The following is a 115343-nucleotide window of genomic DNA, read 5'->3' on the forward strand; positions in this document are numbered from 1 at the left end:
TGACCCCATGCCGAACTCAGAAGTGAAACGCCGTAGCGCCGATGGTAGTGTGGGGTCTCCCCATGCGAGAGTAGGGAACTGCCAGGCATCAAATTTAGCGTGCTGATATGGCTCAGTTGGTAGAGCGCACCCTTGGTAAGGGTGAGGTCCCCAGTTCGACTCTGGGTATCAGCACCACTTAATACGGGTATTGTAGTTCGGCACATAGTAAAAGAATTTGTCTGGCGGCTTTAGCGCGGTGGTCCCACCTGACCCCATGCCGAACTCAGAAGTGAAACGCCGTAGCGCCGATGGTAGTGTGGGGTCTCCCCATGCGAGAGTAGGGAACTGCCAGACATCAATTAAGAAGAACCCCGTACCGTAAGGTGCGGGGTTTTTTGCGTTAAGATTCACAGCGAAAACAAAATTGCCCGGAGAACCCATAGGCGACCGGGCACGGCAGACATTAATGGATCACCTGCGATAAAAATGCGCGGGTACGTTCAGATTTTGGATGGGCAAAGAACTCGTCTGGCGGGGCTTGTTCAACAATTTCACCACGATCCATAAAGATCACTCTGTCCGCGACCGTCCTCGCAAACCCCATTTCATGGGTGACGCACAGCATTGTCATTCCTGATTCCGCTAAGCCAATCATTGTATCCAGTACCTCTTTCACCATTTCCGGATCGAGAGCGGATGTGGGTTCGTCAAACAGCATAATTTTTGGCTTCATACATAACGAGCGAGCGATGGCGACGCGCTGTTGCTGACCCCCCGATATCTGCCCGGGGAATTTATTTGCATGTTCGGCAATGCGTACGCGTTCCAGATAATGCATTGCGAGGGCTTCAGCTTCCTTCCTGGGCATCTTTCTAACCCAGATCGGGGCCAGCGTACAGTTCTGCAAAACGGTCAGATGCGGGAATAAATTGAAATGCTGAAAAACCATACCCACTTCCTGACGAACACGTTCGATATTGCGAATATCTTCATCCAGCTCCGTTCCATCAACCACGATACGACCCTGCTGATGCTCTTCAAGATGGTTGATACAGCGAATCGTCGTCGACTTACCCGAACCAGAAGGTCCGCATAAAACGATACGCTCACCTTGCCTGACCTTCAGATTGATATCTTTTAATACATGAAACTGTCCGTACCATTTATTCACGTTTTCCAGCGTAATCATCGCGTCGGCGGGGCTCATAGTCATCTTATTCATAAAATCCTCAGTGCGGTGTACGCCCGGTGTTAAAGCGCTTTTCCAGATGCTGGCTATAGCGCGACATGCTAAAACAGAAGATCCAGTAGATCAGCGCAGCAGAGACATAGCCTTCGGTGGACATCCCCAGCCAGACCGGATCGACGGTGGCCTGCTGAACGCTGCTAAAGAGATCAAATAAGCCGATAATGATCACCAGACTGGTATCTTTAAACAGCGCAATAATGGTGTTCACAAGCCCGGGGATCACTAATTTGAGTGCCTGGGGAAGTATCACCAGTCCCTGTGTTTTCCAGTACCCTAAGGCGAGCGATTCGGCGGCTTCATACTGTCCTTTTGGTAAAGCCTGCAGTCCACCACGCACCACTTCAGCGACATAAGCCGACTGGAATAAAACCACGCCAACCAACGCGCGGATCAGTTTATCGATTGAAGTACCCTCGGCCATGAACAGCGGCAGCATCACGGAGGACATGAAGAGCACCGTGATTAAGGGGACGCCACGCCAGAACTCGATAAATATCACGGAGAGGATACGAACGACCGGCATCGTTGAACGACGCCCCAACGCCAGTAAAATCCCTAACGGTAACGCCCCCGCAATTCCCACCGAAGCGATGATCAACGTGAGCGTCAGCCCGCCCCATTGCCGTGTCTCGACGCGCTCAAGACCCAGTATTCCACCATATAACAACAGCCAGACAATCAGCGGATAGACAACCGCCCAACAGGCGATATAGCGCCCGCGATGAGGCAAGTGCTTCCAGAACATCGGGACGATTGAAAATAACCCGATGACCAATGCCAGATTAATACGCCAGCGTTGTTCATGCGGATACAAGCCATACATGAACTGGCCAAATCGTTCATGGATAAATACCCAACAGGCGCCCGCTTTGGTGCAATCGGCTCGTGTGGAACCGATCCAGTTAGCCTGAAAAAGAGCCCAGTTCAGCAATGGCGGAATAAGCTCCCACATCAACCAGAGGCAAATGATTGTCAGGAGACTATTTCCCCATGAGGAGAACAAATTTTTGCGTAGCCAGATGAGAAAACGCCCATGCCCGTAACTGGACGGGCGCGGGAGGTGAGACAGTGCAGCTTTTGTCATCATGGTTCCTTAACGCTCAACCAGTGCGATGCGACGGTTATAAATGTTCATCACCAGCGAGATAGTCAGGCTAATCATCAGATAGACCGACATGGTGATAGCGATAGTTTCGATGGCTTGCCCTGTCTGATTAAGGACCGTTCCGGCGAACAGAGAAACCATATCCGGATAACCAATTGCAGCGGCTAACGACGAGTTTTTAGCTATATTGAGATACTGGCTGGTCAGGGGTGGAATAATAACGCGCAATGCCTGTGGAATAATGACCTGCCGCAGCGTCACTGGATTGGGTAATCCCAGTGAACGTGCTGCCTCATGCTGGCCATGAGGAACGGCCTGGATACCTGCCCGAATAATTTCGGCAATAAAAGCCGAGGTATAAATAGACAAGGCCAGAGTTAACGCTGCCAGTTCCGGGATCAGAACCATCCCGCCACGAAAGTTAAAGCCACGTAACTGGGGAACATCCCAGTGTAGCGCCGCTCCCGCGATCCACTGGGCCAGTAATGGCAAACCGATGAACAGTGCGACTGAAAAAGGCCAGGTCTTACGCAGCTGTCCGGTTTTAATTTGATGGGTGCGGTTATACCGAAAAAGTCCTGACGTGATTAATCCGGCGATCGCTAATGCAATAAGGCTGGCTGAAAAACCTTCTCCGGTAACGGGCGAGGGTATATATAAACCCCGGTTGCTCAGAAAAAAGAGATCGAATGCATCGACGGCCTGGCGTGGACCCGGCAGGTTTCTCAGAACGGCGAAATACCAAAAAAAGATCTGCAGCAGAGGCGGAATATTACGGAACGTCTCAATGTATACGGTTGAAAGTTTGCGTAGCAGCCAGTTATCTGAGAGGCGAGCCAGCCCAAGAAAGAAACCCAGAAAGGAGGCGAAGAGTATACAAAGCGCTGAAACCAGTAGGGTATTTAACAAGCCGACCAGAAATACTCTGCCGTAAGTGTCCCCTTCCTGATAATCAATTAAGTGTTGCACAATCCCAAATCCGGCGCTGCGGTCAAGAAACGCAAAACCAGACGTAATGCCGCGATTGCTCAGATTCGTCACGGTATTATGAATTAAATAGATAGCAGTGATCACGACAACGGCGATGGCGATAATTTGAAACAGCCAGGCGCGAACCATGGGATGGGAAAAGGAAAGTTTTCCTTTTACGGCTAAGCGGCGATGGGACATAAAAACCTCGGTAACCATAACACTGGGTTGGGCACCACAAAGGCGGTGCCCGTTACAGCTAAAGACTTAACGAACCGGTGGCGCGTACTGAATACCACCGTTATTCCAGAGATTGTTTTGACCACGCTTAATTTTCAGCGGGCTTTCTGAACCCACGTTACGTTCGAAGATCTCTGCATAGTTACCCACATGCTTGATAATGTTATAAGCCCATTTGTTATCAAGCTTCAGGTCTTTTCCGTAATCGCCTTCTTTGCCTAAAAGATGCGCCATATCCGGGGTCGAAGGATTAGCGGCTTTTTCATCCACGTTTTTCGAGGTGATCCCCATCTCTTCGGCATTCAACATGGCGAAAAGTGTCCAGCGAACAATAGAAAACCACTCTTCATCACCGCGACGGACCACCGGGCCGAGAGGTTCTTTAGAGATGACCTCTGGCAACACAATCCATTCTGTCGGGTTACTGAGTTTTATGCGCAATGCGTACAGTTGAGACTGGTCAGAGGCCAGCGTGTCACAACGCCCGGACTCCAGCGCTTTTGCCGATTCATCAGAGCGATCGAATGTCACCGGGGTATATTTCATGTTATTTGCTTTGAAATAATCCGCGACATTCAACTCAGTATCAGTGCCTGCCTGAATACAAACGGTTGCACCGTCGAGTTCTTTTGCACTCTTGAGGCCCGCTTTATTGTGCGTCAGGAAACCAATACCGTCATAATAGGTCACACCGGTAAACGACATCCCCATGCCGGTATCACGTGACGAGGTCCAGGTTGTATTACGTGAAAGCACGTCGACCTCACCTGACTGCAAAGCCGTAAAACGTTCTTTTGCGGTCAACGGCGTATATTTAACTTTGCTGTCATCGCCAAATACCGCTGACGCCACACCCCGACAAACATCAACATCGATCCCGGAAAATTTTCCGTTGGCATCCGCGTAAGAGAAGCCCGGCAATCCATCACTGATACCGCACTGAACAAAGCCTTTCTTTTTAACGGCATCCAGCGTTGCGCCAGCATGAGCCTGACCCGCAATCGTCATCAACATGCCCGCAGCGGCCAGGCTGGCTATCATCGTCTTTTTCATATTCATCCTGTGTGGCAAAAATTATTGTTATAGAAAGTCGTTTTGAAACGCTTTTACCCATCTGTGGCGGTGGCCAACGTTTATAAAGCAAACGTAATGCCAGTTTTCGCATTCAGTCAAAAAGAGGAATACTGAGCGCGTATTGCTGAGTGTAGACAGGGAAAATAAAAATGAATGCCCTCGCATGGTGCGAAATTACAACCTGCGCCACAAATTAGAGCAAAAGTGGGTCGCCGTGAGGATTGAACGAATAGATAGTTTCCAGGGTGAATGTTGGCAGGGTAGTAAATTTGTTTAATGTGTGAAAACAATCACTCAAAAGAATGAAAGCTTTAAATTAAATAATAGAAGGGTGTGAGGAAAAGCAAAAAATAAGCGTGCGTTAATAAGAGGAGATTATTTAACGTGTTATGAAGGCCATGCACAATGGAGAGGCACAAGCGCAGAATGCCGCGCTTGTGCGAAAGAACGTATTACTTCGTTAACGCGACAATCCCCAGCGTTAAACCAGCGACAGCGGCGGCTCCGCCAGCAATGGCACCGGCAGTTTCCCAGTTATCCTGAGTCGTCCCCTTCATGCAGGTATTCGTGTGAACCAGTCTGCCCTGGTCGTCATATACCGGTACACAAGGAGAATCGTGTGCGCAACCTGCGAGCAACGCAGTAAGCACTGCAACGGAGATGAATCTTTTCATGGTGTTACCTCAAAATTAACGCTTTGTTCGTCACTAAACAAAGAGTGTGTTTAACGAACTGGTGAACATTTTACCATCAGTTCATCCTTCTAAGGCACGGGTAATAATCTCAAATTATGTTGATTGTAAAAATCATGGAGAAACGGGATGAGGACGCATGAATTTATGAAGATATTTTGAAGACGAAGCGAAATTTATTTCACTTAAGGTAAATGAGAATTTTTGTCGTTAATTTCATACCAATGATAATCCTGAAAATTAAGACGTAAAACCCTTTTTAACATGTTTAAGAAAAAGGCGTCTTTCGACGCCTTTACAATCCGTTAGTCTGTATGTCGGTTAAACCGCCGTCTGACCACGACAAAAAATACCGGGACAAAGAAGATCGCCAGCAGAGTGGCCGAAAGCATACCGCCCATAACGCCTGTACCCACGGCATTTTGCGCGCCGCTGCCCGCGCCATGGCTGATGACAAGTGGCAGGACGCCAAGGATAAACGCCAGAGACGTCATCAGGATAGGGCGTAAGCGCATCCGGGAGGCTTCCAGCGTCGCTTCAATAATTCCTTTTCCTTCTTTATCCATCAGATCCTTAGCGAACTCGACGATGAGAATCGCATTCTTCGCAGACAGCCCGATGGTGGTCAGTAGCCCGACCTGGAAATACACGTCATTATTCAGCCCGCGCAGAGAAGCAGCAAGCAACGCCCCAACGACTCCAAGCGGTACAACCAGCATCACCGAGAAGGGGATAGACCAGCTTTCATATAAGGCCGCCAGACACAGGAACACAACAATCAATGAAATCGCATAGAGGGCGGGAGCCTGGTTTCCAGAAAGTCGTTCCTGATAGGACATGCCCGTCCAGTCGTAGCCAATGCCAGAAGGTAATTTCTGTGCGAGACTTTCAAGCATTGCCATGGCTTCACCGGTACTTTTCCCTTGTGCCGCCTCGCCGAGTATTTCCATTGACGGCAACCCGTTATAGCGCTCAAGGCGCGGTGAACCTGAAATCCAGCGAGCGCTACTGAAGGCCGAGAAGGGCACCATTTCACCGTTTGCACTACGCACATAAAGATTATCGACGTCGCCAGGCAGCATGCGGTACTGAGCATCAGCCTGCACATAGACTTTCTTCACGCGCCCATGATCGATAAAGTCATTAACATAGGTTCCTCCAAGCGCTGTTGATATTGTCTGATTAATATCCGAAACGCTTATGCCCAGCGCCTGTGCTTTCTCCTGGTCAACGTCCAGCTTGAACTGCGGCGTATCTTCCAGGCCGTTAGGACGAACTCTGACCAGCAAATCGGGATGTTCTCTTACCATGCCCAACAGCTGATTCCTTGCCTGGGTCAATTGCACATGGCCCAGGTTAGCCTGATCGATCAGTTCGAAATCGAAGCCCGTTGCCGTACCCAGTTCAATGATGGCTGGCAAGTTGAAGGGGAAGACGAGGCCATCTTTAATCTTACTGAAGGCTTTCGTTGCACGTCCGACAATCGCACTGACGCTGTTTTCTTCACCCGGGCGCGCTTCCCATGGCTTAAGGCTGATAAAGACAATACCGGCGTTTTGTCCCTGTCCGCTAAAGCTAAAGCCGTTAACGGTAAACACCGACTCGACGTTTGCTTTTTCCTGAGTGAGATAATACTGCTGAACCTGATCCAGGATCTGCTGGGTTCGGGTTTGTGTGGCACCCGCCGGGAGTTGGACCATCGTCATAAATACCCCCTGGTCCTCTTCAGGCAGGAAGGAGGTGGGCAGTTTTAAGAACAGCACCGCCATTCCGCCGACGATAAGAACATAGACCACCAGATAACGACCGGTTTTGCGTAAGATACCGCTCACGCTGTTACTGTAATGATCCACGCTTTTATCAAAGAGATTGTTAAACCAGCCGAAGAAGCCTTTTTTCTCATGATGATCGGCAGAAGACGGTTTTAATAACGTTGCACACAACGCCGGCGTGAGGATCAAGGCAACCAGTACGGAAAGCGCCATGGCCGACACAATAGTCAGTGAGAACTGTCGGTAAATCGCGCCGGTAGACCCGCCAAAGAACGCCATCGGAATAAAGACCGCCGAGAGCACCATCGCAATGCCGACCAGTGCGCCCTGAATCTGCGCCATCGACTTTTGCGTGGCTTCTTTGGGTGGCAGCTTATCTTCCACCATCACGCGTTCAACGTTCTCAACGACCACAATGGCGTCATCGACCAGTAAGCCTATTGCCAGCACCATCCCAAACATGGTCAGGGTGTTGATGGAGAAGCCAAAGGCGGCCAGAATGGCGAAGGTGCCCAGCAAAACGACCGGGACGGCAATCGTCGGAATCAGCGTGGCGCGCAGGTTTTGTAAGAACAGATACATGACCAGGAAGACCAGCACGATGGCTTCAAACAACGTTTTCACCACTTCGTGAATGGAGATTTTCACGAATGGCGTCGTATCGTAGGGATAGACGACTCTGAGGCCAGCGGGGAAAAATGGCTGTAGCGCCGCAAGCTTTGTTTTAATGGCATTCGCCGTATCCAGCGCGTTAGCGCCCGTTGCAAGCTTGATACCCAGTCCGGTCGCGGCCTGTCCATTGATCCGGGTGACCATGTTGTAGTTTTCACCCCCCAGCTCAATTCGGGCGACATCTTTCAGATGCACCATTGAACCATCCTGGTTTACCTTCAACGTCACCTTGCCAAACTCTTCCGGTGTTTTGAGCCGCGTCTGCGCAATAATCGAGGCGTTGAGTTGTTGCCCTGGAATAGAAGGTGTTCCACCCAGTTGCCCTGCGGCAATCTGATTGTTTTGAATTTTGAGCTGATTGATCACATCCAGCGGCGTTAGCTGATACTTATTCAGCGCGTTGCTGTCGAGCCAGACGCGCATTGCGTACTGGGCACCAAACAGCTGCACATCCCCGACGCCAGAGGTACGGCTAATCGCATCCTTCACGTTAGACGCAACATAGTCAGAGATATCATCCTGAGACAGCTTTTTGTTATCAGAAACAAAACCCGCCACGAGCAGGAAGCTGCTGCTGGACTTCTCGACGCCGATGCCTTGCTGTTGAACTTCTTGCGGCAATAACGGCATGGCCAGCTGCAGTTTATTCTGCACCTGCACCTGTGCGATATCCGGATCGGTACCAGACTCGAAGGTGAGGGTGATGGTGACGCTGCCAGACGAATCGCTGGTGGAGGACATATACATCAGGTTATCAATACCGTTCATGTTCTGCTCGATAACCTGTGTCACGGTATCCTGCACCGTTTGTGCATCCGCGCCGGGATAGGTCGCCGTGACCGCCACGGCAGGTGGTGCAATGGTAGGGTACTGGGCGACAGGAAGTTTCAAAATAGCCAGCCCGCCCGCAATCATTAAAATAATGGCGAGAACCCAGGCAAAAATAGGCCGTTGAATAAAGAAATTAGCCATGTTGTCGTCCCTTAACCGGCATTATTTGCGGTAGCATCGGCTGTTGCCACCACGGCTACGCCAGGGCGAACTTTCTGCAAACCGCTCACGATAACGCGATCGCCATTTTTCAGTCCTTGCGTCACCAGCCAGCGATCGCCAATTGCCTGCGGGGCGACAACCGTCCGGGATTCAACTTTATTTTGTTCATCCACCACCAACACGGTCGCATCGCCACGTGGAGTACGCGTCACACCCTGTTGAGGGACCAGGATGGCATCAGGCTGAATACCTTCATCAATGCGCGCGCGGACGAACATGCCTGGTAGAAGCCTGTGTTGAGGGTTAGGGAAGACCGCACGCAGGGTGATGGAGCCGGTGCTTTCGTCGACCGTCACATCTGAAAACTGCAGCGTGCCTTTAAGCGGGTAGGGTTGACCATTCTCCATCAGCAGCTGAACGGTGCGGGTACCCTGGCCCTTTTGCAGGCTCGATTGCTGCAGTTGCATAAAGTCAGTGCTCGACTGTGTGACATCGACATAGATCGGATCAAGCTGCTGGACGGTCGCCAACGCGGTCGCCTGACCATTGGTGACCAGCGCCCCTTCCGTGACGGTAGATTTACCGATACGGCCGCTAATGGGTGAAGAGACTTTGGTGTAGGCAAGATTAATGCGGGCCGTTTCGACTCCGGCCTGTGCGGCCATTACGCTGGCATCCGCCTGCCGGGCATTGGCCACGGCCTGATCGTACTCTTGTCTGCTGACATATTGCGTGCCTACCAGGGGGAGATAACGTTTTACGGTTAAGTGTGCAATGTTGGCTGCTGCTTCGGCCTTAGCCAGTTCACCTTTCGCGCTATCAAATGCCGCCTGGTACGTTGCAGGATCAATCTGGTACAACGAATCACCGGCGTTCACATCACTGCCTTCAGTGAAGTTCCGTTGCAAAATAATGCCGCTCACCTGCGGGCGAACCTCAGCGACACGGTAGGCATCCGTGCGTCCAGGGAGTTCAGTCGTGACTGCCAGCGGCGCACTTTTTACGACATAAACCGTTACCTGTGGCGCCTGCGCATGTTGTTGCTGAGATTCCGAGCCATCGCATCCTGCGAGTAGCGCAGCGCAGACAATAAAACCGGATAAGGGTAAAAGCCTGAAATGAGTCGTCATTACTGTTCCTTTAAAAAACAATAAACTGAATTTGCCATGAATGAATGGTATATCTGAGGGGCAAAAAGTCAGAAGGTTGGCGCCTATAATAATGATGACGATTTCGGTTGTTTAATTTATAAGTGCGGCGTAGGGCACATAACCTTAAAAATCAGAATCTGACACAGCTGTTCAGCGTTAAAATAGCGATGCTGTCTGCCAGGTTATTGCTGGGGTTATCTATGTTATTTAATTTGTGAATATTATCCGAATAAAACATTCATGATATTTATTGAATGCACTGAATCCCCTTTTTTGTACAGCGTGGATGTGTTCTTTAATGAATAATGCAGGCTCTCTTTCATGCAAAAAAATGCAGAAACGTAGCAATCTCTTCCTGTGACGAGTAACCGTTATGGTCCGTAAAACGAAAGCCGACGCCTATAAAACCCGTCAATTACTGATTGAGACGGCGATAACGCAGTTCGCCCTGCGCGGCGTCGCAAGCACTACCTTAACCGACATCGCGCAAGCGGCAGGCCTGACGCGAGGCGCCGTTTACTGGCACTTCACCTGCAAGTCAGCGCTGTTTAATGCTATCTGGCGTGAACAATTACCCTTGGGTGAATTAATTAAGGATCGCCTGGTATTACAGCCCCATGATGACCCTTTACAGATGTTACGAGAGAAATTTATCACGGCGCTGCAATATATTGCACGCGATCCCCGCCAGCGGTCGCTGATGCAAATTTTGTATCATAAATGTGAATTTGATAATGATATGATTTCAGAGCATGACATTCGGCAACGCATCGGTTTTAATTATGAAAATGTACGTCTTATTTTGAAGAAATGTGTCTCGCAGGGGGTTATTTCTCCGGCAATTGATATTGACCTGGCGCTGGTGGTGTTCCACGCATTTTTTAGTGGCATTATTAAAAACTGGTTAATGAATAACGAAAGTTTTGATTTGTATTCGCAAGCACCGGCACTGGTTGATAACATTCTGGCGACATTGCAACTGCAGCGAATATCGCCAGACGTTTATTCACAGGCGTCCTGATCGAGCCGTGCGGTGAGCGATGATATCTCCGGATAACGACAAAATGCTTCTACAACCTCCGGCGTAACGGGTTTACCTAATAAATAGCCCTGCAGCGTATTGCAGCCCAGTTCAGTGAGAAAGTCCTGCTGCGCTTTTGTTTCAACGCCTTCCGCGACAACTTTTAGATTCAGCGTCTTAGCCAGGGCCACAATCGCAGAAACAATCGTTGCATCCCCGCTCTCACCGCTGAGTTCTTGCACGAAGGCGCGATCGATTTTCAGCTCACAGGCTGGCAGGCGTTTCAGATAGAGCAGGCTTGAATAGCCAGTGCCAAAATCATCGATTGAGGCTTTGACCCCCGCATTCGTCAACTCCGTCAGGACCCTGACGCTTTCATTGGGATTGCTCATGGCCGTTGTTTCGGTCACTTCCAGAATCAGGGAGTCTGGCGGCAGATTATGATGGGCCAGGCATTCCAGAACGGTCTGTACCAGCGTCGGTTGTTCAAACTGTAACGTCGACAGATTAACGGCAATCGACCACTCCTGATGCCCTTTGAGATGCCATTCGCGTAACTGCCGACACGCTTCATTGATAACCCAGTTGCCAATGGGGATGATCAGGCCGGTTTTTTCGGCCAGGGCCAGAAAAACGTCCGGAGTCAACAGCCCTTGTTTAGGGTGCTGCCAACGCAGGAGTGCTTCAAAGCCCATAATCGGGCCTGCCGGCGCATGGAATTTTGGCTGGTATAGCAGACGCAGTTCGTGGCGTTCAACGGCTAACCACAGATCGTTCAGCAACTGAAGATGGGTCTGCGCCAGGGTGTTCATCGTGGGCTGGAAAAAGTGATAGCCATTTCGTCCCACATGCTTGGTGTGGTACATCGCAGCATCGGCGTTGAACATCAGTTCTCTGTCAGAGTGGCCGTCATGCGGGTACATAGCAATCCCTACGCTCACGGTCACGACAAGCTCGTACGGCTCAACGTGAAAGGGCTGGTCAATCGCCCGCACCAGCGCGCTGGCAAGCGAAGCCGCATCGTCAGGGCCTCCTTCTGCCAGCAATACGAACTCGTCGCCGCCGATACGGGCAAGCGTATACTGGCCCTTTAGCAGCAACAACAATCTTTCAGTCACGGCGATCAGAAGCTTATCGCCAACGTCGTGCCCGTAGGCATCGTTCACCGTTTTAAAACCATCCAGGTCCATAAACATCAAGGCGAACTCCGTCCCTTCGCGATCGGCTTTGCTAATGGCCTGGCCGAGGCGGTCTTCGAGCAAAATTCGGTTGGGTAATCGGGTCAGGGTATCGTGAAGCGCCAGCTGGGCGAGTTCGCGGTTTGCCTCAGCAAGTGAGGAGGCGAGCAAGGCGGTACGGGCCTGTAAACGGGCGTCCAGCATCGACACCAGTAAACTAATGCCAAGGATAGACAAGGCGACGACGCTCACCAGAACGGCCAGCCAGCTGCCGTCTATCCCATGGTGATGCATCATCGTTGACGCCGGGAACTGGGCTGCCTTCATGCCAGCGTAATGCATGCCGGCGATAGCAATACCCATGGTGATGGCCGCGCCCAGGCGCATGAAGACCACCTGTGCGGACTCATAGCGCAAGCGGAAGGTTAACCAGAGTGCGGCCAGCGAGGCAGCCAGCGCGATGGCAACCGAAATCGCGACCCAGGTTTTATCCCAGACAATGCCGGGCATCACTTGCAGAGCGGCCATGCCGGTGTAATGCATCGCAACAATACCGCTGCCCATGATCAGCGCGCCGGGAAGAAGGCGACGCAGCCGTAACTGTTCGCCGCTGACGAGCCAGAGGGCAAACAGGGATGAGCCAATGGCGATAAACATGGAGACGGCGGTAAGCAGGATGTCGTAACGCATGCTCATGGAGAGATCCATGGCCAGCATGCCAATGAAATGCATCGCCCACACGCCAACCCCCATGGCAAATCCACCGCCAGCCAGCCAGACGCGTGCTGCGATCCCCTGACTGCCGGCGACGCGGCCCGCCATATTCAACGCGGTGTACGCTGCCAGGATAGCCACAATAAAGGAGATGGCGATGAGGATAGGATTGTATTGGCTAACCAGCATGGTCTGTTAACTCATTCTCAGCAGGACGTTAAGTACTAACAGTGGGAAAGGGCACAGACATTATCATCGACATGAAAGGACTAAAAGCGATTTAAAGCCCTTATTTTACTGGGTGATAGCAGCGTTTTTGGCGATTTTTTTGGCTATTCAAGATCGGCGCAATTCACCAGTTTGAGGGGATTAACAGAGTTCATGTTTCGGCATTGATCCGTTTCGGTACTCATGAGTTCAATCCACTGCATCAGAAGTGCATCAAAGAGAAAAACGGAGATAGCGAAGACGACCAACCACCCATATTTGCGAATCATTCTGTCTTTCCGTGCGAAGAGGCCTTAAGAAGTGGTGGAAATATACACGAAACGCGGCGGTTTAAAAGGGTGATAATCGCAGGTTTACACTCGGTTGACGAATGAGAAAACGGGCAATAAAAAAGGCGCTTCCCCATGCCGAGTAGCGCCTTTTTAAACAAACACTTACCTGATATAAATCAGTTCATGCCGTATTTTTTCAGCTTCTTACGCAGAGTACCACGGTTGATACCCATCATCAGTGCTGCGCGGGTTTGGTTACCGCGGGTGTATTGCATCACCATGTCCAACAGTGGCTGTTCAACTTCAGCCAATACCAGCTCATACAGATCACTAACATCTTGACCATTCAGTTGAGCAAAATAGTTCTTCAGTGCCTGTTTAACCGAGTCACGCAGGGGCTTTTGAGTCACCTGGTCCTGAGAGTTAACGGTAGAAACGGTCAGTACGTCAGAATTTACGCGTTGTTCGAACATAGTTCTGTCAGCTCTTTATTTCTGTTTACGCAAAATTTTCGAAGTATGCCTCCAACGCCTCCAGCTGTTCGCTGGCGTCCTCTATGGCGTTGAATGTGCGCCGAAACTGGTCGTCTGGAGCGTGTTCCTGGAGATACCAGGAAACGTGTTTACGCGCAATTCGGTACCCTTTTGCCTGACCGTAAAAGTCGTGCAGTTCCCGAATATGTGTGCAAAGCAAGCGCTTAACCTCTGCCAGAGGCAGGGGGGCAAGCAACTTTCCAGTGTCCAGATAATGCTGGATTTCCCGAAAGATCCAGGGTCTTCCCTGAGCCGCACGTCCTATCATCAGAGCATCAGCCCCTGTATAGTCGAGCACAGCCCTGGCTTTTAGCGGGTCAGTTATGTCGCCATTCGCGATAATCGGAATGGAAACTTTCTGCTTAACTGCCCGAATGCTGTCATATTCCGCATTGCCGTTGAACAAACAGGCGCGAGTGCGTCCATGTATGGTCAGGGCCTGGATACCACAGTCTTCGGCCAGTTGGGCAATCTCTACACAGTTACGGTGTTCCGGCGACCAACCTGTGCGAATCTTCAACGTAACAGGAACGTCCACTGAACTGACCACCGCCGTCAGGATTGCCTTCACCTGATCGGGGTATTGCAGAAGCGCCGAACCTGCAAGCTTACGATTCACTTTTTTGGCCGGGCACCCCATATTGATATCAATAATCTGGGCGCCGCTTTCAACGTTGATACGCGCGGCTTCTGCCATCTCTTCAGGCACGCTTCCGGCAATTTGCACGGTGCGGATACCTGGTTCATCAACGTGCACCATCCGTAAACGGGATTTATCGCTTTCCCAAACCTGCGGGTTAGACGACATCATCTCAGAAACGGTTAAACCGGCTCCCATCTCATAACACAACGTCCTGAATGGCCGGTCAGTAATCCCTGCCATAGGGGCTGCAATAAGTCGATTTCTAAGCTGGTAGTGTCCGATGCGCATGAGTTAAGAAATGACCATACTGTGACTGCAAGGCGGCGTATATTACGCATTTTTTGCACGAGATGAAAGGCCAAACTTTGAACAATCCACTGTCGTAGATCAAGGAATCGCCACCTGGTCAGGTGCTATGGAAATATTAATGAGTTAAATCATTAAGTTAAATTATAGGGGTTATTTTATATACTCTTACAAATTCCCGTAACTTCTCAATAATTCTCAATAAATGTCCCCCTTTCCCGGGATAATCTGCTGTTTTTAGCAGCAGATTAGGGTCCATCTTTGCGATCGATGTCGCATTTTAGAACATGATATCAACGCACAAAATCGCCATTATTCGACGATGACGCGTCCGTGCAGGGGTTGAACCGGACGGTTATTATCATGGTGCATTGTGTGGGTAAACTTCTCCAGCTGAGCAGGAGAGAGCGTCAGAGGATGCTGGAGAACAATCCAGGTGACCCCTTCGGAGCAGGGTGGAGTAGTGAGAGAGCCGCTAAAGCGCCAGTAGGTTTTATCTTTTGGCAGCAGTGCGTTGAGATTGAGATCCGGCTTGATAGTAATGTTTTGATCGACCTGTCCGGGCATCACGGCCCAGATCTTATTCAGTTCCGCGTTCGCAGCGCCTTTCTCAAACATGACGGCAACCACAGCGAGTTCACCCTCCGTATTTTTATGGACAAGGTGCATTTCCATCGCATATTTTTTGCCATGGACGGTATTTTCACTCGGCGAGTGGAAGTGGAACTGCTGTAAGGTCCACGCTTTGCCATCAAGCGTGATGCTGTCGCGCGTATCGTTCTTTTCGCCCGCCTGAATGGTATGACCGTTATTCGTGAGGGAGACAGGTCCTTCGCTATAGTGAGCCTGCAATTGCGAGAGGTGGGCGTTAGCGGTGGAATCGATATTGATTGGGGACTGATTCATCCCGGTTTGACAGGTTTTGTACGCTTCATCCAGTTCGCCCCAGTGTTCTGGCGCGCCTTCCCCTTCATAGCTCCAGTGAGACGCCGATGCTGAAGCAGAAAAAATGCTCAGCGCCAGCAGCGCTGCCTTGCCAGTAAAGTGAGTCATAATATTCTTCCTGTGAATTTTATAATTCAAAACATTGATTATCATTACATTTTGAAGGGTTATTTTAACGGAGAACGGCAGAGGGCAGGAAGGAGATTGGGGGAAAGAAAGGCGTGGTCAGATGACCACGCCGAAGACTTATTTTTTGCGACCGGTAATGCGGCACCACTCTTCTTTCTCGACCACCGGGTCCAGAGTAAAGAGGTCGGTATAAGCTTCACATACGCTCTCTGCCTGGCTGGCCAGAATACCGGAAAGGCCCAGCAGGCCGCCCTCAACCGGCAGCACGCCGATCAACGGAGCCAGTTCACGCAAAGGGCCAGCCAGAATGTTAGCGACCACGACGTCGGCTTTCATGGACGCTGGCTGATCGTGCGGAAGATACAGCGACAGACGATCCGATACGCCGTTGCGTTCAGCATTATCGCGGCTGGCCTGAATAGCCTGCGGATCAATGTCGATCCCGATCGCGCTTGCAGCGCCCAGCTTCAGTGCGGCAATGGCCAGGATCCCGGATCCACAACCAAAGTCGATCACCGTTTTGCCTTCCAGATCCAGCCCGTCGAGCCATTGCAGGCACAGTGAGGTTGTTGGATGCGTGCCTGTACCAAACGCCAGGCCAGGATCCAGCATCACATTAACCGCGTTTTTGTCTGGCACATCGCGCCAGCTTGGGCAGATCCACAGACGACGACCAAACTGCATCGGGTGGAAATTATCCATCCACTCGCGTTCCCAGTCTTTGTCTTCCAGTTGCTCAATTTTATGCGCGAAACCTGCGCCCAGCAGCGGATGTCCTTCAAGAAGGGCCACGACCTCATTCATATCGGTTTCAGCGTCGAAAAGACCGATGACATCGGTATCGCCCCACAGGCGAGTTTCGCCTGGCAGCGGTTCAAATACCGGCGTGTCATGCGTGTCCTGGAAGGTAATGGAAACCGAGCCGGCTTCCATTAGCGCTTCACTCAGTTCTTCGGCATTCGCGCCCGTTGTGTTCAGTTTTAGTTGGATCCACGGCATGGCAAAACTCTTTATTTATCAGTAGAAATAACGGCAGCGGGTGGCAGAGAGTGACCAAAACGGTTCCCCACCACAAACGCCAGCAAGCTTAACAGTAACGATGGGACGATCGGATGAAAGCCCAGATACTGAATTTTAAATGTGGCGAGCACGGCATACAGTACGCCACCGATAACCATCGCGCTCAGGGCACCTGCGGCATTGGCCCGCTCCCAGTACAGGCCCAGCACCAGTGGCCACAGGAACACCGCTTCCAGCCCGCCGAAGGCAAGCAGGTTGAGCCAGATAATCATCTCTGGCGGATGCCATGCCGCCAGCAGCAACAGAGCGCCGAGCAGAAGGGTAATCACCGCCGACATACGCTTAAGACGCCGTTCATTCTTGATCTGTTCCGGGTGAAGATTCAGATACAGGTCTTTAATGATCGTAGCGGAACTTTGCAGTAACTGAGCATTAATCGTCGACATGATCGCCGCCATCGGCGCGGCTAAAAAGATCCCGGCAGCAAAAGGCGGCAGCACCTTCACCATTAAGGTCGGGATGACCAGGTCTGGCACGGCGAGGTCAGGTATCACGGCCCGCCCAAGGGCGCCTGCCAGATGCATACCCAGCATCAGAATAGCCACGACAATGGTGCCGATGATAATGCCACGGTGGACGGCTTTACTGTCTTTGTAAGAGATACAGCGGACCGCCGTATGCGGAAGCCCAATCACTCCGAAGCAGACCAGCACCCAGAAAGAGGTCATAAATGTCGGAGAAAGAATGTCATCCGCACCCTGAGGGGAGACCAGCTTCGGGTCGATGGTCTGCAACGTTTCCACCGCATGTTGTATCCCCCCTGCAGCGTGAACAACGCCCACCAGCAAAACAAGGGTACCCAGCAGCATCACCATACCCTGCATCGTGTCATTCAGGACGCTGGCGCGGAAACCACCAAAAGCGGTATAGAGCGCAATACTGATGCCAAAAATCAACAGCCCCGTTTCGTAGGGGATGCCGGCAGCCGTTTCGAGCAGACGCGCGCCGCCAATAAACTGCACGGTCATGGCGCCCACGAACGCGACCAGCAGGCTCAGGCTGGCAAGCCAGACGAGCAGACGACTCTGATAGCGGGCAAAGAGCATGTCGTTGAGGGTGACCGCGTTATACCGGCGCGCCAGAATGGCAAATTTTTTGCCGAGGACGCCCAGCGATAGCCAGATAGCCGGAAGCTGAATCATCGCCAGCAGGACCCAGCCTAAGCCGTATTTATAGGCCGCGCCCGGTCCGCCAATAAACGAACTTGCGCTGATGTAGGTCGCGGTCAGGGTCATCGCCAGCACCACGCCCCCCATGGAACGGCTGCCGAGGAAATATTCGTTGAGGAAGTTTCCGGTCGCTCTTTTACGCATGGCATAAAGGGATATCCCAAACACCACAATCAGATACGCGATCAGTGGCAGGATGACTTCAAGCTGCATCGTCATCCTCCAGCGGAATATCGACAAAAACGAATTTAATCATCACCCAGCACAGCAAGATAAACACCAGCGGAACCAGCAGACAGGCCATCTCAAACCAGTGAGGCAGGCCGGTAATACCGATATCGGAGTCAGGTAAGTAAGCGGTTACTAACCATGCAGTGAGATAGAGAAGCGTCAGCCACAGCGCCCAGCGCGCCTCTTTATGGGCTTGAACAAAACGCGTGTCCATTTTACGTCCCTTGTGGAGGAAGAAAGCGGGGATTGTACATGATGGGCATTGGCGATCCCCAGAAATAAAAAAGGCCGGAATATCCGGCCTTTTAGCAGTGATGCGAACTTATTTTTCCTGAAGGCCGAGTTTTTTCTCCAGATAGTGGATGTTTGTCCCACCGTTCTGGAAGTTCTCGTCAGTCATAATGCGCATCTGCAGATCAACGTTGGTTTTGATACCATCGATGATCAGCTCCTGCAGGGCGTTCTTCATGCGGGCAATCGCCACGTCACGGTTCTCGCCGTAGCAGATGAGCTTGCCGATCATTGAATCATAGTACGGCGGCACAGTGTAACCGGCGTAAATATGAGATTCCCAGCGCACGCCAAAGCCACCCGGCGCGTGGAAACGCGTGATTTTACCCGGGCTTGGCAGGAAGGTATTCGGGTCTTCGGCGTTAATACGGCACTCGACCGCATGGCCTTTCACCACAACTTCATCCTGCTTGATGGACAGCGGTTGACCCGCTGCGATACGCAGCTGTTCTTTGATCAGGTCAACGCCGGTAATCATTTCGGTTACCGGGTGTTCAACCTGAATACGGGTGTTCATCTCAATGAAGTAGAACTCGCCGTTTTCGAACAGGAACTCGAAGGTACCCGCGCCGCGATAGCCGATATCTACACAGGCTTTAGAGCAACGTTCGCCGATATAACGACGCAGTTCCGGAGTAATGCCCGGTGCTGGCGCTTCTTCGACCACTTTCTGGTGACGACGCTGCATGGAGCAGTCACGTTCGGCCAGATAGATAGCGTTACCCTGGCCATCTGCCAGCACCTGAATTTCGATGTGGCGTGGATTTTCCAGGTATTTTTCCATGTACACCATGTCATTGCTAAAGGCCGCTTTCGCCTCTGCTTTGGTCATGGAGATGGACTGCGCCAGCTCAGCATCGCTGCGCACGACGCGCATACCGCGACCGCCGCCGCCGCCGGACGCCTTGATGATCACCGGGTAGCCAATGCGTTTAGCATGAGCACGGTTTGCATCCATGTCGTCGGTCAGCGGGCCGTCAGAGCCCGGTACGGTTGGAACACCGGCTTTTTTCATCGCCGTGATCGCAGACACTTTGTCGCCCATCAGGCGAATGGTGTCGGCTTTCGGGCCGATGAAGATAAAGCCTGAGCGTTCAACCTGCTCAGCAAAGTTGGCGTTCTCAGAAAGGAAGCCATAACCCGGATGGATTGCCACCGCGCCGGTGATTTCAGCGGCGCTGATGATAGCCGGGATGTTCAGATAGCTTTTTACGGACGGAGCCGGGCCAATACAGACCGTCTCATCCGCCAGCAATACGTGTTTCAGATCGCGATCCGCGCTTGAGTGCACTGCTACAGTCTTAATGCCTAACTCTTTACAGGCACGAAGGATTCGTAGGGCAATCTCGCCACGGTTGGCGATGACAATTTTATCCAGCATGTTCGCCTCGTTACTCGATGACGACCAGCGGCTCGTCAAATTCTACCGGCTGACCACTTTCGACCAGAATCGCTTTTACAGTGCCTGATTTATCGGCTTCGATTTGGTTCATCATTTTCATGGCTTCGACGATGCACAAGGTATCGCCTGCGTTGACTTTCTGACCGATTTCGATGAACGCTTTTGCGTCCGGGCTCGGGGTGCGGTAGAAAGTACCAACCATCGGGGAACGTACGATGTGGCCACTGATTTCTGCGGCTGCTGCAGCCGGCGCTTCTGCTGCCGGGGCAACGGCGTTAGCCAGAGCAGGTTGCTGCATCACAGGTGCAGCATAAGCCTGCTGCATCATTGGGAAGTTAGCTGCTGGCGCGGCACGACTGATGCGTACAGACTCTTCGCCTTCAGAAATTTCCAGTTCGGAGATGCCTGATTCTTCAACCAGCTCGATCAGTTTTTTAATCTTACGAATATCCATGAGTGGGTTCCGTACTCTTGTTTAGTGTGATGGTGACAGGCGTTTGACCGCTGTCTGTAAAGCGTATGTATAACCGTCAGCGCCGAACCCGCAGATAACGCCAGAGGCAATATCAGACAGATAGGAATGATGGCGGAACGGCTCCCGGGCGTGCACATTACTCAGGTGGATCTCGATAAACGGGATACTCACCGCAAGCAGCGCATCGCGAAGCGCAACACTGGTGTGCGTAAACGCGGCCGGATTAATCAGGATATAGTCCACAGTGTCTTTAGCCTGATGAATTCGGTCGATGAGTGCGTACTCCGCATTTGACTGAAAATGGTCAAGGTTCACATTGAGCCGTGCAGCTTCCTCGCCAAGACGGTTAACAATTTCTGTTAACGTCAGCGTGCCGTACTTCTCAGGTTCACGGGTACCGAGCATGTTCAGGTTCGGTCCGTTTAAAACTAAAATGTGAAACTTGTCAGCCATTGTGCCGCTATCTCCTGCGATTCTCCGGTAAAAAACAAAATATACCTTCGATGCGCAATTGTCACCCTTTCAGAGACCAAAAATCGCTGTCCGGAATGCCGGGGTCGCACATTATAACGATTTCGTAGCATTTGGCAGCTAAATACTGGTCTTATCAGGGAAGATAATCAACCGCTATCCGAAAAAGAGTCGCGGTTGTCAGGCATTCTGCGGTAAAACGCACAGTTTCGACGATTAACGAAACCACTGGCGGAACTTTTTATAACGCCAGGCTAAAAGCGCCGCCGCCGCGAAGGCATAGAGGATGGGCTGGGGAGATAAGATCTTCACGGACCACAGATAATGGATGGGCGTGAGGATCGCCACCAGATAGACGAAGTTGTGCAGCAGTTGCCAACGTCTGCCCAGTTTTCGCTGCGCAAACTGTGTCGACGTCAACGCCAGCGCCAGCAAAATAAACCAGCTGATGATACCCAGCGTTAAATAAGGACGCGAGATCAGCTCGCTTCCCAGTAACGACAGATTGTTGATGCCCAGTTCCAGCAGGGTGTAGCTGGTCAGGTGCAGCGTCGCCCATGCAAAACACCATAACCCGAGTAACCGCCGGGTACGAATCAATAATGGCTGTTTAGCGTAACGCGCCAGCGGTGACACCAGCAAGGTCGCCAGTAAAAATTTCAGAGCCATCCTACCCGTAAAATGCTGGATATCTTTCGCCGGATCGGCGCTAAAAACGCCCTGACTGGCGGCCCAAAATAACCAGATAAAAGGAAGCAGGCCGGCAAGATGCAAAGCAACCTTGAGCCAGGTAATCTGTTTTGCAGTCAGGCGCACTCAGAAGCTCTCCCGTAAATTAAGGCCGCGATAAAGTGACGCCACTTCGTCAGCATACCCGTTAAAGAGCAGGGTAGGCTGACGTTTCACATCCAGCGCGCCGCCTGAGCCAATAAAACGTTCCGTGGCCTGCGACCAGCGAGGATGATCCACGTGCGGGTTTACGTTAGCGTAAAAGCCATATTCGTCGGGTGCCGCAAGGTTCCAGGTCGTCGGCGGGCGTTCGCGGGTGAGTTTAATACTGACAATCGATTTGATGCCTTTAAAGCCATACTTCCAGGGGACGGTTAAGCGAATCGGTGCGCCGTTTTGCGGGGGCAGCGCTTTGCCATAAACGCCTACCGTCAGAAGCGTAAGCGGATGCATCGCTTCATCAATACGCAGCCCTTCTACATACGGATACTCAAGGCCACCGCCGATGAACCGATCTTTCTGTCCAGGCATCTCGTCCGGAGCATAGCGCGTCTGAAAGGAGACATATTTTGCATTGCTGGTGGGTTCAACCAGCGCCAGCAGTTTATGCAACGGGAAGCCCACCCAGGGCACTACCATGGACCAGGCCTCTACGCAGCGCATGCGATAAATGCGTTCTTCCAGCGGAAAACGCGTGGTGAGATCGTGATGGTCCAGCGTCAGGGGTTTCGCCACCTCACCCTCGATTTTGAGCGTCCAGGGATCGGTTTTCATGCTCCCCGCGTTGGCCGCAGGATCGGCTTTATCCAGACCAAATTCGTAGAAGTTGTTATAGCCCGTCACTTTATCTTCAGGCGTTAAGGCCAGTTTATTCTGCCATTGTGCCGGTTTGGTAAAGTCGAGCGGCTGGCCGGAAGGGGCTTTTGGGCGATCGTTGCCTTTGAACCAGTCGAGAAGGTCGGCATGAGCCGCCGGGGAGAGCGTCAACGCGGTGGCGCTAATGCCCAGCATCTTTAAAATCTGGCGGCGTTGTAACATAAAGACAGATTCGGACGTTACGTCGGCTTCCGTCAATTTTCGGTTTTTCATGGCTTCCTCCGTCATGCGGTTTTTCTAAGCATGACGGAGGAGTGGATTTATCGCGAATATGTCACGAAAATTTGAAGATTAGGCGATTTTAACCAGTGCACGACCGTGGAATTGATTGTTCATGATCTTCCCGGCAAATTCAGGGGCTTGTTCCAGGGAGATTTCTGTGGCGCTTTGGGTGTAGAACGACTCCGGTAAATCGCGGACCAGACGTTCCCATGCCTGAGCACGGCGGGACGCTGGCGTCATCACGGAATCCACACCCTGCAGTCGGACGTTACGCAGAATGAAGGGCATTACGGTGGTGGGCAGCGCAAATCCACCCGCCAGACCGCAGGCGGCAACGCATCCACCATAGTTCATCTGCGCCAGTACCTTAGCGAGAACCTTATCGCCTACCGTGTCGATAGCCCCTGCCCAGACCTGTTTTTCGAGCGGGCGCGTCTCGGCAAACTCTTCACGCCCCAGAATACGATGCGCGCCAATGGAGCGCAGGTAGTCATGGGTACTTTCGCGACCCGACACCGCTGCAACCTGATAACCCAGGGCATGCAGCAGGGTGACCGCGGTGCTGCCTACGCCACCGCTGGCGCCCGTAACCACAATTTCACCCGATTCAGGGCGAATGCCGGCCTCTTCCAGCGCCATCACGCACAGCATGGCGGTGAAACCTGCGGTACCGATGATCATCGCTTTGCGTCCGTCCATCCCTTTTGGCATCGCCACCAGCCAGTCGCCTTTGACCCGCGCCTGGCCCGCCAGGCCGCCCCAGTGGTTTTCACCCACGCCCCAGCCGGTCAGCAACACTTGTTGTCCGGCATGAAAACGAGGGTCTTCACTGGCGCGCACGTGGCCCGAAAAATCGATTCCCGGCACCATAGGGAAATTTCGGATAATTTTACCTTTGCCTGTAATGGCAAGCGCATCCTTGTAATTCAGGCTGGACCAGTCGATATCAATGGTCACGTCGCCCTCTGGCAGGCGGCTATCCTCAACGGTTTGCACCGATGAAATCGTTTTACCGTCCTGCTGTTCTAAGATTAAAGCCTGCATACAGGTGTCCTCATTAAGCATGATGTTGGAAAGTGATGTGTGAGACTATACTCGCTGAATGAAACGCTATGCCGATTTAACGCAATAAATTGCCAGAAACCCCAGGTTTGTTAGTATGTCGCATTTGAAATGCAAGTTAGTACTCACTCGCCGCCCTTAACCCCACGGAGTAATCTCAAGGATGCGATTAACGACGAAATTCTCAGCTTTTATCACCTTGCTCACGGGGCTCACTATCCTTGTGACGCTCATCGGATGCTCGCTGAGTTTTTACAATGCGATTCAGGATAAGCTGAATAATCGTGTCGAATCCGTCGCCTCGGTCATTGACGCCAGGCTGGTAACATCAACCTTGCCCGCGATTGAGCAACAGCTGGATGAGCTGATGGTCCCGGTGGATATTGTTCAGATCGACATCTTACAGGGTAGCAAAGTCATTCTGAGCCATTCCCATCAGAGCAGCTATCGCCCGGCAGGCACCCTCGAGCAGTACCGCACAGTGACGGTGGAATCGATTAAAAGCCCGGGCATCACTCTCCGGCTATCTTACCAGGATCCCATGGCGAACTACTTTCGCTCGCTGATGACCACCGCCCCCCTGACCGCCGCCGTTGCCTTTATCGTCATTTTACTGTTCCTGGCCGTTCGCTGGCTTCGTCGGCAGCTTTCCGGGCAAGAGCTGCTGGAAAATCGATCCTTACGCATTCTTAACGGGGAGCGCGGCATTAACGTGCGGGGATCGGTCCATGAGTGGCCGACGCGCACGAGCAGCGCGCTGGATGTGCTGCTCTCAGAAATCCAGTTCGCCAGCGAGCAGCGTAGCCGGATGGATACCCTGATCCGCTCCTATGCCGCGCAGGATAATAAAACGGGGCTGAACAACAGGCTCTTTTTTAATAACCAACTGGCGACGCTGCTCGACGATCCGGAAAAAGTGGGATCGCATGGCGTGGTGATGATGATTCGCCTTCCGGATTTCGACCTCCTGCGCGATACCTGGGGACGCAAAGTAGCCGAAGATCATCTCTTTACGTTGATCAATCTTCTCTCGACCTTTGTGATGCGCTATCCCGGCGCGCTGCTGGCGCGGTATCACCGCAGCGATTTTACGGTTCTGTTGCCGCATCGCACCTTAAAGGAGTCGGAAAGTATTGCCAGCCAGCTCCTTAAGGCCGTTGATGCCTTGCCCCCTTCTAAAATGCTCGACCGGGACGATATGGTGCACATCGGTATTTGCGCCTGGCGAGGAGGCCAGCACACTCAGCAGGTGATGGAGCATGCCGAGGCGGCCACGCGCAACGCCGTGCTGCAGGGCGCTAACGGTTGGGCGGTCTATGACGACTCTCTGCCTGAGAAAGGACGGGGTAACGTGCGCTGGCGTACGCTCATTGAACAGATGCTCAGTCGCGGTGGCCCCAGGATTTATCAAAAGCCTGCTGTATTACGTAATGGCGTCGTCCATCATCGCGAACTGATGTGCCGGATCTTTGACGGTAAAGAAGAGGTGGTGTTAGCGGAATTTCTGCCCATGGTTCTGCAGTTTGGCCTCTCGGAAGAGTATGACCGTCAACAAATTACGCGTCTGATTCCATTTTTATCTTTCTGGCCGGAGGAAAATCTGGCATTACAGGTGACGGTAGAGTCGCTTATTCGCCCGCGTTTTCAGCGCTGGCTGCGCGATGCGTTAATGCAATGCGAAAAATCGCAACGCAAGCGGATTATTTTTGAACTTGCAGAGGCGGATGTTGGTCAACATATCAGCCGGTTACAGCCTGTGGTTCGATTAATGAATGCGCTCGGCGTTCGCGTCGCAGTGACACAGGCGGGATTAACCCTGGTCAGTACGCTCTGGATCAAAGAACTGGATGTGGAATTATTGAAGTTACATCCCGGGCTTATCAGGGATATTGAGAAGCGCACCGAAAACCAGCTTCTGGTACAGAGTCTGGTGGAGGCGTGTAAAGGAACGCGCACGCAGGTTTTCGCGACGGGCGTCCGCTCCCGTAGCGAATGGCAGATGCTGACGGAGCGCGGTGTGGCAGGAGGACAGGGCGATTTTATTGCGTCCTCTCAGGCGCTTGACAGCAATGTGAAAAAATATTTGCAAAGATACTCTGTTTGACCTGCCGTTTACGTTGTTTTCACGTAGAATATCGCGCCTGTAGCTTTGAGTAAGACGAGCAAAACGCCAGTGAACGACCGGCAAAGTTACAAATAAACGTGAGGGACGCAGCTGTTTACTCAGCCCTGATGGAATCAGGTGAGCAATTTGTAACATGCGGTAACGTACTGCACTAATTTTCACCGTAGCAGATGATTCTTGCGCCTTGTCGCTGCTGCGTGTGGTTGGTAAAGTAAGCGGATTTTATTTTTCCGCCCCAGCTTTCAGGATTATCCCTTAGTATGTTGAAAAAATTTCGTGGCATGTTTTCCAATGACCTGTCCATTGACCTGGGTACTGCGAATACCCTGATTTATGTTAAAGGACAAGGCATCGTATTGAATGAGCCTTCTGTTGTGGCCATTCGTCAGGATCGTGCCGGCTCGCCTAAAAGCGTGGCAGCCGTAGGGCATGATGCGAAGCAGATGCTGGGGCGTACCCCTGGCAACATCGCCGCGATCCGCCCGATGAAAGACGGCGTTATCGCTGACTTCTTCGTGACTGAAAAAATGCTTCAACACTTCATTAAACAGGTTCACAGCAACAGCTTTATGCGCCCAAGCCCGCGCGTTCTGGTGTGCGTACCGGTTGGCGCAACGCAGGTTGAACGTCGTGCTATCCGTGAGTCAGCACAAGGTGCAGGCGCGCGTGAAGTCTTCCTTATTGAAGAACCTATGGCGGCGGCAATTGGCGCAGGCCTGCCGGTATCAGAAGCGACCGGTTCAATGGTTGTGGATATCGGTGGCGGTACCACTGAAGTGGCCGTTATCTCCCTGAACGGCGTGGTGTATTCCTCTTCCGTGCGTATTGGTGGTGACCGTTTCGATGAAGCCATCATTAATTATGTGCGCCGTAACTACGGCTCTCTGATCGGTGAAGCCACCGCAGAGCGTATCAAACACGAAATCGGCTCCGCATACCCAGGCGATGAAGTCCGCGAAATCGAAGTCCGCGGTCGTAACCTGGCTGAAGGTGTGCCGCGTGGATTTACCCTGAATTCCAACGAAATCCTCGAAGCGCTGCAAGAGCCGCTGACCGGTATCGTGAGCGCGGTGATGGTTGCACTGGAACAGTGTCCACCAGAACTGGCGTCCGATATCTCCGAGCGCGGCATGGTGCTGACCGGTGGTGGTGCGCTGCTGCGTAACCTCGACCGCCTGTTAATGGAAGAGACAGGTATTCCTGTCGTAGTTGCAGAAGATCCACTGACTTGCGTAGCCCGTGGTGGCGGTAAGGCGCTGGAAATGATCGACGTGCACGGCGGCGACTTATTTAGCGAAGAGTAGTCAGAAGTGAAAGGGTAGCCGTTGCTACCCTTCCTCTCTGACCGAGAAGACGCATAGCCTATGAAGCCCATTTTTAGCCGTGGCCCGTCGCTACAGTTTCGCCTGATCCTGGGGGTGCTGGTCGCGCTTGGAGTCATTATTGCCGACAGCCGCCTCGGTATGTTCAGCCAGATCAGAACATACATGGACACCGCCGTCAGCCCTTTCTACTTTATTTCTAATGGTCCTCGTGAACTCCTCGACAGTGTTTCTCAAACGTTGTCGTCACGCGATCAGCTTGAACTCGAAAACCGTGCATTGCGTCAGGAGCTGTTGCTGAAAAACAGTGAGCTGCTCATGCTGGGTCAATATCGCCAGGAAAACGCCCGTCTGCGTGAACTGCTGGGTTCCCCACTGCGTCAGGATGAGCAAAAAATGGTGACCCAGGTGATCTCCACCGTAAACGATCCTTACAGCGATCAGGTGGTTATCGACAAGGGCAGCGTCAATGGCGTGTATGAAGGCCAGCCCGTTATCAGCGATAAAGGCGTCGTAGGCCAGGTGGTCGCGGTTGCGAAACTCACCAGCCGCGTTCTGCTGATTTGTGATGCCACCCATGCCTTGCCCATTCAGGTGTTGAGAAACGACATTCGCGTCATTGCTGCGGGTAATGGCTGTACGGACGATCTGCAGCTTGAGCATCTGCCGGCCAACACCGATATTCGTGTGGGGGATGTGCTGGTGACCTCCGGTCTGGGTGGTCGATTCCCTGAAGGCTATCCTGTCGGGGTGGTTTCTTCGGTCAAGCTCGATACCCAGCGCGCGTACACCGTGATTCAGGCGCGTCCGACGGCCGGTTTGCAACGTTTACGCTATCTGCTGCTGCTTTGGGGCGCCGATCGTAACGGTATCAACCCAATGACGCCGGAAGATGTGCACCGTGTCGCGAATGAACGCCTGATGCAGATGATGCCGCAGGTTCTGCCGTCGCCTGATTCCATGGGGCCGCACGCTCCGGTACCTGCGCCCGCTACAGGTATTACTCAACCTTCTACGGATGCGCAACAGTCGCCACAACTCTCTCCTGGAGGGCAGTAGTGGCAAGTTATCGTAGCCAGGGACGATGGGTCATTTGGCTCTCGTTCCTTATTGCACTGTTGCTGCAAGTTATGCCCTGGCCGGACAACATTCTTGTTTACCGGCCAAACTGGGTGCTTCTCATTCTGCTGTACTGGATCCTCGCACTGCCACACCGCGTAAATGTCGGCACCGGTTTTGTCATGGGTGCCATAATGGATCTCATTAGTGGCTCTACGCTGGGCGTGCGCGCTTTGTCCATGAGCATTATCGCGTATCTTGTCGCACTGAAATTCCAGCTTTTCCGTAACCTCGCACTCTGGCAACAGGCGCTGGTGGTGATGTTGTTGTCCCTTGCCTCGGATATCATTGTTTTCTGGGCAGAGTTTTTAGTGATCAACGTCTCTTTCCGACCTGAAGTGTTCTGGAGTAGTGTAGTAAACGGTGTGCTCTGGCCGTGGCTGTTCTTGCTGATGCGAAAAGTTCGCCAGCAATTTGCCGTGCAATAAAAGGTTTCTATGACGTCTTTATATCTTGCCTCTGGTTCCCCGCGTCGCCAGGAGTTGCTCACACAACTCGGTGTCTCGTTTGAACGTATCGTCACCGGTATTGAAGAAAAACGTGGCGAAAGCGAAAGCGCGCAACAGTACGTCTCCCGTTTAGCGCGTGAAAAGGCGCAGGCGGGCGTGGCGCAAACGCCGCGAGACCTGCCGGTGCTGGGGGCGGATACCATCGTGATCTTCAACGGTGAGGTGCTGGAGAAACCGCGCGACGCCTGTCATGCGGCGCGTATGTTGCATAAATTATCCGGGCAAACGCACCAGGTGATGACGGCCGTAGCTCTGGCCGATAGCCAGCATGTGCTGGATTGCCTGGTGGTCACCGACGTTACGTTCAGAGTGCTGACCGATGAGGAGATCGCGGGCTACATCGCCAGCGGTGAACCAATGGATAAAGCAGGTGCATACGGTATTCAAGGGTTGGGTGGCTGTTTTGTCAGGAAGATAAATGGCAGCTATCACGCCGTGGTCGGCTTACCGCTGGTGGAAACGTATGAGTTGCTGAGCAATTTTAACTCACTGCGTGAGAGAAGGGATAATTATGACGGCTGAATTGTTGGTAAACGTAACGCCTTCGGAAACCCGAGTGGCGTACATTGATGGCGGTATTCTCCAGGAAATTCATATTGAGCGCGAAGCGCGACGCGGAATCGTAGGCAATATCTACAAAGGTCGTGTGAGTCGTGTGCTACCCGGTATGCAGGCGGCATTTGTAGATATTGGACTCGACAAGGCGGCGTTTCTTCATGCCTCTGACATCATGCCACACACCGAATGTGTGGCGGGTGAAGAGCAAAAGCAGTTCACCGTGCGTGATATCTCTGAGCTGGTGCGTCAGGGCCAGGACCTGATGGTGCAGGTGGTGAAAGATCCGCTGGGCACCAAAGGCGCCCGCCTGACAACCGACATCACTCTCCCTTCCCGTTATCTCGTCTTTATGCCTGGCGCCTCGCATGTGGGTGTTTCTCAGCGTATTGAGAGCGAAAGCGAGCGCGAGCGCCTGAAAAAGGTGGTCGGCGAATACTGTGACGAGCAGGGCGGATTCATTATCCGTACCGCGGCCGAAGGGATCAGCGAAGAGGATCTCGCCTCGGATGCCGCGTACCTGAAACGCGTCTGGACCAAAGTGATGGAGCGCAAAAAACGCAACCAGACACGCTACCAGCTGTACGGTGAGCTGGCGCTGGCACAGCGCGTGTTGCGGGATTTTGCCGATGCGCAGCTTGACCGCATCCGCGTTGACTCCCGTCTGACCTACGATGCGCTGCTGGAATTCACCGCCGAATACATCCCGGAAATGCCGGGACTGCTGGAGCATTACTCAGGCCGGCAGCCTATCTTCGATCTCTATGATGTTGAAAACGAGATCCAGCGTGCGCTCGAGCGTAAAGTCGAGCTTAAATCCGGCGGTTATCTGATTATCGATCAGACCGAAGCGATGACGACGGTGGATATCAATACCGGGGCCTTTGTCGGCCACCGTAACCTGGATGACACCATCTTCAATACCAACATCGAAGCGACCCAGGCGATTGCGCGCCAGCTTCGTTTGCGTAATCTGGGCGGCATTATCATTATCGACTTTATCGATATGAATAATGAGGATCACCGCCGCCGTGTGCTGCATTCGCTGGAGCAGGCCTTAAGCAAAGACCGGGTAAAAACCAGTATTAACGGTTTCTCGCAGCTGGGGCTGGTGGAAATGACGCGCAAGCGCACCCGTGAAAGCGTCGAACATGTGCTGTGCAACCAGTGTCCTGCCTGCCACGGACGCGGAACGGTAAAGTCGGTTGAGACGGTCTGCTATGAAATCATGCGTGAAATTGTGCGCGTCCATCATGCTTACGACTCCGATCGTTTTCTGGTCTATGCTTCCCCTGCGGTGGCTGAAGCACTGAAAGGCGAAGAGTCTCATGCGCTGGCAGAAGTGGAAATCTTCGTTGGCAAACAGGTGAAAGTGCAGATCGAGCCGCTCTATAACCAGGAGCAGTTTGACGTGGTGATGATGTAAAACGCAGCGTTGCTGCATGAGAACGGCTGACAAGGAGAGATGCGTGAGGCGATTGCCGGGGATTTTACTGCTTACAGGGGCAACGCTGGTCGTGATTGTCGCGTTGCTCGTGAGTGGGCTACGCCTGCTTTTGCCCCATCTCGACAGCTGGCGCCCGCAGGTGCTGGCGAAAATTGAGAACGCCACGGGCGTACCCGTAGAAGCAAGCCAGTTGAGCGCCAACTGGCAAAACTTTGGCCCAACCCTGGACGCCCGGGATATTCATGCCAGCCTGAAAGATGGCGGCTTCCTCAAAATTAAACGCGTGACGCTGGCGCTGGACGTGTGGCAAAGCCTGCTGCACCTGCGCTGGCAATTCCGCGATCTCACCTTTTATCAACTTCAGTTTTACACCAATACGCCGCTGCGTAACGACGAGAAAAGCGAGGGGATCGAGACCAATCGCATTAGCGATCTCTTCCTGCGTCAGTTCGATCATTTTGATCTGCGCGACAGCGAGGTGAGCTTTCTCACGCTTTCCGGCCAGCGGGCGGAACTGGCGATCCCACAGCTAACCTGGCTCAACGGCAAAGATCGCCATCGCGCCGAAGGCCAGGTCAATCTCTCCAGTCTGAATGGTCAACACGGCATCATGCAGGTGCGGATGGATCTGCGTGATGACAACGGTCTGTTAAATAATGGCAAAGTCTGGCTACAGGCCGACGATATTGACGTTAAACCCTGGCTCGGTCGGTGGATGCAGGATAACGTCGCGTTACAGCGCGCGCGGTTTAGCGTGGAAGGCTGGCTGACGCTGACCAACGGCGATATTGCCGCCGGTGACGTCTGGCTCAAGCAAGGCGGCGCATCCTGGAAAGGTGACGATCGGCTGCATGAAATGTCGGTTGATCATCTTACCGCCCATGTCACCCGACAGGGCGAAAGCTGGCAGTTCTCTATTCCTGATACCCGCATCACCATGGACGGCAAAGCCTGGCCGCGTGGAGCCCTGACCATGGCGTGGGTGCCTGAACAAACGGTGGGCGGCGTCGCCAATAAGCGCAGTGATGAACTGCGAATCCGCGCCAGCAATCTCGAGTTATCCGGTCTTGAAGGGTTACGCCCGATTGCGAGCCGCATGGCCCCCTCCCTCGGCGAAGTGTGGCAGGCGACGCAGCCCTACGGAAAGATTGACGCACTGGCGCTGGATATTCCCCTACAGGCAACAGAAAAAACCCGTTTTCAGGCGTCGTGGAAAGACCTCGGCTGGAAGCAGTGGAAAATGCTGCCAGGCGCGAACCATTTCAACGGCACCCTTGAGGGCAGTGCAGAAAACGGTCGTCTGACCGTGCAGATGGCCAATGCCAAAATGCCTTATGAAACGGTCTTCCGCGCCCCCCTTGAGATTGAAAAAGGCCATGCGACCCTCAACTGGCTTAAGAATGAGAAAGGCTTCCAGCTCGATGGCCGTGATATCGATGTGAAAGCCACCGCTCTCCGTGCGCGCGGTGATTTCCGCTATCTTCAGCCTGCGGGCGACGAACCCTGGCTGGGCATTCTGGCGGGGATCAGCACCGACGACGGTGCCCAGGCCTGGCGCTACTTCCCTGAAAACCTGATGGGAAAAGCGCTGGTGGATTATCTGAGCGGCGCCATCCAGGGCGGGCAGGCCGATAACGCGACGCTGGTTTATGGCGGCAATCCTCATCTCTTCCCCTATAAACACAATGAAGGCCAGTTTGAAGTGCTGGTCCCGCTGCGCAATGCCACTTTTGCGTTTCAGCCAGACTGGCCCGCGTTGAAAAACCTGGATATCGAACTCGACTTTATCAATGACGGGCTGTGGATGAAGTCTGACAAAGTGGCGCTGGGCGGTGTCGAGGCCAGCAACCTGACCGCCGTCATTCCTGACTACTCGAAAGAAAAGCTGATTGTTGATGCTGATATTAACGGCCCGGGTAAAGCGGTCGGCCCTTACTTTGAGGAGACGCCGCTGAAAGACTCGCTCGCCGCGACGCTCAAAGAGCTGCAGCTTGATGGCGATGTGAAAGCGCGCCTGAATCTGGACATTCCGCTGGATGGCGAAATGACGACCGCGAAAGGCGACGTTGTCCTGAACGATAACAGCCTCTTTATCAAGCCGCTTAATAGCACCCTGAAAAATCTGACCGGCAAATTCAGCTTTACCAACGGCAATTTGCGCAGCGAGCCGATGAAAGCGACCTGGTTTAACCAGCCGCTGAATGTCGATTTCTCCACCACGGAAGGCGAAAAAGCGTATCAGGTGGCGGTAAACATGGATGCAAACTGGCAGCCTTCACGCATGGACGTGCTGCCTAAACCGATTGCGGAATCCATCGACGGTTCGGTGTCATGGAAAGGGAAAGTGGGCATAGATTTACCCTACCATGCGGATGCGCGCTACGCGGTGGATATCGCGGGCGATCTGAAAAATGTAAGCAGTCACTTACCCGCTCCACTGGCGAAACCGTCTGGTCAGGCTTTACCCGTCAATATTAACGTTAAAGGGGATTTAAAAAGCTTTGCTCTCACGGGTAACGCCAACGGGGATAATCACTTTAACAGCCGTTGGCTCCTGGGCCGCAAGCTGACGCTCGATCGGGCCATCTGGACGACAGACAGCCAGACCTTGCCACCGCTGCCAGAACAGCAGGGCATTGAGCTGAATTTACCCGCACTCGATGGCGCGCAGTGGCTGGCTCTGTTCAACAAAGGTGTGGGACAAAACGTCGATGAGGCAGCTCAGTTCCCGCAGAAAGTGACCCTCCGTACCCCGGCCCTGACGTTGGGTGGCCAGCAGTGGAATAACCTGAGTATCGTTTCTGAACCTTCGGCGAATGGCTCAAAAGTTGAAGCGAAAGGACGAGAAATCAATGGCTCGTTGATAATGCGTGACAACGGCCCCTGGCAGGCGGATGTACGTTATCTCTATTACAACCCGGCAAGCGCCACGCCCAAAGACAATGCAGAAAGCGGCACGGTATCGCCCCTGGCAGACGTCTCGCGCGTGGACTTTAGCGGCTGGCCTGATTTACAGCTCCGCTGCGCCGAATGCTGGCTGTGGGGGCAGAAATACGGTCGTATCAACGGCGATTTCGCCATTAAAGGCGATACGCTGAGTTTGTCAGGCGGTCTGATTGATACAGGGTTTGGTCGCCTGACGGCCAACGGAGAGTGGGTGAATGGGGCAGCGGAACAGCGCACCTCGCTGAAAGGGCAGATTAAGGGCAAAAAACTGGATGCGGCGGCGAATTTCTTCGGCATCAGCACACCGTTACGCGGCTCATCTTTCGACGTGAATTATGATTTGCACTGGCGTGCGCAACCCTGGAAGCCAGAGGAAGCCTCACTGAACGGCATCCTCAGAACCTACTTTGGTAAAGGGGAAATCGCCGACGTCAGCACGGGGCATGCCGGGCAGATTTTACGTCTTCTGAGCTTTGACGCGCTGCTGCGTAAGCTGCGCTTTGACTTCAGTGATACCTTCCGCGAAGGGTTCTACTACGATTCCATTCGCAGTACGGCATGGATTAAAGATGGCGTCATGCATACTGACGATACGCTGGTTGACGGCCTCGAAGCGGATATAGCGATGAAGGGTTCGGTGAACCTGGTGCGACGTGAACTGGATATGGAAGCGGTCGTGGCCCCGGAAATTTCGGCAACGGTTGGCGTAGCGGCGGCATTTGTGGTTAACCCTATAGTCGGCGCAGCGGTGTTTGCTGCCAGTAAAGTCCTGGGGCCGCTATGGAGCAAAGTCTCGATTCTGCGCTACCGCATTACGGGCCCAATTGATAAGCCGCAGATTAATGAAGTGCTGCGCCAGCCGCGCAAAGATGCACAGCAATGATTTGACGCGGGCAATTTATTGCCTCACTCTGAATTAATCAGAATTTTTTTTACCGCCCCTGTGGCGGCAACGAACGAAACGAGTAGCAAAACGATGAGTCTGAACCTGGTAAGTGAACATTTGCTCGCAGCGAACGGCCTGAGCCATCAGGACCTGTTTTCCATTCTCGGTCAACTGACCGAGCGCCGTCTCGACTACGGCGACCTCTATTTTCAGTCGAGCTATCACGAATCCTGGGTTTTAGAAGACAGCATCATTAAAGATGGCTCCTATAACATCGACCAGGGCGTTGGGGTTCGTGCGGTCAGCGGTGAGAAAACCGGCTTTGCCTATGCCGATCAGATTAGCCTGACCGCCCTGCAGCAGAGCGCTCAGGCAGCGCGCACCATCGTGCGTGAAACCGGCGATGGTCGTGTCAAAACCTTCGGCGAGGTGCAACACACCTCGCTCTATACCAGCATCGATCCGCTGCAAAGCATGACCCGGGAAGAGAAGCTGGATATTCTGCGCCGCGTCGACAAAGTGGCGCGTGCCGCCGATAAGCGTGTGCAGGAAGTCTCTGCCAGCCTGACCGGTGTCTATGAATTGATTCTGGTTGCTGCTACCGATGGCACACTGGCGGCGGATGTCCGTCCTCTGGTTCGTCTTTCCGTGAGCGTGCAGGTAGAAGATGATGGCAAACGCGAGCGCGGCTCAAGCGGCGGTGGCGGACGTTTCGGCTATGACTGGTTCCTGCAGGATGAAGAGGGTGAAGTACGCGCCGATGCCTGGGCCAAAGAAGCCGTTCGTATGGCGATGGTCAATTTGACCGCCGTGGCTGCGCCTGCGGGGACGCTGCCCGTCGTGCTGGGCGCGGGCTGGCCGGGCGTTCTGCTGCATGAAGCCGTGGGCCATGGCCTTGAGGGCGATTTCAACCGTCGCGGGACCTCTGTGTTTAGCGGTCAGATGGGTGAGCTGGTGGCCTCGGAACTCTGTACGGTGGTGGATGACGGTACCATGACCAATCGTCGTGGTTCGCTCTCCATCGATGATGAAGGCACCCCGGGTCAGTACAATGTCCTGATCGAAAACGGTGTGCTGAAAGGGTACATGCAGGACAAACTGAACGCCCGCCTGATGGGCGTGGCGCCAACCGGTAATGGCCGTCGTGAATCCTATGCGCATCTGCCGATGCCGCGTATGACCAACACCTATATGCTGGCCGGCAAGTCAACGCCGCAGGAAATCATTGAATCCGTGGATTACGGGATTTTTGCCCCGAACTTCGGTGGCGGTCAGGTCGACATCACGTCGGGTAAATTTGTCTTCTCAACCTCAGAAGCTTATCTGATTGAGAAAGGTAAAGTGACCAAAGCGGTGAAAGGCGCGACGTTGATTGGCTCCGGCATTGAAGCCATGCAGCAAATTTCCATGGTCGGTAACGATCTCAAGCTGGATAAAGGCGTGGGCGTCTGCGGTAAAGAAGGTCAGAGCCTGCCAGTGGGTGTGGGTCAGCCCACCCTGAAGGTCGATAACCTTACCGTGGGCGGAACCGCCTGATTATTGCCTTCTGATGCCCTCGTGATGAGGGCATCATCTTACTCTTTACCTCTTCCCCGCATCCCCTGATATAACGCCGCCACTTCCACAAAATAGTCCGTCAGATAGTTAATGCAGACCTGCACTTTGAGGGGCAGTTTGTCCTTTTCGGTATAGAGTGCATAAACCGGACGTGGATCGGATTGATAGCGTGGAAACAAGATCTCCAGCTCGCCCGTGTTGATCTCATTGATCACCCACATCAGAGGTACATAGGCGATCCCGACGCCCGCCACCAGCCAGCGTGAAATGGTCATCGGATCGTTCGTGACAAATCGCCCCTGCGGCAGGAGTTTCGTTGACAGCCCCTCGGGGGCAATTAATTCAAATTCATTGTCCGGGCGAACGCTGTATTCCAGCCAGGAGTGATTGCTGAGATCGGCGGGCTTTTCCGGAACGCCATACTGGACGAGATAGTTTTTCGAGGCGCAAACCACCATCGGCATGCTGCCCAGACGGCGGGAGAAGAGGCTGGAGTCCTGAAGCGCGCCCACGCGAATCACCACATCCAGGCCGTCGGCAATCAGATCCGGCGCGGGAATGCCCGTGACCAGATTCACCGTGAGCCCGGGATACTCCTTAAGCATTTCAGCCGTCATCCCGGCCAGAACATTTTGTGCCATAGTTGAAGAACACCCAATTCGTAGCGTACCGATGGGGGTGTTATTGAAGGCATAAAGCTGCTCGTGTACATCCTGCACTTCATGGAGCATGCGACGGCAGCCCTGGTAATAAATTTTACCCGCTTCCGTCAGGCCGATGCTGCGCGTGCTGCGGTTAAGCAGCTTCACCTGGAGTTCATCCTCCAGTTTCGACACCGTCTGGCTGATGGACGAAACGCTCATCTGAAGCTGACGTGCAGCGGCGGTAAAAGAGCCAAACTCAACGACTTTGGCGAACACAGACATCCGTTTTAAACGTTCCATTGTTCACTCTGGCTTAAAAGTGATTTAGATCACATATTATAGATAACAGCATAACAGTTACGGTAATATATTATTCATTACATAACAGCCACGCTACTCCCGCCCGGCTTATCTTGCCTTTCTGCGGTGGCGAAGGCTTAACAATACTGTCGCCTGCACTCTCTCTAATCAAGGTCAACATGAGTCTGTTTCCCGTTATCGTGGTGTTCGGTCTGTCGTTCCCACCGATATTCTTTGAGCTATTGTTATCACTGGCGATTTTTTGGCTGGTGCGCAAGGTGCTGGTTCCGACCGGGATCTACGATTTTGTCTGGCACCCGGCATTGTTCAATACCGCACTGTACTGCTGCCTGTTTTACCTAATTTCGCGCATGTTTGTCTGAGGTTGATGTGAAAACGCTAACAAGAAAAATCTCCCGCACCGCCATCACCGTGGTCCTGGTAATACTGGCATTTATCGCCATATCCCGCGCATGGGTCTTTTACACCGAGTCCCCGTGGACGCGTGACGCGCGTTTTAGTGCGGACGTTGTCGCGATTGCGCCGGATGTGGCCGGGCTTATTACGGCAGTGAACGTGCACGATAACCAGCTGGTGAAAAAAGATCAGGTGCTGTTCACTATCGATCAACCCCGCTACCAAAAAGCCTTAGAAGAGGCGCAGGCCGATGTGGCCTACTACCAGGCGCTGGCAACCGAAAAACGTCGTGAGGCGGGCCGTCGTAACAAGCTCGGTATTCAGGCCATGTCGCGTGAAGAGATCGATCAGTCAAATAACGTCCTGCAAACCGTGCTGCATCAGCTGGCAAAAGCCGAAGCCACCCGTGATTTAGCCAGCCTCGATCTGGCCCGCACCGTGATTCGTGCCCCCGCTGATGGATGGGTTACCAACCTGAATGTCTATACCGGTGAATTTATCACCCGCGGCTCCACTGCGGTCGCGCTGGTCAAACAGCACTCCTTCTATGTGCTGGCGTATATGGAAGAAACCAAGCTTGAGGGCGTACGTCCAGGGTTCCGCGCCGAAATCACCCCGCTGGGCAGCAATCGCGTCCTCAAAGGCACCGTAGATAGCATTGCAGCGGGTGTGACCAACGCCAGCGCGACGCGTGATGCTAAAGGGATGGCGACCGTCGACTCCAACCTTGAATGGGTGCGACTGGCGCAGCGCGTCCCGGTGCGTATTCGTCTGGATGACGATCAGGGCAATTTATGGCCTGCGGGCACTACCGCCACGGTTGTCATTACCGGTGAAAAAGACCGGGATACCCACAATGACTCGCTGTTCCGTAAAATTGCCCACCGCCTGCGTGAGCTGGGCTAATCGTTATGGGTATCTTCTCCATCGCCACGCAGCACATCCGGTTCGCCCTTAAGCTGGCGTGCGCGATTGTTCTGGCGCTGTTTGTCGGCTTCCATTTTCAACTGGAAACCCCGCGCTGGGCGGTGTTGACCGCGGCGATTGTCGCTGCCGGACCGGCGTTTGCGGCGGGCGGTGAACCCTATTCTGGCGCCATTCGCTACCGTGGCATGCTGCGTATCGTGGGGACCTTTATCGGCTGTATCGCTGCGCTCACCATCATCATTACGCTTATCCGCGCACCACTGCTTATGCTGATAGTCTGCTGTGTCTGGGCAGGGTTTTGTACCTGGCTCTCATCGCTGGTGAAGGTTGAAAACTCCTATGCCTGGGGATTGTCCGGTTACACCGCGCTGATTATCGTGATAACCATCCAGGCAGAGCCTTTACTGGCTCCCCAGTTTGCCGTGGAGCGCTGTAGCGAAATCGTGATTGGCATCGTCTGCGCCATCGTTGCGGATTTGCTGTTTTCTCCTCGCTCCATCAAGCAGGAAGTCGATCGGGAGCTGGATGCGCTTATTGTCGCCCAGTACCAGTTAATGCAGCTGTGCATCAAACATGGCGATAGCGAAGAGGTGGATCAGGCCTGGGGGGCGCTGGTTCGTCGCTCTACGGCGCTGGAGGGAATGCGAAGCAACCTCAACATGGAATCCTCCCGCTGGTCGCGCGCGAATCGTCGTCTTAAAGCCCTTAATACCGTCTCGCTGACGTTGATTACCCAGGCTTGCGAAACCTATCTGATTCAAAATACCCGGCCAGATTCGGTCACCGACACCTTCCGCGAACTGTTCGAAGAGCCGGTTGAAACGGTTCAGGATGTGCACAGGCAGCTCAAGCGCATGCGCCGGGTCATTGCCTGGACCGGCGAGCGTGATACGCCCGTGACCATCTATACCTGGGTCGGGGCGGCCACTCGCTATCTGCTGCTTAAACGCGGGGTCATCAGCAATACGAAAATCAGCGCAACGGAAGAAGAGGTGCTCCAGAGCGAGGTGGTGGTGAAAGCCGAATCAGCAGAACGCCATCACGCCATGGTTAACTTCTGGCGTACCACGCTTGCCTGCGTGCTGGGGACACTTTTCTGGTTGTGGACCGGCTGGACCTCCGGCAGCGGCGCCATGGTCATGATTGCCGTCGTCACCTCACTGGCTATGCGTCTGCCTAACCCCCGCATGGTGGCGATTGATTTTGTGTATGGCACCATTGCCGCACTGCCGCTGGGGGCGATCTATTTCCTGGTGATTATCCCTTCCACGCAGCAAAGCATGCTCCTGCTCTGCATCAGCCTGGCGGTGCTGGCCTTCTTTATTGGTATTGAGGTGCAGAAGCGCCGGCTGGGATCGCTGGGGGCGCTGGCGAGTACGATCAACATCATCGTGCTTGATAACCCCATGACGTTTCACTTCAGCCAGTTCCTGGACAGCGCGCTTGGGCAAATAGTGGGCTGTTTCCTGGCGCTAATGGTCATACTACTGGTTCGCGATAACTCTCAGGCCCGTACCGGCCGCGTATTGCTGAACCAGTTTGTTTCGGCGGCGGTGTCGGCTATGACCACCAATACCGCCCGTCGCAAAGAAAACCATCTGCCGGCGCTGTACCAACAGCTGTTTTTACTGCTGACAAAATTCCCGGGCGACATCGCCAAATTCCGCCTGGCGCTGACGATGATTATCGCTCATCAGCGGTTACGTAATGCGCCGATTCCGATTAATGACGATCTCTCGGGTTTCCACCGCCAGCTACGAAGCACGGCCGACCGGATTATTTCTGCCTCCAGCGATGATAAACGCCGACGCTACTTCAATCAGCTGCTTGAAGAGCTGAACATATACCAGGAGAAGCTGCGGATCTGGGAAGCACCGCCGCAGGTGACTGAGCCAGTCAGGCGACTGACAGAGATGCTTCATCGCTATCAAAACGCGCTCACCGAAAGCTAAGCAATCCTGAAAACCGACGCCAAAAGCGTCGGTTTTTTTGTGGCTATACTTAATTCTGCAGGTTTATAAACCCGATCAGGAGGACACATGACCACCCAGACACTCAAGGACAACGCGCTTTTTCAAACAGGGTATCTGGTCGACGGCGTCTGGAAGACGCTGGACACCACCTTTGACGTGCTGAATCCCGCCACCGGCGAGGTCGTGGCGAAAGTAGCGAAAGCCGGCAAAAAAGAGACAGAAGACGCAATTGCCGCGGCGAGCAAGGCTTTCCCCGCATGGCGGGCGAAAACCGCGAAAGAGCGCGCGACGATCCTCTCTCGCTGGTATGAACTGATCGTTGAGAACAAAAGCTGGCTCGGTCAGTTGATGACGACGGAGCAGGGCAAGCCGCTGAAAGAGGCGGAAGGTGAGGTGGAATATGCCGCCAGTTTTATTCAGTGGTTTGCTGAGCAGGCCAAGCGAGCCAACGGTGAAATCATCCCGCCCGTGAAGCCGGGCTCACGTATCCTGGCGACCCGCGAACCCATCGGCGTTGTCGCAGCCATAACGCCCTGGAACTTCCCGATGGCGATGCTTACCCGTAAGCTCGGTCCGGCGCTGGCCGCAGGCTGTACCGGGGTCATCAAACCTGCAAACAATACGCCGCTTAGCGCATTTGCCTTACTGACGCTGGCGAAAAAAGCAGGGGTTCCGGATGGTGTACTGAATGCGGTGGCGGGTAATACACATGAAATCAGCGATGCAATCATGGCCAGCCACGCGGTGCGGAAAATCTCCTTCACCGGCTCAACGGCGGTAGGGAAAACGCTGATGCGTAACGCGGCTGAAACCATGAAAAAGGTCTCCATGGAACTGGGCGGGAATGCCCCATATATCGTCTTTGACGATGCCGATATTGACGCCGCCGTGAAGGGGGCCATCGCCAATAAGTTTCGCAATGCGGGGCAGGTCTGCGTCAGCGTTAACCGCTTTTATCTTCATGAGTCTATCTACGACACCTTTGTCGACCAGCTGGCAGAGGCGGTGAATGCCTTAAAAGTGGGGAACGGCCTCGAAGAGGGCGTGGTTGTTGGCCCCCTGATTGAACCCAGCGCCGTTGATAAAGTGCGTGAACACGTTGAGGATGCGGTGGCGAAAGGGGCGAAGGTACTGGCTGGCGGTAAAGCGCACTCTCTGGGCGGGAATTTCTGGATGCCAACCGTTCTCGGCGACTGCCATGAAGGTATGAAGCTGGCAGAAGAAGAGACCTTTGGCCCGGTAGCGGCCTGCTTCCGCTTTACGTCGGAAGACGAGGTGATCCAGCGGGCCAACAACACGCCATTTGGGCTGGCGGCTTACTTTTACACGCAAAATTTACAGCGCGTTTTTCGGGTCTCGCAGGCCATTGAAAGCGGCATGATAGGCATCAACGAATGTGCCGTTTCAACCGAGTTAGGGCCCTTCGGGGGAGTCAAAGAGTCCGGGCTTGGCCGTGAGGGGTCAGTACTGGGTCTGGAGGAGTTTCTTGAAGTCAAAACCCTGCATATCGGGGGATTATAATTGTCAGGGCGGCACACGCCGCCCGGCAGGACAGGGTGGCTGGTAATGAACATTTATACATTTGATTTTGACGAAATCGACAGTCAGGAAGACTTTTATCGTGAGTTCACTCGTCTTTTTGCGCTGGAACGCGATCGCGTGACCAATCTGGACTCCCTGTGGGATGTCGTCACGGGTGACGTTCTGCCGTTACCGCTGGAGATCGAGTTTATTCATCTGCCGGATAAACTACGCAGACGATTTGGTGCCCTGATTTTATTATTTGATGAAGCGGAAGAAGAGCTGGAAGGGCAGTTACGCTTTAACGCTCGTCAGTGAATTACGGGCAAAAAAAAGCCCCTGACATCGTGTCAGGGGCAAGTCGTATGATGGCATACGACGAGGGTTTATTTATACAGTTCAGCCGTAGCGTGCCAGTGGTCGCCCTGGCTCATCTCGGTGACGCGGTAGCTGCTGGCGCCTGCTTTTTCCGCTTTTGCGGAGAGCGCCTGACGGATATCCATTGGGGAACTGCCTACTGAAGAGACGGATACACTACCCATCGCCTGCATATTCTGTGCTTGTTCGTTGCTCACCTGTTGGACAGCTGCGCTTGCGCCAAATGACAGTACGGAAGCGAGGCCAAGGGTTGCGATAATAAGTTTAGTTTTCATTGTCATTACTCCGAATCAGTGTTGCCCGACGGCCAGAAGGGTTAGAACTGCTATTTTTATGCCTGGTGCCGTCGAGAGATTGTATTTTTACTGCTATCAGCTGAGCTTATTTATACAGTTCAGCTGTTGCGTGCCAGTTGTCGCCTGAACGTGCTTCGATAATGCGATAGGAAGAAGCGCCTTGTTCTTCGGCTTTCTTGTTCAGCATCTCACGCATGTCCATCGGAGAAGTGGCGGTTGCGCCAACGGAAACAGTACCGATAGCCTGACGGCTTTGCGCCTGGTCAGCATTGATAGAGTCGGCTGCGAATGCACCAAAAGACAGGACAGACAGAACGCTCAGAGCCGCGATAGTTGTTTTGATTTTCATGATTCTTTACCTCGTCGAATTTTATTGGGGTCGTTTGTTTCGTGACCCTCATCACAAAATCAAGTATACACTAATCACGCAAAATATTAATACCAGACTAATGGTTTCCTGCGTAATTACGCGTTAAAAAATGAATCCTTTATAACCAAAATGCATAAAAATGACTGTTATTTGTACAGTTAACGGCTGAAAACATAAGAAAATCATCTGGATAACAATCTTTGATTTTTTGTGCGATTTATTGATTTGGTATTCACTGGATGAATGAAAAAAGGCAGGGGAAAGCACTATTTGCTAAAGTTTCGGGCAACACAATATGGGGGAAAAGCGCAGGAAGGCAGAAGGTTCCCCGCTGCGCGCGTCAACGGGGAGAAGGAATTAAAGCTCTTGCTCGAACAACACCAGGATGGCCTCGTGGAGTTCTTTTACCGAGAAGTTGCTGGCAGGCGTGGTGAAGATCGTGTCGTCACCTGCGATGGTGCCGAGGATCCCTTCCGCTTTGCCTAACGAGTCGAGCAGGCGGGCAATCAACTGGGCGGCACCGGGACTGGTATGGATCACTACAACCGCATCGTTATAGTCGATATCCAGCACCAGATTTTTTAACGGGCTGGAGGTGGTTGGCACGCCAAGCTCGGCGGGCAGACAATACACCATTTCCATTTTGGCATTGCGCGTGCGCACCGCACCAAATTTGGTCAACATTCGGGAGACTTTGGACTGATTAATGTTGTCGAAGCCTTGTTCCTGTAAGGCTTGCACGATCTCTCCCTGAGAACCGAATTTCTCTTCTTTCAGTAGCGCTTTAAACGCCTTGATTAATTCTTCTTGTTTGGACGTACTACGCATAAGTCACCCGGAATATGACGAAAGAAACACCATTATTATGCATGTCAATGAATTTTTATGCAAATTATCTGCCCAATATCAGGCTGAAATAATGTTATGAAAGGGCGGTATTTTATCAAATTTCGTTATCGGAAAACATGCTTAGCTCACGTCATGCAAATAACCTTAAAAGTAAATTAAATGTTATCAAAATGATGTTGTTTTGGTGGCGAGGCAGGGTGTATTGTAACCACCGTCTTGATTGGCGACGACGTTACCAAAAAATGCCTAAACCATTCTGGCAACGGTGAAAAGCGCGTGACCTCAAATTCTTTAGCTTTGAAAATTGTAATTATTTACTTGCTGAATTAATGTCGCCGCAACGGAGTCGCAGTAACTTAAGTTAACCATAATAAGGAGTTTAGGATGAAAGTTGCAGTCCTCGGCGCTGCTGGTGGTATTGGCCAGGCGCTTGCCCTACTACTGAAAACCCAACTGCCTTCAGGCTCAGAACTCTCCCTGTACGATATTGCTCCGGTAACCCCAGGTGTGGCGGTTGACCTGAGCCACATCCCAACCGCGGTGAAAATTAAAGGCTTCTCTGGCGAAGATGCACGTCCAGCGCTGCAAGGTGCTGACGTGGTGCTCATCTCTGCGGGCGTCGCACGTAAGCCGGGTATGGATCGTTCTGACCTGTTTAACGTCAACGCTGGCATCGTCAAAAATCTGGTTCAACAGATTGCTGAAACCTGCCCGAAAGCGTGCGTGGGTATCATCACCAACCCGGTGAATACCACGGTGGCCATTGCGGCAGAAGTGCTGAAAAAAGCCGGTGTTTACGATAAGAACAAGCTGTTTGGCGTGACCACGCTGGATATTATCCGCTCCAATACCTTTGTTGCTGAACTGAAAGGCAAGTCACCTGCTGAGATCGAGGTTCCGGTTATCGGAGGCCACTCAGGCGTGACCATTCTGCCTCTGCTGTCTCAGATCCCAGGCGTTAGCTTCTCCGAGCAGGAAGTCGCTGACCTGACCAAACGCATCCAGAACGCGGGCACCGAAGTGGTGGAAGCGAAGGCGGGTGGCGGATCGGCAACCCTGTCCATGGGCCAGGCTGCTGCACGTTTTGGTCTGTCTCTGGTGCGTGCGCTGCAGGGCGAGAAAGGCGTAGTGGAATGTGCGTATGTTGAAGGCGACGGTGAGCATGCACGTTTCTTCTCTCAGCCGCTGCTGCTGGGTAAAAACGGTATTGAAGAACGTCAGTCTATCGGCACGCTGAGCGCGTTTGAACAAAATGCGATGGAAGGTATGCTGGATACGCTGAAGAAAGATATCACCTTGGGCGAAGAGTTCGTTAACAAGTAAGCGCGTCAGGGAAAATCAAACCGGAGCCGATTGCTCCGGTTTTTTTGTGCCTTAATTTGTGGCGGGATATTCCTGGATCGTCACCTGAAGCGTGAGTTTCTTATCGTCACGCATCACTTCTACCGGAATGATAGAGCCTGGACGAATCTCGGCCACCTGATCCATGGTCTCCAGTGCGGATACCGCTGGAATGCCATTGACCGACACGATCACATCGTTCACCTGAAGCCCTGCGTTTGCCGCCGGCCCGCCAGGCGTGACTTCGTTCACCACGATGCCCTGAATCTGATCGATGCCGCCACCCTGGGTGTGCAACGGGGCGATCTCGCGGCCACCAATACCGATGTAACCACGGATCACGCGTCCATCACGTATCAGCTTGTCCATGATTTTGGTCGCCAGCTGGAAGGGGATCGCAAAACCAATCCCTTCTGGTGTCTCACCATCATTGCTTTTGTCGAAGGAGAGCGTGTTGATCCCCATGAGCTCGCCCAGCGAGTTCACCAGCGCCCCCCCCGAGTTACCGTGGTTGATGGAGGCATCCGTTTGCAGAAAGTTTTGTCGGCCCGATGGATTCAGGCCAATACGCCCCGTGGCGCTAATGATCCCCTGGGTAATGGTCTGGCCCAGGTTATAGGGGTTGCCGATGGCCATCACCACGTCGCCAATATGCGGCGTACGTTTACGGTTGATGGGGATAACCGGCAGGCCGCCCGTTGCGTTGATTTTCAGTACCGCGAGGTCGGTCAGGCTGTCGGAACCCACCAGTAACGCTTCAAACACGCGGCCGTCCTGCAGAGCAACAATGATCTGATCGGCGTCGTTGATGACGTGCTTGTTGGTGATGATATAGCCGCGCTCGTCCATGATCACACCGGATCCCAGGGTGCGGATCTCAAGCTGGTTATGGGTCGAGCTGTTGAGCCCGCGATTATAGACGTTAACCACGGCTGGCGCCGCACGGCGAACGGCCTGGTTATAACTCACCGGCGTTTCATCCGCGCTGTCAAATTGCGGTGTCGCCAGTTTATTGAACTGACGTAGCGAGGGCATAGTAGCCAGTAACAAACCACCGACCACTAAACCGATGGCGACCGAACGAAGTAGCTTTAAAACCATGATGCGGGCGTCGTTAATGAAGGAACGGTTGCAGCATAGCATGACTTATCGGGACATCACACGTGGCGGTGAGGTCCCGATATGAAAATGCTAACGTAACAGGATATAGAGCGAGTCATTGCCGCGCACAATCTGCAGTGCAATAACCGTCGGTTTGTTTTCCAGCACCTTACGCATGTCGGCAATCGACTGCACGCGGTTACGGTTCACGCCAATGATGACGTCGTCTTTATGCAATCCTGCCTGTGCGGCCGGGCTGCTCTTTTCAACGTTATCAATCGCGATCCCTTTCGTGCCGTCTTTTAACTGCCCGTCGCTCAGCGCCGCGCCCTGCAAGGCCGGCGCGATCATCTCAGCGCTGGCAGAAGACGAGGTGCTCTTGTCCAGCGTGACCTCCACGTCCAGCGGCTTGCCGTCGCGCAGCAGGCCGAGCTTCACTTTGGTGCCCGGTTCGGTGGTGGCAATGCGCGAACGCAGTTCGGCAAAGCTGCTCAGAGGTTTGCCATTGAGGCTGACGATCACGTCGCCGGATTTAATCCCCGCTTTTGCTGAACCCGAGTTGGGCAGCACTTCGCTGACAAAGGCGCCGCGCTGAACATTGAGGTTGAAGGCTTTCGCGATATCCGCGCTCATCTCCATGCCTTTGATGCCCAGCAGACCGCGTTTCACTTCACCAGAATCAATCAGCTGCTGTGCCAGCGTGCGGGCCATATTGCCTGGGATGGCGAAACCAATGCCAATACTGCCGCCGCCTGGCGCCAGGATCGCGGTATTAATGCCAATCAGCTCGCCGTTAAGGTTCAGCAGCGCGCCCCCCGAGTTACCCCGGTTAATGGAGGCATCGGTCTGAATAAAGTTTTCCAGCCCTTCAAGATTCAATCCGCTGCGACCCAGCGCGGAGATGATCCCGGAGGTGGCGGTTTGTCCTAAACCGAACGGGTTACCGACGGCGACGGCGAAATCGCCTACGCGAAGCTTGTCGGAATCCGCGACGGTAATTTGCGTCAGATTGCTGGGATTCTGAATTTGCAGTAACGCAATGTCGCTCTGCTCGTCCCCGCCTATCAGTTTGGCGTCAAACTCGCGCCCGTCGTTCATCTGCACGCTGATTTTGTCTGCCTGGCTGATGACGTGATTGTTGGTCAGGACGTAACCTTTAGCGGCATCGATAACGACACCCGACCCTAAGCCTTCAAAAGGCTGGGCCTGCTGGTCGGGAGCGTCCTCGCCAAAGAATTTTTTCAACTCTTCCGGCACGCGCTGGCTCTGAACGGCGGTTCCTTCTACCTGTACGCTGACCACCGCTGGCAAGACTTTCTCCAGCATCGGCGCCAGGCTCGGCAGCGCTGCCTGACCTGGCACTTGTGCAGGTAATGCGGCAGCAGTGGCGTAGGACGCCGTAAGAGATAACCCGACACTTAACGCTAACGCGCTTAACAGCTGGTTTTTTTTCTTCATTGACGCTGGCTCTCGCAACCTGGAAGTAAGAAAACGGCCCAAAAACAGTTTGATGTTATTGAAATTTAAATCACTGAACAATGAGGTAATTGACTAAATAATAGCTGGGGTCAGGCAGAAAGGACGGGCGCATTGCCTGCGCCCGTAAAATATATTGTCGTTGTGCGATCAGTCGCGTTTTACGCCACCACGCAGCAGGCCAGATGCGCCGTCTGAGTAGTCACGAGGCATTTGAACCGGTACCTGATCGTTGCCGGCTTCAGATTCTGCCAGACGGTTACGGAAGGGGTTGGTTTCCGCCGTCATTTCAGGCAGCAGGCTGCTTGAGCTTTTTGCCATGTGTTGATACAGCTGACGATAGTCGGTTGCCATATTATCCAGCAGCTCGGCGCTTCGGGCAAAGTGACTGACCAGCTCTTCACGATACTCTTCCAGCTCAGCTTTGTTTTTCTCCAGTTCGTATTGTAACGACTGTTGCTGACGCAATTTGCGATTACCGAAACGCATGGCCACGGCGCCGATAGCGATGCCGACGACTAAACCAATTAGCGCATATTCCCAGGTCATGAACTTCTCCCGTTGTCTTGTGGATCCGTAGGGTATCGGCGCGGCTCCTGCCTGTGCCTGATTATGCCACTATAACCGCTATTCCTGCAGAAGTGGAATCCTGACGTATCATCGCGTACTGTAGAACGGCCTTTTTTTCGTCAATCGAGCAAACGGGCGCGGTTTAATCGAAGGAAAAACAACAAGATTATGCATAACCTTTCACCTGTATCGCGATACCAACATGCCCTCAAAGAAGGGTCTCACCAGCCAGACGACGTCCAGCGTGATGCGGTGAATCGTCTTGAGTCCATTTATCAGGCGTTGACGAACACACCTTCTGAGCCCGTGCAAAGCGGTGGGCTTAAGGGCGCGCTGGGTCGGCTGCTGGGAAAAAAAGAATCTCACACCGCGCCTGCGGTTCGTGGCCTCTATATGTGGGGCGGCGTGGGGCGGGGTAAAACCTGGCTGATGGATATGTTCTATCAAAGCCTGCCGGGAACGCGTAAACAGCGTCTGCATTTTCACCGTTTTATGCTGCGGGTGCATGAAGAGCTGACGGCGCTGCAAGGCCAAAGCGATCCGCTGGAGATCGTTGCCGATCGCTTTAAAGCGGAGACGGACGTCCTCTGTTTTGACGAGTTTTTTGTCTCTGACATCACCGATGCCATGCTGCTTGGCGGCCTGATGAAAGCGCTGTTTGCCCGGGGCATAACCCTGGTAGCCACGTCAAATATTCCGCCTGACGATCTGTATCATAATGGCCTGCAACGCCCCCGTTTTCTGCCGGCGATTGATGCGATTAAACAACACTGCGACATCATGAACGTTGATGCCGGGGTGGATTACCGCCTGCGCACGCTGACTCAGGCCCACCTCTGGCTCTCGCCCTTAAACGACGACACGCAGGCTCAGATGGATAAGCTGTGGCTGGCGCTCGCCGGGGCGAAGCGTGACAATGCGCCAGAGCTGGAAGTTAACCATCGCGCGTTGCCCACGCTGGGCGTTGAGAATCAAACGCTGGCGGTCTCGTTTGCCACGCTCTGCGTCGATGCCCGCAGCCAGCATGACTACATTGCGCTTTCGCGTCTGTTCCACACCGTTATGCTGTTTAATGTGCCGGTCATGACGCCTCTGATGGAGAGCGAGGCCCGACGCTTTATCGCGCTGGTCGATGAGTTCTACGAGCGGCACGTCAAGCTGGTGGTCAGTGCCGCTGTCCCTTTATATGAGGTCTATCAGGGCGAGCGACTTAAATTTGAGTTCCAGCGCTGCATGTCGCGTTTACAAGAGATGCAAAGCGAAGAGTACCTCAAACGCCAGCACATGCCATAAGCGCCCGCTTTTCCCACCGGGAGAGGAAGCGAAGGTCAAGGTGCCACACCTCACGTCACTTCCCCCAAAAAACCCGTTTCAAATCACATTTAGGGGTCGACCTTTGACCCCGACTTCTCTATAATCTTGCGACCCCACGTTACGAGAAGGTTTTTTTCCCAAAACTTTCTATGTGCTGGCATAGGCTATTCGAAGGGGTAGGTTTGCCGGACTTTGTCGTGTGAGCCTCAACTGACTAAACGTTTGGGTGTTCACCAACGTGTAACTTATTATTTGGGTAAGCTTTTAATGAAAACTTTTACAGCTAAACCAGAAACCGTAAAACGCGACTGGTATGTTGTTGACGCGACCGGTAAAACTCTGGGTCGTCTTGCTTCCGAACTGGCTCTGCGCCTGCGCGGCAAGCACAAAGCGGAATACACCCCGCACGTTGATACAGGTGATTACATCATCGTTCTGAACGCAGAAAAAGTTGCTGTAACCGGCAACAAGCGTGAAGACAAAATGTATTACCACCACACCGGCCACATCGGTGGTATCAAAGAAGCGACCTTTGAAGAGATGATTGCCCGCCGTCCTGAGCGTGTGATTGAAATCGCGGTTAAAGGCATGCTGCCAAAAGGCCCGCTGGGTCGTGCTATGTACCGTAAACTGAAAGTTTACGCAGGCAACGAGCACAACCACGCGGCACAGCAACCGCAAGTTCTTGACATCTAATCGGGATTATAGGCAATGGCTGAAAATCAATACTACGGCACTGGTCGCCGCAAAAGCTCCGCCGCTCGTGTGTTCATCAAACCGGGCAGTGGTAAAATCGTTATCAACCAACGTTCTCTGGAACAGTACTTCGGTCGTGAAACTGCCCGCATGGTAGTTCGCCAGCCGCTGGAACTGGTTGATATGGTAGAAAAACTGGATCTGTACATCACTGTTAAAGGTGGTGGTATCTCCGGTCAGGCAGGTGCGATCCGTCACGGTATCACCCGCGCTCTGATGGAGTACGACGAATCCCTGCGTTCTGAACTGCGTAAAGCTGGCTTCGTCACTCGTGATGCTCGTCAGGTTGAACGTAAGAAAGTGGGTCTGCGTAAAGCACGTCGTCGTCCACAGTTCTCCAAACGTTAATCTCCTTCTGCTTACGCAGAGCGATTGGCGAAAAACCCGCTTCGGCGGGTTTTTTTATGCATCAAACTCAGGTTATCCACAGCGGAGGTCTCTTTTCCTTCACTTTTTCCACATTTCCAGAATCCCCTCACCACAAACCCCACAAAATCTGGTAAACTATCATCCAATTTTCTGCCCAAATGTCGGTGAATACTCGATATTTGTTCAAATGTTGAACAATACCGGCTGTTCCCTGGATGGGTGACAAATCATCTGGCTAGCCCTTGTGGCTGGTAGCAGTACTATTCTGAATATACCTGGAGGTTTTCATGGCTGTCGCTGCCAACAAACGTTCGGTAATGACGCTGTTTTCTGGTCCTACTGACATTTATAGCCATCAGGTTCGTATCGTGCTGGCCGAGAAAGGTGTCAGTTTTGAGATCGAGCATGTGGAAAAGGATAACCCACCTCAGGATCTTATTGATCTCAACCCGAACCAGAGCGTACCAACGCTGGTGGATCGCGAGCTGACCCTGTGGGAATCCCGCATCATTATGGAATATCTGGATGAGCGATTCCCTCATCCGCCGCTGATGCCGGTTTATCCGGTTGCGCGTGGCGAAAGCCGCCTGTATATGCAGCGTATCGAAAAAGACTGGTACACGCTGATGAACGTTATCAGCAACGGTACCTCCTCAGAAGCAGATTCAGCACGTAAGCAACTGCGTGAAGAGCTGCTGGCTATTGCCCCTGTATTTGGTCAGAAGCCGTTCTTCCTGAGCGATGAGTTCAGCCTGGTGGATTGCTACCTTGCGCCGCTGTTATGGCGTCTGCAGGCCCTGGGCGTAGAGTTCAGCGGTCCAGGTTCTAAAGAGTTGAAAGGGTATATGACGCGCGTATTCGAACGTGATTCATTCCTGGCCTCTCTGACTGAACCAGAACGTGAAATGCGTCTCGGCCGGGGTTAATTATCGTGGAAATGTCACAGCTTTCTCCACGCCGTCCGTATCTGCTGCGCGCATTCTATGAATGGTTGCTGGATAACCAGCTCACGCCGCACCTGGTTGTGGATGTGACGTTGCCGGACGTGCAGGTTCCGATGGAATATGCGCGTGACGGACAGATCGTACTGAATATCGCCCCGCGTGCGGTAGGCAACCTTGAACTGGCGAATGACGAAGTGCGCTTCAATGCGCGTTTCGGCGGCGTTCCGCGTCAGGTTTCCGTGCCGCTGGCGGCTGTACTGGCGATTTATGCGCGTGAAAACGGTGCGGGTACCATGTTTGAGCCAGAGACGGCTTACGACGAAGACGTTGCCAGTCTCAACGATGACGTTGCGCCAGCCGAGAGCGAAAGCGAAACGGTGATGTCGCTCATCGATGGTGACAAACCCGATCATGATGACGACAATGACCCTGACGATACCCCGCCTCCGCGTGGTGGTCGTCCGGCGTTACGCGTCGTTAAATAACAAACAGGCCCCTTGGGCCTGTTTTGCTTTTTGCCCCTTTTCGCCACCTTTCACATCCTGTGATATGATGAAGTGTTCCCCCTTTTCGGCACCGGACTGCAATGAAACCACTTGATCTTAAAGCTGAAAACTCCACTGAAACCATTGGTCGCACCCTGCGACGTCGTCCACTGGCGCGTAAAAAGCTGTCCGATATGGTGGAAGAAGAGCTGGAGCAAATGATCCGTCGCAAGGAGTTTGCTCAGGATGAACAGCTGCCGTCAGAACGTGAGCTGATGGAGTTTTTCAACGTGGGGCGTCCGTCCGTCCGCGAGGCGCTGGCGGCGTTAAAACGCAAAGGTCTGGTGCAAATCAACAACGGCGAACGCGCGCGCGTCTCAATGCCTTCAGCAGATACCATCATCAGTGAACTCTCGGGGATGGCGAAGGATTTCCTGACGCAGCCCGGCGGTATCGCGCATTTTGAGCAGCTACGTCTCTTCTTTGAGTCCAGCCTGGTTCGTTATGCCGCAGAATTTGCCACCGACGAACAGACAGAGAAGCTGACAGAGGCGCTGGCGATCAACAGCCAGTCTCTGGATGACAACGCGCTGTTTATCCGTTCCGATGTGGATTTTCACCGCGTGCTGGCCGAAATCCCCGGCAATCCTATCTTTATGGCCATCCACGTTGCGCTGCTCGACTGGTTGATTGCTGCCCGTCCAAAAGTGCCCGATGCCGATCTGTATCAGCACAATAACGTGAGCTATCAGCAGCACATTGCTATCGTCGATGCGATACGCCGCCGCGATCCCGATGAAGCGGACCGTGCTCTCCAGTCTCATCTCAACAGCGTCTCTGCCACCTGGCACGCCATCGGCCAGGGATCGACAGCGAAAAAATAAGATCCTTTAGTGAAGTGGATCGCAATATAAGCGATCTGTATGGGGTGCTGCTTATTTGATCTGGTATAACAGGTATAAAGGTATATCGATAAAACAGATCACTTAACCCTTGAGGTATCTATGGCAAAGCATTTACGTGGCGTGATGGCCGCACTTCTGACCCCGTTTAACAGCCAGCAGGCGCTGGATAAAGAGAGCCTGCGCCGTCTGGTGCAGTTCAATATCGATCAGGGCATTGACGGCCTTTACGTGGGGGGATCGACAGGGGAAGCCTTTGTGCAAAGCCTGTCCGAGCGGGAACAGGTTCTGGAGATCGTGGCGGAAGAGGCAAAGGGAAAAATCACGTTAATCGCGCATGTGGGCTGCGTCAGCACGGCAGAAAGCCAGCAGCTGGCACGCGCAGCCAGTGGCTACGGTTTTGACGCCGTGTCGGCGGTCACACCGTTTTATTATCCGTTTAGCTTCGAAGAACACTGCGAGCACTACCGTGCAATTATTGATTCAGCTGATGGTTTGCCGATGGTGGTGTACAACATTCCTGCGCTGAGCGGGGTGAAGCTCACGCTGGAGCAGATCAGCACGCTGGTGACAATGCCAGGGGTGGGCGCACTGAAGCAAACGTCAGGCGATCTGTTCCAGATGGAACAAATTCGTCGGGCGCACCCGGAGCTGGTGCTTTACAACGGCTATGACGAGATCTTTGCCTCCGGTCTGCTGGCCGGCGCCGATGGTGGCATTGGCAGTACTTATAACATTATGGGCTGGCGCTACCAGGCGATCGCCAAAGCGATCCGCGAGGGGGATAACGCCACCGCACAGCGTCTGCAATCTGAATGCAACAAGGTGATTGATTTGCTGATCAGGGCGGGCGTATTCCGTGGCCTGAAAGCGGTGCTGCACTATATGGACGTGATTTCTGTCCCGCTGTGCCGTAAACCGTTCGCGCCGGTGGATGAAAAATTCACGCCTGAATTAAAGGCCCTGGCAGAACAGCTAATGGCGGAAAAACGCTAACGCATTGCCGGATGAGCTGTAACGCATCCGGCTTCGAAACCCAGTTCGGGAGAGTGTTATGAGTATGTCTACCCAAAGCATCCCGTGGTACCGCCATCTGACTCGTCCTCAATGGCGAGCGTTCTCCGCCGCCTGGCTGGGATATCTGCTTGATGGCTTCGATTTTGTATTGATTGCCCTGGTGCTGACAGAGGTTAAAAGCGAGTTTGGCTTAACCACGGTAGAGGCCGCCAGCCTGATCTCTGCCGCCTTTATTTCTCGCTGGTTCGGTGGCCTGCTGCTCGGCGCAATGGGCGATCGCTACGGACGGAAGCTGGCGATGATCACCAGTATCGTCTTATTTTCCTGCGGCACGCTGGCCTGCGGCTTCGCCCCGGGGTACGTCACGATGTTCATTGCCCGGATGGTGATTGGTATGGGGATGGCGGGTGAATATGGCTCAAGCGCAACCTATGTCATTGAAAGCTGGCCAAAGCATCTGCGTAATAAAGCCAGCGGTTTTCTTATCTCCGGATTCTCGGTCGGTGCCGTGATTGCCGCGCAGATCTACAGCCTGGTGGTGCCCGTCTGGGGCTGGCGTGCGCTGTTCTTTATCGGCATCCTGCCAATCGTTTTTGCCCTGTGGTTACGTAAAAATATCCCGGAAGCGGAAGACTGGAAGGCGAAGCATGAAGGTAAAGCGCCCGTACGCACTATGGTCGATATTCTGTACCGCGGTAAACATCGGGCGATCAATATTTTCATGACGCTTTTTGCCGGTGTCGCGCTGTGGTTCTGCTTTGCCGGGGAGCTTAACAACGTGGGGCTGGTGATGACCCTCGGTCTGCTGTGCGCCGTCGTCTTTATCAGTTTTATGGTGCAAAGCAGCGGCAAACGCTGGCCAACGGGCGTCACGCTGATGTTTGTGGTGCTCTTTGCTTTCCTTTATTCCTGGCCCATTCAGGCGTTACTGCCTACCTACCTGAAAACGGATCTGGCCTACGATCCGGCGATGGTAGCGCGGGTGCTGTTCTTTAGCGGATTTGGTGCCGCAGTCGGCTGCTGTGTGGGGGGCTTCCTGGGCGACTGGCTCGGTACGCGTAAAGCCTACGTTTACAGCCTGTTAGCGTCCCAGCTGCTGATTATTCCGGTGTTCGCCATCGGCGGATCGAATATCTGGGTGCTCGGCTTGTTGCTCTTTTTCCAGCAGATGCTGGGGCAGGGGATCTCCGGGATCTTACCGAAACTGATCGGCGGTTATTTCGATACCGATCAACGTGCGGCGGGCCTGGGCTTTACCTACAACGTTGGCGCGCTGGGCGGGGCTATCGCGCCGGTCATCGGTGCCCTGCTGGCACAACGCCTTGAACTGGGCACCGCGCTGGGATCGCTTTCGTTTGGCCTGACGTTTGTGGTGATTCTGCTGATTGGTCTGGATATGCCCTCTCGTGTGCAGCGGTGGATCCGTCCTGAGGCAGTACGCACGCACGACGCCATTGACGGCAAACCCTTTAGCGGTGCGGTGCCCTTTGGCTCGCTGAAAACGAAACGTGAGGCGGTGAAATGACGACCCTGGCAATAGACCTTGGCGGGACAAAGTTAGCTGCCGCTTTGGTCGACGAAAGCGGGCGGATACGGCAACGGCGTGAACGGCCCACGCCGGCAAGCCGAACGCCGGATGTCTTAAAGGCAGCATTACAGGATTTAGTCACCCCCCTGGTCAGCGAGGCGCGCCGCGTGGCCGTCGCGTCAACGGGCATTATCCGTGACGGAGCCCTGCTGGCGATCAATCCACATAACCTGGGGGGATTACTCCATTTCGACCTGGTGAAGGCGCTACAGAACATCACGGGGTTACCTGTTTTTGCCATCAACGATGCCCAGGCTGCGGCATGGGCGGAATATCATGCTTTTGGCAAAAGGGTGAGTGAGTTTGTCTTTATCACCCTCTCTACGGGTGTGGGCGGTGGCATTGTCTGCAATGGAAAGCTCCAGCAGGGGCAGGGCGGCCTTGCCGGGCATGTCGGGCATACCCTTGCCGATCCGCAAGGTCCACGCTGTGGCTGCGGACGAGTGGGGTGTGTGGAGGCGATAGCCTCTGGCAGGGGCATCGCGGCTCAGGCACAGGGCGATCTGGCGGGTCTGGACGCGCGGGCCATCTTTACGCAGGCGAATGCGGGTCATGTACAGGCGAAGCAGCTCGTCGAGCGGTCTGCACGTGCTGTCGCCAGGCTGATTGCCGATCTTAAGGCCACCACCGATTGCGGTTGTGTCGTGGTAGGCGGAAGCGTCGGGCTGGCGGACAATTATCTGTCACAGGTACAGAATTTCCTGGCGGAAGAACCGTCGGTTTATCACGTAAATGTTTTTGCTGCGCATCACCGTCACGATGCGGGTTTACTGGGGGCGGCGCTACTGGCGCAAGGAGCACTGGAATGATAGTAGGTGAATTAACAACGCTCCCCTCATCAGGGTTACCTGCGGTACTGAACAACGCCCTGACGCTGGCGCTAACGGCAAGGCCTCAGGACAAAACGCCTGGCCGGTATGACCTGGAGGGTGAACATCTTTTTATGAACGTCATGGCTTTTGAAACCCAGCATCCCGCGCAGAAGAAAGCAGAGATGCATGAGCAGTACATTGACATACAGCTCTTACTGTCCGGTGAAGAGAGGATTCAGTATGGCGTGGCGGGGTCTGCCCGACAGTGCGAAGAACGCCACGTCGAAGAGGATTATCAGCTTTGTCACGACATTGATACCATGCAGACACTGCACATGAAACCCGGCATGTACGCCATATTTATGCCCGGCGAGCCGCATAAGCCCGGGTGTGTGGTCACGCAGGGAGAGGAGATTAAAAAGGTGGTGGTGAAGGTTCACATCAGTTTGTTGACGGCATAAAAAAAAGCCGGATGGGTCACCATCCGGCTGTCTGTTTTATACTTCCAGGTAGTTCATAATCCCGTCAGCCGCCTTACGGCCTTCGGCAATCGCCGTGACCACCAGATCGGAACCTCGCACGATGTCGCCACCGGCAAAGATTTTCGGGTTGCTGGTCTGGAAGGCATTTTCGTTGCCTTCTGGTGCGATGATGCGGCCTTGTGAATCCAGCTCAACGCTGTGTTTCGCCAGCCACTCCATGCTGTGTGGGCGGAAACCAAACGCCATCACTACGGCGTCTGCAGGCACCACATGCTCGGAACCGGCGACGATTTCGGCACGACGACGGCCTTTCGCGTCTGGCTGACCCATTTCGGTACGCGCCATCTTCACGCCACAGACTTTTCCATTGGCATTCACTTCAATGCCTAAAGGCTGGACGTTGAACTGGAACTCGACGCCCTCTTCACGCGCGTTTTTCACTTCGCGTTTCGAACCAGGCATGTTCTCTTCGTCACGACGATAGGCGCAGATAACGTGCGTGGCGTTCTGTCGAATAGAGGTACGTACGCAGTCCATCGCGGTATCACCGCCGCCCAGTACCACAACACGCTTGCCTTCCATGCTGACGTAAGGCTGGTTCGGCGTTTCACCGAAGCCCATCATCTGCCGGGTATTGGCAATCAGGAACGGCAGGGCGTCGAATACGCCAGGCGCATCTTCGTTTTCCAGCCCGCCACGCATCGACTGATACGTCCCCACGCCGAGGAATACCGCGTCGTAGTCCTTAAGCAAATCGTCAATTTGCACGTCACGGCCCACTTCGACGTTCAGTTTGAACTCAATGCCCATGTCGGTGAAGATTTCACGGCGACGCGTCATGACCTCTTTCTCCAGCTTAAAGGCTGGAATACCAAAGGTCAGCAGGCCGCCAATCTCTGGATGACGATCGAACACCACCGCTTTAACGCCGTTGCGGGTCAGCACGTCGGCGCAGGCCAGGCCTGCGGGACCGGCACCGATAATCGCCACGCGTTTGTCGGTCTGGCGTACGCCAGTCATATCCGGACGCCAGCCCATCTCGAACGCTTTATCGTTGATATAGCGTTCGATGTTGCCGATGGTCACCGCACCGAACTCATCGTTCAGCGTACAGGAACCTTCGCACAGGCGATCCTGCGGGCAGACGCGACCGCACACTTCCGGCAGGGTGTTGGTCTGGTGAGACAGCTCGGCGGCTTCAAAAATACGCCCTTCGTTGGCCAGCTTCAGCCAGTTCGGGATGTAGTTGTGCACCGGGCATTTCCATTCGCAGTAAGGGTTACCGCAGGACAGGCAGCGGTCTGCCTGTGCTTTGGCCTGGCCTTCTGAAAACGGCTCGTAAATTTCAACAAATTCAATTTTACGGATCTTCAGCGGTTTTTTCGGCGGATCAACGCGCTGCAGGTCGATAAACTGGTATACGTTCTGACTCATTGCTACCCCTTACTGCGCCTGCACACGCAGCTCAGCTGCGCTACGACTACGGTGACCCAACAGTGCTTTAACATCGCTGGACTTTGGTTTAACCAGCGCAAACTTCGCCGAGAAGGCTGGCCAGTTCGCCAGGATCTCTTCGCCGCGAGAAGAGCCGGTATGCTGCACGTGTTCAGTAATCAAACCGCGCAAGTGTTCTTCGTGAATCGCCAAAGACTCCACATCCAACACTTCCACCAGTTCCGGGTTCACGCGTTTGCGGAACTCACCGTCTTCATCCAGGACGTAAGCAAAACCACCCGTCATGCCCGCGCCAAAGTTCACGCCGGTTTTACCCATGACGCAGACGATACCGCCCGTCATATATTCACACCCGTTGTCGCCAATGCCTTCAACCACGGTAATCGCACCGGAGTTACGCACCGCGAAACGCTCGCCTGCGCGGCCTGCGGCAAACAGACGACCGCCGGTTGCGCCATACAGGCAGGTGTTGCCGATGATGCTGGCTTCATGGCTACGGAAGGCTGAACCCACCGGAGGACGAACCGCCAGCAGACCGCCCGCCATGCCTTTGCCGACATAATCGTTCGCATCGCCAGTCAGGTACAGCTCAACGCCACCGGCGTTCCAGACGCCAAAACTCTGGCCTGCGGTACCGCTGAAGTGCGCAATAATCGGATCGGCTGCCAGACCCTGATCGCCGTGCGTCTGGGCAATATAGCCCGAGAGCGTGGCGCCTACAGAGCGGTCTGTGTTGCGAATATCAAACCAGAACGTTTTGCTCTGTTTCTCATCCACATACGGCTTCGCCTGATGCAGTAACTGGGCGTTCAGCACACCGTTATCAAACGGCGGGTTGTTTTCGGTGCAGAAGACCGCTTTGCCAGGGTGCGGCTCAGCCGTTTCCAGCAACCGGGACAGCTCAAGTTTTTGCTGCTTGGCGGTGAACCCTTCCAGCTCTTTCAGCAGGTCGGTACGACCAATCAGATCCACCAGGCGCGTGACGCCAAGCTGTGCCATCAGCTCGCGGGTTTCGCGGGCGATAAATTCAAAGTAATTCGTCACTTTGAACGGCAGGCCGTGGTAGTGATTCTTACGCAGTTTTTCGTCCTGAGTTGCCACACCGGTTGCGCAGTTGTTCAGGTGGCAAATACGCAGGTATTTACAGCCGAGCGCGACCATCGGGCCAGTACCAAAGCCGAAGCTTTCGGCACCCAGAATCGCCGCTTTGATGATGTCGAGACCGGTTTTCAGCCCGCCGTCCACCTGCAGGCGAATCTTGTGACGCAGGCCGTTAGCCACCAGCGCCTGCTGCGTCTCAACCAGACCCAGCTCCCATGGACAACCGGCGTATTTCACGGAGGAGAGTGGGCTTGCGCCGGTGCCCCCGTCATATCCGGCGATGGTGATCAGATCCGCATAGGCTTTCGCCACACCGGTCGCGATGGTGCCGACGCCCGGTTCTGACACCAGCTTCACGGAGATCATCGCTTTCGGGTTAACCTGTTTCAGGTCGAAAATCAGCTGTGCCAGATCCTCGATAGAGTAGATATCGTGGTGTGGCGGCGGGGAGATCAGCGTCACGCCCGGTACGGAATAGCGCAATTTGGCAATGTACGGGGTCACTTTGTCACCCGGCAACTGACCGCCTTCGCCCGGTTTTGCACCCTGCGCGACTTTAATCTGAATAACGTCAGCATTGACCAGATAGGCTGGGGTCACGCCGAAACGCCCTGAAGCCACCTGCTTGATACGTGACACTTTATTGGTGCCGTAGCGCGCAGGATCTTCGCCCCCTTCACCGGAGTTAGAATTCCCGCCGATGCTGTTCATGGCTTCGGCCAGCGCTTCGTGCGCTTCCGGACTCAATGCCCCGATAGACATCGCTGCCGTATCGAAACGCTTATACAGCTCGCTGGCGGGTTCCACGTCGTTAATATTGACGGTTTCGCCGTTTGGCGTAACCGCCAGTAAATCGCGCAGCGTAGCCGCCGGACGGTTATTCACCAGCTCAGCGTACTGCTGATAATCGCTGTACTCACCGCTCTGAACGGCCTGCTGCAAGGTGCGCACGACGTCCGGGTTGTAGGCGTGATATTCGCCACCGTGAACGTATTTTAGCAAGCCACCCTGATCCAGCGGTTTACGCGCCAGCCAGGCACGTTTAGACAGGTTCAGCAGATCCTGCTGGAAGTCGGAGAAACCGGCTCCGCCGATACGGCTGATCACGCCATTGAAGCACAAATCCGCAACGTCATCGTGCAGACCGACCGCTTCGAACAGCTTCGAGCAACGGTAAGAGGCAATGGTCGAAATGCCCATTTTGGACATGATCTTATACAGACCTTTGTTGATGCCGTTACGGTAGTTGAGCATCACGGTGCGGTAGGCTTTTTCGATCGCGTGACCATCAATCATTTTCGCCAGCGTTTCGTAGGCGAGATAAGGGTAGATGGCGGTCGCGCCAAACCCTAACAGCACGGCAAAGTGGTGCGGATCGCGCGCGCTGGCGGTTTCAACAATGATGTTGGCATCGCAACGCAGGCTTTTATCAACCAGACGGGTCTGGATGGCACCCACCGCCATCGGTGCAGGCACCGGCAGGCGATTTTTCGCAATGTTACGGTCAGACAGCACCAGCAGAACGGTGCCTTCACGCACCATCTGCTCGGCTTTATCACACAGCGCTTTCACCGTGGTTTCGAGGTCCGTTTCGGTCACGTCGAAGGTGATATCGAGCGTGTCGGCGCGGTAGTGCTCCTCTTGCATGGTGGTCAGCTGTTTGAAATCGGAGTAGAGCAGAATCGGCGACTTAAAGCTCAGACGGTGTGCCTGGCCCTCGGCTTCGCAGAAAACGTTCATCTCACGACCGATGCTGGTGGCCAGCGACATCACATGTGCTTCACGCAGCGGATCGATTGGCGGGTTGGTCACCTGCGCAAACTGCTGACGGAAGTAGTCATAAATGATACGCGGCTGGCTGGAAAGCACGGCAAACGGGGTATCGTCACCCATCGAGCCGACCGCTTCCTGGCCATTTTCACCCAGTACGCGAATCACCGAGTCCAGCTCTTCGGCACTGTAGTTAAACTGTTTCTGGTAACTGGCGAGGGCATCGTCATCCAGTTCACGGCTGCCAACCTCTTCGTCAGACAGATCTTCAAACGGCACCAGGCGGCGCACGTTTTTCTCCATCCACTCTTTATAAGGGTGGCGGCTTTTCAGATCGTCATCGGTTTCTGCCGAGTGCAGGATGCGACCGCTGCGGGTGTCGATCACCATCAGCTCGCCCGGGCCCACTCGGCCTTTTTCCACCACTTCGTCAGGCTGGTAATCCCAGATACCCACTTCAGAGGCGCAGGTGATGAGCTTATCTTTCGTGATGACGTAGCGTGCCGGACGCAGGCCGTTACGGTCCAGGTTACAGGCAGCGTAGCGACCATCGGACATGACGATGCCCGCCGGGCCGTCCCACGGCTCCATGTGCATGGAGTTAAAGTCGAAGAACGCGCGCAGCTCCGGGTCCATATTCGGGTTGCTCTGCCAGGCTGGCGGTACCAGCAAACGCATCGCACGCACAATATCCATGCCGCCTGCCAGCAGCAGCTCCAGCATGTTATCCATCGAGCTGGAGTCTGAGCCGGTTTCGTTAACAAACGGCGCGGCATCGTGCAGATCCGGAATCAGCGGTGTCTGGAACTTATAGGTACGCGCACGTGCCCACTGGCGGTTACCGGTGATGGTATTGATTTCGCCGTTGTGCGCCAGATAGCGGAACGGCTGAGCCAGCGGCCAGCGTGGTACGGTGTTGGTGGAGAAGCGCTGGTGGAAGAGGCAAATGGCCGATTCAAGACGCAGGTCCGCCAGGTCCAGGTAAAAGCGCGGCAGGTCAGCCGGCATACACAGACCTTTATAGATGTTTACCAGATTAGAGAGGCTACAGACGTAGAACTCTTTATCTTCCTGGAGGCGTTTTTCGATGCGACGACGCGCAATAAACAGGCGACGTTCCATATCGCGTGGACGCCAGCCCGCAGGCGCATTCACAAAAATTTGTTCAATGCGAGGCAGCGAGGAGAGGGCGATTTCACCGAGCACCCCTTCATTGGTTGGCACATCGCGCCAGCCGACAATAGAGAGGGTTTCACGCTGAAGCTCTTCTTCAACGATGCGGCGAGAAGCAGCGGCTTTTTCAGGATCCTGATTCAGGAACAGCATGCCGACCGCATAATTTTTGGCTAAGCGCCAGCCGCGCTCTTCAGCAACAATGCGGAAGAAGCGATCCGGTTTTTGCAGCAGCAGACCGCAACCGTCGCCGGTTTTACCATCCGCGAGGATAGCGCCACGGTGCTGCATACGGGCCAGTGCGTGTATAGCAGTACGCACTACCTTGTGGCTAGGTTCGCCTTCTATGTGGGCGATCAGGCCGAAACCACAGTTATCCTTCTCAAGGGATTTATCGTACAACATATCAGTGAACCTCCCCAGGCTCGTCGGGCTTCCCACTGAACCGTGGCGCACAGGCACAGAAAGAGCATGGCGACGGGGTTTGCGTGTCATACGCGTACCTCGCATTCGCCCTCTTTTTCATCCTTTCGCGCAGGTAAACAAGTTTGAGGACTTGCTTCAGAGGGAATCTCAATTACTGCATAAATATGATGAGCAGGCTGCTCATCCAGAAAGCTTCCAGCGGATTTCCAACTTATCGGGATTTGATACACAGGTCAAATGGCAATCTTATTTATACAAAAATGTGCTATAGAAAGGTTAGTGCATTGATTTGAAAAGCTATTTTTTCAATTTTATTGCGCAATGTAGTGGCTGAAAGCGGTAAGGGAGTGTGATCTGACTCACTATATGAAAGCGGTATTATCCCTTTTGCGTGCTGAATTGAAGAATTAAGGCAGGATAATTATCTGGCATAGGGTGTAAACTCGCATCATCACACTGTTTTTTGCCGTGAGCGCGATAAGTGAAAAAAACAATCAGAACATAAGGAAAAGTAATAGGAAGTTTGATGAATGAAATTGCAGTGATAATGATTTTTTATTCAAATAGATAATAGCGGTCCAGAGCGATTGATCCAGGTCATCGCCGACTGAGACTAAAAATGGCAGGCTTGTCCCCTTTCTCCGGGACGGTCTATCAGATTATGCAGTTACAGAAATTAGTCAATATGTTTGGTGGGGATCTTGCTCATCGGTATGGGCAAAAGGTCCACAAGCTGACGCTGCATGGGGGTTTTAGCTGCCCCAATCGCGATGGCACCATTGGGCGTGGCGGCTGTACCTTCTGTAATGTCGCGTCCTTCGCCGACGAGGCGCAGCAGCTTCAGTCGATTGCGGAACAGCTCGCCTTTCAGGCAAATCGGGTCAATCGTGCAAAACAGTATCTGGCCTATTTTCAGGCTTACACCAGTACCTGGGCAGAGGTCCAGGTGCTGCGTAGTATGTATCAGCAGGCGGTCAGCCAGGCCAATATCGTGGGATTGTGCGTGGGCACCCGCCCTGACTGTGTGCCAGACGCTGTCCTGGATTTGCTTAGCGAGGTGAAGGATCAGGGGTATGAAGTCTGGCTTGAGCTGGGTTTGCAGACGGCACATGATAAAACCCTGCACCGTATCAACCGTGGGCACGATTTCGCCTGCTACCAGCGCACCGCCCGGCTTGCCCGTGAGCGCGGGTTAAAAGTCTGTGCTCATCTCATTGTCGGATTGCCCGGCGAAGGCCATCAGCACGCTCTGGAGACGCTCGAAAAAGTGGTGGAGACCGGCGTGGAGGGTGTCAAGCTGCATCCACTCCACATCGTGACGGGCAGTATTATGGCCAAAGCCTGGCAAGCCGGGCGGCTTAACGGCATTGCGCTGGAAGAGTACACGGTGACAGCGGGGGAGATGATCCGCCATACGCCCCCTGAAGTGATTTATCACCGCATCTCTGCCAGCGCCCGTCGTCCCACGCTGCTTGCCCCACTTTGGTGTGAGAACCGCTGGACAGGCATGGTTGAGCTGGATCGTTATCTGAACGAGCAGGGCGTCCAAGGCTCCGCGCTTGGTCGCCCGTGGGTTCCCCGTCTACCGTCGACGGCCGCCTAACAGGCTTCCGAGCATTCCACGCACGATCTGATTTGTCACCTGCCGCGCGGCGCTTTTTGCCATGGTTTGCACCACGCCATCGCGTTTGCCGCCGCGCGGGCCCGTGCTGCCAAAGAGAATATCTTTCAGTCCGCCTAAAATGCCCTCATCCACGGCACCGTCATTGCCTTTGACGGGCGGGGTACTTTGCTGTTCCGTATTTGCCTGAACCCCTTTTTGCAGTTTTTCAAAGGCGGATTCCCGGTCCACCTCATCTTCATACTTGCCATACACGGGCGAGTGATTGATAAGCCCGTTGCGCTCCTCATCGGTAACGGGCCCCATACGGGAAAAGGGGGCAATCACCATCGTGCGTTCGACAACCGTCGGGCTGCCTTTGGCATCCAGAAACGAGATGAGTGCTTCCCCGGTTCCCAGCGCCTGGATAGCCGCTTCGGTATCAAAGGCGGGGTTGGCGCGCATGGTTTGCGCGGCGGCTTTGACCGCTTTCTGATCTTTTGGGGTAAAGGCGCGCAGCGCATGCTGAACCCGGTTTCCGAGCTGGCCTAACACATTGTCAGGAATGTCTGACGGATTTTGCGAAACAAACCAGACGCCGACCCCTTTTGAGCGGATGAGGCGGATGACCTGTTCAATCTTATCCAGAAGGACCTGCGGAGCATCGTTAAACAGCAGGTGGGCCTCGTCAAAGAAAAAGACCAGTTTGGGTTTGTCCAGATCGCCTGCTTCCGGCAGCTGTTCATACAGTTCAGAGAGCATCCACAGCAGGCTTGCGGCATAAAGTTTAGGCATCTGATAGAGCTTTTCCGCACTCAGGATGTTGATGATGCCTTTTCCCTGGCTGTCAACGCGCATCCAGTCCTTAATATCCAGCATCGGCTCACCAAAGAAGTGCTCAGCACCCTGCTGTTCCAGCGTCAGCAAACCGCGCTGAATGGCACCCACCGAGGCACTACTGATATTCCCGTACTGATTCTGAAACGACTTAGCGTTATCGCCAATGTATTGGGTGATGGCGCGCAGATCTTTAAAATCGAGCAGCAGCAAACCCTGATCGTCTGCGATACGAAAGATAATGTTGAGGACACCCGATTGCACGTCGTTCAAATTCAGTAGGCGCGCCAGCAACAGCGGCCCCATGTCAGAGACGGTTGCCCGCACAGGATGGCCTTTCTCTGCGAAGATATCCCACACCACCACGGGGTTGCCCTGTGGCTGCCAGTCATCCACGCCCATTTTTTTCAGCCTTTCCATGAGCTTTTCCGACGCTGTACCCGCCTGCGCCACCCCGGTTAAATCGCCTTTCACATCGGCCATAAAGACCGGCACGCCAATAGACGACAACGACTCGGCCAGCTTTTGCAGCGTGACGGTTTTTCCCGTCCCTGTCGCGCCAGTAATCAGGCCGTGACGGTTTGCCATGCCAGGCAGTAAGAACAATTCGGTATCGGGTGTACGGGCAATCAGCAGTGGTGTACTCATGATGCAGTCCTCTCTTTGTCCTGCGTCGAGTATAGGCAACCCGGCGGTAATCTGACTCAGTAAATTCCTGACTTTGCGACGCATTATCCAGTGCGGACTATGCTTTGCATACGATCCACAAAATATTGGGAAGTTATGTCCAGATTCTTTTTTAATGACCGCAAACAGCTGGTCAACGATGCCATTGAAGGCATACTTATTTCCGCGCCGCACGGAAACCTCGTCAAACTTGATATTGATCCGGCCATCCGTATTGTCGCCCGTAGCGACTGGGATAAAGGTCGCGTGGCGGTGATTTCGGGCGGAGGCTCGGGCCATGAACCCGCGCACGCCGGTTTCGTGGGTAAAGGCATGTTGACCGCCGCCGTGTGTGGCGACCTCTTCGCCTCGCCAAGTGTGGATGCCATATTAAATGCCATCGTGGCGGTAACGGGGGATCGCGGCTGCCTGCTGATTGTTAAAAACTATACAGGCGATCGTCTCAACTTTGGGCTGGCGGCGGAAAAGGCCAAGCGCTACGGGCTGAAGGTGGAGATGGTGATTGTTGCCGATGATATCGCGCTGCCGGATAACAAGCAGCCGCGCGGAATAGCCGGAACGGCGCTGGTGCACAAAATCGCAGGCTATGCCGCCGAGCAGGGCAAATCGCTTAACGACGTTCGGGATATTGCGCAACAGGCGTGTGAAAATCTCTGGAGCCTGGGCGTGGCAATGCAGACCTGCAATCTGCCGGGCAGCAGTGAAGAAGAGGGGCGCATCAAAGAAGGCCACGTTGAGCTGGGGCTGGGGATCCACGGCGAGCCTGGCGCGTCGGTCGTCGAGAGCCATAACAGCCGGGAGATCATCGACACGTTGATTAAGCCCTTGCAGGACAAGGCCGGTGAAGGTCGATTTGCCGTGCTGATTAATAATCTTGGAGGCGTTTCTGCACTTGAGATGGCGCTGCTGACGAAGGAACTGGCGCACTCTGCCCTGAAAGATCGCATTGCTTATCTGATTGGCCCTGCGCCGCTGGTCAGTTCGCTGGATATGAAGGGTTTTTCACTCTCGTTACTGAAGCTGAATGAGACTTTTGAGCGGGCGTTGAACGAACCGGTTGAGACCATTGGCTGGCAAAAACCGGTGGCGTTTGCGCCATTACGTTCGCAGCCGCTCACGCCCCTTCGGGATAGCGTAGAGTATACCCCGTCGGAGAATACCCAGGTTAACAACGCCGTGGCGGCCGCGACCAAAACGCTGATCGATCTGGAGAACCGTTTGAATGCGCTGGATGCGAAAGTGGGGGACGGTGATACCGGTTCAACCTTTGCGCAAGGGGCGCGCGAAATTGCGCAGCGTCTGGAGAAGCATCAGCTGCCGCTTAACGATGTCTCTAAATTGTTCCTGCTGATTGGCGAGCGCCTGGCGACGGTGATGGGCGGATCCAGTGGCGTGTTGATGTCGATCTTCTTCACGGCCGCAGGTCACAGGCTGCACGAGGGCAAAACGTTACCCGAGTCGTTGCTAAGTGGCCTTGCGCAAATGAAACACTATGGCGGCGCGGATCTCGGCGATCGGACGCTGATCGACGCGTTACAGCCTGCACTGGAGGCACTGCGGAAAGGGGATGTTCAGTCGGCGGCGAAGGCCGCTATGCAGGGGGCAGAATCCACCACGCGCATGCAAAAAGCCGGAGCAGGGCGCTCGTCATATGTGAACAAAGAGAATCTGGACGGCGTCACCGATCCGGGGGCCGTGGCGGTGGCCGAGGTGTTTGCCGCACTGGCACGATAGATAAAAAATCGCCCGGTACTGCTTACGCTGACCGGGCGTGACTTCTGAAGCCGGCCGGGGGCGTGACCGCCGCCCGGCGCATTTACTTCAAAAATCCGCTTTCAACACCACACGATAGCGCGCTTTACCGTCGCGTACGTGCTGGATGGCTTCGTTGATTTTTGACATAGGATACAGCTCGGTGGTCGGAGAGACTTTCTTGCGTCCCGCAAACTTCATCAGCTTACGCAGTTCATACGGCGTACCGGTAGCCGAACCTGAGATGCTGCGATCGCCGCCTATCAGCGTGAAGGCCGGAACCGGCAGCGGTTTCATGACGGCGCCCACGGTGTGGAAGTTACCGCCATGTGCCAGCGCTTCGAAGTACGGCTGCCAGTCGAGATCGACGTTTACGGTGTTAATGATCAGATCAAACTGGCCCGCTAACGCTTTCAGTAACTCAGGATCGCGGCTGTTAACCACTTTATCCGCACCCATTGCCAGCACTTCTTTCTCTTTCGCCGGGTTAGAGCTAAACGCCGTGACTTCGCAGCCCATGGCATGAAGCAGCTTGATAGCGATATGGCCCAAACCACCAATACCAATCACGCCCACGCGGCTGGTGGCGGTAACATGATGCATGAGCAGAGGTTTGAAGACGGTAATGCCACCACACAGCAGCGGGCCCGCTGATTCAATATCAATGCTTTCAGGTAATGGAATCACCCACTGCCAGTCGGCACGCAGCTTGTCGGCAAACCCGCCTTTGTTCATGATGGTCGGTGTCGAGCCTTCAAGACAGTTGATCTGATTGCCGCTAATACAGGCGTCGCAGTGACCACAGCTACGCGCTGTCCAGCCAATGCCCACGCGCTGGCCCACTTTCAGCCCTTTGTCCTGCGCCGCATTACCCAGCGCCACAACGCGACCAATAATTTCATGTCCGGCGACTAAAGGATACTGAGAGAAGCCCCATTCGTTGTCGATCATCGACAAATCGGAATGGCAAATACCGCAGTAGTCAACCTGCACTTCGACGTCTTCTGCCTTCAGCTCGCCCGCGTCGTATTCGTACAGTTCAAGTTCTGCACCCGCCTGCGGTGCGGCGTAGCTTTTTATCTTTGACATCGTGTTTCCCCCGTTATGGTGTGAACTGAGAGTGTAGAGCATTCAGTTTACAGCCGCTTAACAGAAGGGGGCAGAAAGTGGATTTACAGCGTTTTCAGCATCCGGACTTCGCAGTCAGTATGGCCGGTACAGCCCAGGGGTTCTGAGATGTGCTCAAAACCCAGATGTTCATACAGGCCAATCGCCTCTTTCAGAAAGGCAGTGGTTTCCAGATAACAACGTTTAAAGCCGTTCTGACGGGCGCGTTCAAGTGCAACAAGCGCCAGCTTTTTCGCCAGGCCTTGTCCGCGAATGGTGGGCAGGAAGTACATTTTTTGCAGTTCACAAATATCGGGTTCACTGCAGCTCAGCGGCGCAATGCCGCCTCCACCTACGACCTTGCCGTCCTGCTCAATAATCCAGTAGGCATGGCCCGGCTGGCTGTAAAGCTGGAACAGCTCATCCAGATTAGGATCGGCAACGGTATAGCCTTTATCGGCGGTCAGGCCATATTCGGCGGACACTTCGCGGATAACCGCGGCTATGGCTGGGTTGTCGCGGGCAGTTATTGGACGCAACGCAGGAGGGAAAACCGTGGGATTCATTTTGTTACTCAATTAATAAACAAATTCATCATAGTAATATTTGATACCACCCTCTATTCAATGATGCAAGACCCGGCATTACCTCCGGGAGAAATTTTCATCAGTGGCGTTGTGTTAATGTCGGTTTGCTCTGAGTTTATTTATTACTTTTCTCATATGTTCAACCTGCCTGGAAGGCATGATTATATTATTTATGAGGATGATGAGTGATGAATATGGATATGCTTTTATCAATGTCATTACCTGTAGAAATCTTTTCCACATTTCACCGCTATGATAATTATTATATTGATGAAATGCAGTATGGTGATCTCAGCGATGTAGATTTCCAGCGCTATGCCATGTCATGGGAGGGATTACTCGCTTTTAAAGCGCAGGACCACTTTGGTCTCGGCAAAGAAGATATCACTCGCGAGCTTTATAAAAACTTTCGCTTCTTTCGTATCTGGTTTTTTCTACAACGGCATCGCGATTATGCCTGTAAACCTTTTATGACTAATTTTAATGCCCATGTGCATATTAAGGGTGGCGTATGAGAAAGGACTTTCAAAAGCGTAAAATATTTATCGGTAGTCTGGTGTTACTGATGATTGGTTATCTCCTCTGGACACAAAGACCCGTCACTGTCTTTTGGGCTGGGAGCCCGGTTGAGAATGAGCCTGTAATGATATCAGAGCAGTTTGTTAATCAGGACAGACGATTTGAGATATATGGTATCGTGGTAAATCATTTCCCATTAACCGAGTGGGGAAGGATTCATTGGTATCTGGATCATAAAGAAGAATTGAAGAAAAAATACGGAATACCCTTAAGTTACTCATACAGAATTACTTTTTGGGATATTGGCAGCGGATTTACCGATGTTAAAACATCCGGCGATAGCGATCTGTATTGCTTCCCCCTGAAAAAAGAAACGGATAAACATTGTATAGAAAAAAATATGTTCATGAATGTGGAATATGACGCGGGGTCTTACGAAAGGTTTGCTTTCAGCAGTAGTGAGTATTATTGGATAACCATGCCGGATGGGAAGTTAGCGCGAATAAAAAATGCATTGTAAAAGAAAACGCCGGAGAGAGTCTCCGGCGTTTCTATTATCTTAAAGCGCGGCAATAACCGCTTGCTGCTCGATAAGCTTGGCTTTCGCATCGGCGAATGCCACCAGACGTTCACGCTCTTTAGCGATAACCGCTTCAGGGGCGCGGGCAACAAAGCCTTCGTTTGCCAGCTTGCTTTCGATCTTACCGATTTCGATGTCGACTTTAGACACTTCTTTCGCCAGACGAGCCAGCTCAGCGTCTTTGTCGATAAGACCCGCCATTGGGATCAGCAGCTCGGCACCGTCGATGATTTTGGTCACGGAAACCGGACCTTTATCATTTGCCGGCAACACGGTGATGCTTTCCAGGCGGGCCATCGTTTGCAGGAAGGTACGGTTCTCGTTCACACGACGAACGGCGTCATCACTGCAACCGCGCAGCAACAGCTCCAGCGGTTTGCCCGGCGAAAGGTTCATTTCTGCACGAACGTTACGTACCGCAACGATGGCTTGCTTCAGCCACTCGGTGTCGGAGGCGGCAGCTTCATCAACCTGAGCGGCGTCGAATTCCGGGAACGGCTGCAGCATGATGGTATCGGTAGTGATGCCTTTGATCACCTTCACACGCTGCCAGATCGTTTCAGTGATGAACGGAATAATCGGATGCGCAAGACGCAGCAGACCTTCCAGAACGGTGATCAGCGTGTTGCGCGTACCGCGCAGTTCCGCTTCAGTACCGCCGTTCATTACCGGTTTGGTCAGCTCCAGATACCAGTCACAGAACTGGTTCCAGGTGAACTCATACAGAATGCCCGCGGCGATATCGAAGCGGTAGGTGTCCAGCGCTTCACGATACGCTTTGATCGTCTGGTTGAATTCCGCCAGGATCCAGCGGTCCGCCAGTGAAAGCGTCATGTCGCCGCCGTTGAAGCCGCAATCCTGATCTTCTGTGTTCATCAGCACGAAGCGGCTGGCGTTCCACAGCTTATTACAGAAGTTACGGTAACCTTCCAGACGTTTCATGTCCCAGTTGATGTCGCGACCAGTAGAGGCCAGCGCCGCCAGGGTGAAACGCAGGGCGTCGGTGCCGTGAGGCTCAATGCCGTCCGGGAACTGCTTCTCGGTACGTTTACGAATTTTTTCAGCCAGCTGCGGCTGCATCATGTTGCCGGTACGTTTTTCCAGCAGGTCTTCCAGCGAAATACCGTCAACCATATCCAGCGGGTCGATAACGTTACCCTTGGATTTAGACATCTTCTGGCCTTCGTCGTCACGAATCAGACCGGTCATGTAGACGGTGTGGAACGGGACCTGCGGTTTGCCGTTTTCATCTTTGATGAAGTGCATGGTCATCATGATCATGCGGGCAATCCAGAAGAAGATGATGTCGAAACCGGAGACCATCACGCTGGTTGGGTGGAACTGACGCAGCGCATCGGTGTTTTCTGGCCAGCCGAGGGTGGAGAAGGTCCACAGCGCGGAGGAGAACCAGGTATCCAGAACGTCTTCGTCCTGACGCAGCGCAACGTCTGCGCCCAGGTTGTTTTCCTGACGCACTTCGTCTTCCGTACGGCCGACGTAGACGTTGCCTTCATTGTCGTACCAGGCCGGGATGCGGTGGCCCCACCACAGCTGACGGGAGATACACCAGTCCTGAATATCACGCATCCAGGAGAAGTACATGTTTTCGTACTGTTTAGGTACGAACTGAATATCGCCGTTTTCTACTGCTTCAACCGCTGGTTTTGCCAGCACGTCGGCACGCACGTACCACTGGTCGGTCAGCATTGGCTCGATGACTACGCCGCCACGGTCGCCGTAGGGCACGGTCAGGTCGTGTGGTTTGATCTCTTCCAGCAGGCCCAGGGCGTCAATAGCGGCAACGACCGCTTTACGCGCGGCAAAGCGCTCCAGCTTCTGGAATTCGGCTGGGATCTCGCTGGAGTAAGCGTCAGATTCGTTACCTTTGGTGTCATACACTTCTGCGCTTTCACGGATATCGCCGTCAAAGGTCAGAATGTTGATCATCGGCAACCCGTGACGACGGCCCACTTCGTAGTCATTGAAATCGTGCGCAGGCGTGATTTTCACACAGCCGGTGCCTTTTTCCATGTCGGCGTGCTCATCGCCCAGGATCGGGATACGACGATTCACCAGCGGCAGGACGACGAATTTGCCGATCAAATCTTTATAACGGGGATCTTCCGGGTTCACGGCCACACCGGTATCGCCCAGCAGGGTTTCCGGACGGGTGGTCGCTACCACCAGGTAATCTTTACCGTCTGCGGTTTTTGCGCCGTCAGCCAGCGGATAACGGATATGCCACATGGAGCCTTTCGACTCGCGGTTTTCCACTTCCAGATCGGAGATCGCGGTGCGCAGTTTTGGATCCCAGTTGACCAGGCGCTTGCCACGGTAAATCAGATCTTCTTTGTACAGACGGACAAACACTTCTTTCACGGCGTTGGAAAGACCTTCGTCCATGGTGAAGCGCTCGCGCTCCCAGTCCACGGAGTTGCCCAGACGGCGCATCTGGCGGGTAATGGTGCCGCCAGACTCGGCTTTCCACTGCCAGATTTTGTCGATGAACGCGTCGCGACCGTAGTCGTGGCGGGTTTTACCTTCTTCAGCGGCAATCTTACGCTCAACCACCATCTGGGTCGCAATGCCCGCGTGGTCAGTACCAGCCTGCCACAGGGTGTTTTTACCCTGCATGCGCTGATAGCGGATCATGGTATCCATGATGGTCTGCTGGAAAGCATGACCCATATGCAAACTGCCGGTGACGTTCGGCGGCGGGATCATGATGCAGAAGGACTCTTTGCTTTCGTCGCCGTTAGGCTTGAAATAGCCCTGCTCTTCCCAGTGCTCGTAAAGCGGCTGTTCGATATCTCGTGGGTTATATGTCTTTTCCATTATTTCCAGGTTGCCGTATTCAGGTTAAAACCAGCCAGGCGGTACGCTTTATAGCGTTCGCGCGCCAGTTGTTTCAGAGAATCTTCGTAAGGGACAAAGTCTACCACTTCTGTGAAAGCGGTGGCAAAATCTGCAAAGTTGATGCGCAGGCTAATCAGAATATCACGCGCGCTGCTATTGCGTTTTTGCGGCCAGGCAATTTCCACCGGCGCACCGCCGCGTGGCCCTTCTCCCGATAAATTATGCGGAACAAAACTTTCAGGCGGCCTTGCCCACAGCGCTTCGTCCAGACGAATTGCCTGCTGTTCATCTTCGCAGGCAATCAGGACGCGTTTCCCGTTGCGCCAACGTTCTGCGGCAATTTCACACACCAGTTGTTCAACGGCGCTTAAGCCATCCTGTTGTGTGTCGTTGTCCAGAAGATAGAACGTTGCGTTTCTCATAATATGGGGCTTCTTGTTTTGGATTCAAATGCAAAGCCGGGTGGCGTTACGCTACCCGGCCTGGGGTTGAGTGACGTTCAGGGCCGGTAAGGCGAGGCCGCCTCCCGGCATTTTACCTCACTCGTCGCCATTAAACCCGGCGCGATTGAGCAGGAACTGCGACAGGAGTGCAACAGGACGGCCGGTTGCGCCTTTGGCTTTGCCAGAGCGCCATGCCGTTCCGGCGATGTCCAGATGTGCCCAGTTGTATTTGCGGGTAAAGCGCGCCAGGAAGCAACCTGCCGTGATAGCCCCGCCAGGGCGGCCACCAATGTTTGCCATATCGGCAAAGTTGGACTCCAGCTGCTCCTGATACTCATCGCCCAATGGCAGACGCCATGCGCGGTCGCCCGCTTGTTCCGACGCACCGATCAGCTCATGCGCCAGCGGATTGTGGTTCGACATCAGGCCCGTGATGTGATGGCCTAAAGCGATAACGCACGCGCCGGTCAGCGTTGCAACGTCGATGACGGCTTCCGGTTCAAAGCGTTCCACATAGGTTAATACGTCGCACAGGACCAGACGGCCTTCCGCATCGGTATTCAGCACTTCAACGGTCTGGCCTGACATGGTGGTCAGGACGTCACCCGGACGATAAGCATGGCCGCCAGGCATGTTTTCACAGCCAGCCAGTACGCCAATAACATTGATTGGCAACTGCAGCTCCGCCACCATGCGCATCACGCCATATACCGCAGCGGCACCGCACATGTCGTATTTCATCTCATCCATGCCTTCGGCCGGTTTGATTGAAATACCGCCGGAGTCAAAGGTAAGACCTTTACCCACCAGCACAACAGGGCGCGCATCTTCCGATGGGTTGCCTTTGTACTCAATCACCGACATCAGCGATTCGTTCTGCGAACCGTTGCCGACGGCAAGGTACGAATGCATTCCCAGCTCTTTCATCTGCTGTTCGCCAATGACGCGGGTAATGACATTCTTACTGTAGGAGTCCGCTAATTGACGCGCCTGAGAAGCCAGGTAGCCCGCGTTACAGATGTTTGGCGGCATGTTGCCGAGATCTTTTGCAGCTTTAATACCCGCAGCAATCGCCAGACCGTGCTGAATCGCGCGCTCGCCGCTGGTCAGTTCGCGACGCGTTGGCACATTGAAGACCATTTTACGCAGCGGACGACGCGGCTCGCTTTTAGTCGTCTTCAACTGATCAAAGCTGTAGAGACTCTCTTTTGCGGTCTCAACCGCCTGACGCACTTTCCAGTAGGTGTTACGGCCTTTCACGTGCAGTTCGGTCAGGAAGCAGACCGCTTCCATTGAGCCGGTATCATTCAGCGTGTTAATGGTCTTCTGAATCACCTGCTTATATTGACGCTCGTCCAGCTCGCGCTCTTTGCCGCAACCAATCAGCAGAATGCGTTCGGACAGGACGTTTGGCACATGGTGCAATAACAACGTCTGCCCAGGTTTGCCTTCCAGTTCCCCACGGCGCAGCAATGCGCTGATATAGCCGTCGCTAATTTTATCGAGTTGTTCGGCGATCGGGGAGAGTCGGCGTGGTTCAAAGACGCCCACAACGATACAGGCACTCCGCTGTTTCTCCGGGCTACCACTTTTTACACTGAACTCCATGCACTACGCTCCTGAATCTTAAAGACAACGACGGCGGCTACGGATAGAATTGAAACCTTTCGTAACTCAAGTCCGCTGTTGTGGTGACTTCGTGTTAATCTTACGTTACTACGGTTTCGACACGTCAAATATATCCTGAAGCACGAATCCGCCGGATTTTTTAATCTTAGCGATGATTTCGACGACTCAAGAGAATAAATGACGTTTAAGCCATGAAACAAGCGAAATTCCTGCAAAGAGACGGGTTTTTACGGGCGTATTTAAAGTGATAATCATAAGATATCTGGTGCGGGAAACGCTGAAGAGCCAGCTGGCCATCCTTTTCATCCTGCTTCTGATCTTTTTCTGTCAGAAGCTGGTCAGGATCCTCGGTGCGGCTGTCGACGGTGAAATCCCAACAAATCTGGTGCTTTCCCTGCTGGGGTTAGGCGTGCCGGAAATGGCGCAGCTGATTTTGCCGCTGAGTCTTTTCCTTGGCTTGCTGATGACGCTGGGGAAACTCTATACCGAAAGTGAAATCACGGTGATGCACGCCTGCGGCTTAAGCAAAGCCGTCCTGGTGAAAGCGGCGATGGTGCTGGCGCTGTTTACAGGCATTGTCGCGGCCGTGAACGTGATGTGGGCAGGGCCCTGGTCCTCCCGCCATCAGGATGAGGTGCTGGCCGAAGCAAAAGCGAACCCCGGTATGGCGGCGCTGGCTCAAGGCCAGTTCCAGCAGGCTACCGACGGCAGTTCCGTGCTCTTTATTGAGAGCGTGGACGGCAGCCGCTTCAATGATGTGTTCCTTGCGCAGATTCGCCCGAAAGGGAACGCCCGCCCGTCGGTGGTGGTCGCCGACTCGGGACAGCTTACGCAGCGTAAAGACGGCTCACAGGTTGTTACGCTGAACAAAGGGACGCGCTTTGAAGGCACCGCGCTGCTGCGAGACTTCCGCATTACCGATTTCCAGAACTATCAGGCGATTGTGGGTCACCAGACCGTCGCGCTCGATGCGAATGATACCGAGCAGATGGACATGAAGACCCTGATAAACACCAATACCAACCGGGCGCGTGCAGAGCTGCACTGGCGTCTGACGCTGGTGTTTACCGTCTTTATGATGGCGCTGATGGTGGTTCCGCTGAGCGTGGTTAACCCGCGTCAGGGGCGTGTGTTGTCGATGTTGCCGGCCATGCTGCTGTATCTCATCTACTTTCTGTTGCAAACCTCCATCAAATCTAACGGGGGCAAAGGGAAAATTGATCCGATGATTTGGACCTGGGCGGTCAACGGCTTGTATCTGCTGCTCGCGCTGATATTAAACCTGTGGGACACGGTGGCAATGCGCCGTCTGCGTGCCCGATTTACGCGCAAAGGAGCCATCTAATGCAAGCGTTTGGCGTTCTTGACCGCTACATAGGTAAAACGATTTTCACCACCATCATGATGACGTTATTCATGCTGGTGTCGCTCTCCGGCATCATTAAGTTTGTTGATCAGCTGAAAAAAGCCGGGCAGGGCAGCTACGACGCCATGGGTGCGGGGATGTATACCTTGCTCAGCGCACCAAAAGATATTCAGATCTTCTTCCCGATGGCGGCCCTGCTGGGGGCGTTGCTGGGGCTGGGGATGCTGGCGCAGCGTAGTGAACTGGTGGTGATGCAGGCCTCTGGCTTTACGCGTTTGCAGGTTGCGCTGTCGGTGATGAAAACGGCTATTCCGCTGGTTCTGCTCACCATGGCGATTGGCGAGTGGGTTGCGCCGCAGGGTGAGCAAATGGCGCGTAACTACCGTGCGCAGGCTATGTATGGTGGCTCTTTGCTGTCCACGCAGCAGGGGTTGTGGGCGAAAGACGGAAACAACTTTGTCTACATTGAACGCGTGAAGGGTGACGATGAGTTGGGTGGCGTCAGTATTTATGCCTTCAACGACGAACGCCGCCTCCAGTCGGTGCGTTATGCCGCAACGGCCAAATTCGATGCCGATAATAAGCAGTGGCGGCTGTCGCAGGTGGACGAGTCAGACCTGAAGGATCCCAAGCAAATTACCGGTTCGCAAACGGTATCAGGGACCTGGAAAACCAACCTGACGCCAGACAAGCTGGGCGTGGTGGCGCTCGATCCGGATGCACTGTCGATCAGCGGTCTGCACAATTACGTGAAATACCTCAAAGCGAGCGGGCAGGACGCCGGGCGTTATCAACTCAATATGTGGAGCAAAATCTTCCAGCCGCTGTCGGTGGCGGTGATGATGCTGATGGCCCTGTCATTCATCTTCGGCCCTCTGCGAAGCGTGCCGATGGGGGTGCGTGTCGTCACCGGCATCAGCTTTGGTTTTGTGTTCTACGTTCTTGACCAAATCTTTGGCCCATTAACGCTGGTGTATGGCATACCGCCTGTTATCGGTGCGTTGCTGCCAAGCGCCTCGTTCTTCCTGATCAGCCTCTGGCTGCTTCTGAAACGCTCCTGATTGCTCTCTTCCTCACTCCCGACCCGGGAGTGAGGTTAATCTCCTGTTTCACACCGCACTTTTTCACATAACCTTCAACGCCTTCCCCCGATTTTGAGTATTATTGAGCGATGAAGTCGTGAAGGGATCCCCTATGAAGCAAATTCGAATGCTGGCGCAGTACTATGTCGATCTGATGATGAAGCTCGGCCTGGTCCGTTTCTCCCTGTTGCTGGCGCTGGCGCTGGTGGTATTAGCGATTGTCGTGCAAATGGCTGTCACCATGGTGTTGCATGGTCAGGTTGAAAGCATCGACGTGATTCGCTCGATCTTTTTTGGTCTGCTGATTACCCCATGGGCGGTCTATTTTCTGTCGGTGGTGGTTGAACAACTGGAGGAGTCACGTCAGCGTTTGTCTCGCCTGGTGGTGAAGCTCGAGGAGATGCGCGAGCGTGACCTCAAACTCAACGTACAGTTGAAAGACAACATCGCCCAGCTGAATCAGGAGATCTCGGATCGTGAAAAAGCCGAGGCCGAACGTCAGGCCACGCTGGAGCAGCTGAAAATTGAGATGAAAGAGCGTGAGGTGACGCAGATTCAGCTTGAACAGCAGTCCTCGTTCCTGCGCTCTTTCCTGGACGCCTCGCCCGACCTGGTTTTCTACCGTAATGAAGACAAAGAGTTTTCGGGCTGTAACCGGGCGATGGAGCTGTTAACCGGCAAAAGCGAAAAACAGCTGGTGAATCTGAAACCCCAGCAGGTTTACTCCGCAGAAGCCGCGGCGAAGGTCATGGAGACGGATGAAAAAGTGTTCCGCCATAACGTCTCGCTGACCTACGAACAGTGGCTGGACTACCCGGACGGACGCAAGGCCTGCTTTGAAATCCGGAAAGTGCCGTATTACGACCGCGTGGGGAAACGCCACGGGCTGATGGGGTTTGGCCGTGATATTACGGAACGTAAACGCTATCAGGATGCTCTGGAGCGCGCCAGCCGCGATAAGACCACCTTTATTTCCACCATCAGCCATGAGCTGCGTACGCCGCTTAACGGCATTGTTGGGCTTAGCCGCATTTTGCTGGATACCGATTTAACTCACGAGCAGGAAAAATACCTTAAAACCATCCACGTCTCGGCGGTGACGCTGGGTAATATCTTCAACGATATTATCGACATGGATAAAATGGAACGACGTAAAGTCCAGCTGGATAACCAGCCGGTGGACTTCACCGGCTTCCTGGCTGACCTGGAAAACCTCTCCGGTCTGCAGGCGCAGCAGAAGGGGCTGCGTTTTGTCATGGAGCCGACCTTGCCGCTGCCGCATAAGGTCATTACTGACGGAACGCGACTGCGTCAGATCCTGTGGAATCTCATTAGCAACGCCGTTAAATTTACCCAGGATGGCCAGGTGGTGGTGCGTATTCGTTACGACGAAGGCGATATTCTGCACTTTGAGGTCGAAGATTCCGGCATTGGCATCCCGCAGGAAGAGCAGGATAAGATCTTTGCCATGTATTACCAGGTGAAAGACAGCAACGGCGGTAAACCGGCCACGGGAACGGGGATTGGTCTGGCGGTCTCGCGCCGTCTGGCGAAAAGCATGGGCGGTGATATCACCGTGGACAGCCAGCAGGGCAGAGGCTCGATCTTTACCCTGACGGTGCATGCGCCCGCGGTGGCTGAAGAGGTGGAGGACACCTTTGAAAATGACGATATGCCGCTGCCAGCGCTGCATGTTCTTCTGGTGGAAGACATTGAACTGAACGTGATCGTCGCGCGCTCGGTGCTGGAAAAACTGGGTAATAGCGTGGATGTGGCGATGACCGGGAAAGCCGCGCTTGAGATGTTTAAGCCGAATGAATACGACCTTGTGCTGCTGGATATTCAGTTGCCGGACATGACCGGGCTGGATATCTCGCGCGAGCTAACGCGCCTCTACAGTGCTGACGAACTGCCGCCGCTGGTGGCGCTCACGGCTAACGTCCTGAAAGATAAACAAGAGTACCTCGACGCGGGCATGGACGATGTGCTCAGCAAGCCGCTGGCGGTGCCTGCCCTGACCGCCATGATCAAGAAGTTCTGGGATACAACTGACGATGAGGAGAGCACCATGACGCCAGCAGAAAGCGAAAAAGCACAGTCGATTCTCGATACCGCTATGCTTGAGCAGTACATCGATTTAGTGGGACCGAAACTCATTACCGACGGTCTGGCCGTATTTGAAAAAATGATGCCGGGCTACTTAAGCGTGCTGGAATCTAACCTTACGGCCCGCGACCAGAAAGGGATTGTTGAAGAGGGGCACAAGATTAAAGGGGCTGCGGGTTCTATCGGCCTGCGTCATCTTCAACAACTGGGTCAGCAGATTCAATCGCCTGATTTACCGGCGTGGTCAGATAACGTTGGTGAATGGGTTGAAGAGATGAAACAGGAATGGCAGAACGATGTTGCTGTTCTGAAGGCGTGGGTGGCTGCCAGAAAAAAATGACCCCGGATAAACCGGGGTGCGCGAATACTGCGCCAACACCAGGGAAATCGTAGCTGTGCCTGATTTTTGTGTTGTTTTCGCATGAAGACACAGCCTTAAAATGAGGGCCGCACGCAGATAAGATAGCAAATCTTAAATGATTTGTTACATGAATCAGTGAAATGTGTGAAGCATACCCTTTTAATCAGAATGATTAATAGGTAGCAGTCGGGTGCAATGAAGGAGCAACAGAATGAAAAAGGTGGGTGTAGTCCTCAGCGGATGCGGCGTTTACGACGGTGCAGAGATTCACGAAACGGTGCTGACGCTGCTCGCGTTAGCCCGACAGGGCGCTGAAGCCGTCTGTTTTGCGCCGGATAAAAGCCAGTCCGATGTGATCAACCATCTGACGGGTGAACTTATGGCGGAAACCCGCAACGTGCTGGTCGAAGCCGCACGCCTTGCGCGTGGAAAAGTGCAGCCCTTGTCTCAGGCCGTAGCGGAAGATCTGGATGCGCTGATCGTGCCGGGCGGTTTTGGCGCCGCCAAAAATCTCAGCAGCTTTGCCCGCTCTGGCAGCGACTGCCAGGTCGACAGCGCCTTAAAAAATCTTGCCCTTCAGCTTCACGAAGCGGGAAAACCACTCGGCTTTATGTGTATAGCCCCTGCCATGTTGCCGAAGATTTTTGATTTTCCGCTGCGCCTGACCATCGGTACGGATATCGATACGGCAGAACTGATTGAAGAGATGGGCGGCGAACATGTGCCGTGTCCGGTCGACGATATTGTGGTGGATGAGGACAATAAAATCGTGACCACGCCGGCCTACATGCTGGCACAGGATATCGCGGAAGCCGCCACCGGCATTGATAAGCTGGTGGAACGCGTGCTGGTACTCGCCCAGTGAGCAAACGACGTTCTCCGCTCGCCTGGGTAAAGCGTGTTTTGCTTCGCCTGGTGCTGTTTTTCGTCGTCCTTTGGGGCGGCGGTATTGCGCTCTTCAGCGTATTGCCTGTGCCGTTTTCAGCGGTCATGGTTGAACGCCAGCTTGGCGCATGGCTGACCGGCAATTTCAGCTACGTGGCGCACTCTGACTGGACGAGCATGGATGCGATTTCTCCGTGGATGGGGCTGGCGGTGATCGCCGCAGAAGACCAAAAATTCCCGGAGCACTGGGGCTTTGACGTTGCGGCGATTGAGAAAGCGCTGGCGCATAACGAGCGAAATGAAACACGGGTACGCGGGGCGTCAACGCTTTCGCAGCAGACGGCGAAAAACCTGTTTTTATGGGACGGACGTAGCTGGTTGCGTAAAGGGTTAGAGGCAGGGCTGACGGTGGGTATAGAGACCGTCTGGAGTAAGAAACGCATTCTGACGGTGTATTTAAATATCGCGGAATTCGGTGAAGGGGTATTCGGGGTAGAAGCGGCGGCTCAGCGGTACTTTAATAAACCCGCCAGCCGACTGACGATGTCCGAAGCCGCTTTATTAGCTGCGGTATTGCCCAATCCCATTCGCTTCAAAGCCAATGCGCCGTCAGGCTATGTTCGCAGCCGTCAGGCATGGATCCTGCGGCAGATGCGACAGCTGGGTGGCGAAGGCTTTATGGCGAGAAATCAGCTGATGTAAGAACTAGTCTTCATCAAACCCGGCGTTGAACAGCGCCACCACCGCGGCCAGTGCCTCTTCTTCCTGGGGACCGGTCGCTTCCACTTCTATCTGACGGCCCTTAGCAGAATCAAGCATCAACAGCGCAATGACGCTGTTGGCTTCTGCTTCGGTGCCTTCATCGTTGCGCAGCAGCACTTCTGCATCAAACCCCTGCATCAGTTCAAACAGCTTCATTGCCGGGCGTGCATGCATGCCCAGCTTGTTGGTGATTTCAACGGTGTGTTTTACGGTCATGTTTTACGTTTTTCCAGCGTGCGATGACGTGACTGAACGTTTTTGCCGCGTGAACGGAAGTAATCGGCCAACTGCTCGGCAATATACACCGAGCGATGTTTACCGCCTGTACAGCCGATCGCTACGGTCAGATAGCTGCGATTGTTTGTCTCGAGCATAGGTAACCATAGCTCAAGGTAGCTACGCGTCTGGTAAATAAAATTGTGTACTTCTGTGTGCCTGTCAAGGAACGCCGCCACGGGCTTGTCCAGACCGGTCATTGGGCGGAGTTTTGGATCCCAGTGCGGGTTTGGCAGGAAACGGACGTCGAAAACATAATCGGCATCAATAGGAATGCCGTGTTTGAACCCGAAGGATTCGAACACCATGGTCAGCTCACGCTCACGTTTGCCCAGCAGGCGCGTACGCAGCATCTCCGCCAGTTCGTGGACGGACATTTCCGAGGTATCCACAATCAGATCGGCGCGGGAACGTAAAGGCTCGAGCAGATCGCTCTCTTCGTCAATGGCGCTCTCCAGCGACAGATTTTTACTGGAGAGGGGATGCAATCGACGGGTATCGCTGTAACGGCGAATGAGGGTATTGCGGTCTGCGTCCAGGAACAGCAGCTGCGGCGAGAAGTTCTCGGGCAGGCTGCTCATTGCCTGTTCAAAAATTTCCGGGGATTCCGGCATGTTACGCACATCGATACTGACGGCAGCAGAGATTTGTCTGTCCGCCAGCGTCCGGGCCAGATCGGGCAACAGGACAACCGGCAGGTTATCCACGCAGTAAAATCCCATATCTTCCAGCGCACGCAGGGCCACGGATTTCCCCGACCCAGAACGACCGCTGACGATCATCAGCACCATGTTCCGTTTCTCCTCAGGACAACAGATAGGAAGGCCATCTCCTGATTACGCATCATCCTGATTGCCTTCTGTTTCCGTGATGATGTGATACAGCTCCTCATCGCTCTGGGCCGCGCGCAGACGTCGACAGATGGTTTTATCCGCCAGACGCTTTGCCACCAGCGAGAGCGTATGCAAATGCGTTTTTGTCTGATCGGCTGGTACCAGCAGAGCAAAGAGCAGGTCGACAGGCTGGTTGTCGATAGCATCAAATGCAATCGGTGTTTCCAGCTGCACGAACACGCCTACGGCACGCAGGGTATCTTCTTCCAGCTTACCGTGTGGGATAGCGATACCGTTACCGATCCCGGTACTGCCCATTTTTTCACGTGTCAGAATGGCTTCAAACACCACCTGAGGCGGCAGACCTAACTGTTTTGCCGCCAGTTCGCTGATAATTTCCAGCGCACGTTTTTTACTCTGGCAGTGAACGGCACTGCGGGTACATTCCTGGTTCAGGACATTGCTCAATTGAAGAGCGGAATCGTTGTTCATCATAATTTCACCTAAGCGCTAACTGTACAAAGGCCTGTTGTGCTTAACAACAGGCCGTCCTGCACCCGTTAACTGCCCGGACAATTAGTGTTGTTTCAGTTTATCTTTATGTTTATTAAGCTGTCGCGCAAGCTTGTCAATCAAGCCGTCGATAGCCGCGTACATGTCTTGCCCTTCCGCACTGGCATGAAGTTCCCCCCCGTTAACATGGAGGGTTGCATCCGAGATGTGAGTCACTTTCTCCACTTTCAACACAATGTAGACCTGATTAATTCTTTCGAAATACTGCTCAAGTTTCGCAAACTTCGTGTTTAAGAAGTCGCGTAAAGCCTCAGTAATTTCGACGTTTTGTCCAGTGATGTTGAGCTGCATAGTGTCTTCCTTATCGGTTGAGTCAGACCAGTTGTTTACGCTGGTTAGACGGCGGAATGGATAAAGACTCTCGATACTTTGCAACAGTACGGCGCGCCACCATGATACCCTGATCGGACAGCATGGTGGTTAACTTACTGTCACTCAGTGGCTTCGCGGGGTTTTCCGCGGCGATCAACTTCTTCACCAGTGCGCGAATAGCCGTCGACGAGGCTTCGCCGCCGCCTTCGGTATTCACATGGCTGGAGAAGAAATACTTAAGCTCAAAAATACCGCGTGGGCTGTGCAGATACTTCTGCGTCGTCACACGCGAAATGGTCGATTCATGCATCTCGACGGCCTGAGCGATATCCGCCAGCACCATCGGTTTCATAAACTCTTCGCCCTGCTCAAAGAACGCCTGCTGTTGTTCAACAATACAGCGGCTGACGCGGAGCAGCGTATCATTTCGACTCTCCAGACTTTTGATCAACCAACGCGCTTCCTGAAGATTGCTGCGAATATATTGATTATCGGAGTCGTTGCGCACGCTGGTGCACAGGGAGGCGTATTGCTGATTGATTTGCAGACGGGGGATGCTGTCAGAGTTTAATTCTACGGTCCAGTGACCGTTATGTTTTCGCACCAGCACATCCGGGATCACGTATTCCGGTTCACCGGTCTGGATTGACTGGCCGGGGCGGGGATCAAGCGACTGAATCAGATCTACCGCTTCCTTCAGCACCTCTTCTTTTAACCGCGTGACGCGCATCAGGGTGCGGAAATCATGGTTCGCCAGCAGATCGAGGTGTTCGCTGATGATAAGCCGGGCTTCGTTAATTCTGGGCGACTCTTTCGCAAACTGAGAGAGCTGAATGAGCAAGCAGTCGCGCAGATCTTTGGCGGCAACGCCGATGGGATCAAAGCGCTGGACGCGCTTAAGCACCGCTTCTATCTCTTCCATCTCAATGTCGCTATTGCCAATACTTTCCAGTATTTCGTCAAGGGTGACGGTCAAATAGCCCGTGTCATCAACGGCATCGACAATGGAGGTGGCAATCGCACGGTCGGTTTCAGTAAACGGCGTCAGCCCCACCTGCCACATCAGGTAATCCTGTAAGGACTGGGTGGTTTCGCCCTGGTAAACCGGCAGCTCGTCATCCTGATAGTCGGCGCGCGTGCCTGAGGGGGTGCCAGCGGTATAAATTTCATCCCAGCTTGCATCCAGCGGCAGTTCGTCCGGCATCTCATGTTGCTCAAGGGCATCTGCCGTATCGAGCGTTTCGGTGTCTTGCTTTTCCTGGGTTTCAACTTCGTCATGAAGATCGGTTTGCTCCAGCAACGGATTGCTGTCCAGGGCCTGCTGGAGTTCCTGCTGGAGTTCTAACGTGGACAGTTGCAACAGACGAATCGCCTGTTGTAACTGAGGCGTCATCGCCAACTGCTGGCTCAGCCTTAATTGCAAACCTTGCTTCATGTTCAGGGCGTTTTTCTCCGCATTAGCGTGACGTAACCTCTACCCTATCAGAGTCTGAAGTCTTCCCCAAGGTACACGCGCTTCACATGTTCATCCTGGAGAATTTCCAGCGGGGTGCCATGGGCAATCAGATGGCCCTGGCTGACGATATAAGCGCGTTCACACACGGCCAGTGTTTCACGCACGTTATGGTCAGTAATCAGCACACCGAGGCCGCTGTCGCGCAAATGCTCGATAATGCGCTTGATGTCGATAACGGAAATGGGGTCAACGCCCGCAAAAGGTTCATCTAACAAAATAAATTTGGGATTCGCTGCCAGTGCGCGGGCAATTTCTACGCGACGACGTTCACCACCGGACAGCGCCTGACCCATACTGTCGCGCAGATGTTCGATGTGGAACTCTTCCATCAGCTCGTTCGCCCGATCGGTACGCTGTTCTGCGGTCAGATCGTCACGGATTTGCAGAACCGCCATCAGGTTATCGAAGACCGTTAAGCGGCGGAAAATCGAGGCTTCCTGCGGCAAATAACCAATGCCGCGACGCGCGCGGGCATGCAGCGGCAGCAGGCTGATATCGTCGTCATCAATGATGATATTGCCCGCATCGCGAGACACAATGCCGACGACCATGTAAAAGGTGGTTGTTTTACCTGCACCGTTTGGCCCTAACAGGCCCACAATCTCGCCAGAGTTAACGGTCAGACTGACATCTTCAACGACGCGACGGCCCTTGTAGGCTTTTGCGAGATTTTTTGCAGTTAATGTTGCCATAACGGATTAGTTACTCTTCTTCTGTGCTGGGGCCTGCTCTTTGCTCTTATCCTGCAGCTGAGACGGTACCAGAACGGTTGTCACGCGACGGCCTTTCTCGCTGTAGGCCTGCATTTTTTGTTCTTTCACCAGATACGTGATCTTGTCGCCGGTGATATTGCTATCAAGCTGCTCCAGGAACGCGTTGCCGGTCAGGATCACCAGATCTTTTTCCAGCTCATAGTGCATATGGGAAGCACGGCCTTTGACCGGTTTACCATTATCCTGCATCTGGTAGAACGTGGCAGGATTGCCGTAGCCATCAATGATCTCTTTGCCCTGTTCACCACCAGGGCGGGTCACTACAACCTTATCGGCATTAATTTTGATGGTGCCCTGGGTCATCACAACGTTGCCCGTAAAGGTCACCACATTGCCTTGCATATCAAGCGACTGCGTGTCGGATTCGATATGGATGGGCTGTTCGGTGTCACCGGTAACCGCGAGAGCGGGAAGACTGGCAGCCAACAGCGCACTGGCGATGATAAAGTTAAGGCTGAGTTTGTTTGTTTTGAATTTCATAGGAGGTTCTAACCTTTTCAATCAGCTCGGCGTTTTTGCTGCGTAAGTTCCCGCGCATTCTCATACCGCTGGAATTAAATGTTGTACCGTACAATGTCACCAGATCCTGCGAGGTGACGTCCTGGGTGACCAGGTTTATCTGTGCATTGTCCGTCGTAATTTTGCGTAACTGGGAGTCTGCGGTCAGGGCGTTGACTTCGACATGGCCATACAGATAAAGCATACGGTCATTCGTCAATTTAGCCCGATCTGATTTGATCGACCACGTTGGCACTTTGTTGGTGTCAAATGTCGTCATCACCGGTTGGGTAAACCACGACACGCCTTCTTCCGAAAAATGTTCAACATGCTGGGCAATCAGGCGATAGTTTAAAGCCCCTTCAGGGCTGTATACCACCGTATCGCTGTGATCGCTTTTATAGGTAGGGTCACTGGTGTTGACCACATCCGTCTGCGTTTCTTCGTTATCGGCAATATTCACGCCAATCAGAATCAGTGCGACTAACACAAGCAGAAGGGTAATCCAACGTCTGGTTTTACTCATATCGATTGCCCTTTGGCCTCATCAAGCTTGCCTTGCGCCAGCAATAATAAATCGCACACTTCACGTACTGCGCCACGACCGCCGTTGATTCGGGTGACATAATCAGCGCGCGGGATCAACAAAGGATGCGCATCCGCCACCGCTACGCTTAATCCCACTTCTGCCATTACGGGCCAGTCAATCAGGTCGTCCCCGACATAGGCCACATTTTGCGGATCAATAGCCAGCTTCGCCAGCAAATCTTTAAACGCGACCATTTTGTCGGACTGCCCCTGATACAGATGGGTAATGCCCAGCGTTTCGCAGCGATCTTCTACCAGTTTAGCCTTTCGCCCGGTGATAATAGCAACTTCAATTCCGGAGGTAAGGGCACAGCGAATTCCGTAGCCATCACGAACGTTAAAGGCTTTCAGCTCTTCACCGTTGTTACCCATGTAAATCAGGCCATCGGAAAGGACGCCATCCACATCGAGGATCAGCAGGCGAATTTTCTCGGCCTGGGACAGCATCTGCTGACTCACCGGGCCATAACAGGTTGCAAGGGATGCACCCGCATTACTCATTGTCTTTTCCTTCATTACACTACGCCTGCGCGCAGAAGATCATGCATATGTACCACACCCTGCAACTGGTCGCCATCGGCAACCATAACGGAGGTGATATGGCGGGATTGCATCAGGTTCAGCACATCCACAGCCAGTGTACCGGGACGAACACGAATTCCGCCTTCGGTCATGACATCAATAATACCGAGGGAACGGACGTCAATTCCCATATCAAAGACACGACGCAGGTCGCCATCGGTAAAGATGCCTTCGATCTTCATCGTGTCATCACATATCACGGTCATACCGAGATTTTTGCGGGTGATTTCCAGCAACGCATCGCGCAGCGAAGCGTCTTTACGGACGTGGGGGATCTCATCACCCGTGTGCATAATATCGTTAACGCGAAGCAACAGCTTGCGTCCCAGCGCTCCGCCAGGATGGGAGAGTGCAAAATCCTCTGGCGTAAAACCACGCGCTTCCAGCAGGGCAACCGCGAGGGCATCGCCCATCACCAGCGCGGCCGTGGTGCTGGACGTCGGAGCCAGGCCCAGCGGGCAGGCTTCTTTTGGCACTTTGACGCACAGATGGACATCTGCTGCTCGCGCCATGCTGCTTTCTGGGCGGCTGGTCATACAGATAAGCGGAACGTGCAGCCGTTTCAGCACCGGAATCAGGGCCAGGATCTCATTGGATTCGCCGGAGTTGGAGAGGGCAATCACCACGTCCTGCGGCGTCACCATCCCCAAATCGCCGTGTGCGGCTTCACCGGGATGCACAAAGAAAGAAGAGGTGCCGGTGCTGGCGAACGTCGCGGCCATTTTACGGCCTATGTGGCCTGACTTGCCCATTCCCATCACCACGACTTTGCCGGAGCAATGGAATATTTTCTCACAGGCCAGCGTAAAGTCCTGATTGATATATTGATCTAACTGCGCCAGACCTTCACGTTCAATCTCCAGAACGTCCTTGCCTGCTTTCTGAAAGTCAAAACCCGGCTGCAACTCTTGTTGAGACATAATGCGTTTCCGTTACCCAGTGAGAAGAGGCGACAGCCAGTAAAGCATCGCCATCCATACGATAAACCCACCTACAAGCAGTGCGCCTGCTCCTTTACCAATCTGCTGTTTGCGCCGCCAACAGAGCAGGGCAAAAATGACGCTCACCAACAGCATCACGCCATAATCGCGCGAGAAGGCCAGAGGGTTAAATGCCCCAGGCGCAATCAGCGCGGGTAAGCCCAATACGATGGCAATGTTAAAAATGTTCGAACCAATGATATTGCCAATAGCGATATCATCTTCGCCTTTGCGTGCCCCCGCGATGGCTGTCGCCAGCTCCGGCAGGCTGGTACCAATCGCAATGACGGTGAGGCCAATCGTTAACTCACTCATGGCAAAATAGTTCGCCAGAACCGTGGCATTATCCATCACCATTCGGGTCGCCATCGGCATAATAATCAGCGCCACCCCCAGCCACAGTAATGCGACAGGTAGGGTGCCCTCACGCGGTAGCTCGGCAACCTGCTCACGCGTCAGGCTGTCATTGCCCTGTTTTTCAGCCAGCCGGGCGATTTTGACGATATACAGCAGCCAAATCACGGCCAGGGCCAGTAATAACAGCCCGTCATCAAACGTTAATTGCCCATCATAAAGCACATAGCCGGCAAGTAGACTAACAATTAACATTAGCGGCAATTCGCGACGCAGAACATCGGAATGTACGCGAAATGGATGCAGCAGCGCGGCAAGGCCAAGAATCAATAAAATGTTAACAATGTTCGAGCCAATCGCGGTACCGATCGCAAGGTCAACTTGCCCATGAAGGGAGGCGGTAGCGGAGACGATAATTTCTGGAAGCGAAGTTCCGACGCTGACAACGGTCATGCCGATGATTAACGGCGGCATGCCGAATAATCGACAGAGAATCGAGGCCGCGAACACCAGACGGTCAGCACTGTAGACCACCAAAAGTAAACCAATTATTAACAGTGCTGTCGCTAAAAGCATCAAAAGTCCTTTCTTCAGGTATACTCGCGGGTCCACTGAGAGGCGATCTCAGGCGCGGTATACAGTCTGTAGACGTAACGAATTCCTAATTTTGACTTTATGCGCCGGAAAAGTAAAACAAATGCCAGCTTTCGCTAACCCGTGCAGGCAATATTCTGTAAAAATGCTGGGTTCAAGGCTGAATTACACGCCATGCTTAATCTGTAGGCGATTGAAAGGAAGGATAGATGAGCCACAATGCGGCGAATTTAGTCGATGTTCGTGACATCAGCTTCTCACGTAGCAACCGATTGATATTTGACAATATTACGTTGACGGTGCCGCGCGGCAAAATTACCGCGATTATGGGGCCGTCTGGGATCGGCAAAACCACGCTGCTGCGTCTGATCGGCGGACAAATTGCGCCGGACAACGGTGAAATCCTTTTCGACGGCGAAAATATTCCGGCGATGACCCGCACGCGCCTTTATACCGTGCGTAAGCGGATGAGCATGCTGTTTCAGTCCGGTGCCCTTTTCACGGATATGAACGTTTTCGATAACGTAGCCTATCCTTTGCGCGAGCATACGCGCCTGCCTCCTGAATTGCTGAAAAGCACCGTCATGATGAAACTGGAAGCCGTGGGGCTACGCGGGGCAGCAAAATTAATGCCCTCCGAGCTGTCAGGCGGTATGGCTCGTCGTGCGGCGCTGGCGCGCGCCATTGCGCTGGAACCTGATTTAATCATGTTCGACGAACCCTTTGTCGGACAAGATCCTATTACGATGGGCGTGCTGGTGAAGCTCATCTCCGAGCTTAACAGCGCGCTGGGCGTCACCTGTATCGTGGTCTCGCACGATGTTCCTGAGGTGCTGAGCATTGCTGATTACGCCTATATCGTGGCCGATAAAAAAATCGTCGCCCACGGTGGGGCACAGGCGTTACAAAACAATAGCGATCCGCGGGTACGGCAGTTCCTCGACGGCATTGCGGACGGGCCTGTTCCGTTCCGTTATCCCGCCGTTGATTATCATCACGATTTATTGGGAATAGGGAGTTAAGCCACTCATGCTGTTAAATGCGTTGGCCGCTCTTGGACACCGTGGCATAAAAACCATCAGGACGTTCGGGCGTGCCGGGTTGATGTTATTCAATGCGCTGGTTGGCAAGCCGGAATTCCGCAAGCATTCACCGCTGCTGGTGCGTCAACTGTATAATGTTGGCGTGCTGTCGATGCTGATCGTCATTGTGTCTGGCCTGTTTATCGGTATGGTCCTCGGGTTGCAGGGCTATCTGGTACTGACCACTTACAGTGCGGAAACCAGTCTGGGCATGTTGGTCGCACTCTCATTACTGCGTGAACTCGGGCCGGTTGTCGCGGCGCTGCTGTTTGCCGGACGCGCGGGATCGGCCTTAACGGCTGAAATCGGCCTGATGCGGGCGACGGAACAGCTTTCCAGTATGGAAATGATGGCCGTCGATCCCCTGCGCCGGGTGATCTCCCCTCGATTCTGGGCTGGCGTGATTTCGCTCCCGCTGCTGACTATCCTCTTCGTGGCGGTCGGTATCTGGGGCGGTTCTCTGGTCGGCGTGCAGTGGAAAGGTATTGACGCGGGGTTCTTCTGGTCCGCGATGCAGTCTGCCGTTGATCTGCGTATGGATCTGGTGAACTGTTTGATTAAGAGCGTGGTATTTGCGTTTACGGTTACATGGATCGCGTTGTTCAATGGATATGACGCGATACCGACCTCTGAAGGGATCAGCCGCGCGACCACGCGCACTGTCGTTCATTCGTCGCTGGCCGTACTGGGTCTGGATTTTGTGCTCACCGCACTGATGTTTGGGAATTAAGGTCATGCAAACGAGAAAAAGTGAAATTTGGGTTGGTGTATTTCTGCTTCTGGCGATGCTTGCCGCGCTGTTTATCTGCCTGAGAGCGGCTGACATCACCTCTATTCGGACTGAACCCACTTACCGCATCTCGGCCACCTTCGATAACATCGGTGGCTTGAAGGCCGGCTCGCCCGTGCGTATTGGCGGCGTAGTGATTGGTCGTGTGGCGGACATTACTCTGGACGATAAAACCTATCTGCCTCGTGTCGAGATGGACGTCGAAGAGCGTTATAACCATATCCCTGATACCAGCTCGCTTTCTATTCGTACTTCCGGTCTGCTTGGCGAGCAATATCTTGCTTTAAATGTCGGCTTTGAAGATCCCGAGCTGGGAACGTCTATCCTTAAAGACGGTGGCGTTATTCAGGACACGAAGTCAGCTATGGTGCTGGAAGATATGATTGGTCAGTTCCTTTACAACAGTAAAGGGGGTGATGATAACAAATCCGACGCTTCGCCAGCACCGAGCGAAGGCTCCACTGACGCCGCGCCAGCCCCTGGCGCAACGCATTGATCTCAGGAGAATTGATTTATGTTTAAACGATTATTTATGGTTGCCATGCTGATAATTGCTCCACTGACCGTGGCCCATGCCGCGGATCAAAGCAATCCGTATAAACAGATGAATGAAGCGGCGAAGAAAACGTTCGACCGTCTCAAAAATGAACAACCGAAAATTCGTTCAAATCCCGATTATCTGCGTGATGTGGTCGATCAGGAGCTGCTGCCGTATGTGCAGATTAAGTATGCTGGCGCGTTAGTGCTGGGACGTTACTACAAAGATGCAACGCCTGCGCAGCGTGAAGCCTATTTTGCGGCCTTCCGTGAATACCTGAAACAGGCTTACGGCCAGGCTCTGGCGATGTATCACGGCCAGACCTACCAAATCGCGCCTGAGCAGCCGCTGGGCGATGCGACGATTCTGCCGATTCGTGTCACCATCATCGATCCAAACGGTCGTCCGCCGGTACGCCTGGACTTCCAGTGGCGCAAAAATTCCCAAACGGGCAACTGGCAGGCGTATGACATGATCGCCGAAGGCGTGAGCATGATCACGACCAAGCAAAACGAGTGGAGCGATCTGCTGCGCACGAAAGGCATTGATGGCCTGACGGCTCAGTTGAAATCCATCTCCAGCCAGAAAATCACGCTGGACGAGAAAAAGTAATGACGCAGCAACTGAGCTGGGCGCGTGAAGGTGACAGGCTCCTGCTGACCGGCGAGCTGGATCAGGACGTGCTTAACCCTTTATGGGACGCGCGTGAAGAGGCAATGCGCGGCGCCACCGTAATCGATTTAAGCGGTGTGTCTCGTGTGGATACAGCCGGCGTGGCGTTGTTGGTTCACCTGGTTGCCTGTGGCAAAAAACGTGGGCAAAACGTGGTGTTAGCGGGCGTCAGCGATAATGTGCTGACCCTGGCTCAACTGTACAATTTGCCCGCCGACGTCCTGCCGCGTTAATTTATTCTCAACGTAACATTCTGAAAGCCCCGACTGTTTACATGTCGGGGCTTTTTGCTTGTTTAAGACTGCCGCACTTTGCTCTAAGATGTTGAGCTTGTTTTCACTAAAAGATGATGTAGAACCCATGGAAAATAATGAAATCCAGTCAGTGCTGATGAATGCACTCTCTCTTCAGGACGTCCACGTCTCTGGCGATGGCAGCCACTTCCAGGTTATTGCTGTGGGTGAGATGTTCGACGGCATGAGCCGTGTGAAGAAACAACAGGCTGTTTACGCGCCTCTGATGGAATACATTGCGGACAACCGCATCCATGCCCTGTCGATTAAGGCGTTTACCCCGCAAGAGTGGGAACGCGATCGCAAACTAAACGGTTTTTGAGCCGGGGGATATTGCCCGCGGCACGGTTGAATTGATAAGAGAGCATTATTCATGGATAAATTTCGTGTACAGGGGCCAACGCGTCTCCAGGGCGAAGTGACAATTTCCGGCGCCAAAAACGCCGCGCTGCCCATCCTCTTTGCCGCACTGCTTGCGGAAGAGCCGGTAGAGATTCAAAACGTTCCAAAACTGAAAGATATCGACACGACCATGAAGCTGCTCACCCAGTTGGGCACCAAAGTCGAGCGCAATGGTTCCGTATGGATCGATGCCAGCAACGTCAATAACTTCTCTGCACCGTACGATCTGGTGAAAACCATGCGTGCCTCTATCTGGGCGTTAGGTCCGCTGGTGGCGCGTTTTGGCCAGGGTCAGGTTTCTCTGCCGGGCGGCTGTGCAATCGGCGCACGTCCGGTGGATCTGCATATCTTTGGCCTTGAGAAGCTGGGCGCTGAGATCAAGCTTGAAGAGGGCTACGTTAAAGCCTCTGTGAATGGCCGTCTGAAAGGCGCGCACATTGTCATGGATAAAGTGAGCGTCGGCGCGACCGTGACCATTATGTCTGCGGCAACGCTGGCAGAAGGCACCACTATCATCGAGAACGCGGCGCGTGAGCCTGAGATCGTTGATACCGCCAATTTCCTTGTTGCGCTGGGCGCGAAAATCACCGGCCAGGGCACCGACCGTATTACCATTGAAGGCGTAGAACGTCTGGGTGGCGGCGTTTATCGCGTCCTGCCAGACCGTATCGAAACCGGCACCTTCCTGGTGGCTGCTGCTATTTCAGGTGGCAAAATCACCTGCCGCAATGCACAGCCAGATACGCTGGATGCGGTTTTAGCCAAGCTGCGTGATGCAGGCGCGGATATTGAAGTTGGTGAAGACTGGATTAGCCTGGATATGCACGGCAACCGTCCTAAGGCGGTTAACGTCCGTACCGCGCCACATCCTGCGTTCCCAACGGATATGCAGGCGCAGTTCACCCTGCTGAACCTGGTGGCAGAAGGCACGGGCTTCATCACTGAAACCATCTTTGAAAACCGCTTTATGCACGTGCCGGAACTGATCCGTATGGGCGCGCATGCAGAGATTGAAAGCAATACCGTGATTTGTCACGGCGTTGAGCAGCTGTCTGGTGCGCAGGTGATGGCAACGGATCTGCGTGCCTCTGCGAGCCTGGTGCTGGCAGGCTGTATTGCCGAAGGCACAACGGTGGTTGACCGTATCTATCATATCGATCGCGGCTACGAGCGTATCGAAGATAAACTGCGTGCGCTGGGTGCAAATATCGAGCGCGTAAAAGCAGAATAAGTGATTCTGTAGAGAGAAAAGCTCCCGCCATGGCGGGAGCTTTTTTTTATTGCGGTAGAGTCAGGCTGTGGTAGCTATATTCCACAGGCAGCGCGTTACCCGTCATTCCCACGCCTTCGTCGTTCTCCCCAAAAGAAGCCATCGCGTTGATCAACAGATGCACCTGGGCTGTTGAATCGCTATAGCTCGCCGTTTCTACGATTTTGATAATTTTAGTGTCGTGCATCAGCCGACATTTTCTATCGACGAGACGGAATGACAGGTCATGCAGATTGTATCGCCGGTTTAAAGGGCTGGACTCGTGTCTGGTGGAGGAAAAAATATCGTTTTTGACAAAAGGAACGGATATTCCCTTAAATGCAGGTATGAACATTACGGCGGAGATAAAAACGGGATCGCGGCGGGTGATTGATTACTTGTTAAGCCCGTTGCAGACCACCATCGAGAGAAGTTTCACCGAGCGTTAAGGCAGACGAGCTACCGGGGCCGGGCCCCGGCAGTGCTCAGCGTTTACGCATCATCCGCGTTCTGTCGATGAACTCGTGCGTCAGAGGGTCATGATAGCGTGATGGCCAAATCACCCAGGGTTGAGTGTCCAGCGCTTTCGCGATGATCAATTCTCCTTTCGGCCACGGGCGGGTCAGCGCATTCGCGAGTGTTGATGAACTTAACCCATTGCGGCGCGATTCTGCTGCCAGCGACGTTCCTTTTTTACGCAGTGCGGCAATGATATCGGCTGAGTGCCAGTCGATAAATTTCTTATCCATCATACGGTCCTTTTGGTCAGGTGCGTCCACGTCATTTCTGCTGAATTGACGAGGGTTACTATACCGATTTCGAACGGTTGTTTTTAAAAGTTCGCATTACTGGCGACCATATTCAGAATAGGACCAGACTTTATACAGGCGGGCTGTAACTGGCTGTTTTAACAGGAATAGCAGTGTAACTGGAACGTGCTGGAATTCTCCCTGCGAGAACCGCAGGGAGTGAGTACACACTTAGAAATCGCGCTGAACGGCGATGTGGGCAAGCCCGATCAGGGCATCACGCCATGGGCTGTCGGGGATGACCTGAATAGCGGCAATCGCTTTATCCGCTTCTTCTTCTGCACGCTGGCGCGTCCATTCAAGAGAACCGCAGAGCGCCATGGTTTCCAGCACCGGTTCCAGAAGGTGCCGGCCGTTTCCTTGTTCGATGGCTTCACGAATCATCTGCGCTTGTTCCGGCGTACCGTGACGCATCGCGTGTAACAGCGGCAGCGTAGGTTTACCTTCGTTAAGATCGTCGCCGACGTTTTTACCCAGGGTTTCGCCATCTGCACTGTAATCCAGCAAATCATCAATCAGCTGGAAGGCGGTGCCGAGATAGCGGCCATAATCCTGCAGCCCACGCTCCTGCGCTTCGCTACACCCTGCGAGAAGACCAGAACACTGCGCCGCCGCTTCGAAAAGGCGCGCCGTTTTGCTGTAGATGACGCGCATGTAGTTTTCTTCGGTGATGTCCGGATCGTTGACGTTCATCAGCTGAAGCACTTCGCCTTCTGCAATGACGTTAACGGCTTCAGACATCACTTCCAGCACCTTCAGCGAGCCCAGGCTGGTCATCATCTGGAAAGCACGGGTATAGATGAAATCACCGACCAGAACGCTTGCAGCATTGCCAAAGGCCGCGTTTGCGGTTGCTTTGCCGCGGCGCATGTCAGATTCATCCACAACGTCGTCATGCAGAAGCGTGGCGGTGTGGATAAATTCGATCAGCGCAGCAATAGTGATGTGAGCATTTCCCTCATAGCCGACAGCACGTGCAGCCAGAATTGCAATCATCGGACGGATGCGTTTACCCCCGCCGCTGACAATGTAATAGCCTAACTGATTGATCAACTGAACGTCTGAGTTGAGTTGTTCCAGGATTGCTGCATTCACACCCGCCATGTCTTGCGCGGTTAACTCGTTGATTTTTTCTAAATTCATCGCAAATGCCGGGCTTCTTTGTTCTGTTTACCACATATCAAATGGGCTAACGAAGGGTTTTGGTTTATCAATAGTATTGCTGATTGTACTGAAAAAACGGCGTAGATAAACGTTACCGTACGTGTTGTGTTTTTTTTCTTCATGTATTGACTGTAGCACTTGTCAAAGGCTCGCGTTTTGCGTAATATTCGCGCCCTATTGTGAATATTTATAGCGCACTCTGAATCATACGAAGATGTGCGCGGAAGCGGAGTTCTATATGTACGCGGTTTTCCAAAGTGGTGGTAAACAACACCGAGTAAGCGAAGGTCAGACCGTTCGCCTGGAAAAGCTGGACATCGCAACTGGCGAAGCTGTTGAGTTCGCTGAAGTTCTGATGATCGCAAACGGTGAAGAAGTCAAAATCGGCGTTCCTTTCGTTGATGGCGGCGTTATCAAAGCTGAAGTTGTTGCACACGGTCGTGGCGAGAAAGTTAAAATCGTTAAGTTTCGTCGTCGTAAGCACTACCGTAAGCAGCAGGGCCACCGTCAGTGGTTCACTGATGTGAAAATTACTGGCATCAGCGCCTAAGACCTGAGGAGAGATTTAAATGGCACATAAAAAGGCTGGCGGCTCCACACGTAACGGTCGCGATTCAGAAGCTAAACGCCTTGGCGTTAAGCGTTTCGGTGGCGAAACTGTTCTGGCGGGTAGCATCATCGTTCGTCAACGTGGTACTAAATTCCACGCGGGCAACAACGTAGGTTGCGGTCGTGACCACACTCTGTTTGCTAAAGCAGACGGTAAAGTGAAATTTGAAGTTAAAGGCCCGAACAACCGTAAATACATCAGCATCGTTGCTGAGTAAGGTTTCCGTGGTCCGGTAACGGATTAAAGCCCCGCAACGTGTTGCGGGGCTTTTTACATTAGAAGTCCGGAAAATTTTCTGCAGGGAAAACGGGCATGAAGCAGCAGGCTGGCATTGGTATTCTCCTGGCGCTGACAACAGCGATTTGCTGGGGGGCATTGCCCATTGCAATGAAGCAGGTTCTGGAAGTGATGGAGCCGCCGACGGTGGTGTTTTACCGCTTCCTGATGGCAAGCATCGGCCTTGGGGCGATTCTGGCCATAAAAGGCAAATTGCCTCCTCTGCGGATTTTCCGCAAACCGCGCTGGCTGGTGCTTCTGGCTATCGCGACGGGAGGGCTGTTCGGTAACTTCATTCTGTTCAGCTCTTCTCTGCAGTATTTGAGTCCCACGGCATCGCAGGTGATTGGTCAGCTTTCACCGGTCGGCATGATGGTCGCCAGCGTCTTTATCCTGAAGGAAAAGATGCGAGGCACGCAGATTGTCGGGGCGAGTATGCTGCTGTGTGGCCTGGTGATGTTTTTTAACACCAGTTTGATAGAGATATTTACCCGACTGACGGATTACACCTGGGGTGTGATCTTTGGCGTCGGGGCAGCAACCGTCTGGGTCAGTTACGGTGTGGCACAAAAGGTTTTATTGCGCCGCCTGGCCTCACCGCAGATCCTTTTTTTGCTGTACACTTTATGTACTATTGCACTATTGCCGTTAGCAAAGCCGGGTGTGATTACTCAGCTTAGCGACTGGCAACTGGCGTGCCTGATTTTTTGTGGGCTTAACACGCTGGTCGGTTATGGCGCGCTAGCCGAAGCGATGGCGCGCTGGCAGGCAGCGCAGGTGAGCGCGTTAATTACGCTGACTCCGCTGTTTACGTTGTTATTTTCAGATTTGTTATCAATGGCCTGGCCCGATTTCTTCGTCAAACCGATGTTAAACCTTTTAGGCTATCTCGGTGCGTTTGTCGTGGTTGCGGGTGCGATGTATTCCGCTATTGGCCATCGTCTTTGGGGACGTTGGCGCAAAAATGACGCGGTCGTAGTAGAAGTCCCCCGCTCAGGCGAATGAGTTACGGAGAGTAAAATGAAGTTTGTTGATGAAGCAACGATCCTGGTTGTTGCAGGTGATGGCGGTAATGGTTGCGTAAGCTTCCGCCGTGAAAAATATATTCCTCGTGGCGGCCCTGACGGTGGCGACGGTGGAGACGGTGGAGACGTGTGGTTAGAGGCAGACGAAAACCTCAACACGCTGATCGACTATCGTTTTGAGAAATCTTTCCGCGCTGAACGTGGTCAAAATGGCCAGAGCCGTGACTGTACCGGTAAACGCGGCAAAGACGTGATCATCAAAGTGCCTGTCGGAACGCGTGTTATCGACCAGGGTACCGGTGAGACCATGGGTGATATGACCAAACATGGTCAGCGCCTGATGGTGGCGAAAGGGGGCTGGCACGGTTTAGGTAACAGCCGCTTCAAATCGTCTGTGAACCGCGCCCCGCGTCAGAAAACGATGGGTACGCCGGGTGATACGCGCGACCTGCAACTGGAGCTGATGCTGCTGGCCGATGTCGGTATGCTGGGTATGCCAAATGCCGGTAAATCCACGTTTATTCGCGCCGTCTCAGCCGCTAAACCGAAAGTTGCCGATTATCCGTTTACCACGCTGGTACCGAGCCTTGGCGTTGTCCGTATGGATCACGAGAAGAGCTTTGTTGTTGCGGATATTCCCGGGCTTATTGAAGGCGCGGCTGAAGGGGCGGGTCTGGGTATTCGCTTCCTGAAGCACCTTGAGCGTTGCCGTGTGTTGCTGCACATTATCGATATCAATCCAATCGATGAATCGGATCCCGTTGATAACGCCCGCATTATCATTGGCGAACTGGAAAAATACAGCGAAAAACTCGCTGGCAAGCCGCGCTGGCTGGTGTTCAACAAGATCGACCTGATGGACAAGAGCGAAGCAGAAGCAAAAGCGAAAGCGATTGCCGACGCGATGGGCTGGGAAGATAAATACTACCTGATCTCGGCGGCAAGCCAGATTGGCGTGAAAGACCTGTGCTGGGATGTGATGAACTTCATCATTGAGAACCCAATCGTGCAGGCAGAAGACGTCAAGCAGCCTGAGAAAGTCGAGTTCATGTGGGATGACTACCATCGCCAGCAGCTCGAAGAGCAGGAAGTTGAAGACGATGAAGAGTGGGATGAGGACTGGGACGAAGACGACGAAGAAGGTGTCGAATTCATCTACAAGCACTAACACTCTGATGAAACCCCCTCCTGAAGGGGGTTTTTTTTATCGTAATGTCGACGGAAGCCAGCAGCGCGCAATTAAACCGCCGTCCGGACCATTCTCAAGCGTCAGACAACCCCGATGCAGCTGCAGGATGCGCTGAACAATACTTAACCCCAGCCCGCTGCCGCCGTAGCGCTGGTCAAGACGGCGGAAAGGTTCGGTAATCGACTGTCTGTGCGCTTCATCTATGCCTGAACCCTGATCCGCTACGCTCATTTGTGTCCCGTCCTCCCGTTCGCTTAAGGTGACGGTGATCGTGGTCCCCGGGGGGCTGTAGCGCGCAGCATTTTCCAGAAGATTACGCAGCATCAGACGCAGTAATACCGGGTCGCCCTGAACGGTCAGATTGCTCTCCTGTGGCCAGATGACGGTGTGATCTTTCGTCTCTTCTTCCAGAGAGAGTGGCGCAATGATTTGATCCGTCCAGCTCACGGTATCGTAATGACCGCTCGCCATCGCTTGTCCCGCTCGGGCCAGCATTAAAAGCTGCTCTACCGTATGCATTAATTGATCGATACGCGTAATCAACGTGGCTGCCTGTGGCGTGCCTGACTGCGACATTAATTCCAGATGAAGCCGAATACCCGCCAGGGGCGTTCGCAGCTCGTGTGCGGCGTCGGCAGTGAACAATCGCTCCTGCTGGATGGTATGGTCAAGCCGGGCAAGCAGCTGGTTAAGCGAGGTCGTCACGGCGCCAATCTCTTCCATATCTGAATACATGGGAAGCGGCGAAAGATTATCTGCGGAGCGATTGGCCAGGCTTTCGCGCAGCCTGCTGAGGGGACGGGTTATCCAGGTTACCGCCCAGAATGAAAACAGCAGGGTAAAGCCCACCATCACCAGGGAAGGTACCAGCAGCGAGGCGATAGCCTCCCGGATCTCTTTTTCAACATGCTGATTTCGCGATTTAGCGGAGAGCGTTTCGTTCACCAGAAAACTGATTTGCTCGCGGCTTTCATGCCAGAGCCAGATAACGCTGACCAGCTGGAAAAAAAGCAAAATAACCGCCAGCAACACCATTAATCGCCGACGCATACTGTTCATTTCTGGTTCTCCAGGCGATAGCCAACGCCACGTACGGTTTTGATCCTGTCTTTACCGAGCTTACGCCGCAGATTATGGATATGGACTTCAAGCGTGTTTGAGCCAGGATCGTCCTGCCAGGAGTAGATGTCCTGCTGCAGGGTTTCCCGATGCACCGTCTGGCCGGTGCGCATAATCAGGCGCGTCAGCAAGGCGAACTCTTTCGGGGTGACCTCAACAGGCTGCTGACGGCACAGCACCTGCTGCGTGTGCAAATTCAGCGTGAGGTCACCGTCAGTGAGGATATTGTCGCTGTGGCCGTGATGGCGGCGAATAAGCGCCCGTACGCGCGCCTGCAGTTCAGCGAGCGCAAAAGGCTTGACCAGGTAATCGTCGGCACCCGAATCCAGCCCATTAATTCTGTCTGCCAGCGCGTCTCGAGCGGTCAGGATCAGCACTGGGTTGGACAGGCCACGACGACGCCACTGCGTGAGCAACGTTGCCCCATCTTTATCAGGCAGACCCAGGTCGAGGATCACCAGGCTGTATTCGCCGCTTTGAATTAACGCATCCGCTTCGGCGGCGGTGCTGGCACAATCAAGCGCGAACCCTTCATTGGCCATTGCAAGCGCAAGACCTTCCTGTAACAGCACGTCGTCTTCAACAATAAGTAATTTCATCTTGGCTGCACTGTCCAATGTCCATGTTGTGCCCTGATTATGGCAGAAACCTGACTGCGGGCGTATGTGACATTATCTTACCCACACTGTAAGCATATGTCCCTGCCGGCGTTGAGTGAAATGTAAAGCATCATGAATGGGAATTTTACCCTTAATAGATTCCTAAAATCCCCGGAATTTATGGGGTGAATAGACAAGAGAGGATATAATCTTATCCTGATACTGGCATCCCTCTGGCCAGCCCTTCTGTTATTGAGCGAAAGAATGGAATCTCTTAATTTATTGACTCTGTCAGCGTTATGTCTGATCGGTACAACGTTTATTTATCGTTATAAAGCCATCAGAAACAAATACATCACAGCGGTTATTTTTATATTAACGATTTGTGCGGTAGTCATGAACGGGTTTTGGCTCGTCTGTCACCACTTTACGGGCGATGGCGTCAGTCAGGCCGTGCTCTACACTCTGACGGACTCTCTTGAAGGGGCTGAAATCAGTGATTACATTTTGCCATCCCTTTTTGCAATTATCACCTGCGTTGTTCTTAATGCCGCTCTTTATCTTTTTTTATGTAAGGCATTGCCTGGCGGAAGAAGAAATAAACTGTTTACGGTATTGGCCTGTATCACCGGGTCGATGGCAGTGGTGTTGTCGCCCACGTTATATCAGGTGAGTGGAAGTACGCTTCTCAATAAAAAGGTGGATGGATCCGACTTTAGCCAGTATTACGTGAATAAGATTAAGAACATCGAAAAACCGCAATACAATCTGGTTTATATATATGGAGAGAGTCTTGAAAGAACCTATTTTGATGAGAAAGTCTTCCCGGACCTGCTGCCCGATCTGAATAAACAACGGGCGATGAGCCTCGACTTTTCAAACACGGAACAGATGCCCGCGACCGACTTTACCATCGCCGGGCTCGTTGCGTCGCAGTGTGGCCTGCCGTTGTTTAAACCGACTGCATTTAGCGGAGAAAATGCCGGGAATACCTTCTACCCGGACAGCGTTTGCCTGGGCGATATTCTGACAAAGTCGGGTTATGAAACCTGGTTTTTCCAGGGCGCGAATACCCACTTCGCCGACAAAGATGCCTTTTTCCGCGTGCATGGCATCAAGCATGTCTGGGGGTTAAACGAGTCCGGCATGAAGGACAATTTTGACGTCCAAAATAATTGGGGGCTGTATGACAATGTGGTTCTGGATAACGCCTGGCAAAAATTCAGCGAGCTTTCTGCAGCAGGACAACGCTTCGCGCTCTTTACCCTGACCGTCGATACCCATCCACCAAAAGGGTTTATTTCACCGGGCTGTAAAAAGAATAGCTATCAAATCGACGGGCAAAAAGCCGACGCGTTGAGCGCGGTATTGTGTAGTCAGGAGGATATTGCGCGGTTTGTGCAAAAAATCCAGGCCTCCCCGTGGGCAAAAAATACCATTATTGTTCTCTCTTCCGATCATCTGGCGATGGCGAGTACCGCGGTTTCCATTGATTATCTTAATAAGATGGAACGGCGGAATCTCTTTTTTATCCTGGGCGACACCATCAAGCCCGCGATAAAAACGCAACCCAGAACGACCCTGGACAATGGCGCGACGGTGCTGGAGCTGCTGGGCGGAGAAAAAGCGATTGGCCTGGGGCGCAGCTCACTGAGTGAAAAATCCCTGTCTGAGAGCGTTCCAGACTTTAGAAATAAGCTCTATGCATGGGGAGATAGCATTCGAAACCTGTGGGGGGTGCCCGACCATATTGATCGGTTCGTTATTAACGCAGAAAAGAACACGTTTACCTTCGACGACCATAGCTATGGTCTGCCGTTGCTCATCAATATTAAACCCCACCAGGTGTTGCCGATGACGGACGATGGCAGCAGGGTGATGTCTCTCAGACAGTCTTTGTCGACGTTAACCGAAGGGGAGCAGTTTATCTGGGTGGATAAATGTTTCCGCCCCGGCAACATCTGGCGTAACGAATTCGCGCTTTCACAGGACTGGTGCCTCACCCAGGGGAAAATGGGCGGTAAAGTGACCGTGGAAAAAGTGAGCGGAAATCACTATGAAGGTAACGTCCTGAATGATAATACCGCGACGGATACCGCACGTTACCGGTGGGAACAGTCGCAGTTAAAAATTCATCCCACGAATATTCGCTATGCGTCAGATTCATTCAAGTTTGGCCTGGAAGGGACCCCTAACTTTATCGAAAATATGATGGGTTTAAGTCGACAGGAGTCCTGGGGACGCTGGTCTGACGCATTGATGGCGCCGTCTGTGCTGCTGCTGTACAACGCGCCTTTCCCCCGCGAGTTCAATCTTGAAATCGAAGCCAAAGCGTTTGGCAAAAATATCAATGCGCCGGTGGCGGTAAAAATTGGCGATCAAACGCAATATGCTCGTTTTGGTAAGGATCCGACAAAGGTAACGCTGCACTTTACCGGTGATATGTACACGCGGTTATTGAATATAGTCCCACCGGCACCGGAACTGACGCGCGAAGGCAGCGTGCTGGGCTCGTACCTGATTTCACCGGTCCGACGGCTGGGAGTGGGCTTAATCGAAATAAAAATTGTGCCGATCGTGAATAAAACGGCAGCGAAGTAAAATGTTGGATGGCCTCGCCAGAGGCCATCCATTTTGCTTAGTTATTCTGATAAATATCTTTGTACAGACGGCTTTCGAAGCGCACAAGCGGAATACGACGGTTACGTTGGTCTGCAGGTTCAACGGCGTAGCCTGACAGATATTGCACAAACGCCATACGCTGACCGCTGGCGGTGGTGATAAAGCCCGCCAGGTTGTACACCCCTTGCAGCGAGCCCGTTTTTGCCGAAACCTTTCCATCCACACCTGCGGCGTGTAACCCGGCGCGATACTGCAGCGAGCCGTCGTAACCTGCAAGCGGCAGCATGGAGATGAAGTTCAGTTCGGTGTCATGCTGGGCGATGTATTGCAGCACCTGCATCATGGTCGCCGGTGAGATCAGGTTATGCCGCGAGAGACCCGATCCATCGACAGCAATGGTATTGCCCAGATCGATCCCCGCCTGCTGGCGAAGGATCTGACGTACGGCGTCGGATCCTGCCCGCCATGTGCCCGGCACACCAAAGCGTGCATGCCCTATGGTGCGGAACACGGTATCGGCAATCATGTTGTCCGATTTTTTCAGCATAATCTTAAGCAGATCGTGCAAGGGGGCAGACTGTTTGCTCGCTATCACCGTTCCCGGTTCGTTTGCCTGCGTCTGGCGTAAGAGCGTGCCGGTATAGGTAATATCTGCCTGTTTTAGCTCATCTTTCAGAATCGCACCGGCATAACTTGCCCCATCCTGAATCGCAAACGCCAGCGGCAGCGGGTCGGCGCGCTGTGTCAGGCAGCCGGTCAGCGTAAAGCGGTTAAGATCGCCAGGCACGACATCCAGCTCGCAATACTGGGCATCAGGTGAGCCTTTCGCCAGGGTACGCACCTGGCTGAACATGGTCACGGGATAGTAAGAGGCCACCCGAATAAAGGCTAAATCATTCGCTTTTGGTGCGCTGTACAGCGAGACGGAGAAACAGTTGCGGTCAATAATGGCGGCAGAGGGCGGGGCGCTGAAGCACTGCGTCATGTCGTTCCAGGGCCAGCCGGGGGCTTTATCGTGACTGGCGAAAACCGAGGTATCAATCAGAACGTTGCCCTCGATTTTCTTGACGCCTGATTTCTTCAGAACGGCGACCATATTGCGAATATCCTGACGTTTAAACGTCGGATCGCCGCCAAATCGTGCCACTAAGTCGCCTTTTAAAACGCCATCGTCTACGCTACCTTTACTTTCGAGCGTGGTGGTGAAACGGAAATCAGGCCCTAGCTGCAGCAGGGCTGCCAACGCCGTGATGACTTTTTGGGTACTGGCAGGCAAGGCCATCTGCTGGCTGTGGTAGTCAATGTCGGGGGCCTGGGCGCCCACTTTCTGTACCATCAGTGCAAGGTTAGCCCCTGCGGGCAGCTGATTTATGTACTCATCAACGTTCGCGGCCTGAGCAGTGAACGCTAAACTGGTAGTCAATCCGATGATAAATCTGGAAAATCGCATAATCTCGCGCTAACAACCCGGAAACAAACCGTCATACTACGGTGCAATACCCTGCAAAGTAAACGATGACCCATAGTGAACTTCGCGGTAAAATACGTATCAAATTGAAAAATTGCTGCTGACCTGGAACTTTGCTTCCGGGTCAGTTTTCTTTTGCTTCTGGCTCGCTCACGGTGCTGACAATCGTGGGTTCAGGGGCCGGAGCGGGTGATGCTGCTCCCAACAGGAATGTTTAAGAGGTATAACAATGCAAGCTATTCCGATGACCTTACGTGGTGCCGAAAAACTACGCGAAGAACTGGATTTTCTGAAATCGGTTCGTCGTCCCGAAATCATTGCTGCTATCGCTGATGCCCGTGAGCATGGCGATTTGAAAGAGAATGCGGAGTATCACGCCGCACGCGAACAGCAGGGTTTCTGCGAAGGTCGTATTAAAGATATCGAAGCGAAGCTGTCGAACGCGCAGGTGATCGATATCACCAAAATGCCGAATAATGGCCGCGTGATTTTTGGTTCGACCGTTCAGGTGCTGAATCTGGACAACGATGAAGAGCAGACGTATCGCATCGTGGGCGACGACGAAGCCGATTTTAAGCAGAACCTGATCTCAGTGAACTCCCCGATTGCCCGCGGCCTGATTGGCAAAGAGCAGGATGATGTTGTGGTCATTCGCACGCCGGGCGGGGAAGTCGAATTCGAAATTATTAAGGTTGATTACCTGTAATTCGCATCCTGACTAAGATGTTGATACATTGTAAAGAAAGGAAAAAGGCCGCGTAGCGGCCTTTTATCAACTCAAGGAGCATGGCATTTTGCTCACCTGCTAAAGGAAATCGCTGGTTTCACACAAAAAATGTGTTCAACTCAGGATAGTCTTAGCGTGGCAGCGAGATTTTACGCTCTTTAGATGGGCGATAGAGCACCAGCGTTTTACCGATAACCTGTACATTACAGGCACCGGTTTCACGCACGATAGCTTCCACGATCAGGGTTTTAGTGTCTCTGTCTTCAGAGGCGATTTTCACCTTGATTAACTCGTGGTGCTCCAGCGCTTGTTCGATCTCGGCGAGCACCCCTTCGGTCAAACCATTGTTGCCAAGCATGACTACCGGCTTGAGTGGATGTGCCAGACCTTTAAGGTGCTGTTTTTGTTTAGTACTAAGATTCATCGTATATTTTTGCTTACGTTGGGATTGAAAACGGTTCATTCTACCGCCATCTCCCTAATATCGCCAAATAGCTGCGTAGAAATTTACGTCACAGGCAAGGTACGATGAACCAGGACGGAAAGTGAAATGACAGGTAAAAAGCGTTCTGCCAGCTCAAGCCGCTGGCTACAGGAACACTTTAGCGATAAATATGTTCTTCAGGCACAGAAAAAGGGGTTGCGTTCCCGTGCCTGGTTTAAACTTGATGAAATACAGCAAAGTGACAAACTCTTTAAACCGGGAATGACTGTTGTCGATCTCGGCGCTGCACCCGGAGGATGGTCCCAGTACGCGGTAACGCAGATCGGCGGAACGGGGCGAATCATTGCATGCGATCTTTTACCTATGGATCCCATTGTCGGTGTCGACTTCCTTCAGGGCGATTTTCGTGATGAATTAGTGCTGAAAGCACTGCTTGAACGTGTAGGTGAGAGTAAAGTTCAGGTCGTCATGTCTGATATGGCCCCAAATATGTGTGGAACACCGGCGGTGGATATCCCCCGCGCCATGTATCTGGTGGAGTTGGCGTTAGAAATGTCTCGTGATGTTCTGGCGCCAGGTGGTAGTTTTGTAGTGAAAGTGTTCCAGGGCGAAGGTTTCGAGGAGTATCTAAAGGAAATTCGCTCCCTGTTTGCGAAGGTCAAAGTTCGTAAGCCGGACTCTTCTCGTGCTCGTTCACGTGAAGTGTACATAGTAGCGACCGGGCGAAAGTGATAGCTGGTCGATTTCGAACGAAAGTTTGAATGACGCGAGATATAGAGTATCCTGACGCTGTTTTTAACACAGTTGTAATATGAGGTTAATCCCTTGAGTGACATGGCGAAAAACCTAATACTCTGGCTGGTCATTGCCGTTGTGCTGATGTCAGTTTTCCAGAGCTTTGGGCCCAGCGAGTCGAATGGCCGCAAGGTGGATTATTCTACCTTCTTGCAAGAGGTCAACCAGGACCAGGTTCGCGAAGCGCGTATCAACGGACGTGAGATCAACGTTACCAAGAAAGATAGTAACCGTTACACGACTTACATCCCGGTGAACGATCCTAAGCTGCTTGATAACCTTCTGACTAAAAACGTCAAGGTAGTGGGTGAACCACCAGAAGAGCCGAGCCTGCTGGCTTCTATCTTCATCTCCTGGTTCCCGATGCTGCTTCTTATCGGCGTCTGGATCTTCTTTATGCGTCAAATGCAGGGCGGCGGTGGCAAAGGTGCCATGTCGTTCGGTAAGAGCAAGGCGCGTATGCTAACCGAAGACCAGATCAAGACCACCTTTGCTGACGTTGCAGGTTGTGACGAAGCAAAAGAGGAAGTGGCTGAACTCGTTGAGTACCTGCGTGAACCGAGTCGTTTCCAGAAATTGGGCGGCAAAATCCCGAAAGGCGTCCTGATGGTCGGCCCTCCGGGTACCGGTAAAACGTTGCTGGCGAAAGCCATCGCGGGTGAAGCGAAGGTTCCATTCTTTACTATTTCGGGTTCTGACTTTGTTGAAATGTTCGTAGGTGTTGGTGCATCTCGTGTGCGTGACATGTTCGAACAGGCCAAGAAGGCGGCACCGTGCATTATCTTCATCGATGAAATCGACGCCGTAGGCCGCCAGCGTGGCGCAGGTCTGGGCGGTGGTCACGATGAACGCGAACAGACGCTGAACCAGATGCTGGTTGAGATGGATGGTTTCGAAGGCAACGAAGGTATTATCGTTATCGCCGCGACGAACCGTCCTGACGTTCTTGACCCTGCGCTGCTGCGTCCAGGCCGTTTCGACCGTCAGGTTGTGGTCGGTCTGCCTGATGTACGTGGTCGTGAACAGATTCTGAAAGTCCACATGCGTCGCGTTCCGCTGTCGCCAGATATCGATGCGGCAATCATCGCGCGTGGTACGCCGGGCTTCTCTGGTGCAGATCTCGCGAACCTGGTGAACGAAGCGGCGCTGTTTGCTGCTCGCGGTAACAAACGCGTCGTGTCGATGGTGGAATTCGAGAAAGCGAAAGACAAAATCATGATGGGTGCGGAACGTCGCTCCATGGTGATGACGGAAGCGCAGAAAGAGTCCACGGCATACCACGAAGCGGGTCACGCTATTATCGGTCGTCTGGTACCAGAACACGATCCGGTGCATAAAGTGACGATTATCCCGCGTGGTCGCGCATTGGGTGTGACGTTCTTCCTGCCGGAAGGCGACGCCATCAGTGCCAGCCGCCAGAAGCTGGAAAGCCAGATTTCGACCCTGTACGGCGGTCGTCTGGCCGAAGAGATTATCTACGGTCAGGAACATGTTTCTACCGGTGCGTCGAACGACATTAAAGTCGCGACAAACCTGGCGCGTAACATGGTGACTCAGTGGGGCTTCTCCGACAAACTCGGTCCGCTGCTGTATGCAGAAGAAGAGGGTGAAGTGTTCCTGGGCCGCTCGGTGGCTAAAGCGAAACATATGTCTGATGAAACGGCTCGCATCATCGACCAGGAAGTCAAAGCGCTGATTGAACGTAACTACGGTCGCGCACGTGAAATCCTGAACGAGAATCTCGATATCCTGCACTCCATGAAGGATGCACTGATGAAATACGAGACAATTGATGCGCCGCAGATTGATGACCTGATGGCTCGCCGCGAAGTGCGTCCACCTGCTGGCTGGGAAGACCCAGGCGCGTCCAACAATTCTGACAACAATGGCACCCCGCGTGCGCCGCGTCCGGTCGATGAACCGCGTACGCCGAACCCGGGTAACACCATGTCTGAACAGTTGGGCGACAAGTAAGTCCTCGCTTACCATGCCGTTATCTTCATCTAAAACCCTGGAGCTTGCTCCGGGGTTTTTCTTATCCGCTTAACCGTAAATACCAGGGATATGCCATGAAACTTTTCGCCCAGGACTCCGTTCTCGATCTTGCCCATCCGCACGTGATGGGGATCCTGAACGTCACGCCTGATTCTTTCTCCGATGGCGGTGCGCACAATACGCTGATTGAGGCGGTCAAACATGCCAATCTGATGATCAATGCCGGTGCGACCATCGTTGATATCGGTGGTGAGTCCACGCGTCCTGGCGCGGCGGACGTCAGCGTGGACGAAGAGCTGGCGCGCGTCATTCCGGTGGTTGAAGCCATCGCCCAGCGTTTTGAAGTCTGGATCTCTGTGGATACCTCGAAACCTGAAGTGATCCGTGAATCCGCGCGAGTGGGCGCTCACATCATTAATGATATTCGCTCTCTGAGCGAGCCCGGCGCGCTGGAAGCCGCGGCAGAAACGGGATTACCCGTTTGCCTGATGCACATGCAGGGTCAGCCAAAAACCATGCAGGCAGCACCGTCTTATGACGACGTGTTTACCGAGGTGAATCGCTACTTTATTGAGCAGATCGCACGCTGTGAACGTGCAGGCATCGCAAAAGAGAAATTGCTGCTCGACCCCGGGTTCGGATTCGGTAAAAATCTGTCTCATAACTATGAGCTGCTTGCTCGTTTATCGGAATTCCACCATTTCGATCTGCCTCTGCTGGTGGGCATGTCGCGGAAATCGATGATTGGGCAGCTGTTGAATATCGGCCCGGGCGAACGCCTGAGTGGAAGTCTTGCCTGCGCCGTGATTGCGGCGATGCAGGGCGCGCACATTATTCGCGTTCATGACGTGAAAGAGACAGTAGAAGCTATGCGTGTGGTTGAAGCCACATTGTCAGCGAAGGAAAACAAACGCTATGAGTAATCGTAAATTTTTTGGCACCGATGGCATTCGTGGACGCGTAGGCGATGCCCCTATCACTCCTGAATTTGTGCTTAAGCTTGGCTGGGCGGCGGGTAAAGTGCTGGCGCGACATGGCTCACGTAAAATCATTATTGGGAAAGACACCCGTATTTCAGGCTATATGCTGGAGTCCGCACTCGAAGCCGGGCTGGCGGCCGCAGGCCTTTCCGCCTCGTTTACCGGGCCTATGCCGACGCCTGCTGTGGCTTATCTTACCCGCACCTTCCGCGCTGAAGCGGGCATTGTTATTTCTGCCTCGCATAATCCGTTTTATGATAACGGTATTAAATTCTTCTCCATCGAAGGCACCAAATTGCCGGATGAAGTGGAAGAGGCCATTGAAGCCGAAATGGAAAAAGAGCTGACCTGCGTCGATTCCGCTGAGCTGGGTAAAGCCAGCCGGATCGTCGATGCCGCCGGGCGCTACATTGAATTCTGCAAAGGCACATTCCCGAACGAGCTGAGCCTGAGTCACCTGAAAATCGTCGTGGACTGCGCAAACGGCGCAACTTACCACATCGCACCAAATGTGTTTCGTGAGCTGGGGGCGAAGGTTATTACCATCGGCTGCGAGCCTGACGGTCTGAACATCAACGAAGAAGTGGGCGCGACCGATGTCCGTGCGCTGCAGGCCCGGGTACTGGCCGAGAAAGCCGATCTTGGGATCGCGCTGGACGGGGACGGCGATCGCGTGATCATGGTCGATCATGAAGGTCAGAAGGTCGATGGCGATCAGATCCTCTATATCATTGCCCGCGAAGGCCTGCGTCAGGGTCAACTCCGTGGCGGTGCGGTAGGTACGCTGATGAGTAACATGGGTCTGGAGCTGGCGCTGAAGCAGCTGGGCATTCCGTTTGTGCGTGCCAAAGTGGGCGACCGCTACGTGCTGGAAAAACTGCAGGAGAAAGGCTGGCGCATTGGGGCCGAAAACTCCGGCCACGTTATCCTGCTGGACAAAACCACCACGGGTGACGGCATTGTCGCGGGTCTTCAGGTGGTGGCAGCGGTAGTACGCAACCACATGAGCCTGCACGATCTCTGCAGCGGCATGAAAATGTTCCCGCAAGTTTTGGTTAACGTACGCTTTGCTGCCGGTAACGGTGACCCGCTTGAGAACGACAACGTCAAAGCGGTAATGGCTGACGTTGAAGCCGCGCTGGGTTCTCGTGGCCGCGTACTGTTGCGTAAATCCGGTACCGAGCCACTGATTCGCGTGATGGTCGAAGGCGAAGATGAAACGCAGGTCACTGAATTTGCACACCGCATCGCCGATGCGGTAAAAGCCTGCTAATGAAATGATCATTTAAAAGGCCGCTCCTGTAGCGGCCTTTTCTTTACATAACGTGTGTAATAATATATAAAATTGTAATTAACTTCTACGCGATTAAATTAATCTTAAATGATAATTAATTTATTCTGAATTCGTCGGTGAAATGTTTATTAGATAAATTAAATACTTAGCCTCTTCCCTAAATATAATCCTATAAGCGGTGACGATCTCTATTTAAATGGGATTGTCGTCACTATAATGCGCCTATTCCCGAGAGGGTTCTTGGGAAGCAAAAATTAATATTTAAGGAAAACAGAATGAATAGTTTGGTTTGGAACTTCAAAGGGAAATTGAACCGCAAGGCAGCGAAACTGCAGGAAATGCGTAAGCAGCGCGGTGTGACCTTACTGGAAATCATTATTGTATTAGGTATTATCGGCGTTATCGCTGCAGGTGTGGTTATCCTTGCTCAGCGTGCATTCACCGCGCAGGATCTGTCTGACATTCAAAACAACGCCAACAGCATCCGTACTTCAATGGCTGAAGCCTTTAAAGACGAAGGCAGCTATCCAGCAGATAAAGCGGGTGTTGCGGGTCTGACTAAATCAACTATTGCTGATTCTGACTTAGACACGCCAATTGTTACTCTGGTTAAACTGGGCAAAATCTCCCCGGACGAATCCTTCAACGGCATTTCTAACGATGCATTCCAGATGACAAGCGCCTCTCTGGATAGCAATAGTTCACAGAAAAAAGTCTTTGTGCTTCTGGTTAACGGTCTGGAAACAGAAGAGTGCCGCAACCTGATCTCTCAAATGGGTAACCAGTGGGATTATGTGGAAGCTGTGACTGGCGTACCAGCAGGTTCTACAACGCCTCTGACAATTTCTAACGATCTGAGTGTTGTTACCTCCACCACTGTCCTTAAGTCTCTGACGTCTGGCGAAATCAAAGCTACTGCGATTGTTAATGACGACGTATGTAGTGATGAAGGTGCTAGCAACGGCGTGATCTTCGGCAGCAAATAATCATTATTAAAGTATCCAGAGCACCTGCCATCTGGCAGGTGCTTTTTTGATGGTGAAACAGGGTAATAAGCGTATGCGCAACAGAAAGGATTCGGGGTTTAGCTTACTGGAAGTCATTATCGTGCTGGCGATAGCCGGTGGCATAATGGTGATGTATACCCAATATGCGCGTAAAAAAGCAGAAAGTATTGCTCAGCAAAATGTATCGGATGCTATTGTTGCTGAAATGAAAGGGGTGCTTAATTTCGTGGATGATGACGAAATTGCCCTTTACAACGAGCCAGACGAAATTCCAAACCCGCTGTATGAAGATAATGTAGATGATCCAAAGCCAACATCAGATTACCGGGTTCGTATTACAAATGAATTAGACGATGTCGACACGGGAAGTGAAGATTTCTATTATCTGTGGGGCGATTATAATAATAGTAAAAATCAGAAGCGTTATCTCTTCCTCAGCAAAAAATGTGATGTTACGCTGAAATCTGATTATGAATTCGAAAAAGAGTATCTGCCTTGCTTTATGCGTAATACGGCCAAGAATTCGATGCCGAGTATCGAACGTATTGGCTTCGCGGGTACGAAAGAGACTAAGAGCGATCGCGCTAACGATATCAACCGCATTGATGTCATCGTCAGATTTAAAAAAGAGCAAAAAAATGGCGATTACTTCTTTGCGGATTATTATCCTCATTTTTCCGAGTCGCTGTCAAAAGCAGGCATTACGATAAGCCATGCCATGCTGGTGCATCGTAATTCGACCAATGCGCACTGGATGGTAGTTAAGCAGAAGAAAGACGGAAAAACGCCAATAGAATTCGGCGCTATCGCCAATAACCTGGATGCATTAAATCAGTACACCACGGGTGAATTTGGCATTCGTTTTACGATTGATACCAATGATAACTCCAGCAACAGCGGTGCGGGCGGCGGCAAGGTCTGCTGGACGCAGGGCGAAAGCGGCGTGAAGCTGTGCTATGACGACAATAAGGGCACCGGCACGCATGGCGAGCAGGGCGTACTGGCACTGGAAATGACCGATCCGTCTAAGGATAACGGCGTCATGCCTGGAACCCTTAAAGCCAACGTGGTGATGGAAAACACCGCGAACCGCGTCTTTATCTTTAAGCGCGAAAGGGGAGAAATCGTCTTTGACGACGACGGGAAGCCGCAACCTTATCTTTATAACGATCCCGAAACCATGCACGATCCCGACGCTTCGTGGGGCGATCCCTTCCCCGGTGAAATTACGATGAATGACTCGACGTCGGATTTCGTCTATTCCGACGGTAGACATTACAGCAGTCATACCTGGGACGCATTTGAACTCACCACGCCACCCACGGTGTCCTACAGTGGTCCTGGCATTGAAGGCGGGGAGAAGCAAGGCATCAATATTGACAATCGCGGGGTGGATGAACACGGGACGCCGCTACCCGATTTACCCGCCTATCAGCCCTATAACGATGCCGCTGATTATAGCCATCCGGAGGCGCAGGTGCCGTATGACAGGAACATAGGGGGATATCGTTTACCTGTACAGACCTGCCCGCAGTTTGAACAGGATATTATTTTGCGTGATGCAAAAGGTCAGCCGCTGATGGATGACGCAGGAGCGGTGCGAAAATATCGCTATGTCCGCAAATTGTATCCGCATATGGCGGCGGCTCTCTCTTCGATTTCCGCTTTTCAGGAGACAGGCGCGGGCCAGAGTAGTGCTGCGAATTATGACTATGCAAGTGAAGCGCGCGCCCGTCTGAACTCAGCGGCAAAAAATAAATTAGGCCAGTTAGGCGGTATATCCGTGCAGGTAGAGTTTGCGCTTCAGAATGGTCAGGTTTACAGCAGGGGTTATGAAAATAATGCGGGTCATTACGTTCATGAAAAAACCAAATACGTCTGGGTGGTGAGCTCAACCATGGGCATGTTTGACGGGGATACCGGCGAAGGCCGCAATGTGCTGAACCCGAGCGTGTCGTATGTCTTTACCACCTGGTGCAGCACCATTCCCCAGGATGGAACCCCGGCAGATGTTTTAGACACACAGCAATATCAATAAGTTAATTCAGGTAAAGGA

General features: G+C 53.3%; 106 protein-coding genes, 1 tRNA gene, 2 rRNA genes and 2 pseudogenes. 57 read left to right on the forward strand and 54 right to left on the reverse strand.

The genetic code is table 11. The features are described 5' to 3' along the window. The 3 genes from rrf (LZP96_RS11735) to rrf (LZP96_RS11745) all read left to right on the forward strand — a co-directional run. A 5S ribosomal RNA gene (gene rrf / locus LZP96_RS11735) occupies nt 1-87 on the forward strand; the annotation flags it as partial. A gap of 14 nt (nt 88-101) precedes the next feature. Next, nucleotides 102-177 (forward strand) — tRNA-Thr (locus tag LZP96_RS11740). Between the two features lie 43 nt (nt 178-220). Continuing rightward, nucleotides 221-336: ribosomal RNA gene (gene rrf / locus LZP96_RS11745) — 5S ribosomal RNA — on the forward strand. A 109-nt stretch (nt 337-445) separates the two neighbouring features. Here rrf (LZP96_RS11745) and LZP96_RS11750 read toward each other — a convergent pair. From LZP96_RS11750 to LZP96_RS11780, 7 genes are all read right to left on the reverse strand, one after another. Then, a complete protein-coding gene (locus LZP96_RS11750) occupies nt 446-1204 on the reverse strand; it encodes an amino acid ABC transporter ATP-binding protein (protein ID WP_064327664.1) in 759 nt (252 codons plus the stop codon). A gap of 7 nt (nt 1205-1211) precedes the next feature. After that, nucleotides 1212-2315 (reverse strand): amino acid ABC transporter permease, encoded by a 1104-nt coding sequence (locus LZP96_RS11755; protein ID WP_064327663.1) that lies wholly within the window; start codon nt 2313-2315, stop codon nt 1212-1214. 9 nt (nt 2316-2324) lie between these two features. After that, nucleotides 2325-3506: an amino acid ABC transporter permease gene (locus tag LZP96_RS11760; protein ID WP_064328196.1), complete on the reverse strand. Its 1182-nt coding sequence runs from the start codon at nt 3504-3506 to the stop codon at nt 2325-2327. 66 nt (nt 3507-3572) lie between these two features. Further along, nucleotides 3573-4598, reverse strand: coding sequence for an amino acid ABC transporter substrate-binding protein (locus tag LZP96_RS11765; protein WP_064327662.1), 1026 nt, complete (start codon nt 4596-4598; stop codon nt 3573-3575). Between the two features lie 473 nt (nt 4599-5071). Then, a complete protein-coding gene (locus LZP96_RS11770; RefSeq protein ID WP_064327661.1) occupies nt 5072-5293 on the reverse strand; it encodes a lipoprotein in 222 nt (73 codons plus the stop codon). 323 nt (nt 5294-5616) lie between these two features. Continuing rightward, on the reverse strand, nt 5617-8727 hold the full coding sequence (locus tag LZP96_RS11775; protein ID WP_064327660.1) for an efflux RND transporter permease subunit: 3111 nt from the start codon (nt 8725-8727) through the stop codon (nt 5617-5619). An 11-nt stretch (nt 8728-8738) separates the two neighbouring features. Next, complete coding sequence (locus LZP96_RS11780) at nt 8739-9878, reverse strand: efflux RND transporter periplasmic adaptor subunit (protein ID WP_064327659.1); 1140 nt, start codon at nt 9876-9878, stop codon at nt 8739-8741. 394 nt (nt 9879-10272) lie between these two features. Here LZP96_RS11780 and envR point away from each other — a divergent pair, with 394 nt between their 5' ends. Beyond that, a complete protein-coding gene (envR, locus tag LZP96_RS11785; protein WP_064327658.1) occupies nt 10273-10920 on the forward strand; it encodes an acrEF/envCD operon transcriptional regulator in 648 nt (215 codons plus the stop codon). On the opposite strand, the gene LZP96_RS11790 is transcribed toward envR, so the two are convergent. From LZP96_RS11790 to acuI, 14 genes are all read right to left on the reverse strand, one after another. Then, nucleotides 10902-13001, reverse strand: coding sequence for a putative bifunctional diguanylate cyclase/phosphodiesterase (locus LZP96_RS11790; protein ID WP_064327657.1), 2100 nt, complete (start codon nt 12999-13001; stop codon nt 10902-10904). The two genes, envR and LZP96_RS11790, sit on opposite strands and share 19 nt — an antisense overlap. Before the next feature lie 143 nt (nt 13002-13144). Further along, on the reverse strand, nt 13145-13309 hold the full coding sequence (locus LZP96_RS11795) for a DUF2556 family protein (RefSeq protein WP_064327656.1): 165 nt from the start codon (nt 13307-13309) through the stop codon (nt 13145-13147). Nucleotides 13310-13488: 179 nt separating this feature from the next. Beyond that, a complete protein-coding gene (gene fis / locus LZP96_RS11800) occupies nt 13489-13785 on the reverse strand; it encodes a DNA-binding transcriptional regulator Fis (protein ID WP_003855228.1) in 297 nt (98 codons plus the stop codon). A 25-nt stretch (nt 13786-13810) separates the two neighbouring features. Continuing rightward, a complete protein-coding gene (gene dusB, locus LZP96_RS11805) occupies nt 13811-14776 on the reverse strand; it encodes a tRNA dihydrouridine synthase DusB (protein ID WP_064327655.1) in 966 nt (321 codons plus the stop codon). Nucleotides 14777-15106: 330 nt separating this feature from the next. After that, nucleotides 15107-15847, reverse strand: coding sequence for a carbonic anhydrase (locus tag LZP96_RS11810; RefSeq protein WP_064327654.1), 741 nt, complete (start codon nt 15845-15847; stop codon nt 15107-15109). 138 nt (nt 15848-15985) lie between these two features. After that, nucleotides 15986-16867 (reverse strand): 50S ribosomal protein L11 methyltransferase, encoded by an 882-nt coding sequence (prmA, locus tag LZP96_RS11815; RefSeq protein WP_064327653.1) that lies wholly within the window; start codon nt 16865-16867, stop codon nt 15986-15988. Nucleotides 16868-16878: 11 nt separating this feature from the next. Next, on the reverse strand, nt 16879-18330 hold the full coding sequence (gene panF, locus LZP96_RS11820) for a sodium/pantothenate symporter (RefSeq protein ID WP_064327652.1): 1452 nt from the start codon (nt 18328-18330) through the stop codon (nt 16879-16881). After that, a complete protein-coding gene (locus LZP96_RS11825; protein ID WP_064327651.1) occupies nt 18320-18562 on the reverse strand; it encodes a YhdT family protein in 243 nt (80 codons plus the stop codon). Before LZP96_RS11825 ends, panF begins: the two co-directional genes overlap by 11 nt. 108 nt (nt 18563-18670) lie before the next feature. Continuing rightward, nucleotides 18671-20020, reverse strand: a complete 1350-nt coding sequence (gene accC / locus LZP96_RS11830) for an acetyl-CoA carboxylase biotin carboxylase subunit (RefSeq protein WP_064327650.1) — start codon at nt 20018-20020, stop codon at nt 18671-18673. 10 nt (nt 20021-20030) lie between these two features. Next, nucleotides 20031-20495 carry an acetyl-CoA carboxylase biotin carboxyl carrier protein gene (gene accB, locus LZP96_RS11835; protein ID WP_064327649.1) on the reverse strand — a complete coding sequence of 155 codons (465 nt, stop codon included), beginning with the start codon at nt 20493-20495 and terminating at the stop codon, nt 20031-20033. 21 nt (nt 20496-20516) lie between these two features. Then, a complete protein-coding gene (gene aroQ, locus LZP96_RS11840) occupies nt 20517-20969 on the reverse strand; it encodes a type II 3-dehydroquinate dehydratase (protein ID WP_064327648.1) in 453 nt (150 codons plus the stop codon). Between the two features lie 234 nt (nt 20970-21203). Continuing rightward, complete coding sequence (gene msrQ / locus LZP96_RS11845; RefSeq protein ID WP_064327647.1) at nt 21204-21803, reverse strand: protein-methionine-sulfoxide reductase heme-binding subunit MsrQ; 600 nt, start codon at nt 21801-21803, stop codon at nt 21204-21206. After that, a complete protein-coding gene (gene msrP / locus LZP96_RS11850) occupies nt 21804-22805 on the reverse strand; it encodes a protein-methionine-sulfoxide reductase catalytic subunit MsrP (protein ID WP_064327646.1) in 1002 nt (333 codons plus the stop codon). Nucleotides 22806-22883: 78 nt separating this feature from the next. Further along, a complete protein-coding gene (gene acuI, locus LZP96_RS11855; protein WP_064327645.1) occupies nt 22884-23858 on the reverse strand; it encodes an acrylyl-CoA reductase (NADPH) in 975 nt (324 codons plus the stop codon). A gap of 181 nt (nt 23859-24039) precedes the next feature. On the opposite strand from acuI, the gene csrD reads away from it, so the two are divergent. From csrD to tldD, 8 genes are all read left to right on the forward strand, one after another. Then, nucleotides 24040-25980, forward strand: a complete 1941-nt coding sequence (csrD, locus tag LZP96_RS11860; RefSeq protein ID WP_064327644.1) for an RNase E specificity factor CsrD — start codon at nt 24040-24042, stop codon at nt 25978-25980. A 281-nt stretch (nt 25981-26261) separates the two neighbouring features. Further along, nucleotides 26262-27305 carry a rod shape-determining protein MreB gene (mreB, locus tag LZP96_RS11865; protein WP_064327643.1) on the forward strand — a complete coding sequence of 348 codons (1044 nt, stop codon included), beginning with the start codon at nt 26262-26264 and terminating at the stop codon, nt 27303-27305. 60 nt (nt 27306-27365) lie between these two features. Continuing rightward, the gene (gene mreC / locus LZP96_RS11870) at nt 27366-28382 is read left to right on the forward strand and encodes a rod shape-determining protein MreC (RefSeq protein WP_064327642.1); all 1017 of its coding nucleotides are present in this window, start codon (nt 27366-27368) and stop codon (nt 28380-28382) included. Next, entirely contained in the window at nt 28382-28870 is a 489-nt protein-coding gene (gene mreD, locus LZP96_RS11875) for a rod shape-determining protein MreD (RefSeq protein WP_064327641.1), read from the forward strand. Before mreC ends, mreD begins: the two co-directional genes overlap by 1 nt. Nucleotides 28871-28879: 9 nt before the next feature. Beyond that, nucleotides 28880-29473, forward strand: a complete 594-nt coding sequence (locus tag LZP96_RS11880; RefSeq protein WP_064327640.1) for a Maf family protein — start codon at nt 28880-28882, stop codon at nt 29471-29473. Beyond that, on the forward strand, nt 29463-30932 hold the full coding sequence (gene rng / locus LZP96_RS11885) for a ribonuclease G (protein WP_064327639.1): 1470 nt from the start codon (nt 29463-29465) through the stop codon (nt 30930-30932). The genes LZP96_RS11880 and rng overlap by 11 nt, the downstream gene beginning before the upstream one ends. 43 nt (nt 30933-30975) lie before the next feature. Next, on the forward strand, nt 30976-34782 hold the full coding sequence (yhdP, locus tag LZP96_RS11890) for an AsmA2 domain-containing protein YhdP (RefSeq protein WP_064327638.1): 3807 nt from the start codon (nt 30976-30978) through the stop codon (nt 34780-34782). Nucleotides 34783-34875: 93 nt separating this feature from the next. Further along, nucleotides 34876-36321: a metalloprotease TldD gene (gene tldD / locus LZP96_RS11895; protein ID WP_064327637.1), complete on the forward strand. Its 1446-nt coding sequence runs from the start codon at nt 34876-34878 to the stop codon at nt 36319-36321. 38 nt (nt 36322-36359) lie between these two features. On the opposite strand, the gene aaeR is transcribed toward tldD, so the two are convergent. Next, the gene (gene aaeR / locus LZP96_RS11900) at nt 36360-37286 is read right to left on the reverse strand and encodes an HTH-type transcriptional activator AaeR (protein ID WP_064327636.1); all 927 of its coding nucleotides are present in this window, start codon (nt 37284-37286) and stop codon (nt 36360-36362) included. Nucleotides 37287-37465: 179 nt separating this feature from the next. On the opposite strand from aaeR, the gene aaeX reads away from it, so the two are divergent. The 5 genes from aaeX to LZP96_RS11925 all read left to right on the forward strand — a co-directional run bounded on the left by aaeX (nt 37466) and on the right by LZP96_RS11925 (nt 42442). After that, nucleotides 37466-37669: a p-hydroxybenzoic acid efflux pump operon protein AaeX gene (aaeX, locus tag LZP96_RS11905; RefSeq protein WP_003860416.1), complete on the forward strand. Its 204-nt coding sequence runs from the start codon at nt 37466-37468 to the stop codon at nt 37667-37669. 7 nt (nt 37670-37676) lie between these two features. After that, nucleotides 37677-38609, forward strand: a complete 933-nt coding sequence (gene aaeA / locus LZP96_RS11910) for a p-hydroxybenzoic acid efflux pump subunit AaeA (RefSeq protein WP_064327635.1) — start codon at nt 37677-37679, stop codon at nt 38607-38609. A gap of 5 nt (nt 38610-38614) precedes the next feature. After that, on the forward strand, nt 38615-40582 hold the full coding sequence (gene aaeB / locus LZP96_RS11915) for a p-hydroxybenzoic acid efflux pump subunit AaeB (protein ID WP_064327634.1): 1968 nt from the start codon (nt 38615-38617) through the stop codon (nt 40580-40582). Nucleotides 40583-40669: 87 nt separating this feature from the next. Further along, nucleotides 40670-42124 carry an NAD-dependent succinate-semialdehyde dehydrogenase gene (locus LZP96_RS11920; protein WP_064327633.1) on the forward strand — a complete coding sequence of 485 codons (1455 nt, stop codon included), beginning with the start codon at nt 40670-40672 and terminating at the stop codon, nt 42122-42124. Between the two features lie 45 nt (nt 42125-42169). After that, nucleotides 42170-42442: a barstar family protein gene (locus tag LZP96_RS11925; protein ID WP_064327632.1), complete on the forward strand. Its 273-nt coding sequence runs from the start codon at nt 42170-42172 to the stop codon at nt 42440-42442. 68 nt (nt 42443-42510) lie between these two features. Here LZP96_RS11925 and yhcN (LZP96_RS11930) read toward each other — a convergent pair whose 3' ends face one another. The 3 genes from yhcN (LZP96_RS11930) to argR form a co-directional block, all read right to left on the reverse strand. Next, nucleotides 42511-42777, reverse strand: a complete 267-nt coding sequence (gene yhcN / locus LZP96_RS11930; RefSeq protein WP_064328195.1) for a peroxide/acid stress response protein YhcN — start codon at nt 42775-42777, stop codon at nt 42511-42513. A 106-nt stretch (nt 42778-42883) separates the two neighbouring features. Next, nucleotides 42884-43147 (reverse strand): peroxide/acid stress response protein YhcN, encoded by a 264-nt coding sequence (yhcN, locus tag LZP96_RS11935; protein WP_064327631.1) that lies wholly within the window; start codon nt 43145-43147, stop codon nt 42884-42886. 378 nt (nt 43148-43525) lie between these two features. Beyond that, nucleotides 43526-43996: a transcriptional regulator ArgR gene (argR, locus tag LZP96_RS11940; RefSeq protein WP_064327630.1), complete on the reverse strand. Its 471-nt coding sequence runs from the start codon at nt 43994-43996 to the stop codon at nt 43526-43528. 405 nt (nt 43997-44401) lie between these two features. Here argR and mdh point away from each other — a divergent pair, with 405 nt between their 5' ends. Beyond that, nucleotides 44402-45340, forward strand: a complete 939-nt coding sequence (mdh, locus tag LZP96_RS11945; protein WP_064327629.1) for a malate dehydrogenase — start codon at nt 44402-44404, stop codon at nt 45338-45340. A gap of 51 nt (nt 45341-45391) precedes the next feature. On the opposite strand, the gene degS is transcribed toward mdh, so the two are convergent. The 3 genes from degS to zapG all read right to left on the reverse strand — a co-directional run bounded on the left by degS (nt 45392) and on the right by zapG (nt 48484). Then, the gene (degS, locus tag LZP96_RS11950) at nt 45392-46459 is read right to left on the reverse strand and encodes an outer membrane-stress sensor serine endopeptidase DegS (RefSeq protein WP_064328194.1); all 1068 of its coding nucleotides are present in this window, start codon (nt 46457-46459) and stop codon (nt 45392-45394) included. A gap of 90 nt (nt 46460-46549) precedes the next feature. Beyond that, nucleotides 46550-47917 (reverse strand): serine endoprotease DegQ, encoded by a 1368-nt coding sequence (degQ, locus tag LZP96_RS11955; RefSeq protein ID WP_064327628.1) that lies wholly within the window; start codon nt 47915-47917, stop codon nt 46550-46552. A 168-nt stretch (nt 47918-48085) separates the two neighbouring features. Next, a complete protein-coding gene (gene zapG / locus LZP96_RS11960; RefSeq protein WP_064327627.1) occupies nt 48086-48484 on the reverse strand; it encodes a Z-ring associated protein ZapG in 399 nt (132 codons plus the stop codon). Nucleotides 48485-48673: 189 nt separating this feature from the next. On the opposite strand from zapG, the gene zapE reads away from it, so the two are divergent. The 10 genes from zapE (at nt 48674) to nanQ (ending at nt 57153) form a co-directional block, all read left to right on the forward strand. After that, the gene (gene zapE, locus LZP96_RS11965; RefSeq protein ID WP_064327626.1) at nt 48674-49798 is read left to right on the forward strand and encodes a cell division protein ZapE; all 1125 of its coding nucleotides are present in this window, start codon (nt 48674-48676) and stop codon (nt 49796-49798) included. 288 nt (nt 49799-50086) lie between these two features. Beyond that, nucleotides 50087-50515, forward strand: coding sequence for a 50S ribosomal protein L13 (rplM, locus tag LZP96_RS11970; protein ID WP_004106200.1), 429 nt, complete (start codon nt 50087-50089; stop codon nt 50513-50515). A 15-nt stretch (nt 50516-50530) separates the two neighbouring features. After that, the gene (gene rpsI, locus LZP96_RS11975) at nt 50531-50923 is read left to right on the forward strand and encodes a 30S ribosomal protein S9 (protein WP_003860436.1); all 393 of its coding nucleotides are present in this window, start codon (nt 50531-50533) and stop codon (nt 50921-50923) included. Between the two features lie 308 nt (nt 50924-51231). After that, nucleotides 51232-51870, forward strand: coding sequence for a stringent starvation protein SspA (gene sspA / locus LZP96_RS11980; protein WP_064327624.1), 639 nt, complete (start codon nt 51232-51234; stop codon nt 51868-51870). 5 nt (nt 51871-51875) lie between these two features. Continuing rightward, entirely contained in the window at nt 51876-52373 is a 498-nt protein-coding gene (gene sspB / locus LZP96_RS11985) for a ClpXP protease specificity-enhancing factor (RefSeq protein ID WP_064327623.1), read from the forward strand. Nucleotides 52374-52474: 101 nt separating this feature from the next. Then, the gene (nanR, locus tag LZP96_RS11990; RefSeq protein ID WP_064327622.1) at nt 52475-53257 is read left to right on the forward strand and encodes a transcriptional regulator NanR; all 783 of its coding nucleotides are present in this window, start codon (nt 52475-52477) and stop codon (nt 53255-53257) included. A gap of 120 nt (nt 53258-53377) precedes the next feature. Continuing rightward, nucleotides 53378-54271, forward strand: a complete 894-nt coding sequence (nanA, locus tag LZP96_RS11995) for an N-acetylneuraminate lyase (protein ID WP_064327621.1) — start codon at nt 53378-53380, stop codon at nt 54269-54271. Nucleotides 54272-54329: 58 nt separating this feature from the next. Continuing rightward, nucleotides 54330-55817 carry an MFS transporter gene (locus LZP96_RS12000; protein WP_064327620.1) on the forward strand — a complete coding sequence of 496 codons (1488 nt, stop codon included), beginning with the start codon at nt 54330-54332 and terminating at the stop codon, nt 55815-55817. Then, nucleotides 55814-56689 carry an N-acetylmannosamine kinase gene (nanK, locus tag LZP96_RS12005; protein WP_064327619.1) on the forward strand — a complete coding sequence of 292 codons (876 nt, stop codon included), beginning with the start codon at nt 55814-55816 and terminating at the stop codon, nt 56687-56689. The genes LZP96_RS12000 and nanK overlap by 4 nt, the downstream gene beginning before the upstream one ends. Continuing rightward, nucleotides 56686-57153: an N-acetylneuraminate anomerase gene (nanQ, locus tag LZP96_RS12010; protein WP_064327618.1), complete on the forward strand. Its 468-nt coding sequence runs from the start codon at nt 56686-56688 to the stop codon at nt 57151-57153. The genes nanK and nanQ overlap by 4 nt, the downstream gene beginning before the upstream one ends. A gap of 36 nt (nt 57154-57189) precedes the next feature. Here nanQ and LZP96_RS12015 read toward each other — a convergent pair whose 3' ends face one another. Together LZP96_RS12015 and gltB are read right to left on the reverse strand one after the other, a co-directional pair. Next, entirely contained in the window at nt 57190-58608 is a 1419-nt protein-coding gene (locus tag LZP96_RS12015) for a glutamate synthase small subunit (protein WP_064327617.1), read from the reverse strand. A gap of 9 nt (nt 58609-58617) precedes the next feature. Then, entirely contained in the window at nt 58618-63078 is a 4461-nt protein-coding gene (gene gltB / locus LZP96_RS12020; protein ID WP_064327616.1) for a glutamate synthase large subunit, read from the reverse strand. Between the two features lie 682 nt (nt 63079-63760). Between gltB and mnmL the strand changes: the two genes are divergently transcribed. After that, on the forward strand, nt 63761-64702 hold the full coding sequence (gene mnmL, locus LZP96_RS12025) for a tRNA modification radical SAM protein MnmL/YtqA (RefSeq protein WP_157685379.1): 942 nt from the start codon (nt 63761-63763) through the stop codon (nt 64700-64702). On the opposite strand, the gene LZP96_RS12030 is transcribed toward mnmL, so the two are convergent. Then, entirely contained in the window at nt 64682-66184 is a 1503-nt protein-coding gene (locus LZP96_RS12030; RefSeq protein WP_064327614.1) for a helicase HerA-like C-terminal domain-containing protein, read from the reverse strand. The genes mnmL and LZP96_RS12030 overlap by 21 nt on opposite strands. A 135-nt stretch (nt 66185-66319) precedes the next feature. Between LZP96_RS12030 and LZP96_RS12035 the strand changes: the two genes are divergently transcribed. Continuing rightward, the gene (locus LZP96_RS12035) at nt 66320-67957 is read left to right on the forward strand and encodes a glycerone kinase (RefSeq protein WP_064327613.1); all 1638 of its coding nucleotides are present in this window, start codon (nt 66320-66322) and stop codon (nt 67955-67957) included. A gap of 87 nt (nt 67958-68044) precedes the next feature. On the opposite strand, the gene ahr is transcribed toward LZP96_RS12035, so the two are convergent. Both ahr and LZP96_RS12045 read right to left on the reverse strand, forming a co-directional pair. Next, on the reverse strand, nt 68045-69064 hold the full coding sequence (gene ahr, locus LZP96_RS12040) for an NADPH-dependent aldehyde reductase Ahr (protein WP_064327612.1): 1020 nt from the start codon (nt 69062-69064) through the stop codon (nt 68045-68047). 83 nt (nt 69065-69147) lie between these two features. Then, nucleotides 69148-69648 carry a GNAT family N-acetyltransferase gene (locus tag LZP96_RS12045; protein WP_064327611.1) on the reverse strand — a complete coding sequence of 167 codons (501 nt, stop codon included), beginning with the start codon at nt 69646-69648 and terminating at the stop codon, nt 69148-69150. A gap of 233 nt (nt 69649-69881) precedes the next feature. On the opposite strand from LZP96_RS12045, the pseudogene LZP96_RS12050 reads away from it, so the two are divergent. From LZP96_RS12050 to LZP96_RS12060, 3 genes and pseudogenes are all read left to right on the forward strand, one after another. Next, nucleotides 69882-69959: pseudogene (locus LZP96_RS12050) on the forward strand (DUF3289 family protein); the annotation flags it as partial. Nucleotides 69960-69971: 12 nt separating this feature from the next. Next, a pseudogene (locus LZP96_RS12055) lies at nt 69972-70184 on the forward strand (DUF3289 family protein); the annotation flags it as partial. Further along, nucleotides 70181-70708 (forward strand): DUF943 family protein, encoded by a 528-nt coding sequence (locus LZP96_RS12060; protein WP_064327609.1) that lies wholly within the window; start codon nt 70181-70183, stop codon nt 70706-70708. The pseudogene LZP96_RS12055 and the gene LZP96_RS12060, both read left to right, overlap by 4 nt. 39 nt (nt 70709-70747) lie before the next feature. Here the strand turns inward: LZP96_RS12060 and LZP96_RS12065 are convergent, their stop codons facing one another. The 3 genes from LZP96_RS12065 to pepA all read right to left on the reverse strand — a co-directional run bounded on the left by LZP96_RS12065 (nt 70748) and on the right by pepA (nt 75675). Further along, nucleotides 70748-73603 (reverse strand): valine--tRNA ligase, encoded by a 2856-nt coding sequence (locus LZP96_RS12065; protein WP_064327608.1) that lies wholly within the window; start codon nt 73601-73603, stop codon nt 70748-70750. Then, a complete protein-coding gene (gene holC, locus LZP96_RS12070; protein WP_064327607.1) occupies nt 73603-74046 on the reverse strand; it encodes a DNA polymerase III subunit chi in 444 nt (147 codons plus the stop codon). The genes LZP96_RS12065 and holC overlap by 1 nt, the downstream gene beginning before the upstream one ends. A 117-nt stretch (nt 74047-74163) precedes the next feature. Continuing rightward, nucleotides 74164-75675: a leucyl aminopeptidase gene (pepA, locus tag LZP96_RS12075; RefSeq protein ID WP_258926034.1), complete on the reverse strand. Its 1512-nt coding sequence runs from the start codon at nt 75673-75675 to the stop codon at nt 74164-74166. A 265-nt stretch (nt 75676-75940) separates the two neighbouring features. Between pepA and lptF the strand changes: the two genes are divergently transcribed. The 5 genes from lptF to mtgA all read left to right on the forward strand — a co-directional run bounded on the left by lptF (nt 75941) and on the right by mtgA (nt 82198). After that, nucleotides 75941-77041 carry an LPS export ABC transporter permease LptF gene (gene lptF / locus LZP96_RS12080; protein ID WP_064327605.1) on the forward strand — a complete coding sequence of 367 codons (1101 nt, stop codon included), beginning with the start codon at nt 75941-75943 and terminating at the stop codon, nt 77039-77041. After that, nucleotides 77041-78123, forward strand: coding sequence for an LPS export ABC transporter permease LptG (gene lptG / locus LZP96_RS12085; RefSeq protein WP_064327604.1), 1083 nt, complete (start codon nt 77041-77043; stop codon nt 78121-78123). The genes lptF and lptG overlap by 1 nt, the downstream gene beginning before the upstream one ends. Before the next feature lie 133 nt (nt 78124-78256). Further along, nucleotides 78257-80590 carry an aerobic respiration two-component sensor histidine kinase ArcB gene (gene arcB, locus LZP96_RS12090; RefSeq protein ID WP_064327603.1) on the forward strand — a complete coding sequence of 778 codons (2334 nt, stop codon included), beginning with the start codon at nt 78257-78259 and terminating at the stop codon, nt 80588-80590. A gap of 232 nt (nt 80591-80822) precedes the next feature. After that, nucleotides 80823-81476 (forward strand): isoprenoid biosynthesis glyoxalase ElbB, encoded by a 654-nt coding sequence (elbB, locus tag LZP96_RS12095; protein ID WP_064327602.1) that lies wholly within the window; start codon nt 80823-80825, stop codon nt 81474-81476. Then, a complete protein-coding gene (mtgA, locus tag LZP96_RS12100; protein WP_064327601.1) occupies nt 81473-82198 on the forward strand; it encodes a monofunctional biosynthetic peptidoglycan transglycosylase in 726 nt (241 codons plus the stop codon). The genes elbB and mtgA overlap by 4 nt, the downstream gene beginning before the upstream one ends. Before the next feature lie 3 nt (nt 82199-82201). Here mtgA and npr read toward each other — a convergent pair whose 3' ends face one another. From npr to LZP96_RS12155, 11 genes are all read right to left on the reverse strand, one after another. Then, the gene (gene npr / locus LZP96_RS12105) at nt 82202-82474 is read right to left on the reverse strand and encodes a PTS phosphocarrier protein NPr (RefSeq protein WP_064327600.1); all 273 of its coding nucleotides are present in this window, start codon (nt 82472-82474) and stop codon (nt 82202-82204) included. Further along, nucleotides 82471-83325, reverse strand: coding sequence for an RNase adapter RapZ (gene rapZ / locus LZP96_RS12110; RefSeq protein ID WP_064327599.1), 855 nt, complete (start codon nt 83323-83325; stop codon nt 82471-82473). Before rapZ ends, npr begins: the two co-directional genes overlap by 4 nt. Nucleotides 83326-83370: 45 nt before the next feature. Next, the gene (ptsN, locus tag LZP96_RS12115) at nt 83371-83862 is read right to left on the reverse strand and encodes a PTS IIA-like nitrogen regulatory protein PtsN (protein WP_064327598.1); all 492 of its coding nucleotides are present in this window, start codon (nt 83860-83862) and stop codon (nt 83371-83373) included. An 81-nt stretch (nt 83863-83943) separates the two neighbouring features. Further along, nucleotides 83944-84231: a ribosome hibernation promoting factor gene (gene hpf, locus LZP96_RS12120; RefSeq protein ID WP_006178790.1), complete on the reverse strand. Its 288-nt coding sequence runs from the start codon at nt 84229-84231 to the stop codon at nt 83944-83946. A gap of 22 nt (nt 84232-84253) precedes the next feature. Beyond that, nucleotides 84254-85687, reverse strand: a complete 1434-nt coding sequence (gene rpoN / locus LZP96_RS12125) for an RNA polymerase factor sigma-54 (protein ID WP_064327597.1) — start codon at nt 85685-85687, stop codon at nt 84254-84256. 47 nt (nt 85688-85734) lie between these two features. Continuing rightward, entirely contained in the window at nt 85735-86460 is a 726-nt protein-coding gene (gene lptB / locus LZP96_RS12130; protein WP_064327596.1) for an LPS export ABC transporter ATP-binding protein, read from the reverse strand. 6 nt (nt 86461-86466) lie between these two features. Continuing rightward, nucleotides 86467-87021, reverse strand: a complete 555-nt coding sequence (lptA, locus tag LZP96_RS12135) for a lipopolysaccharide ABC transporter substrate-binding protein LptA (RefSeq protein ID WP_064327595.1) — start codon at nt 87019-87021, stop codon at nt 86467-86469. Further along, the gene (gene lptC / locus LZP96_RS12140) at nt 86990-87565 is read right to left on the reverse strand and encodes an LPS export ABC transporter periplasmic protein LptC (RefSeq protein WP_064327594.1); all 576 of its coding nucleotides are present in this window, start codon (nt 87563-87565) and stop codon (nt 86990-86992) included. Before lptC ends, lptA begins: the two co-directional genes overlap by 32 nt. Next, nucleotides 87562-88128 (reverse strand): 3-deoxy-manno-octulosonate-8-phosphatase KdsC, encoded by a 567-nt coding sequence (gene kdsC, locus LZP96_RS12145; RefSeq protein ID WP_064327593.1) that lies wholly within the window; start codon nt 88126-88128, stop codon nt 87562-87564. Before kdsC ends, lptC begins: the two co-directional genes overlap by 4 nt. 14 nt (nt 88129-88142) lie before the next feature. Then, nucleotides 88143-89129: an arabinose-5-phosphate isomerase KdsD gene (gene kdsD / locus LZP96_RS12150; RefSeq protein ID WP_064327592.1), complete on the reverse strand. Its 987-nt coding sequence runs from the start codon at nt 89127-89129 to the stop codon at nt 88143-88145. A gap of 12 nt (nt 89130-89141) precedes the next feature. Beyond that, a complete protein-coding gene (locus LZP96_RS12155; RefSeq protein ID WP_064327591.1) occupies nt 89142-90119 on the reverse strand; it encodes a calcium/sodium antiporter in 978 nt (325 codons plus the stop codon). A gap of 227 nt (nt 90120-90346) precedes the next feature. On the opposite strand from LZP96_RS12155, the gene mlaF reads away from it, so the two are divergent. The 7 genes from mlaF to murA all read left to right on the forward strand — a co-directional run bounded on the left by mlaF (nt 90347) and on the right by murA (nt 95145). After that, nucleotides 90347-91159, forward strand: a complete 813-nt coding sequence (gene mlaF, locus LZP96_RS12160; protein WP_064327590.1) for a phospholipid ABC transporter ATP-binding protein MlaF — start codon at nt 90347-90349, stop codon at nt 91157-91159. A 7-nt stretch (nt 91160-91166) separates the two neighbouring features. Further along, nucleotides 91167-91949: a lipid asymmetry maintenance ABC transporter permease subunit MlaE gene (mlaE, locus tag LZP96_RS12165; protein WP_064327589.1), complete on the forward strand. Its 783-nt coding sequence runs from the start codon at nt 91167-91169 to the stop codon at nt 91947-91949. A gap of 4 nt (nt 91950-91953) precedes the next feature. Beyond that, nucleotides 91954-92505, forward strand: coding sequence for an outer membrane lipid asymmetry maintenance protein MlaD (gene mlaD, locus LZP96_RS12170; protein WP_064327588.1), 552 nt, complete (start codon nt 91954-91956; stop codon nt 92503-92505). Nucleotides 92506-92523: 18 nt separating this feature from the next. Beyond that, complete coding sequence (mlaC, locus tag LZP96_RS12175; RefSeq protein WP_064327587.1) at nt 92524-93159, forward strand: phospholipid-binding protein MlaC; 636 nt, start codon at nt 92524-92526, stop codon at nt 93157-93159. Next, nucleotides 93159-93452, forward strand: coding sequence for a lipid asymmetry maintenance protein MlaB (gene mlaB, locus LZP96_RS12180; protein WP_064327586.1), 294 nt, complete (start codon nt 93159-93161; stop codon nt 93450-93452). Before mlaC ends, mlaB begins: the two co-directional genes overlap by 1 nt. 127 nt (nt 93453-93579) lie before the next feature. Then, complete coding sequence (ibaG, locus tag LZP96_RS12185) at nt 93580-93834, forward strand: BolA family iron metabolism protein IbaG (RefSeq protein WP_064327585.1); 255 nt, start codon at nt 93580-93582, stop codon at nt 93832-93834. Nucleotides 93835-93885: 51 nt separating this feature from the next. Beyond that, a complete protein-coding gene (gene murA, locus LZP96_RS12190) occupies nt 93886-95145 on the forward strand; it encodes a UDP-N-acetylglucosamine 1-carboxyvinyltransferase (RefSeq protein ID WP_064327584.1) in 1260 nt (419 codons plus the stop codon). 46 nt (nt 95146-95191) lie between these two features. Here murA and LZP96_RS12195 read toward each other — a convergent pair whose 3' ends face one another. From LZP96_RS12195 to ispB, 3 genes are all read right to left on the reverse strand, one after another. After that, entirely contained in the window at nt 95192-95371 is a 180-nt protein-coding gene (locus LZP96_RS12195; RefSeq protein WP_064327583.1) for a hypothetical protein, read from the reverse strand. Nucleotides 95372-95648: 277 nt separating this feature from the next. Then, nucleotides 95649-95912 (reverse strand): DNA-binding transcriptional regulator SfsB, encoded by a 264-nt coding sequence (gene sfsB / locus LZP96_RS12200; RefSeq protein ID WP_064327582.1) that lies wholly within the window; start codon nt 95910-95912, stop codon nt 95649-95651. 231 nt (nt 95913-96143) lie between these two features. Then, the gene (ispB, locus tag LZP96_RS12205; protein WP_064327581.1) at nt 96144-97115 is read right to left on the reverse strand and encodes an octaprenyl diphosphate synthase; all 972 of its coding nucleotides are present in this window, start codon (nt 97113-97115) and stop codon (nt 96144-96146) included. 259 nt (nt 97116-97374) lie between these two features. On the opposite strand from ispB, the gene rplU reads away from it, so the two are divergent. The 4 genes from rplU (at nt 97375) to cgtA (ending at nt 100215) form a co-directional block, all read left to right on the forward strand. Next, complete coding sequence (rplU, locus tag LZP96_RS12210) at nt 97375-97686, forward strand: 50S ribosomal protein L21 (protein WP_015960603.1); 312 nt, start codon at nt 97375-97377, stop codon at nt 97684-97686. Between the two features lie 19 nt (nt 97687-97705). Then, on the forward strand, nt 97706-97963 hold the full coding sequence (rpmA, locus tag LZP96_RS12215; RefSeq protein WP_007673187.1) for a 50S ribosomal protein L27: 258 nt from the start codon (nt 97706-97708) through the stop codon (nt 97961-97963). A 95-nt stretch (nt 97964-98058) separates the two neighbouring features. Then, nucleotides 98059-99027: a DMT family transporter gene (locus LZP96_RS12220; protein ID WP_064327580.1), complete on the forward strand. Its 969-nt coding sequence runs from the start codon at nt 98059-98061 to the stop codon at nt 99025-99027. Nucleotides 99028-99042: 15 nt separating this feature from the next. Next, nucleotides 99043-100215, forward strand: coding sequence for an Obg family GTPase CgtA (gene cgtA, locus LZP96_RS12225; RefSeq protein WP_064327579.1), 1173 nt, complete (start codon nt 99043-99045; stop codon nt 100213-100215). 36 nt (nt 100216-100251) lie between these two features. Here cgtA and pmrB read toward each other — a convergent pair whose 3' ends face one another. Both pmrB and pmrA read right to left on the reverse strand, forming a co-directional pair. Further along, on the reverse strand, nt 100252-101295 hold the full coding sequence (gene pmrB / locus LZP96_RS12230) for a two-component system sensor histidine kinase PmrB (RefSeq protein WP_064327578.1): 1044 nt from the start codon (nt 101293-101295) through the stop codon (nt 100252-100254). After that, the gene (gene pmrA, locus LZP96_RS12235; RefSeq protein WP_064327577.1) at nt 101292-101954 is read right to left on the reverse strand and encodes a two-component system response regulator PmrA; all 663 of its coding nucleotides are present in this window, start codon (nt 101952-101954) and stop codon (nt 101292-101294) included. Before pmrA ends, pmrB begins: the two co-directional genes overlap by 4 nt. Nucleotides 101955-102218: 264 nt before the next feature. Here pmrA and opgB point away from each other — a divergent pair, with 264 nt between their 5' ends. Continuing rightward, nucleotides 102219-104555 (forward strand): phosphatidylglycerol--membrane-oligosaccharide glycerophosphotransferase, encoded by a 2337-nt coding sequence (gene opgB, locus LZP96_RS12240; protein WP_064327576.1) that lies wholly within the window; start codon nt 102219-102221, stop codon nt 104553-104555. A 37-nt stretch (nt 104556-104592) separates the two neighbouring features. Here the strand turns inward: opgB and dacB are convergent, their stop codons facing one another. Next, nucleotides 104593-106026 (reverse strand): serine-type D-Ala-D-Ala carboxypeptidase, encoded by a 1434-nt coding sequence (gene dacB, locus LZP96_RS12245; protein ID WP_064327575.1) that lies wholly within the window; start codon nt 106024-106026, stop codon nt 104593-104595. A gap of 247 nt (nt 106027-106273) precedes the next feature. On the opposite strand from dacB, the gene greA reads away from it, so the two are divergent. Continuing rightward, nucleotides 106274-106750, forward strand: coding sequence for a transcription elongation factor GreA (greA, locus tag LZP96_RS12250; RefSeq protein ID WP_064327574.1), 477 nt, complete (start codon nt 106274-106276; stop codon nt 106748-106750). A gap of 151 nt (nt 106751-106901) precedes the next feature. On the opposite strand, the gene yhbY is transcribed toward greA, so the two are convergent. Continuing rightward, nucleotides 106902-107195, reverse strand: coding sequence for a ribosome assembly RNA-binding protein YhbY (gene yhbY / locus LZP96_RS12255; RefSeq protein ID WP_032614629.1), 294 nt, complete (start codon nt 107193-107195; stop codon nt 106902-106904). A gap of 126 nt (nt 107196-107321) precedes the next feature. Between yhbY and rlmE the strand changes: the two genes are divergently transcribed. The 6 genes from rlmE (at nt 107322) to LZP96_RS12285 (ending at nt 115325) form a co-directional block, all read left to right on the forward strand. Beyond that, nucleotides 107322-107948 carry a 23S rRNA (uridine(2552)-2'-O)-methyltransferase RlmE gene (gene rlmE / locus LZP96_RS12260; RefSeq protein ID WP_064327573.1) on the forward strand — a complete coding sequence of 209 codons (627 nt, stop codon included), beginning with the start codon at nt 107322-107324 and terminating at the stop codon, nt 107946-107948. Nucleotides 107949-108050: 102 nt separating this feature from the next. Beyond that, nucleotides 108051-109985 carry an ATP-dependent zinc metalloprotease FtsH gene (gene ftsH, locus LZP96_RS12265; RefSeq protein WP_064327572.1) on the forward strand — a complete coding sequence of 645 codons (1935 nt, stop codon included), beginning with the start codon at nt 108051-108053 and terminating at the stop codon, nt 109983-109985. Nucleotides 109986-110080: 95 nt separating this feature from the next. After that, on the forward strand, nt 110081-110929 hold the full coding sequence (gene folP, locus LZP96_RS12270; RefSeq protein WP_064327571.1) for a dihydropteroate synthase: 849 nt from the start codon (nt 110081-110083) through the stop codon (nt 110927-110929). Then, nucleotides 110922-112259, forward strand: coding sequence for a phosphoglucosamine mutase (glmM, locus tag LZP96_RS12275; RefSeq protein WP_064327570.1), 1338 nt, complete (start codon nt 110922-110924; stop codon nt 112257-112259). Before folP ends, glmM begins: the two co-directional genes overlap by 8 nt. Before the next feature lie 296 nt (nt 112260-112555). Next, nucleotides 112556-113266: a type IV pilus major pilin gene (locus LZP96_RS12280; protein ID WP_258926035.1), complete on the forward strand. Its 711-nt coding sequence runs from the start codon at nt 112556-112558 to the stop codon at nt 113264-113266. Nucleotides 113267-113339: 73 nt separating this feature from the next. After that, entirely contained in the window at nt 113340-115325 is a 1986-nt protein-coding gene (locus LZP96_RS12285) for a type II secretion system protein (RefSeq protein ID WP_157685364.1), read from the forward strand. Nucleotides 115326-115343 lie beyond the last annotated feature (18 nt).

It is taken from the genome of Huaxiibacter chinensis (assembly GCF_022171985.1).
Taxonomy (GTDB): Bacteria; Pseudomonadota; Gammaproteobacteria; order Enterobacterales; family Enterobacteriaceae; genus Enterobacter; species Enterobacter chinensis_A.

Bases quoted from the DNA above. Each gene is read 5' to 3' on its own strand.
- LZP96_RS11750 (WP_064327664.1), bottom strand. From the start codon at position 1,204: ATGAATAAGATGACTATGAGCCCCGCCGACGCGATGATTACGCTGGAA.
- LZP96_RS11755 (WP_064327663.1), bottom strand. From the start codon at position 2,315: ATGACAAAAGCTGCACTGTCTCACCTCCCGCGCCCGTCCAGTTACGGG.
- LZP96_RS11760 (WP_064328196.1), bottom strand. From the start codon at position 3,506: ATGTCCCATCGCCGCTTAGCCGTAAAAGGAAAACTTTCCTTTTCCCAT.
- LZP96_RS11765 (WP_064327662.1), bottom strand. From the start codon at position 4,598: ATGAAAAAGACGATGATAGCCAGCCTGGCCGCTGCGGGCATGTTGATG.
- LZP96_RS11770 (WP_064327661.1), bottom strand. From the start codon at position 5,293: ATGAAAAGATTCATCTCCGTTGCAGTGCTTACTGCGTTGCTCGCAGGT.
- LZP96_RS11775 (WP_064327660.1), bottom strand. From the start codon at position 8,727: ATGGCTAATTTCTTTATTCAACGGCCTATTTTTGCCTGGGTTCTCGCC.
- LZP96_RS11780 (WP_064327659.1), bottom strand. From the start codon at position 9,878: ATGACGACTCATTTCAGGCTTTTACCCTTATCCGGTTTTATTGTCTGC.
- envR (WP_064327658.1), top strand. From the start codon at position 10,273: ATGGTCCGTAAAACGAAAGCCGACGCCTATAAAACCCGTCAATTACTG.
- LZP96_RS11790 (WP_064327657.1), bottom strand. From the start codon at position 13,001: ATGCTGGTTAGCCAATACAATCCTATCCTCATCGCCATCTCCTTTATT.
- LZP96_RS11795 (WP_064327656.1), bottom strand. From the start codon at position 13,309: ATGATTCGCAAATATGGGTGGTTGGTCGTCTTCGCTATCTCCGTTTTT.
- fis (WP_003855228.1), bottom strand. From the start codon at position 13,785: ATGTTCGAACAACGCGTAAATTCTGACGTACTGACCGTTTCTACCGTT.
- dusB (WP_064327655.1), bottom strand. From the start codon at position 14,776: ATGCGCATCGGACACTACCAGCTTAGAAATCGACTTATTGCAGCCCCT.
- LZP96_RS11810 (WP_064327654.1), bottom strand. From the start codon at position 15,847: ATGACTCACTTTACTGGCAAGGCAGCGCTGCTGGCGCTGAGCATTTTT.
- prmA (WP_064327653.1), bottom strand. From the start codon at position 16,867: ATGCCGTGGATCCAACTAAAACTGAACACAACGGGCGCGAATGCCGAA.
- panF (WP_064327652.1), bottom strand. From the start codon at position 18,330: ATGCAGCTTGAAGTCATCCTGCCACTGATCGCGTATCTGATTGTGGTG.
- LZP96_RS11825 (WP_064327651.1), bottom strand. From the start codon at position 18,562: ATGGACACGCGTTTTGTTCAAGCCCATAAAGAGGCGCGCTGGGCGCTG.
- accC (WP_064327650.1), bottom strand. From the start codon at position 20,020: ATGCTGGATAAAATTGTCATCGCCAACCGTGGCGAGATTGCCCTACGA.
- accB (WP_064327649.1), bottom strand. From the start codon at position 20,495: ATGGATATTCGTAAGATTAAAAAACTGATCGAGCTGGTTGAAGAATCA.
- aroQ (WP_064327648.1), bottom strand. From the start codon at position 20,969: ATGGCTGACAAGTTTCACATTTTAGTTTTAAACGGACCGAACCTGAAC.
- msrP (WP_064327646.1), bottom strand. From the start codon at position 22,805: ATGAAAAACCGAAAATTGACGGAAGCCGACGTAACGTCCGAATCTGTC.
- acuI (WP_064327645.1), bottom strand. From the start codon at position 23,858: ATGCAGGCTTTAATCTTAGAACAGCAGGACGGTAAAACGATTTCATCG.
- csrD (WP_064327644.1), top strand. From the start codon at position 24,040: ATGCGATTAACGACGAAATTCTCAGCTTTTATCACCTTGCTCACGGGG.
- mreB (WP_064327643.1), top strand. From the start codon at position 26,262: ATGTTGAAAAAATTTCGTGGCATGTTTTCCAATGACCTGTCCATTGAC.
- mreC (WP_064327642.1), top strand. From the start codon at position 27,366: ATGAAGCCCATTTTTAGCCGTGGCCCGTCGCTACAGTTTCGCCTGATC.
- LZP96_RS11880 (WP_064327640.1), top strand. From the start codon at position 28,880: ATGACGTCTTTATATCTTGCCTCTGGTTCCCCGCGTCGCCAGGAGTTG.
- rng (WP_064327639.1), top strand. From the start codon at position 29,463: ATGACGGCTGAATTGTTGGTAAACGTAACGCCTTCGGAAACCCGAGTG.
- tldD (WP_064327637.1), top strand. From the start codon at position 34,876: ATGAGTCTGAACCTGGTAAGTGAACATTTGCTCGCAGCGAACGGCCTG.
- aaeR (WP_064327636.1), bottom strand. From the start codon at position 37,286: ATGGAACGTTTAAAACGGATGTCTGTGTTCGCCAAAGTCGTTGAGTTT.
- aaeX (WP_003860416.1), top strand. From the start codon at position 37,466: ATGAGTCTGTTTCCCGTTATCGTGGTGTTCGGTCTGTCGTTCCCACCG.
- aaeB (WP_064327634.1), top strand. From the start codon at position 38,615: ATGGGTATCTTCTCCATCGCCACGCAGCACATCCGGTTCGCCCTTAAG.
- LZP96_RS11920 (WP_064327633.1), top strand. From the start codon at position 40,670: ATGACCACCCAGACACTCAAGGACAACGCGCTTTTTCAAACAGGGTAT.
- LZP96_RS11925 (WP_064327632.1), top strand. From the start codon at position 42,170: ATGAACATTTATACATTTGATTTTGACGAAATCGACAGTCAGGAAGAC.
- yhcN (WP_064328195.1), bottom strand. From the start codon at position 42,777: ATGAAAACTAAACTTATTATCGCAACCCTTGGCCTCGCTTCCGTACTG.
- yhcN (WP_064327631.1), bottom strand. From the start codon at position 43,147: ATGAAAATCAAAACAACTATCGCGGCTCTGAGCGTTCTGTCTGTCCTG.
- argR (WP_064327630.1), bottom strand. From the start codon at position 43,996: ATGCGTAGTACGTCCAAACAAGAAGAATTAATCAAGGCGTTTAAAGCG.
- mdh (WP_064327629.1), top strand. From the start codon at position 44,402: ATGAAAGTTGCAGTCCTCGGCGCTGCTGGTGGTATTGGCCAGGCGCTT.
- degS (WP_064328194.1), bottom strand. From the start codon at position 46,459: ATGGTTTTAAAGCTACTTCGTTCGGTCGCCATCGGTTTAGTGGTCGGT.
- degQ (WP_064327628.1), bottom strand. From the start codon at position 47,917: ATGAAGAAAAAAAACCAGCTGTTAAGCGCGTTAGCGTTAAGTGTCGGG.
- zapG (WP_064327627.1), bottom strand. From the start codon at position 48,484: ATGACCTGGGAATATGCGCTAATTGGTTTAGTCGTCGGCATCGCTATC.
- zapE (WP_064327626.1), top strand. From the start codon at position 48,674: ATGCATAACCTTTCACCTGTATCGCGATACCAACATGCCCTCAAAGAA.
- rplM (WP_004106200.1), top strand. From the start codon at position 50,087: ATGAAAACTTTTACAGCTAAACCAGAAACCGTAAAACGCGACTGGTAT.
- rpsI (WP_003860436.1), top strand. From the start codon at position 50,531: ATGGCTGAAAATCAATACTACGGCACTGGTCGCCGCAAAAGCTCCGCC.
- sspA (WP_064327624.1), top strand. From the start codon at position 51,232: ATGGCTGTCGCTGCCAACAAACGTTCGGTAATGACGCTGTTTTCTGGT.
- nanR (WP_064327622.1), top strand. From the start codon at position 52,475: ATGAAACCACTTGATCTTAAAGCTGAAAACTCCACTGAAACCATTGGT.
- nanA (WP_064327621.1), top strand. From the start codon at position 53,378: ATGGCAAAGCATTTACGTGGCGTGATGGCCGCACTTCTGACCCCGTTT.
- LZP96_RS12000 (WP_064327620.1), top strand. From the start codon at position 54,330: ATGAGTATGTCTACCCAAAGCATCCCGTGGTACCGCCATCTGACTCGT.
- nanK (WP_064327619.1), top strand. From the start codon at position 55,814: ATGACGACCCTGGCAATAGACCTTGGCGGGACAAAGTTAGCTGCCGCT.
- nanQ (WP_064327618.1), top strand. From the start codon at position 56,686: ATGATAGTAGGTGAATTAACAACGCTCCCCTCATCAGGGTTACCTGCG.
- LZP96_RS12015 (WP_064327617.1), bottom strand. From the start codon at position 58,608: ATGAGTCAGAACGTATACCAGTTTATCGACCTGCAGCGCGTTGATCCG.
- gltB (WP_064327616.1), bottom strand. From the start codon at position 63,078: ATGTTGTACGATAAATCCCTTGAGAAGGATAACTGTGGTTTCGGCCTG.
- mnmL (WP_157685379.1), top strand. From the start codon at position 63,761: ATGCAGTTACAGAAATTAGTCAATATGTTTGGTGGGGATCTTGCTCAT.
- LZP96_RS12030 (WP_064327614.1), bottom strand. From the start codon at position 66,184: ATGAGTACACCACTGCTGATTGCCCGTACACCCGATACCGAATTGTTC.
- LZP96_RS12035 (WP_064327613.1), top strand. From the start codon at position 66,320: ATGTCCAGATTCTTTTTTAATGACCGCAAACAGCTGGTCAACGATGCC.
- ahr (WP_064327612.1), bottom strand. From the start codon at position 69,064: ATGTCAAAGATAAAAAGCTACGCCGCACCGCAGGCGGGTGCAGAACTT.
- LZP96_RS12045 (WP_064327611.1), bottom strand. From the start codon at position 69,648: ATGAATCCCACGGTTTTCCCTCCTGCGTTGCGTCCAATAACTGCCCGC.
- LZP96_RS12060 (WP_064327609.1), top strand. From the start codon at position 70,181: ATGAGAAAGGACTTTCAAAAGCGTAAAATATTTATCGGTAGTCTGGTG.
- LZP96_RS12065 (WP_064327608.1), bottom strand. From the start codon at position 73,603: ATGGAAAAGACATATAACCCACGAGATATCGAACAGCCGCTTTACGAG.
- holC (WP_064327607.1), bottom strand. From the start codon at position 74,046: ATGAGAAACGCAACGTTCTATCTTCTGGACAACGACACACAACAGGAT.
- pepA (WP_258926034.1), bottom strand. From the start codon at position 75,675: ATGGAGTTCAGTGTAAAAAGTGGTAGCCCGGAGAAACAGCGGAGTGCC.
- lptG (WP_064327604.1), top strand. From the start codon at position 77,041: ATGCAAGCGTTTGGCGTTCTTGACCGCTACATAGGTAAAACGATTTTC.
- arcB (WP_064327603.1), top strand. From the start codon at position 78,257: ATGAAGCAAATTCGAATGCTGGCGCAGTACTATGTCGATCTGATGATG.
- elbB (WP_064327602.1), top strand. From the start codon at position 80,823: ATGAAAAAGGTGGGTGTAGTCCTCAGCGGATGCGGCGTTTACGACGGT.
- npr (WP_064327600.1), bottom strand. From the start codon at position 82,474: ATGACCGTAAAACACACCGTTGAAATCACCAACAAGCTGGGCATGCAT.
- rapZ (WP_064327599.1), bottom strand. From the start codon at position 83,325: ATGGTGCTGATGATCGTCAGCGGTCGTTCTGGGTCGGGGAAATCCGTG.
- ptsN (WP_064327598.1), bottom strand. From the start codon at position 83,862: ATGATGAACAACGATTCCGCTCTTCAATTGAGCAATGTCCTGAACCAG.
- hpf (WP_006178790.1), bottom strand. From the start codon at position 84,231: ATGCAGCTCAACATCACTGGACAAAACGTCGAAATTACTGAGGCTTTA.
- rpoN (WP_064327597.1), bottom strand. From the start codon at position 85,687: ATGAAGCAAGGTTTGCAATTAAGGCTGAGCCAGCAGTTGGCGATGACG.
- lptB (WP_064327596.1), bottom strand. From the start codon at position 86,460: ATGGCAACATTAACTGCAAAAAATCTCGCAAAAGCCTACAAGGGCCGT.
- lptA (WP_064327595.1), bottom strand. From the start codon at position 87,021: ATGAAATTCAAAACAAACAAACTCAGCCTTAACTTTATCATCGCCAGT.
- lptC (WP_064327594.1), bottom strand. From the start codon at position 87,565: ATGAGTAAAACCAGACGTTGGATTACCCTTCTGCTTGTGTTAGTCGCA.
- kdsC (WP_064327593.1), bottom strand. From the start codon at position 88,128: ATGAGTAATGCGGGTGCATCCCTTGCAACCTGTTATGGCCCGGTGAGT.
- kdsD (WP_064327592.1), bottom strand. From the start codon at position 89,129: ATGTCTCAACAAGAGTTGCAGCCGGGTTTTGACTTTCAGAAAGCAGGC.
- LZP96_RS12155 (WP_064327591.1), bottom strand. From the start codon at position 90,119: ATGCTTTTAGCGACAGCACTGTTAATAATTGGTTTACTTTTGGTGGTC.
- mlaF (WP_064327590.1), top strand. From the start codon at position 90,347: ATGAGCCACAATGCGGCGAATTTAGTCGATGTTCGTGACATCAGCTTC.
- mlaE (WP_064327589.1), top strand. From the start codon at position 91,167: ATGCTGTTAAATGCGTTGGCCGCTCTTGGACACCGTGGCATAAAAACC.
- mlaD (WP_064327588.1), top strand. From the start codon at position 91,954: ATGCAAACGAGAAAAAGTGAAATTTGGGTTGGTGTATTTCTGCTTCTG.
- mlaC (WP_064327587.1), top strand. From the start codon at position 92,524: ATGTTTAAACGATTATTTATGGTTGCCATGCTGATAATTGCTCCACTG.
- mlaB (WP_064327586.1), top strand. From the start codon at position 93,159: ATGACGCAGCAACTGAGCTGGGCGCGTGAAGGTGACAGGCTCCTGCTG.
- ibaG (WP_064327585.1), top strand. From the start codon at position 93,580: ATGGAAAATAATGAAATCCAGTCAGTGCTGATGAATGCACTCTCTCTT.
- murA (WP_064327584.1), top strand. From the start codon at position 93,886: ATGGATAAATTTCGTGTACAGGGGCCAACGCGTCTCCAGGGCGAAGTG.
- LZP96_RS12195 (WP_064327583.1), bottom strand. From the start codon at position 95,371: ATGCACGACACTAAAATTATCAAAATCGTAGAAACGGCGAGCTATAGC.
- sfsB (WP_064327582.1), bottom strand. From the start codon at position 95,912: ATGGATAAGAAATTTATCGACTGGCACTCAGCCGATATCATTGCCGCA.
- ispB (WP_064327581.1), bottom strand. From the start codon at position 97,115: ATGAATTTAGAAAAAATCAACGAGTTAACCGCGCAAGACATGGCGGGT.
- rplU (WP_015960603.1), top strand. From the start codon at position 97,375: ATGTACGCGGTTTTCCAAAGTGGTGGTAAACAACACCGAGTAAGCGAA.
- rpmA (WP_007673187.1), top strand. From the start codon at position 97,706: ATGGCACATAAAAAGGCTGGCGGCTCCACACGTAACGGTCGCGATTCA.
- LZP96_RS12220 (WP_064327580.1), top strand. From the start codon at position 98,059: ATGAAGCAGCAGGCTGGCATTGGTATTCTCCTGGCGCTGACAACAGCG.
- cgtA (WP_064327579.1), top strand. From the start codon at position 99,043: ATGAAGTTTGTTGATGAAGCAACGATCCTGGTTGTTGCAGGTGATGGC.
- pmrB (WP_064327578.1), bottom strand. From the start codon at position 101,295: ATGAACAGTATGCGTCGGCGATTAATGGTGTTGCTGGCGGTTATTTTG.
- pmrA (WP_064327577.1), bottom strand. From the start codon at position 101,954: ATGAAATTACTTATTGTTGAAGACGACGTGCTGTTACAGGAAGGTCTT.
- opgB (WP_064327576.1), top strand. From the start codon at position 102,219: ATGGAATCTCTTAATTTATTGACTCTGTCAGCGTTATGTCTGATCGGT.
- dacB (WP_064327575.1), bottom strand. From the start codon at position 106,026: ATGCGATTTTCCAGATTTATCATCGGATTGACTACCAGTTTAGCGTTC.
- greA (WP_064327574.1), top strand. From the start codon at position 106,274: ATGCAAGCTATTCCGATGACCTTACGTGGTGCCGAAAAACTACGCGAA.
- yhbY (WP_032614629.1), bottom strand. From the start codon at position 107,195: ATGAATCTTAGTACTAAACAAAAACAGCACCTTAAAGGTCTGGCACAT.
- rlmE (WP_064327573.1), top strand. From the start codon at position 107,322: ATGACAGGTAAAAAGCGTTCTGCCAGCTCAAGCCGCTGGCTACAGGAA.
- ftsH (WP_064327572.1), top strand. From the start codon at position 108,051: ATGGCGAAAAACCTAATACTCTGGCTGGTCATTGCCGTTGTGCTGATG.
- folP (WP_064327571.1), top strand. From the start codon at position 110,081: ATGAAACTTTTCGCCCAGGACTCCGTTCTCGATCTTGCCCATCCGCAC.
- glmM (WP_064327570.1), top strand. From the start codon at position 110,922: ATGAGTAATCGTAAATTTTTTGGCACCGATGGCATTCGTGGACGCGTA.
- LZP96_RS12280 (WP_258926035.1), top strand. From the start codon at position 112,556: ATGAATAGTTTGGTTTGGAACTTCAAAGGGAAATTGAACCGCAAGGCA.
- LZP96_RS12285 (WP_157685364.1), top strand. From the start codon at position 113,340: ATGCGCAACAGAAAGGATTCGGGGTTTAGCTTACTGGAAGTCATTATC.